The following is a 113,784-nucleotide window of genomic DNA, read 5'->3' on the forward strand; positions in this document are numbered from 1 at the left end:
ACCGCCGCCGGCCCCGCCTGCGGCTGCCAGTTCGGCGCGTTCTGGCGCAGGTTGGCGATGAAGCCCGACCCGTCGGTGTTGTCGGCGTGGATGCGGCCATCCTTGCGGAAGATCAGCGTGTTGGCCGCCCCGATCAGCGCCGCGCGGTCGGTGACGATGTCGGCCAGGCCAAGGATCGTCTCCTTGTGCGGAATCGTCACGTTCAGCCCGACAAAGCCCAGCTTGGGCAGGGTTTGCAGAGCCTCCTTGAGATCGGCCTGCGCGATATCCATGGGGATGTAGTGACCCTTGATACCGTATCGGCGCAGCCAGTAGCCGTGCAGCGCGGGCGAGCGGGAATGGGCGATCGGGTGGCCGATGACGCCGGCCAGCGGGATGCGGGGATGGTCGGTCATGTTGCGATGAAACCTCTTTGCCCAAGGTAGCCGAGAAGTGGCAGCAGCGGCAGCCCCAGAACGGTGAAATAGTCGCCCTCGACCCGCGAGAACAGCTGCACCCCTTCCTCCTCCAGCTTGTAGCCGCCGACGGCGTGGCGCAGGCTGTCCCAGTTCCGGGCAAGGTAGCCGTCGAGCCAGGCATCAGAGAAAGGCCGCATGGTCAGCCGCGCCTCGCCGGTCGTGCGCCAGACCGGGCGGCCGTCTTCGAACAGCACGGCGGCCGACAACAGGCGGTGGGTCTTGCCGCGAAGGGCGAGTAGCTGGGTGCGGGCGGCGGCCGGGCTGTCGGGCTTGGCCCAGACCCGGCCCGCGAAGTCGAGCACCTGATCGAAGCCGAGAACGAGGCTGTCGGGCGTACGGTCGGCGATCTTGCGGGCCTTCAACTCGGCCAGCGTGTCGGAGATTTCGGCGGGAGTGGCGGATTCGGCTTCCAGCGCCGCGCGGACCGTTTCTTCGTCGATGCGGGCCGGGAGAGCCTCGACGGCAAGCCCCGCCGCCCGCAGCAGCGACAGCCGGGTGGGGGAGGCGGAGGCGAGAATCAGGCGCTTTTGCATGACGGATTTCGGGGGGTGAAAGCTGTGGACAAGCTGGTTTTGTTCCTGACGGCCGTTTGGGGGCAAAGCGGGCCTCGGGGCCTTGGTGGGCGCAGAGGGGCCGGCTTGTCAAGCGGCCGGGCCGGTTGTCCAGAGGGGGACAGGCGAACCGGCGGGGGTGGGGAGAAAGGCCTCGTCCACAGGCAGGCGGGGCGGGCGGGCACGGGCGTTTCACGCGTGAAATGAGGTTCAGGCCATTGTTTTATAATTATTTTCTCTGTGAAATTAACCTTTTATTCACGGTTCTCCACGACTTGTCCACCGAAGCGGATCTGGGGATAACCCGGGGGGTGGATGCGACAATCCTGTTATCCCCAGCCCCTACTGCATCATTCCTTTTCTTATAATTCTTATTTAAGAGAAGGGGCGCAGTCTCGGAGGCAATATGATCGGCGAATTTCTGGCAGGGGCCTACCTCTGGGTGAAGGCATTTCATGTGATCTCGGTTCTGGCCTGGATGGCGGGGCTGTTCTACCTGCCGAGGCTGTTCGTCTACCACGTCGAGCAGGTGGAAAAGGGCAGCGCCACGGACGCGATGTTTCAGGTGATGGAACGGCGTCTGCTGAAGGCGATCATGAATCCCGCGATGATCTCGACCTGGGTGTTCGGCCTGATGCTGGTGCTTACGCCGGGCATCGTGGACTGGAGCATGGTCTGGCCCTGGGCCAAGGCGGGCTCGGTGCTGGCGATGACGGCGTTTCACATGTGGCTGGGGGCCCGGCGCAAGGCGTTCGTGGCCGGAGAAAACCGCCTGAACGGCCGGCGCTACCGGATGATGAACGAGGTGCCGACGCTTCTGATGCTGGTGATCGTGCTTTCGGTGATCGTGAAGTTCTGAGAGCGGGCTATCCGGGCGGGGTCTGGCGTGGACGGCGTGTCGCGCTTTGCAAGATTGACTTTTCGCCGCGCGGGCCTTACCACGGCGGGTGCAGGGCCGTTCGGTCCATGCGCCTCCCATTCATGACCGTTGCCGCCGCCCGCCGGGTGCCGTGCCGAGGATGCCTGTTTACATGACCCCCGTTGCCACAACCGTTGAACGTCTGAACCTTGCCGAACTGAAAGCCAAGACGCCTGCCGACCTGCTGGCGATGGCCGAAGAATGGGAAATCGAGAACGCCCCTTCGATGCGCAAGGGCGAGATGATGTTCTCGATCCTCAAGGAACATGCCGAAGAGGGTTGGGAAATCGGCGGCGATGGCGTGCTGGAAGTGTTGCAGGACGGTTTCGGCTTTCTGCGCAGCCCGTCGGCCAACTATCTGCCGGGGCCGGATGACATTTATGTTTCGCCCGACATTCTGCGCCAGTTCAGCCTGCGCACCGGCGACACCATCGAGGGCGTGATGCAGGCGCCGCGCGATACCGAGAAATACTTCTGCATCACCAAGGTGACGCGGATCAACTTCGACGACCCGGAAAAGGCGCGCCACAAGGTGCATTTCGACAACCTGACGCCGCTTTACCCCGACGAGCGGCTGAAGATGGAGGTTGAAGACCCGACGGTGAAAGACCGCTCGGCCCGGATCATCGACCTGGTGTCGCCGATCGGCAAGGGCCAGCGCGGGCTGATCGTGGCGCCGCCGCGCACCGGCAAAACGGTGCTGTTGCAGAACATCGCCCATTCGATCGCGACCAACCACCCGGAATGCTATCTGATCGTGCTGCTGATCGACGAGCGGCCGGAAGAAGTGACCGACATGCAGCGGTCGGTCAAGGGCGAGGTGGTGTCTTCGACGTTCGACGAGCCGGCGACGCGGCATGTCGCGGTGGCGGAAATGGTGATCGAGAAAGCCAAGCGGCTGGTCGAGCACAAGCGCGACGTGGTGATCCTGCTGGACAGCATCACGCGGCTGGGGCGGGCGTTCAACACGGTGGTGCCAAGCTCGGGCAAGGTGCTGACCGGCGGCGTGGACGCCAATGCGCTGCAGCGGCCGAAGCGGTTCTTCGGTGCGGCGCGGAACATCGAGGAAGGCGGCAGCCTGACCATCATTGCCACGGCGCTGATCGACACCGGCAGCCGGATGGACGAGGTGATCTTCGAGGAGTTCAAGGGCACCGGCAACAGTGAGATCGTGCTGGACCGCAAGGTGGCCGACAAGCGCGTGTTCCCGGCGATGGACATCCTGAAATCGGGCACCCGCAAGGAAGAACTTCTGGTCGAGAAAACCGATCTGTCCAAGACCTATGTGCTGCGCCGGATTTTGAACCCGATGGGCACGACGGATGCGATCGAGTTCCTGATTTCCAAGCTGCGGCAGACCAAGAGCAATGCGGAATTCTTCGATTCGATGAACAGCTAAGCGTTCTGAATCAACGGGTTAAGCTTTATGGACACGATTTATGCCCTGGCCAGCGCGCGCGGTCGGGCCGGGGTGGCCGTTGTGCGGCTTTCCGGCCCGCAGGCGCATGTGGCGGTGGCGGCGCTGACCGGGCCGCTGCCCGCGCTGCGGGTCGCCGTCTTGCGCCGTCTTGTCTGGGGTGGGGTGGCGCTGGATCAGGGGTTGGTGCTGCTGTTTGGCGCAGGCGCCAGCTTTACCGGCGAGGCGGTGGCGGAACTGCACCTGCATGGCAGCACGGCGACGGTGAGCGCGGTGCTGCGCGCGCTGTCGGAGCAGCCCGGCTTGCGGCTGGCCGAGGCGGGCGAATTCACCCGGAGGGCGCTGGAGAACGGCTGTCTGGACCTGGCGCAGGTGGAGGGGTTGGCCGACCTGATCGACGCCGAGACCGAGGCGCAGCGGCGGCAAGCCCTGCGGGTGCTGTCGGGCGCCGTGGGGCGGCAGGCCGAACGCTGGCGGGTCGATCTGATCCGGGCGGCGGCGTTGCTGGAAGCGACGATCGACTTTGCCGACGAGGATGTGCCGGTGGATGTGACGCCGGAGGTTCTGGTGCTGATCGACGGGTTGCTGGCGGGGTTGCGGGCCGAGGCGGAAGGTGCGCGGGTGGCCGAACGGATCAGGGATGGGTTCGAGGTGGCAATTCTGGGCGCGCCGAATGCCGGGAAATCGACGCTGCTGAATGCGCTGGCCGGGCGGGAGGCGGCGCTGACCTCGGAAATTGCCGGGACAACCCGGGATGTGATCGAGGTGCGGATGGATCTGGGCGGGCTGGCGGTCACGCTGCTGGACACGGCGGGGTTGCGCGAAACCGGCGATGTGCTGGAAGGCATGGGGATCGAACGGGCACGGGCCCGGGCCGTCGGGGCGGACTTGCGGGTGTTCCTGATGGACGGTTCGGAGCTGCCGGGGGTTGCGCCACAGGCGGGCGATATTGTTGTGCGGGGCAAGGCCGACCTGCATCCGGGCCCGGGGATGCGGGTTTCCGGCGTGACCGGCGAGGGGTTGAGTGATCTGGTGGCGGAAATCGCCGCCGTATTGCAGCAGAAATCCGCCTCGGCCGGGGTTCTGACGCGGGAACGGCATCGCCTGGCCATCATGGCGGCGATCAGGGCTATGGAATCGGCGCGGGCTGAGGTAGGGAACGAGGGACGCGCCGAGCTTGCGGCGGAAGAACTGCGGCGGGCGATCCGTGCGCTGGATTGCCTGGTGGGCCGGGTGGATGTGGAAAACCTGCTGGACGAGATCTTTGCCAGCTTCTGCATCGGAAAATGAGGATGTTTCACGTGAAACATTTCGACGTGGTGGTGATTGGTGGGGGACATGCTGGCGCGGAAGCGGCGGCTGCTTCGGCACGGCTGGGAGCCCGAACGGCGTTGGTGACGCTGAGTGTGGCCGGGATCGGCGTGATGTCGTGCAATCCGGCGATCGGCGGCCTGGGCAAGGGCCATCTGGTGCGCGAGATTGATGCGCTGGATGGCGTGATGGCGCGTGCGGCCGATCAGGCGGGGATCCAGTTTCGGCTGCTGAACCGGCGCAAGGGTCCGGCGGTGCAGGGGCCGCGGGCCCAGACGGATCGCAGGCTGTATCGCGAGGCGGTGCAGCGGGATCTGGCGGCGCAACCGAACCTGATCCTTGTCGAGGGGGAGGTGGTCGATCTGGCGCAGGATGGTGGCCGTATCGCAGGGGTCACGCTGGCCGACGGCACGGTGTTGCATGCCCGGGCAGTTGTTCTCACGTCGGGCACCTTTCTGAACGGGGTGATTCACATCGGTGACAGGCGCCAGCCAGGCGGGCGGATGGGTGACAGACCTTCCGTCCGGCTGGCGGACCGCTTGGCTGGGCTTGGGCTGGCGCGGGGTCGGCTGAAAACTGGCACGCCGCCGCGTCTGGACGGAACCACGATCGATTGGTCAGTGCTGGACATGCAGCCCGGCGACGAAAATCCGGTGGTGTTTTCCTTTCTTGACAGCGGGCCGCTTGTGCGCCAGATCGCCTGCGGCATAACCCATACCAACAGCCGCACGCATGATATCGTGCGCCGAAACCTTTCCCGCTCGGCCATGTATGGCGGCCACATCGACGGAGTTGGGCCGCGGTATTGCCCCTCGATCGAGGACAAGGTGGTGCGGTTTGCCGACAAGCAGGAACATCAGGTCTTCCTGGAGCCCGAGGGCCTGGACGATACCACAGTCTACCCGAACGGCATCTCAAGTTCGCTTCCGGCCGACGTGCAGGAAGACTATGTGCATTCGATGTTGGGCCTTGAAAATGTTCGCATCCTTCAGCCCGGCTATGCAATCGAGTATGATTACTTCGACCCCCGCGGTCTGGCGCCGACCCTGGAGCTGAAGTCCGTGCCGGGTCTCTACCTGGCCGGGCAGATCAACGGCACCACCGGCTACGAAGAAGCCGCGGCGCAGGGTATGGTCGCGGGGCTCAATGCGGCGCTGGCGGTCCGGGACGAAGCACCTGCGCTGTTCAGCCGGTCGGAAAGCTACATCGGCGTGATGATCGACGATCTTCTGACCCGGGGTGTAACAGAGCCCTACCGCATGTTCACCTCGCGCGCCGAGTTCCGGTTGAGTCTGCGCGCCGACAATGCCGACCAGAGGCTGACGCCCGTGGGCTTGCGCCTCGGCTGTGTCGGAGAGGCGCGTCGGAGGGCATTCGGGGCCAAGCAGGAGGCCCTGGTTCGCGGCCGGGCGGCGCTGGAGGCGGTGCAGTTGACGCCGACGCAGGTCGAAGCGGCGGGCATTCGCGTCAGCCAGGACGGCGTTCGACGTTCGGCCTTCGCATTGTTGTCCTTTGCAGACAGCGATCGGGCCGTGATCGCCAGGTTGTGTCCGGATTATGCGGCGCAAACGCCCGACCTTCAGGAGCAGCTCTGGCGCGATGCGCTTTACGCGCCGTATATTGATCGTCAATCCGAAGATGCACAGTCGCTGAAGCGCGACGAACACGTTGTCATTCCACCGGATTTCGACTTCGCAGCCTTGTCTGGGCTTTCCGGCGAACTGACCGCCAAGCTCCTGCGCGCGCGCCCGGCCAATCTGGCGCAGGCGGGCCGAATCGAAGGGATGACGCCGGCCGCCTTGACGCTGATTCTGGCGCGGTTGCGGCGGTCGCAGAAGGATCGGGCGCAAGGATGACCGTTCACGCTGCCGAGTCCCTGGCCGCCTTGAATGTTTCACGTGAAACAATCCTGCGGCTGGAGAAGCTGGTCACCCTGATGCGCAAGTGGAACCCGGCGATCAATCTGGTGTCGAAATCCACGCTGGAGGACGCCTGGACCCGCCATGTTCTCGATTCGGCGCAGATCTATGCCCTTGCAGACCAACCGGTGCAGCATTGGGGCGATCTGGGCAGCGGCGGCGGGTTTCCAGGGCTGGTGGTTGCCTGCATCGCGTCTGAGCTTCACCCGGGAATGCGGATGACGCTGGTCGAGGCCGACCAGCGCAAGGCCACATTCCTGCGGGAAGCCAGCCGGACACTCGGCATCGCCCCGGACATCCGGGCCGAACGGGTCGAATCGCTGGCGCCGCTGCGGGCAGACGTGATTTCAGCGCGCGCCCTCGCACCGCTGGAAAAGCTGTGTGCGCTGACATTGCCACATCTGGCCCCGGGGGGCGCCGCGCTGTTCCTGAAAGGTGCCAGCCATGCCGCCGAGGTTGAGGCCGCCCGCAAGACATGGCACTTTGATCTGGAAAACTGGTCCAGCGCAACGGACCCCAAGGCCGTGATCCTGAAAGTGAAAGGGCTCGCCCATGTCTGACCCGCTTCGCCCCAGGCAACCGCGCATAATCGCGGTTGCCAACCAGAAAGGCGGCGTGGGCAAGACCACGACGGCGATCAATCTCGCGGCCGGCCTGTCGGAACTTGGCGCGCGCGTCTTGCTGGTCGATCTGGACCCGCAGGGAAACGCCTCCACCGGCCTTGGCATCGACCCGGCGCACCGCAAGGTGACGACATACGACCTGCTGATCGACGATGCGCCGCTGACAGACGTCATCCTGCCGACCCGCACCGGTGCCGTGTTCATCTGCCCGGCCAATGCCGACCTTTCTTCGGCGGATATGGAGCTTGTCGCCAACGAAAAGCGCAGTTTCCTGCTGCATGATGCGCTGCGCCAGCCTGCAATGGATGGCTGGGGGTTCGATTACATCCTGATCGATTGCCCGCCGTCGCTCAGCCTATTGACAATCAACGCAATGGTGGCTTGCGATTCGGTGCTGGTGCCGCTGCAAAGCGAGTTCTTCGCGCTGGAGGGGCTGTCGCAGCTGATGCTGACGATCCGCGAGGTGCGTCAGACGGCCAACGCCGCGCTGCGAATCGAGGGCGTGCTGCTGACAATGTATGACGGGCGCAACAACCTGTCGCAGCAGGTGGAAAACGACGCGCGGCAAAACCTGGGGGATCTTGTGTTCAAGACGGTGATTCCGCGGAATGTGCGTGTCAGCGAGGCGCCTTCGTTCGCGATGCCGGTGTTGAGCTACGATCCGGCGTCGAAGGGCAGCGAGGCCTATCGCGCCCTCGCCGCGGAAATCGTTTCCCGGCACGGCATTGCCGCCAAACACGAGGAGATTGCATCGTGATCGAGAAGAAAGCCGAACGGCGGGGCCTGGGGCGGGGATTGTCGGCGCTGATGGCGGATATCAACGTCGATCTCGTGCCGCAGGGCTCGAACCTCGCGCAGCCCGCGGCTCGGCGGCCCGATCTGCTGGTTCCGGTGGAAAAGCTCGTGCCGAACCCGATGCAGCCCCGCCGCGACTTTCCGGCCGATGCGCTGGAGGATCTGGCAGCCTCGATCCGCCAGAAAGGTGTGATTCAGCCGCTGATCGTGCGCCCGATTCCGGGCGGCGACCGGTTCGAAATCGTCGCGGGCGAACGGCGCTGGCGGGCGGCGCAACTGGCGCAGTTGCACGAACTGCCCGTTCTGGTGCGCGATTTCGACGATACCGAGGTGCTGGAAGTCGCGATCATCGAGAACATCCAGCGCGCCGACCTGAACCCGATCGAAGAAGCGATGGGGTTCCGGCAGTTGATGGACCGATTCGGCCACACCCAGGAAAAGCTGGCCGAAGCCCTGTCCCGCAGCCGCCCCCATATCGCCAACCTCTTGCGATTGCTCAATCTTCCTGAGGATGTGCAGGCCTATCTGCGCGATGGCAAACTGACGGCCGGGCACGCGCGGGCGCTGATCACCACGCCGAACGCGTCCGATCTGGCCCGGCAGGTGATTGCCCGCGGCCTGTCGGTGCGCGAGACGGAACGACTGGCCAGGGGCCCCGCGCCGACCAAAGCCGCGCAGCGACCGCGGGGCCGCCCGGAGAAGGACGCCGACACGCGGGCGCTGGAGGCCGATCTGGCGAACAACCTCGGCATGTCGGTCAAGATCGACCATGAACCGGGCGGCGAGGCGGGCCTGTTGACCATCCGATACAACACGCTCGACGATCTGGACCTGCTGTGCCGCGTGCTGTCGGTCATGCCGAGGGACGGCTCCATATGAACAGCGCCACCGCGCAGAGCACCAGCGCCTGAACCAGCAGGATCAGCGGCCGCACCCCCAGTGCCATCGACAGGCCGAACGCAGCCAGCATCGACAGGCTGGCCAGCACCTTCGCCCGCCGCCCGATCGCGCCCGCCCGGTTCCAGTCGGCAATCGGCGGGCCGAGGACCGGATGACCCACCAGCCAGTCGTGCAGACGCGCCGATGACCGGGCAAAGCAGAATGCGGCCAGCAGCAGGAACGGCACCGTCGGCAGCAGCGGCAGTGCGAGCCCCGCCAGCGCCAGCATCAGGGCAAGCAGACCGCAGGTTTTCCAAAGCCAGCGCATCGCCTCAGCCCGCAGCCAGTGCGGCAATCACCGAGTTCAGCACGATCCGCCCCCGCCCGGTCGCCCAAAGCCTCGATCCCGCTGTCTCTACCATGCCGATTCCCTGCAACCCATTGATCTTGCTTGCATCAATTGTCACGCCGCCGATTCGTGCATGGCGGTCGAGGTCGATCCCCTCGCGCAGACGCAGCGCCATCATCAGGTATTCCAGCGCCTGATCCGGCGCCGCCACCTCTGTTCGCGGCCCTTCGCCGGCTGTTCCAGCCTCCACCCGGGTCAACCAGTCGCCCGGCGCACGCGGGGCCTCGGTGGCAAGGCGCCGGCCATCCAGCGTCAGCCGACCATGGGCCCCCGGGCCGATGCCGATATAGTCGCCCGCCCGCCAATAGGTCAGGTTGTGCCGCGACTCCGCCCCCGGCCGCGCGTGATTCGACACCTCATAGGCCGGAAGCCCGGCGGCCTCGGTCATCTCATGCGTCAGGTCGTAGAAATCGGCCGCCAGATCATCGTCGGGCAGACCGCGCAGCCCACCCCGGGCGAAACGGTCACCGAAGGCCGTGCCGTCCTCGATGGTCAACTGGTAAATCGACAGATGGTCGGCGGCCATCGCCAACCCCTCGCGCAGTTCGGCCTCCCACGCGGCCAGCGTCTGGTCCTGCCGGGCATAGATCAGGTCGAAGCTGACCCGGTCGAACAGATTGCGGGCAATGTCGAATGCCGCACGCGCCTCGGCGACGCTGTGCAACCGCCCGAGGCGGGCAAGATCTGCATCATCAAGTGATTGAATACCCATGGAAATCCGGTTTATCCCGGCATCGCGGTAGCCCCGGAAGCGCCCGGCTTCCACCGACCCCGGGTTTGCCTCCAGCGTGATTTCGGGGTCGTTAGCCATCGGCCAGGTGGCGCGCACCCGCTCCAGCACCGCCGCAACCAGCGCCGGCTCCATGAGCGAGGGCGTTCCGCCGCCGAAAAACACCGAACCCAGCATGCGGCCCTGCGTTTCCGCGCCGATCCGGTCGATTTCGGCCAGATAGGCGGCCTGCCAGCGGCGCTGGTCGATGCGGGCCGCGACATGGCTGTTGAAGTCGCAGTAGGGGCATTTCGACTGGCAGAACGGCCAATGCAGGTAAAGCCCGAAGCCGCCGTTGCGCCAGTCGTCCATCAGCATCCTATCCCTTGAAGGCGGTGACCTCGATCTCGATCAGCATCTCGGGCCGGATCAGGCCGGCGATCACCATGGTAGCGGCGGGGCGCACCTCGCCAAGCTCCGCCCCCAGCACCGGCACGACAGCATCGACAAGGCCCGCATCGGTCAGGGTGTATTGCACCCGCACGATGTCCGCCATCTCGAAGTCGGCCCCGGCCAGAACGCCCCGGATGGTGGCAAAGCAGTTTTCCGCCTGCGCCGCCACGCCTTCGGGCATCGCCATGGTGGCGTAGTCGTAGCCGGTGACGCCCGAGACGAAGCACCAGCCGCCCTTCACCACGGCGCGGCTGTAGCCCATCGTCGCCTCGAACGGCGATCCGGTCGAGATCCGTTTCATGTGAAACACCCCTGCACCAGTTTGCGGAACGCATCGGCCCGGTGGCTGATCTGGTTCTTCTGCCAGCGGTCCATCTCGCCGAAAGTTACAGAAAACCCGTCGGGCTGGAAGATCGGGTCATAGCCATGCCCCTGATTGCCGCGCATCGGCCAGACGACCTGGCCGGGCATCACGCCCTCGAACACCTCGTCATGGCCATCGGGCCAGGCCAGCACCAGCGTGCAGCGGAACTGCGCGCGGCGGGGGTAGGGGGCGTTCGCTGCCTCCAGCTTTTCCCATGTCCGGGTCATCGCCAGCACGAAGTCGCGCCCGGCCGGGGTTTCGGCCCAGTCGGCGGTGTAGACGCCCGGCGCGCCGTCGAGCGCGTCGATCGAAATGCCGGAATCATCGGCCAGCGCGGGCAGGCCGGTGGCTTTCGCCGCCGCATGGGCCTTGATGCGGGCGTTGCCGATGAAGGTCGTCTCGGTTTCCTCCGGCTCGGGCAGGCCCAGTTCGCCCGCCGATGTCACGGCGATGCCGAAGGGTTCCAGCAGCTTTGCCATCTCTTCCAGCTTGCCCCGGTTGTGGGTGGCCACCAGCAGCCGGTCGCCCGCAAAGCGCCGCATCAGGCGGTCGCCGCTTTCTGCGCCGCCACCAGCGCCTCTGCCCCGGCTTCCGACAGGTCGAGCAGTTCGCCCATCTCGGCACGCGAGAAGGTGGCGCCCTCGGCAGACATCTGCACCTCGATCAGGCGGCCGCGCCCGGTCAGGATGAAATTGCCGTCGGTGCCGGCGGTGGAATCCTCGGCATAATCAAGGTCCAGCACCGATTGCCCGGCATAGATGCCGCAGGATACCGCGGCGACATGGTCGATGATCGGGTCGGAGACGATCGCCCCGGTTTTCATCAGTTTGTTGACCGCGATGCGCAGGGCGACCCAGCCGCCGGTGATCGAGGCGCAGCGGGTGCCGCCATCGGCCTGCAGCACGTCGCAGTCGATCACGATCTGGCGTTCGCCCAGGGCGGAGCGGTCCACCCCGGCGCGCAGGGCCCGGCCGATCAGGCGCTGAATCTCCTGCGTGCGGCCCGACTGCTTGCCCGAGGCCGCCTCGCGCCGGTTGCGCGAATGGGTGGCGCGCGGCAACATGCCGTATTCGGCGGTGACCCAGCCGAGGCCGGTATTCTTCAGGAACGGCGGCGCCTTGTCCTCGATGGTGGCCGAGCACAGCACGTGGGTTTCGCCCATCTTGATCAGGCAGGAACCCTCGGCGTGTTTCATCACGCCCGTCTCCATTGTAATCGGGCGCATTTCACTTAGTTTTCTACCAGAGGGGCGCATCGCTTGATCCTTGTCATGGGTTGCCGTCAGATACCCATCCCGGCCCGGTTGATGCAACCCACATTGACGACGGCGGGGCGCGGTCTTTAGTATCCGGCGCCCGTTGGAAAGCAGAGTGATGTCGCAACCCTCCAAGCTTCTGTCCGAAATGAACGACCGCTCGCGCGAGGTCTTCCGCCGCGTGGTCGAAGGCTATCTGGCGTCGGGCGATCCGGTGGGGTCGCGCACCCTGACACGGTCGATGTCAGAGCCGATCAGCGCCGCCACCATCCGCAACGTGATGCAGGATCTGGAGTATCTCGGGCTGCTGGACAGCCCGCACACCTCGGCCGGGCGGGTGCCGACCCAGGCCGGGCTGCGGCTGTTCGTCGACGGCCTGCTGGAGGTCGGCACCCTGGCCGACGAGGACCGCGAGAAGATCGACGCCACCATGGGCTCGAACGAGCGCGACGTGGCGACGCTGCTCGACAAGGTGGGGCAGGCGCTTTCGGGCATCACCAAGGGGGCGAGCCTGGTTCTGGCGCCCAAGCACGAGGCGCCGATCAAGCATATCGAGTTCGTCAGCCTCGGCCCCGACCGCGCGCTGGTGGTGCTGGTGTTTGCCGATGGTCATGTGGAAAACCGGGTATTCAGCCCGCCGCCCGGCCAGACGCCGTCCTCGATGCGCGAGGCGGCGAATTTTCTCAACGCACTGGCCGAGGGCAAGACCCTTTCGGAGTTGCGCCTGACGATGGGCGGCGAAATCCTCCGGCGGCGGCGCGAGATCGATTCGCTGGCGCGGGCGCTGGTGGAGAGCGGATTGGCATTGTGGGAGAATGCGGGCGAGCCTTCGGAGCGGCTGATCGTGCGCGGCCGGGCCAATCTGCTCGATGGCGGCACCGAAGCGCAGGACGTGGAACGAATCCGCCGCCTGTTCGACGATCTGGAACGCACGCGCGACATTGCGGAATTTCTGGAACTGACCGAGGAAGGCGACGGGGTGCGCATATTTATCGGGTCGGAGAACAAGTTGTTCTCACTTTCGGGTTCCTCTCTGGTGGTGTCTCCCTATATGAACGCGGATCGGAAGATCATCGGTGCGGTGGGGGTCATTGGCCCGACGCGGTTGAACTATGGCCGCATCGTCCCGATCGTCGACTATACCGCGCAGCTTGTCGGTCGGCTGGTGTCCGGGCGCAGTGCGAAATGACCAAGGTTTGAAGTGAGGAATGACCACATGACCCAGGATCAGGCTGAACCGCGTGATATCGGGATCGACGGGATCGAGGATTACATCGCCGCCGAGGAACTCGACGCCCTGCGGGCCGAGCGCGACGAGCTGCGCGACCGCTTCATGCGGGCGCTGGCCGATGCCGAGAACGCCCGCAAGCGCGGCGAACGCGACCGGCGCGAGGCCGAGCAGTATGGCGGCTCGAAGCTTCTGCGCGACATGCTGCCGGTCTATGACAACCTGACGCGGGCGCTGGCGGTGTCGAGCGATGAGCAGCGCACCGCGGCCGGCGCGCTGATCGAAGGGGTCGAACTGACGCTCCGCGAATTGCGGCAAGTGCTTGCCAAGCACGGCGTAACGACGGTCGCGCCGCAGATCGGCGATGCCTTCGACCCGCAGCAGCATCAGGCGATGTTCGAGGCACCGCTGCCGGGCACCAAGGCCGGGCAGATCATCCAGGTGATGACCGAGGGCTTCGTGCTGCACGACCGCCTGCTGCGCCCGGCGCAGGTGGGTGTTTCGTCCAATACCCAGGGGTAGGATGGCGGACAGGCCGGGGGGCTGTCTGCCCCCCTACCCCCGAGGATACTTGGGCAAGGTGAATGACGCATGGTCACGGTTTGCGGGTCGCGATGGCGCGCAACTCGTAAAGCAGTGACAAAGCCTGCATCGGCGTCAGTTCGTCTGGGTGGATCTCGGTCAGGCGGCGCTCCAGGTCGGGGGTGACGGCGGGCTGCGGGGCCGGGGGCGGGGCGGCGCGGAACAGGGGCAGGTCGTCGATCAGGGTCTGCCTGCGGCTGCCGCCCTGCCGGTCGCCGGCTTCCAGGGCTTCCAGCACCACCTTGGCGCGGTCGATCACCGAGGCGGGCAGGCCCGCGAGGCGGGCGACCTGCACGCCGTAGCTGCGGTCGGCGGCGCCCCTGCGGACCTCGTGCAGGAAGATCACGTCGCCGTGCCATTCCTTGACGGTGACGGTCGCGTTCTCGACGCCGGTCAGCTTGGCGGAAAGCGCGGTCATCTCGTGGTAATGGGTGGCGAACAGGGCGCGGCAGCGGATGGCGTCGTGCAGGTGTTCCAGTGTCGCCCATGCGATGGAGAGGCCGTCGTAGGTGGCGGTGCCGCGACCGATCTCGTCGAGGATCACCAGCGCGCGGTCGTCGGCCTGGTTGAGAATGGCGGCGGTTTCGACCATTTCCACCATGAAGGTCGAGCGGCCGCGCGCGAGGTCGTCCGAGGCGCCGACCCGGCTGAAAAGCTGGCTGACAAGGCCGATGTGGGCTGCCGTGGCGGGGACGAAGCTGCCGGTCTGGGCCAGCAGCGCGATCAGGGCGTTCTGGCGCAGGAAGGTGGATTTGCCTGCCATGTTCGGGCCGGTCAGCAGCCAGATGGCGGGGGCGTCGCGGGGGGTCAGGGCGCAGTCGTTCGCGACGAATTGCGTGCCGGATTTCTGCAGGGCGCGTTCGACCACCGGGTGGCGGCCGCCTTCGACCACGAAGGCGCGGCTGTCGTCGATGCGGGGTTCGACCCAGTTTTCGGCGGCGGCAAGGTCGGCAAAGGCCGCGGCAAGATCGGCCTCGGCCAGCGCGCGGGCGGCAGTGCCGATGGGGCCTGCGCGGTCGAGGATTGCGTCACGAAGCGCTGTGTAGTGACGTTTTTCCAGCGCGAGCGCGTGGTTGGCGGCGTTGAGAATCCGGGTTTCCATTTCGGACAATGGCAGGGTGGTGAAGCGCACCTGACCTGCCGTGGTCTGGCGGTGGATGAAGGTTACCGACAAGGGCGGCGCCAGCATCCGTTCGGCATGGGTGGCGGTGGTTTCGATGAAGTAGCCCAGCACGTTGTTGTGCTTGATCTTCAGGCCGGGGATTCCGGTCTGCGCGGCATAATCGGCCTGCATCGCGGCGATCACCGCGCGGCCCTCGTCGCGCAACTGGCGGGTTTCGTCGAGGCCTGAGTCATAGGCTTCGGCGATGAAGCCGCCGTCGCGGGCCAGCAGCGGCGGTTCGGCGACCAGCGCGCGGTCGAGAAGGTCGATCAGCGCCGCATGGCCCTGCATCGCGCTGGCGGCATTGCGCAGCAGCGGCGGGGCGTCGGCGGGCAGGCGGGCGGCGATGGCCTCGGCTTGTGTCAACCCGGCGCGGATTGCCGCGAGATCGCGCGGGCCGCCCCGGTCGAGTGCCAGCCGCGACAGGGCGCGGTCGATGTCGGGCACGCGGCGCAGGTCGGCGCGCAGGTCTTCGCGCAGGCGGCTGTGGTCGAGCAGGAAGCGCAGGGTTTGCAGGCGGGCCGCGATCACGGTCAGGTCGCGCGACGGGCTGGACAGGCGGCGTTCCAGCAGGCGGGCGCCGGCGGCGGTGGTGGTGCGGTCGATCGCCGCCAGCAGCGAGCCGTCGCGGCCGCCGCTGAGCGCGGCGGTGATTTCAAGATTGCGGCGGGTGGCGGCGTCGATCTGCATCGTGCCGCCGGGCGTTTCGCGTTGGGGCGGGCGCAGCAGGGGCAGCTTGCCGCGCTGCGTCAGGTCGAGATAATCGACCAGCGCGCCCATCGCGGCGGCCTCGGCACGGGTGAAGCTGCCGAAGGCGTCCAGCGAGGCCACGCCGAACAGCGCGCGCAGCCGGGTTTCGGCGTTGGTGGAATCGAAGCTGGTGCGGGCAAGGGCGGTCGGCGCGCCGCCGGCCTCGGCAATCAGCGGGGCCAGGTCGGCCTCGCGCCCGTCGGCCACCAGCACCTCGCGTGGGGAAAGGCGGGCAAGCTCGGGGCCAAGGCGCGGCAGCGGGCAGGGCATCACGCGAAACTCGCCGGTGGAAATGTCGGCCCAGGCCAGCGCCGCCTCGTCGCGCACCTCGGCGAAGGCGGCGAGGAAGTTGTGGCGGCGCGCCTCCAGCAGGCTGTCCTCGGTCAGGGTGCCGGGGGTGACAAGGCGCACCACCTCGCGCCGCACCACCGACTTGGAGCCGCGCTTCTTCGCCTCGGCCGGGTCTTCCATCTGCTCGGCGATGGCGACGCGAAAGCCCTTGCGGATCAGCGTCAGCAGGTAGCCTTCGGCGGCGACGGCCGGGACGCCGCACATCACGATGTCCTTTCCCTGATGGCGGCCGCGCCTGGTCAGCGCGATGTCCAGCGCCTCGGCGGCCAGCGTGGCGTCGTCGAAGAACATTTCGTAGAAATCGCCCATGCGGTAGAACAGGATCGCGGCGGGGTGATGCGCCTTGATCTCCAGATACTGGGCCATCATCGGTGTCGCGCTGTCTTCGGTCGTCACACTGGCCCCCCAATTCCGGCCCGCCGACCCTACAAAACCGTCACAGGGGGGAAAAGCGGCAAATCCGTTGTGAGGCGTGGCGCGGGGGGATAAGAGGCAGGGGCTTGCATGAAGGATGGCCCCCTGATGACGAAGTCGAAGATCACCCCGGAAGAGGCGCTTGCCTACCACCTGGAACCGAAGCCCGGCAAATACGAGATCGTGGCGACGACGCCGATGGCGACGCAGCGCGACCTGAGCCTGGCCTACAGCCCCGGCGTGGCCGTTCCGGTGCAGGCGATCTTCGAGATGCCGGAAACCGCGTATGACTACACGGTCAAGGGCAACATGGTGGCGGTGATCACCAACGGCACCGCCATTCTGGGCATGGGCAACCTCGGCGCGCTGGCCGCCAAGCCGGTGATGGAGGGCAAGGCGGTGCTGTTCAAGCGCTTTGCCGACGTGAATGCCATCGACATCGAGCTGGACACCGAAGACCCCGAGGAAATCATCAAGGCGGTCAGTCTGATGGGGCCGACCTTCGGCGGCATCAACCTCGAGGACATCAAGGCGCCCGAGTGTTTCATCATCGAGCAGCGGCTGAAGGAAATCATGGACATTCCGGTGTTCCACGACGACCAGCACGGCACCGCGGTGATCTGCGTGGCGGGGCTGATCAACGCGCTGGAAATCACCGGCAAGAAGATCGGTGACGTGCGGATCGTGCTGAACGGGGCCGGGGCGGCGGGGATCGCCTGTCTGGAGCTGATGAAGGCGATGGGCGCCAAGCACGACAACTGCATCATGTGCGATACCAAAGGCGTCATTTATCAGGGCCGCACCGAGGGCATGAACCAGTGGAAGTCGGCCCATGCCGCGCGCACCGACCTGCGCACGCTGGAGGAGGCGATGGCGGGGGCCGACGTGTTCCTCGGTGTTTCGGCCAAGGGGGCGGTGACGCAGGCGATGGTGAAAAGCATGGCCGAGAACCCGGTGATCTTCGCCATGGCGAACCCCGACCCCGAAATAACCCCCGAAGAGGCCCATGCCGTGCGCCCCGACGCCATCGTGGCGACCGGGCGCAGCGATTACCCCAACCAGGTGAACAACGTCCTCGGCTTTCCCTACCTGTTCCGTGGCGCGCTGGACATCCACGCCCGCGCGATCAACGACGAGATGAAGATTGCCTGTGCCAAGGCGCTGGCGGCGCTCGCGCGCGAGGATGTGCCCGACGAGGTCGCCATGGCCTACGGGCGCAAGCTGTCGTTCGGGCGCGACTACATCATCCCGACGCCGTTCGACCCGCGGCTGATCTATGTCGTCCCGCCGGCCGTGGCCAAGGCCGGGATGGATACCGGCGTGGCGCGCCGCCCGATCATCGACCTGCAAGGCTATGAGCTTGGCCTGAAGTCGCGGATGGATCCGACGGCCAGCATCCTGCAGGGCATCCACGCCCGCGCCAAGGCCGCGCAGGCGCGGATGATCTTTGCCGAGGGCGACGACCCGCGCATCCTGCGCGCGGCGGTCGCCTATCAGCGGGCCGGGCTTGGCCGGGCGCTGGTGGTGGGGCGCGAGGCCGATGTGCGCGAAAAGCTGGAGGCGGCGGGGCTGCACGATGCCTTCCGCGAGCTGGAGGTGGTGAACGCCGCCAACACCCGGCATCTGGATACCTACAAGGAGTTCCTGTATCACCGCCTGCAGCGCGGCGGGTTCGACGGTCACGACATCCACCGGCTGGCGGCGCGCGACCGGCATGTGTTCTCGGCGCTGATGCTGGCGCATGGCCACGGCGACGGGCTGGTGACCGGGGCCACGCGCAAGTCTTCGCATGTGCTTCAACTGATCAACCACGTCTTCGATGCCAGGGCAGAGGACGGGGCGGTGGGTGTCACGGCGCTGCTGCACAAGGGCCGGATCGTGCTGATTGCCGACACGCTGGTGCAGGAATGGCCGGAACCCGAGGATCTGGCCAACATCGCGGTCAAGTCGGCGGGGGTGGCGCGCAATCTGGGGCTGGAGCCGCGGGTGGCGTTCGTGTCGTTCTCGACCTTCGGCTATCCGGTGTCGGAGCGCGCGACCAAGATGCACAAGGCGGCAAAGGTGCTGGACCGCATGAAGGTCGATTTCGAGTATGAGGGCGAGATGACGGTGGATGTCGCGCTGAACCCGGCGGTGATGTCGCAGTATCCGTTCTGCCGCCTGACGGGGCCCGCCAACATCCTGGTGGTGCCGGCCCGGCATTCTGCCTCGATCTCGGTCAAGCTGTTGCAGGAAATGGCCGGGGCGACGGTGATCGGGCCGATCCTGACCGGGGTCAAGAAACCGATCCAGATCTGTTCCAGCAACTCGACCGTCAACGACATCCTGAACATGGCAGTGATGGCCGCCTGCAAGGTGGGGTGAGGCGCGCCCGGAAAACGGTCCGGTGGACCGTTTTCAGCGCCGAACTCACGGCCTGCAAGGCCGGGCCGGGGCAGCGCGCCCGAGAGCCGCGGCCGCGAGACTCATGCAGCACTACGCCGGCCCGCTGCGGGTCGGCGCTATTTCTCGACCTTGTTCGCGATCGAAACCTTGCCGTCCTCGGCAATGGCGATTTCGTAGGTGACGTGGTGGACCCCTTCTTCCTGCGAGATCGAGGCGGTGAAGGAGGTCGTCGAATCCTGCTTGATCGCCGAGATCCCGCCGCCGCCGGTCAAGGGAAAGGTGGCCTTCAGATCGTCGAGGATAAGCTCGAAAATGCAGGCCGAGCGGTGAAGGGCGTCCATCTGACATTCCTTTGAAAGTGGCGGTGTGGCGGTTTCGGCCAGCGCGGGCAGACCGCAAAGCAGGGCCAGCGTGGCAGCGACCATCATCGCCCCGGAGCGGCGCGGGTTGCCGGAACGGGTCATGCCGGTCGCACCGGGCGGGTGGTGATCAGGGTGCCGGCCTTCGCCTCCTCGGGGGTGCGCGGGTAATGCCGCTTGTCCTTGGCGGGCCAGGTGGCAAACACGGTCACGGGCGCGAGCAGCATCAGGTGGAACGGCAGATAGAGGCTCTTGGCCGGCTTCTTCAGCAGCAGCACCTCTTCCACCGCGAAAGACCGGATCACGGTGCGCCACGGCTCGGCATGTTCAAGCCTGCGTGTCATGCCCGACCCCATCACCGAGTTCTTGTCGTCATCCGCCACGCCATAGCACGCACTGGCATTGGTGTTGCCCGTGGTCGGGCAATGCGCCTTGCCTTCGTCGACATGGCCAAGGCCGAGCAGGTGCCCGAACTCGTGGACATGGGCGCGCTGCATGATCGGATTGCCGGCAGTGTCGGTGCCCTTCGAGACGCTTTTTGTGTCAAGACTGTCATACAGCGTGGAATGGGATCCGAACCACGTCTCGGTGGAGTCAAGTCGAACCACGTCGATCTTGTGGTGATTCCCCGCCGCCGCTCCATCGTGGGCGGTCACCTTCACCTTGCAGAAGATGTTTGGGACATAGGTCTGGGTGCCGACGGTCTGCAGGAACGACCCGGCATCGTTGATCAGCCAGAACCTGCCGTTCCAGAAGGCTTGGGCCGATGCGACGAAATTTGCCTTCCACGTCGCCCACTCTCCGGCGGTCCATTTCACGATTTTTCGTGTAGGTTTCGTGACCTTGCCGTAATCGTGATAGGTTCCTGACGCGGCCCCTGCGGCCGGGTTGATCTGGGTGAACCCCAGTTTCATCGTCAGGGTAAGGTCGGCGTTGTTGTAGGCATCGCAGACATCGGTGTTCAGTTCGGCATCGAATCTCGGGAACTTGATTGTCTTTTTCATCATGGACCCCATGGAAAAAAATCGCGGTATAAAAAACACCTCTATTACACCACGGGGCAGGGGTTCCGGCAAGTCTGTTGCCGGAACCGGGACAATCGTTCAGCGCCCGGCAAAGGGAGCCTCGGCCCCCCAGAGCTTGCGCACCCTGGCGTCGCGGCCGCAGGAGTCGCGGTAGAACTTGTAGGCGCTGGCCTGGGTTTTCGGCCCGGCGCGGGTGAGGACGATGTTCTGGCCCTTGTAATAATCCTGATGGTAGGCCTCGGCCTTCCAGAAGGTGCCGGCGTTCAGCACCGGGGTCACGATCTTTGCGCCAAGCGCCTTGGCGGCCTCGGCCCGGGCCGCGTCGGCCGTGGCCTTCTGGGCGGCGCTGGTGGCGAAGATCGCGGTGCGGTAGCTGTCGCCCCGGTCGCAGAACTGCCCGCCCGCGTCGGTCGGGTCGACCGAGCGGAAGAACAGACGCAGCACCTCGGCATAGCTGATGCGGCCCGGGTCGAAGGTGATCTCGACCGCCTCGTAATGGCCGGTGCCGCCTGCGGTGACCTGCTTGTAGGTCGGGTTTTCGGCGGCGCCGCCGGTGTAGCCCGAGACGACATTCGTCACGCCGGGGACGGTTTCGAAATCGGCCTCGATGCACCAGAAGCAGCCACCGGCCAGAATGGCCTTTTCGGCATGGGCGGCGGCGGCGCTCAGGGTGAAGATCAGGGCTAGGGCAAGGTGTTTCATGGCGGTCCTCCTGTGCGCGATCCTGCGGGGGGCGGGGCGCGGCCGCAACTCACCCGCGCGTGTGTCACGCAAGGGTGATGCCCCTTGGCGCGGCGCGGTGCCCGGTCTAGCCTGCCGCAAAAATCAGGGGGACCACATGACCGACCACATCACCACGCATCAGGCCGAGGAGGATGCGCGCAACGAAGCTATCCTGATCTTCGTCAACGGCAGGATCGTGCCGAAGGCGCAGGCGGTGGTGTCGGTCTATGACGCGGGCTTCATGCTGGGCGATGGCGTGTGGGAGGGCATCCGGCTTTATGACGGGCGCTGGGCGTTCCTTGACGAGCATGTGGAACGGCTGTTCGAGGCGGCGAAGGCGATCGATCTGGATATCGGCCTGACGCCCGAGGGGGTGGTTTCGGCGCTGCTGGAAACCCAGATCGCCAACGGCATGGTGACCGATGCCCATGCAAGGCTGATGGTGACGCGCGGGGTGAAGAGTCGGCCGTTCCAGCACCCGGCGCTGTCGCGGCAGGGGCCGACGGTGGCGATCATCATGGAGCATTCGCGCCCGAAGATCCCGCGCCCGATAAGGCTGGCGACGGTGCCGCATCTGCGCGGCCTGCCGATGACGCAGGACCCCAAGCTGAACAGCCATTCCAAGCTGAACTGCATCCTGGCCTGCATTGCCGCCGAAAAGGCCGGGGCGGACGAGGCGCTGATGCTGGACGTGCATGGCTTCGTCAACACCACCAACGCCTGCAACTTCTTCATCGTGCGCAAGGGCGCGGTGTGGACCTCGACCGGCGACTACTGCATGAACGGCATCACCCGGGGCAAGGTGATCGAGCTCTGCCGCGCCAACGACATCCCGGTGTTCGAGCGCAACTTCAGCCTGGTGGAGACCTATTCCGCCGACGAGGCCTTCCTGACCGGCACTTTCGGCGCGCAGACCCCGGTGGGGGTGATCGACGGGCGGCAGATCGGGTCGGGGCAGATGGGGCCGGTGACCGAACGGCTGCGCGGGCTTTACAAGGCGCTGGTGTCGGCATGACCGCACGCACGCGCATCGCCATGTGGTCGGGCCCGCGCAACCTGTCGACCGCGATGATGTATGCCTTTGCCGCGCGGGGCGATTGTGCGGTGTGGGACGAGCCGTTCTATGCCGCCTATCTGGAGGCGACCGGCATCGCCCACCCGATGCGCGACGAGATCATCGCCGCCCACGAGCCCGACCCCGACGTGATCGCCGCGACCTGCAAGGGGCCGGTGCCGCAGGGGCAGGGCCTGTTCTACCAGAAGCACATGACGCTGCACATGATCCCGGAATTCGACCGGCGCTGGATGCGGTCTTGCGTCAACGTGTTCCTGATCCGCCATCCGGCGCGGGTGGTGGCGAGCTACGCCAAGAAGCGCGAAGGGGCCGCGCTGGCCGACATCGGATTCGTGCAGCAGGCGGAGCTGTTCGACGAGGTGGGGGGCTGGGCCGGGGCCGCGCCGGTGGTGATCGACTCCGACGACATCCGGGCCGACCCGGAGGGGATGCTGCGCAAGCTCTGCGCGGCGCTGGGGATCACCTTCACGCGGAAGATGCTGCGCTGGCCTGCGGGCGGGAATGAGGCCGATGGCGTCTGGGCGCCGCACTGGTATGGCGCGGTGCATCGCAGCACGGGGTTCGAGGGGGCGGAGGGGCCTTTGCCCGCGCTGGGGGGTGCCTATGCCGATCTGGCGGCCGGGGCGCTGCCGTATTACGAGCGGCTGGCGGGGTTTCGGCTGTAGCGCGATTTTTCTACGAAAAATCGTGCCTCCGGCGGGGGTATTTGGGCCAACGAGAATTGGGGGGCATGATCGCGCCCCCCGGAATTCGGTCATTTCACCCGTGAATTGCGGGTTGCGATCAGTTTGAGGCGCAGGGCGTTGAGGCGGATGAAGCCCGCGGCGTCTTTCTGGTCATAGGCGCCGGCATCGTCTTCGAAGGTCACGTGCGCCTCGGAATAGAGGCTGTGGTCGGACCAGCGGGCGACCGTGCGGGCAAAGCCCTTGTAGAGTTTCACGCGGACGGTTCCGGTGACGTGCTCCTGGCTCTTGTCGATCAGGGCCTGGAGCATCTCGCGTTCCGGCGAATACCAGAAGCCGTTGTAGATCAGTTCGGCATAGCGCGGCATGATGCTGTCTTTCAGGTGGCCCGCGCCTGAATCGAGCGTGATCTGTTCGATGCCGCGATGCGCTTCGAGCAGGATGGTGCCGCCGGGGGTTTCATAGATGCCGCGCGATTTCATGCCGACGAAGCGGTTTTCCACCAGATCGAGGCGGCCGACGCCGTGCTTGCCGCCAAGCTCGTTCAGCTTGGTCAGGATGGTCGCGGGCGACATTGCCTGCCCGTTGATCGCCACGGCATCGCCGCGTTCGAAGCTGATCTCGACCATTTCTGCCTGATCGGGCGCGTCTTCCGGGGCGACGGTGCGCTGATAGACGTAGTCGGGGGCCTCGTTGCCGGGGTTTTCCAGCGCCTTGCCCTCGGACGAGGTGTGCAAGAGGTTGGCATCGACCGAGAACGGCGCCTCGCCGCGCTTGTCCTTGGCGATCGGGATCTGGTTGGACTCGGCAAATTCCAGCAGCTTGGTGCGCGAGGTCAGCGCCCATTCGCGCCAGGGGGCGATGACCTTGATATGGGGATTCAGCGCATAGGCAGTCAGCTCGAACCGGACCTGATCGTTGCCCTTGCCGGTGGCGCCGTGGGCCACGGCATCGGCGCCGCATTCGGCGGCAATCTCGACCAGGCGCTTGGCGATCAGCGGGCGGGCGATCGAGGTGCCCAGGAGGTAAAGTCCCTCATAAAGCGCGTTGGCGCGGAACATCGGGAAGACGAAATCGCGCACGAATTCCTCGCGCACATCCTCGATGTGGATGTTTTCCGGCTTGATGCCGAGCAGCACCGCCTTGGCGCGCGCCGGTTCCAGTTCTTCGCCCTGCCCGAGGTCGGCGGTGAAGGTGACAACCTCGCAGCCGTATTCCGTCTGGAGCCATTTCAGGATGATGGAAGTATCAAGCCCGCCGCTGTAGGCGAGGACGACTTTCTTGGGCGCAGACAGGGGGGCGGGCATGGGGTTTGCTCCTTCACTCACAGGTTTCGCCGGGTCTAGTGAAGTTTCCGGGGCGGAACAAGGGGCGCGGCCTTCTGCCCCCGTGGCATATCGAGAAGCGCCCGGATAAGGTGCGCCGCATGACACACTTTGCCGATGCCGCCCGCCAAGCCACACTCGCCCTGCGCGATCTGTTTCCCGAAACGCCGTTGCAGCGCAACGATCACCTGTCGCAGCGCTTTGGCGCCGAGATCTGGCTGAAGCGCGAGGATCTGAGCCCGGTACGCAGCTACAAGTTGCGGGGCGCGTTCAACGCGATGCGCAAGGTGCGGACGGGCAACCCGGGGCAGGGGCATTTCGTCTGCGCCAGTGCCGGTAACCATGCGCAGGGGGTGGCCTTTGCCTGCCGCCATTTCGGGGTGCGCGGCACGATCTTCATGCCGGTGACCACGCCGCAGCAGAAGATCGACAAGACGCGGGTGTTCGGCGGCGATGCGGTCGAGATCGTGCTGACCGGGGACTATTTCGACCAGACGCTGGCGGCGGCGCAGGCGTTCTGCGGCGAGCGGGGCGCGCATTTCCTCTCGCCGTTCGATGATGCCGACGTGATCGAGGGGCAGGCCTCGGTCGCGGTGGAACTGCTCGACCAGCTGGGGCGCGCGCCCGACATGGTGGTGCTGCCGGTGGGCGGGGGCGGGCTGGCGTCGGGGGTGACCGCCTATCTGCGCGAGATGGCGTCTGAAACGCTGTTCAGGTTTGTCGAGCCGCAGGGCGGGGCCAGCCTGACGGCGGCGCTGCACGGCGGCGGGCCGGTGCGGCTGCCGCGGGTGAACAGCTTTGTCGATGGCGCGGCCGTGGCGCAGCTTGGTGCCTTGACCTATGCCATGCTGGATTGGGTGGACCCGTCGCAGGTCTTGCTGGCCCCCGAGGACCGGATCTGCGTGACGATGCTGAACATGCTGAACGTCGAGGGCATCGTGCTGGAGCCGGCGGGGGCGCTTTCGGTCGATGTGCTGCCGGTGCTGGCCGACGAGATCGACGGCAAGACGGTGGTCTGCGTCACCTCTGGCGGGAACTTCGATTTCGAGCGGTTGCCGGAGGTGAAGGAGCGGGCGCAGCGGTATGCGGGCCTGAAGAAGTATTTCATCCTGCGGATGCCGCAGCGGCCGGGGGCGCTGCGCGAGTTCCTGATGATGCTGGGGCCGGACGACGACATCGCCCGCTTCGAATACCTCAAGAAATCGGCGCGCAACTTCGGGTCGGTGCTGATCGGGATCGAGACGCGGGCGGCCGACAACTTTGCCCGTCTGTTCGGGCGGATGGACGAGGCCGGGTTTGTTTACCGCGACATCACCGGCGACGACATGCTGGCCGAGTTCCTGATCTAGGAGCCGAGGCCCGCGTCGAGGCTGCGGCGCGAGTCGTGATAGGCCTGCACGACGCGGGCCACATCGACGCTGCCCGCCTTGCCTGCGGCGGCGCGGCGTTCACCTTCCTGGCACAGGGCGGCAAGGGCGCTGAAGCCGAGGTTGAGCGCGCTGCCCTTGAGGAAATGCAGGTCACCCGCCAGCGAAGGGCGGCCCTGGCCGCTGCCGATCCGGGCAATCACCTCGTCCGCCTCTTCGAGGAACACGACCACCACCTCGGCGAAGTCTGCTTCACCGATTTCGGCCTTCAGGTCCGACACGCGTTTCCAGTCGATCATCATCCCCCCTGCCGGGCTGCGCTTCCGGTTGCTGGCCCGGATGCGGGGATGCTTGGCCCCGGGCGCTTAACAAGCGGTAAGCCGGGGCGGATGCGACGCCGAAGATTTTAGGTTTCACAGGATGTTAAGAGGTCTGGCGCCACCGTCGCGCAGCAGCCGAAAAGAGGTCGTTCGTGCATCCGCAGTCGCAAATCGTGCAAAATCCCGTCCGGTGCCGCGGTCCGGTTGCGCCGGGGCATGTGCTGGTGGTGGATGACAGCAAGGCGCAGCGCCGCATCCTGACGCTGTCGCTGCTGCGCTGGGGCTACCGGGTGACGGAGGCCGAGTCGGGCGATGCCGCGCTGGCGCTGTGCCGGGCGACCGCCTTCGACATCGTGCTGTCGGACTGGATGATGCCCGGGATGAACGGGTTGGAATTCTGCAAGGCGTTCCGCACCTTGCCGCGCGAGGGGTATGGCTATTTCATCCTGCTGACCTCGAAATCCGACAAGGACGAGGTGGTGGACGGGCTGGATGGCGGGGCCGATGACTTCCTGACCAAGCCCGTCAGCCCCGACGAACTGCGCGCGCGGCTGCGGGCGGGCGAGCGGATTCTGGGGATGCAGCGCGAACTGGTGGAAAAGAACCGCCTGATCGGCTCGACGCTGGGGGAATTGCAGAAGATCTATGATTCGCTCGACCGTGACCTGATCGAGGCGCGCAAGTTGCAGCAGACGCTGGTGCGCGAACGGTTTCGCGACTTCGGTCGCGGGTCGGCGTCCATCCTGCTGCGGCCATCGGGGCATGTCGGCGGCGATCTGGTCGGGTGCTTCGAGATCAGCGCGCGGCGGATCGCGCTTTATTCGGTGGATGTCTCGGGCCATGGCGTCGCCTCGGCGATGATGACGGCGCGGCTGGCGGGGCTCTTGTCGGGGGCCTCGCCCGATCAGAACATCGCGCTGACCATCGGAGCCTATGGCCAGCGCGACGCCTGGCCGCCCGAGATGGTGGCCTTCCGCTTCAACCGGATGATGCTGGAGGACATGCAGGTGGACCAGTATTTCACCATGGCCTATGCCGAGGTCGATCTGGTCACCGGCCGGGTCTGGCTGGTGCAGGCCGGGCATCCGCATCCCGCAGTGCTGCGGGCGGACGGGGCGGTGGAATATCTGGGGCAGGGCGGCCTGCCGATCGGGCTGATACCCGGGGCCAGTTTCGAGCGGGTGGAGGCGCAGCTTGCGCCTGGGGACCGGCTGTTCCTGATGTCGGACGGGGTGACCGAATGCCCCGACCCGCAGGGCAACGAACTGGGGGAGGACGGGCTGACCCGCATCCTGCACGCCAATGCCATGATGGCCAGCCCGGCGCTGCTGGAGGCGCTGGTGTGGGAGCTGAACCGGCACTCCGGGGCAGAGGCGTTTCCCGACGACGTGTCGGGGGTGCTGTTCGACTATCGCGGCTGAAGCTCAGCGCAGCGCCGCGGCCAGTGCCGCCCGGTCGCCGGGGTTGCCCAGCATCTGCAGCGCCTGCGTGGCGCGCATCCAGATCGCTGTATGCCCCGCCTCGGACGGCGGGCCGTGGCGCAGCACCGGACGGGCCAGATAGACGGTGCAGACCTTTTCCGCCCAGAGGTCGTATTCCGGCATGTAGGTGAAACGGCGGAAGGCGCCGAGCCGCTGGGTGATCGCGATGCGCCAGCCGGTTTCCTCGAACACCTCGCGGTGCAGGGCGGTGACCGGGTGTTCGCCCTTGTCGATGCCGCCGCCGGGAAGCTGGTATTCCGGGATCGGTTCGGCCTGATGCGTGGTCAGGATGTCGTCGCCGCGCAGCAGGATCGCGTAGACGCCGGGGCGGCGGCGGTAGCTTTGCCCGGTTTTCACCGGCTCTCCGAATCGTCTGATCATGATCTGGCCCTTGGTCGTAAGGTTGCCGTGCCTATATAGTCGCGGTATGCCAAGGCTGGCTTGCCAAGGAAACCCCCACATGACCACCGCTACCCCGTCGCTCGGATCGAAGATTGCCTGGGATGATACCGTCCTGCCGTTTCAGCTTGACCTCTCGGATGTCCGGGGGCGTGTGGCGCGGCTGGACGGGACGTTGCAGCAGGTGCTGTCGCAGCACGACTACCCGCCGCAGATCGAGGCGCTGGTGGCCGAGGCCGCGCTGCTGACGGCGCTGATCGGGCAGACCATCAAGCTGCGCTGGCGGCTTTCGCTTCAGGTGCAGGGGCATGGCGCGGTGCGCCTGATCGCGACCGACTACTATGGGCCGACCGAGGACGGCCAGCCCGCGCGCATCCGCGCCTGGGCCGGCTATGACGAAGACAGAATGGACCCCGAGGCCGATCCGTTCAGCCTGATCGGGCCGGGGTCGTTTGCCATCCGCATTGACCAGGGGGCGGGGATGACACCGTATCAGGGCATCACGCCGATCGCGGGCGGGTCACTTTCGGCCTGTGCAGAGACGTATTTCGCCCAGTCGGAGCAATTGCCGACCCGCTTTGCCCTGGCCTTCGACAAGGTGCCCGGTGACGTGCCGCACTGGCGGGCGGGCGGCATCATGTTGCAGCATATGCCGAAAGCCTCGCCTTCGGTCGCGGCCGACTTCGGGTCGGGCGAGGGCGGTCTGCTGCAGCATTCCGACATTCTGGATGGCGACGAGGGCGAGAACTGGCGGCGGGTGAACCTGCTGCTGGGAACGGTCGAAGAGGCCGAGCTGATCGGCCCGACCGTGCAGCCCACCGACCTGCTGATCCGGCTGTTCCACGAGGAAGGGCCGCGGGTGTTCGATGCCCAGCCGGTGCGGTTCGGCTGTTCCTGTTCGGCCGACAAGGAGCGCCACTCGCTGGAGATCTATTCGCAGAAGGAAATCCGGCACATGACCACGCCCGAGGGCATCCTGACCGCCGATTGCCAGTTCTGCGGCGCGCATTACGAGTTCGACCCGAAGACGCTGGGCTTCGAGGGGGTGAAGGCGGTGGGGGATGCTGACTGAGGCATTGACCCGGGCTTTGGCGCGACCGGCAGAGCAATCGTCGGATTTCGATCTGAACCCCGGGCAGGTGCTGCCCGAGGGCCGGGTTCTGCGCGCCGCCGCCGTGCTGGTGGCGGTGTGGGACCGGCCTGCCGGGCCGCAGATCATCCTGACCAAGCGGTCGTCGCGGCTGGCGCATCACCCGGGCCAGATCGCGCTGCCCGGCGGCAAGATCGACGCGGGTGACACCGGGCCCGAGGCGGCGGCGCTACGCGAGGCCGAGGAGGAGATCGGCCTGCCGCGCGGGCTGGTGCAGGTGATGGGGCGGCTGCCCGCGCATGAAACCGTGACCGGCTTCAGCGTGATGCCCATTCTGGGCCGTGTGGCGGACGATTTCGCGTTTCGCGCCGAAGCGGGCGAGGTGGCCGAGGTGTTCGCGGTGCCGCTGGCGCATCTGGCCGACCCGGCGCGCTACCGGGTGGAACGGCGGCGCTGGCGCGGCGAGTGGCGGCGCTACTACGCGGTGCCGTTCGGGCCCTATTACATCTGGGGCGCGACGGCGCGGATTCTGCGCGGGCTGGCCGAAAGGATGGGGCCGTGAAGGTTGCGGGCGACTGGCTGTCGCGGCCACAGACGCAGGCGGTCTGTGCCGCGCTGACCGGGGCGGGTTATCGCGCGCTGTTTGTCGGCGGCTGCGTGCGCAACGCGCTGCTGGGGCTGGCGGTCGGGGATATCGACATTGCCACCGACGCGCCGCCCGAAACAGTCTCTGAACTGGCGGAAAAGGCGGGTTTGCGGGCCGTGCCGACCGGGTTCGACCATGGCACGGTGACGGTGCTGTCGGGCGGCATTCCGCACGAGGTGACGACCTTCCGCCGCGATGTGGCCACCGATGGGCGGCACGCTACGGTGGCTTTCGGCTCGCTGGAGGATGACGCGGCACGGCGGGATTTCACGATGAACGCGCTTTATGCGACGCCGGAGGGCGCGGTGATCGACCCGCTGGGCGGCCTGCCCGATCTGTCGGCGCGGCGGGTGCGGTTTGTCGGTGACCCGGCGGCGCGGATTGCGGAGGATTACTTGCGCATCCTGCGGTTCTTCCGGTTTCATGCAATCTATGCCGACCCCGGCACGGGGCTGGATGCCGAGGGTCTGGCCGCCTGCGCCGCGTTTTCGGCAGGAATAGAGACGCTTTCGCGCGAAAGGCTGGGGGCCGAGATGCGCAAGCTGCTGGCCGCCCCCGACCCCGCACCTGCCGTGGCGGCCATGCAACAGGCCGGGGTGCTGCATCGCGTGCTGCCCGGTGCGGATGCCAGGGGGCTGGCGGTGCTGGTGCATCTGGAGGCCGGTTTGCCCCCGCGCTGGTTGCGGCGGCTGGCGGTGCTGGGGGGCGCGGATGCCGGGGTCGCGCTGCGGCTGTCGCGGGCCGAGGCGCGCGATCTGGGCGTTGTCAGGGACGAAATCGGCGCGATGCGGGGGGCGGCGGCGCTGGGGTATCGGCTGGGGGAAGCTCTGGCGGCGGATATCGTGCTGGTCCGCGCGGCGCTGCTGGAAAGCCCGCCGGCCGACGGCTGGCAGGCCGCAATCCTGCAGGGTGCGCAGGCGGTGCTGCCGGTGACGGCGGCCGACCTGATGCCCGGCCTGCAAGGCCCGGCGCTGGGGGCAAGACTGCGCGAGATCGAGGATCGCTGGGTCGCGTCGGGCTTCACCCTCGGCCGGGATCAGCTTCTGGGCTGAGGCCCGGTTTCCCTGCGCGCCGTTTCGGGTTATATCCGGCGGGTAACCGAAAAAGAGGCATTTCCCGTGTTCCGTTTTTTCGAAGGCCTCGTCGATCCCTATGCCCCCTATGCCAGAAGTGACACGCCTCCGCGCAAACTGTGGCCGTTCCTGAGGGAATACATCATTCCCTTCAAAGGGGTGTTTGCCGTGACCGGCCTCTTGTCGGTGCTGATGGCTTTCGCCGAGGTCGGGCTGATCTGGTATGTCGGGCGGATGATCGATCTGCTGGCGACCGGCGCGCCGGAGGCGGTGTGGCAAAGCCACGGCACCGAGATCATCCTCGTGGGCCTCGCGATCCTGTTCGTGCGGCCGCTGCTGGCCGGGGCGGATGTGGCGTTGCTGCACAACACCATCCTGCCGAACTTCGGCACGATGATCCGCTGGCGGTCGCACGCGCATGTGCTGCGCCAGCCGGTCGGCTGGTTCGAGGGCGACTTTGCCGGGCGGATCGCCAACCGGATCATGCAGACGCCGCCCGCCGCCGGGGATGCGGTGTTCCAGACCTTCGACGCCGTGGCCTTTGCGGCGGCAACCGTTCTGGGGGCGACGGCGATGCTGGCCGATGCCGACCCGCGGCTGATCCTGCCGCTGCTGGTGTGGTTCGTGCTGTATGCGATGCTGGTGCGCTGGACGCTGCGTCGGGCCGGGCCTGCGTCGAAGGCCAGTTCGGACGCGCGTTCGGCGGTGACCGGGCGGGTGGTGGATGCCTATACCAACATCCATTCGGTTAAGCTTTTCGCCCATCACGACCGCGAGATGGGCTATGCCTTTGAGGCGATCGAGAACGCGCGGGCGACCTTCCAGAAGGAAATGCGCATCATCACCAGAATGGATGTGGCGCTGACCATGCTGAACGGCGGGCTGATCGTGGCGGTGACCGGCTGGGCCGTGGTGCTGTGGTATCAGGGGCAGGCGTCGGTCGGCACGGTGGCGGCGGCGACCACACTTGTGCTGCGGCTGAACAACATGACCTATTGGGTGATGTGGGCCACGACCTCGCTGGTGCAGGCGCTGGGCGTGGTGGCCGAGGGGATGGAAACCATCGCGCAGCCCATTGCGCTGGTTGACAAGCCGGACGCGAAACCGCTGGCGTTCCGCGAAGGGCGGATCGCTCTCTGCGGCGTGTCGCATCACTACGGGCGCGGGTCGGGCGGGTTGCAGGGCATCACGCTCGACATCGCGCCGGGCGAGAAGATCGGCATCATCGGCCGCTCGGGGGCCGGGAAATCGACCCTCGTCAAGCTGATGCTGCGGTTCTACGACTGCGAGGGCGGGCGGATCGAGATCGACGGGCAGGACATCGCGTCGGTGACGCAGGACAGTCTGCGCCGCCAGATCGGGATGGTGCAGCAGGACAGCAGCCTGCTGCACCGCTCGGTCCGCGACAACATCCTTTATGGCCGCCCCGAGGCGACCGAGGCCGAGATGATCGCTGCGGCGAAACATGCCGAGGCGCATGATTTCATCCTGACGCTGGAAGACCCCGAGGGGCGGCGGGGCTATGATGCCCATGTCGGAGAGCGGGGCGTGAAGCTTTCGGGCGGGCAGCGGCAGCGGGTCGGGCTGGCGCGGGTGATCCTGAAGGATGCGCCGATCCTGATCCTCGACGAGGCGACCTCGGCGCTGGATTCCGAGGTCGAGGCGGCGATTCAGGACACGCTTTATGGCGTGATGGAGGGCAAGACCGTGATCGCGATCGCACACCGGCTTTCGACCATTTCCGCGATGGACCGCATCGTGGTGCTGGAGGATGGCGGCGTGGCCGAACAGGGCAGTCATGCCGACCTGCTGGCCTCGGGCGGGCTATATGCGCGGTTCTGGGCGCGGCAGTCGGGCGGATTCATCGGAACGGAGGCGGCGGAATGACGGCATTGATGAGGCTGGGCGGGCTGATCGACGCCTTCCGCCCGGCAGACGGGCCGCCGCCGCAGACGCTGGGCGCGTTCTTTCACTGGTGCCTTTCGGGGTCGTGGCGGATGCTGGGGGTTGCCGGGGCGATCTCGGCCTTTGCGGGCACGATGGAGGTGGTGTCGGCGCTGATCCTCGGCTGGGTGATCGACGCCGCGCTGTCCTCGGGGCCAGAGGCATTCTTCGGCACCCATGCGCTGCTGCTGGTGGCGTTTCTGGCGTTCTATCTGGTGGTGCGGCCTTTGTCCTTTGCCGGGTCTTCGGCGTCGAACTCGATCATCGTCGGGCCGAACCTGATGCCGCTGGTGCTGAGCCGGCTGCACCGCTGGACACTGGGGCAGGCGGTGACGTTCTTTGACAACGACTTTGCCGGCCGCATCGCGCAAAAGCAGATGCAGGCGGCGCGGGCGGTGACCGATGTCGCGACCGAGGTGATCAACACCGCCTTCTTCGCGCTGGCTTCGGTAATCGCCTCTGTGATCTTTCTGCTGGCGGTGGACGTGTGGCTGGCGCTGGCGCTGGCGGTGTGGCTGGTGGCGTATCTGGCGCTGATCAAATACTTCATGCCGCGGGTTCGCACGAACTCGGCGGCGCGGGCGGCGGCGCGGGCGATGGTGTCTGGGCAGGTGGTCGATACCATCACCAACATCAAGACCGTCAAGCTCTTTGCCCATGCCGCCTTCGAGGACCGTGTCGCGCTGAAGTCGATGGAGGTCTTCCGCGCCCGGTCGTTGGAATTCGGCGTGATCTCGACCTGGTTCCGTCTGGCGCTGATGACGCTGGCCGGGGTGCTGCCGGTGATGCTGATCGGCGGCACGCTGCTTTTGTGGCAGCAGGGGCAGGCGACGGCGGGGGCGATTGCGGCGGCCGGCGCGATTGCCATGCGGATCGCGCAGATGTCGGGCTGGGTCAGTGCCACGCTGATGTCGATCTATGCCGCGGTGGGCGAGGTCGAGGACGGGATGCACACGCTGGCGGTGCCGCACACGCTGGCCGATGCGCCGGGGGCGGTGGACCTGCCGCGGGTGGCGGGCGAGGTGCGGTTCGAGGGCGTGTCGTTCGGCTATGGCCGGGCGCGGGCCGGAGTCTCGGGGATCGAGCTGACCGTGCGGGCAGGGGAAAAGCTGGCGATTGTCGGGGCTTCGGGTGCCGGGAAGTCGACGCTGGTGGCGCTGCTCTTGCGGCTTTACGACAGCGAGAAGGGCCGGGTGCTGATCGACGGGCAGGATGTGCGTGCGGTGACGCAGGAAAGCCTGCGCCGCCAGATCGGCATGGTCACGCAGGAAACCGCGATGTTCAACCGATCGGCCCGCGACAACATCCTCTACGGCCGCCCCGACGCGACCGAGGCCGAGGTGATTGCCGCGGCAAAAGCCGCCGAGGCGCACGAATTCATCGAAACCATGGTGGACCACAAGGGCCGCACCGCCTATGACGCCTATCTTGGCGAACGCGGGGTCAAGCTTTCGGGCGGGCAGCGGCAGCGGATCGCGCTGGCACGGGCCTTCCTGAAGGACGCGCCGATCCTGGTGCTGGACGAGGCGACCTCGGCGCTCGATTCCGAGGTCGAGGCGTCGATCCAGGAGGCGCTGGGCCATGTGATGCAGGGCAAGACCGTGCTGGCCATCGCGCATCGGCTGAGCACCATCGCGGCGATGGACCGGATCGTGGTGCTGGATCAGGGCCGGATCGTCGAACAGGGCAGCCATGAGGTGCTGCTGGCCAAGGGCGGTCTTTATGCCCGGTACTGGGACCGCCAATCCGGCGGATTCATCGGAAGCGAAGAGGCGGCAGAGTGATTTTCACGATTGAACGGCTGGGCCATCTGGGCGACGCGATTGCGCGGGGGCCCGCCGGGCCGCTCTATGTGGCGCAGATGCTGCCGGGCGAGGTGGTTGACGGCGAGGTGCAGGGCGACCGCCTGCTGAACGCGCGAATCATCACGCCCTCGGCCGACCGGGTGCGCGCGCCCTGCCCCCATGCCCGGACCTGCGGCGGCTGCCTGTTGCAACACGCCTCGCCCGGGTTCGTGGCCGACTGGAAGCTGGGGGTGGTGCGCTCGGCTCTGGCCGGGCAGGGGATCGAGGCCGACCTGCGGCCCATCGTGACCTCGCCGCCACGGTCGCGCAGGCGGGCGACGCTGTCGGGGCGGCGGACCAAGGGCGGGGCGCTGCTGGGGTTTCACGCGCGGGCGTCGGATGTGCTGGTGGGCGTGCCGCAATGCCAGTTGCTGCACCCCGACCTGATCGCCGCCTTCCCTGCGCTGGAGGCGCTGGTGATCACCGGCGGGTCGCGCAGCGGCGAGTTGTCGCTGACCGTCACGCGCACGATCTCGGGGCCGGATGTGGCGGTGACCGGCGGCAAGCCGCTGGACAACGCGCTGCGGATGGATCTGGCGCGGGTGGCCGAGGCGCAGAACCTTTCGCGCCTGACCTGGGATGGTGAGGTAGTGGTGCTGCGCATGTCGCCGATGCAGCGCTTTGGCCGCGCGCTGGTGGCGCCGCCGCCGGGTGCCTTTCTGCAAGCCACGCCCGAGGGCGAGGCCGCGCTGCTTGCCTGCGTAGTCGAGGCGGTGGGCGATGCCAGGCGCGTCGTCGACCTGTTCGCGGGGGCCGGCACCTTCGCGCTGCCGCTGGCCGAACGGGCAGAGGTTCATGCCGTGGAAGGCGACGCCGCTATGGTGGCGGCGCTTGATCGCGGCTGGCGTCTGGCCGAGGGGCTGAAGCGCATCACCTCCGAGACGCGCGACCTGTTCCGCAGACCGCTGGAACCCGATGAATTCAAGGACTTCGACGCCGTGGTGATCGATCCGCCGCGTGCCGGGGCCGAGGCGCAGATGGCGACGCTGGCGCGGGCGCAGGTGCCGGTGATCGCCGCGCTGTCGTGCAACCCGGTGACCTTCGCGCGCGATGCCAAGGTGCTTCTGGGGGCGGGATATCTGTTGGACTGGGTGCAGGTGATCGACCAGTTCCGCTGGTCGGCGCATGTCGAACTGGCTGCACGGTTCAGCCTGCGAGGCCGCCGATAACACGACCGTGAGCCGTTGTCGGAAACTGGCGCTAGGCACAGGCGCCGATTTTGGCTATGCGCAAGAAAAATACAGGCAGGCAGGCAATATGAAAATTGCGTTGAAAATCTTTCTGGCTTTGGTGCTTTCGTTTGCGCTGACTGCGTGTTCGTCAAAGTTCCGCACCTATCGCGGGCCCGAGGTCACCTCGATCCAGGTCCACAAGGCCGACCGCAAGATGTATCTGCTGCACCATGGCAAGGTTCTGGCAAGCTATGATGTGGCGCTGGGCTTTTCGCCTGTGGGGCACAAGCAGTTCGAAGGCGACGGCAAGACGCCCGAGGGCAGCTATTTCATCGACCGGCGCAACCCGAACTCCGAATTCCACCTGTCGGTCGGCATGTCCTACCCCAATGAATTCGACAAGGAATTCGCCGCCTCTCAGGGCAGGTCGCCGGGAGGTGACATCTTCATTCACGGCCATACCGGGTTCAAGCGCAAGAACAAGGGCGACTGGACGGCGGGGTGCATCGCCGTCACCGACCGCGAGATGGAAGTGATCTATTCGATGATCCGCAAGGGCACGCCGATCCACATCCTGCCCTGAGACGGCGGTGGGGGGCCGCAGCCCCCTCGCCGGTCAGGTGCCGGTGATCAGCGTCCACCAGATCTTGCCGCCCGGTTCCTGGAACCAGGCAAAGCCGAGCTGACGCGCCGCCGGGTCCAGCACGATGGCGCGGGTGTCGGGCAGTTCCATCCACGCGGCGAGGGTTTCAAGCTCTGTCTCGAAGGTTTCCGAGATCAGCTCGCCCGAAAGCTGCCCGGTGTAGCCGACGCGCTGCACCCGTTCGAGCGGCGACGACCCGTCGGACCCGAAGTGCCAGGGACGGTTCTGCACCGACATGTCGCGCGAATGGGTGGCGGCGGCGGCGTTCAGTTGCGCGTTGAGAGTCAGCGGCGCGGACCCTGCGGCCGAGCGCAACGTGTTGACCGAGTCGAGCAGACGGTAGGGCACCTTGCCCTGGTCGATCCGGTAGACTTGCGGCAGCGGCTTGCCGTCGGGGCTGAGAGCGGGCCCCATGGTCGCGCCGCAGGCGGAAAGGGCTAGCGTTGCGCAAAGCATCAGGGCAGTCAGTCTGTTCATGTCACTCTCACCCGGTTGGAGCCTGAGGCCCGTCTTTACAGACTTGGTGCGCGCTGTTCAAACGCAACTCTGCGTGACGTTGCCCATTGACGCGCGTTTGATTTGCGGCGTAGCCCGCAAGACGGTAAACAGCCGAAAAATACCACGATGCAAGGAGTGACGCGCATGAGTGTCGATGGCCCGAACAGGCTTGACCGCCGCAGGGTTCTGGGCGGTGCCGCAGCGGTGCTTGGGGCGGCAGCATTGCCCGCCTGGGCGCAGGCTGAAATGCTTGATCCCGATGCGCCGCCGCAAGGCTCGGTGCGCAACAACGTGTCGAGCTTCCGGATGCTCGATTGGCAGGGGTATTTCACCGACACCCGCAAGGGAGCGATTCTGGTCGATACCACGTCGCGGGCGCTGCACTTCTGGTCGGAAGACCAGACGATCTACAAGCTTTATCCGACCTCTGTGCCGCTGTCGGAAGAACTGACCCGCCGCGGGCGGACCGAGGTGATCCAGAAGGTGGTGAACCCGAGCTGGCGCCCGACGCCGTCGATGAAGGAACGCAACCCGGAATGGCCCGACGTGGTCGAAGGCGGCGCGCCCGACAACCCGCTGGGCGTGCGCGCGCTTTACCTGTCGTGGACCTACTATCGCATCCACGGCACCCACGACACGCGCAAGATCGGGCGGCGGTCATCGAATGGTTGCGTCGGTTTGTACAACGAACACATTCTGGAGCTGTTCGATCTGACGCAGGTGGGCACGCAGGTGTTGCTAATTTGACGATAAGACGCCGGAGCGCACGGTCAGATGAAGACCCAAGTTGCAATCCCCACGCCAAGCTGGTTAGAAAACCGATACGAGGTAGAGTCTTGGGTGCATGCCGTCGCCTCTGCAATATTCGGTGGCATGCAATAACTGGAGGTTAACATGAAGAAACTTGCGCTCGCTGCCGTGATCACGGTTGCTGCATCCACCGCTTTCGCTGGCGGCATCAACGTCGAACCGATCATGGAGCCGACCATCGTCGAGGCACAAACCTCGTCGTCCGCTGGTGGCATCGTCGTCCCGCTGCTGCTGCTGCTGATCATCGCGGCTGCCGTTTCGTCCTGATCGGCGAACCGTTCATGGAAAGGACGGCAGGTCAAACTGCCGTCCTTTTCATTTTTTCCGGGGTCTTTGGACTGCGGTTAAAGTTCTGATTTGCCGGGTTGATCCGCGATCCCCGGTGGCGCTGCTCAGCGCAGCCAGCCCGCCAGATTTTCGTCGATCACCGCGACCAGCGCCTTGATGTGGGCGTCGTCGTCGTTCAGGCAGGGGATGTAGGTAAAGCTTTCGCCGCCTGCATGTTCAAAGGCTTCGCGGATCTCGCCGTTGATCTCTTCAAGCGTTTCGATGCAGTCGGCCGAAAAGGCGGGCGCAATCACCGCGATTCGCTTCTTGCCCTGCTTGGCCAGGTCGGCCACATGCTCGACCGTATAGGGCTTCAGCCATTCCTCGGGCCCGAACACCGACTGGAAGGTCGTGATGATCGCGTCCTTGTCCCAGCCCAGCCGTTCGCGCAGCAGCCGCGAGGTCTTGGCGCATTGGCAATGGTAGGGGTCGCCCGACATCAGATAGCGTTTCGGCATCCCGTGATAGCTGGCCACCAGCACGTCGGGCTTGATGGTCAGCCGCCCGTAGGCATGTTCGACAGATTTTGCCAACGCGTCGATGTAAAGCGGGTGGTCGAAATATTCCGGGACGGTGCGCGCGGCGGGCTGGCGCTTTTCCTTCATCAGCGCGGCAAAGAAGGCATCGTTGGCGGTGGCCGAGGTGGCGCCGGCGTAATGCGGGTAAAGCGCGAAGAACAGGATCTTCTCGCAGCCCGCCTCGACCATCGAGCGCACCTTCGATTCGGTCGAAGGATTGCCGTAGCGCATACAGAAATCGACCATCACGCGGTTGCCATGCTCGGCGGCGATGGCTGCGGCGACGGCGGCGGTCTGGTCCTTGGTGATCGTCATCAGCGGGCTTTCGCCCTTGTCGTGGTTCCAGATCAGCTTGTAGTTGGCGCCCGAACTGAACGGGCGTTTCGACAGGATGATCAGTTGCAGCAACGGCTGCCATTTCCATGACGGGTAGTCGATCACCCGCTTGTCGGACAGGAATTCGCTGAGATACCTGCGCATCGACCAGTAATCGTAATTGTCGGGCGTGCCGAGGTTGGCCAGAAGGACGCCGATCTTCGCGCTCCGCACGGGCGGATGATCGGCCGGGGCATGGGCCAGACGGCCCTCGCCGGCGGCGATCATCTCGGGAACCTGGCCAGAGGTGGCATCAAACATCACGTCTTCCGTCCTTCGAATATGTGACACTCAGATAAACGCATCCGGGGCAACGTCAACCGTCCAGCTTGGTTTCAGTTGGGGCGACGCGGGCCGCACCCAGGGCTTCGGCAAGGCTTTGCACCGCCGAACCGGGGCGAAGCGGCTGTTGCTGGCTGGAATGGGGGGCCCAGCCGGTCAGGAAGATGATCTCGAAAGTGGCGGGGATGCGGCCGTCGGGCGTGCCGTGCAGGTCGGCATAGCGGCGCGCGGTTTCGGTCAGGATCGACCGGCGGGTCGGGTGGCGCGGGCGGGCGGCCAGCGCATTGGCCTCGCCCATCGCACGCAGGTCGGCCATCAGGTGCGCCGCGTCACGGTAGCTGACCTGCCGGGTCAGGCTGTCGGCCACCGGCAGCGCAAAGCCCGCGCGTTGCAGCAAACCGCCAAGGTCGCGAATCTCGCCCATCGGCAGCACGCGCGGCGACAGGCCGCCGGTCACCGCCACTTCGGCCGCCGCAAGGCTGGTGCGCAGCTCGTGCAGCGTCTGCCCGCCGAAGGCTGCGCCAAGAAACAGCCCGTCGGGTGCCAGCGCGCGGCGGCACTGCACCAGTTGCCCCACCGGATCATTCGCCCAGTGCAGCGTCAGCGCGTCGATCACCAGATCGTGTGCGCCGGGCGCAAGGTCCAGCACCTCGTCATCGGCCACGATGCGAGCCTGCGGCCACAGTGCGGCCCAGATTTGCGGGAAAGCGGTGACCACGGCGGGGGCTGTAAACGTCCTGTTAACCTCGATGAGTCTCTCCTGCATCTCGGCGGCCACCTCGTCGTGCAGGAACAGCGCCGGGTCGCGCAGGGCGCGGGCGCGGTTGCGGGCAAGGGCGGGGCGGTCGGTCAGGGTCGGGGGGGTCATGTCGGCTCCGGATCAGGGAACGCACCTTAGGGGGGTCGCATGGGATTGCAAGCCGCGCTGCATCTGATCTATCCGCCGCAATGCCTGATCTGCGACACGCTGGTGACCTCGGATTTCGGTCTTTGCGGCACCTGCTGGCGGGAAACGCCGTTCATCACCGGGCTGGTATGCGACCAGTGCGGCACGCCTCTGCCGGGAGAAAGCCACGGCCACGCGGTGAAATGCGACGACTGCCTGACGCTGGCGCGGCCCTGGTCGCAGGGTCGCGCGGCGCTGTTGTATGCCGACAACGGGCGGAAGATGGTCCTGTCGCTGAAACATGGCGACCGGCTGGACCTCGCGCGCCCGGCCGGGGCGTGGATGGCACGCGCGGCGGAACCGCTGCTGCGGCCGGGCATGGTGGTGGCGCCGGTGCCGCTCTACTGGCTGCGGCTCTTGAAGCGGCGCTACAATCAGGCGGCGCTGCTGTCGGCGGCGGTGGCAAAGGGGGCGGGGCTTGCGCATTGCCCCGACCTGCTGGCCCGCCGCCGCAACACCCGCAGCCAGGAAGGGCGCGACCGCGAGGGGCGCTTTGCCAACATGGAGGATGCGATCCGCATCAACCCGGCCCGCGCTCCGCGCATCGCGGGCAAGCCGGTGCTGCTGGTGGATGACGTGATGACCTCGGGGGCGACGCTGGCGGTGGCGACCGAGGCCTGTCTTGCGGCCGGTGCCAGCGAGGTTTCGGTTCTGGTACTGGCGCGCGTTGCGAAGGAGTCCTAGATCCTTATAGTCAATCCGACTGCAAGGAACCGCGCCCCATGAAATCCGTCGAGATCTACACCACCCCCACCTGCCCCTATTGCGTTGCCGCCAAGCGGCTGCTGGTCAGGAAGGCCGCGCCTTTCACCGAGATCGACGTGAGCCGCGACCCGGCGGCGCGGTCTGCCATGACGGCGCGCGCGAACGGCGGGCGGACGGTGCCGCAGATCTTCATCGGCGGCAAGCATGTCGGCGGCTGCGACGACCTGCACGCGCTGGACGATGCGGGGCGGCTTGATCCGCTTCTGGCGGACTAGATGCGCGCGGGGCTGGTGCAACTGACGGTCGGTGACGACCCCGCCGCCAACCTGCCGGGCACGTTGGCGCTGGTGCGTGCGGCGGTTGCCGGGGGGGCCGGTTTCGTGCTGACGCCCGAATGCACCAACGGTCTGTCGTCGAACCGCGACCACCAGCGCGCGGTGTTCCACACCGAGGAGCACGATCCGACGCTGGCCGCCCTGCGCGCCGAGGCGGCGCGGGCGGGGGTCTGGCTGCTGATCGGGTCGCTGGGGCTGAAGACCCACGACGCCGATGGCCGCTTTGCCAACCGCAGTTTCCTGGTCGCCCCGGATGGCGCGATTGCCGCGCGCTATGACAAGATCCACATGTTCGATGTCAACGTGTCGGAAACCGAAATCTACCGCGAATCGGCGGGCTACCGGCCGGGGGCGCAGGCGGTTCTGGCAGAAACGCCGTTCGGCCGGGTCGGGATGACGGTGTGCTATGACGTGCGGTTTCCGCAGCTTTACCGGCAGCTGGCGCAGGCGGGGGCCGAGATCCTGACGGTGCCCGCCGCCTTCAACCACCTGACCGGGGCGGCGCACTGGGAGGTGCTGCTGCGCGCCCGCGCGATCGAGACCGGCTGTTTCGTGCTGGCCCCGGCGCAGACCGGGTTCCACGCCGAAACCGGCGGCAAGGGGCGGCGCACCCATGGCCACAGCCTTGCCGTGGCGCCCTGGGGCGAGGTGCTGGCCGATGCGGGCAGCGAACCGGGTGTGATGCTGGTGGAGCTTGACCTGGACGCCGTGACCCGCGCACGCTCGCGCGTGCCGTCGCTGACCCATGATCGCCCGTTTGAAGGCCCCTGATGCCGGACAGGAACGAAGACATCGCGGTGGCCCTGTTCGGAGAGCTGTTCATGGCCGACCAACTGGCGCGCAACCGCATTTCCAAGGCATTGCCCAAGGGGATGGAGCTGTCGCATTTCGGCGTGCTGAACCACCTTGCCCGCAGCAACGAAGAACGCACCCCGGCGCAACTCGCACGGTCGTTCCATGTCACGCGGGGCGCCATGACCAACACGCTGGCCAAGCTGGAATGGGCAGGCCACATCCACATTCGCCCCGACTGGGATGACGCGCGGCGCAAGTTCGTCGGCATCAGCCTGTCGGGCCGGGCGGCGCGCGACGTGGCGGTGCAAGCCATCGCGCCGCTTATTGCCGAGGTGGTGCAGTCGCTGGGCGCCGACCGGGTGCGCGCCGTGCTGCCGGTGCTGCGCGAGATGCGCAAAAGGCTGGAAGGCGAGGGCTGAGCCCTTGCCAGATGCCGCGTGCGGGCGCTAGTGTTCTGAGTCTGACACTTCCTACCTGTTTCCGCGAATTTCGTCGAGTTTGTCGAGCGCGCGGCGTTCTCGGGTGAGGATGTCCTCGGCGGTTTTGGTCCACCTGAAGGGCTTCGGCTTCTCGTTGTGCTGCGCCAGATAGTCGTAGATCGCGGTCTTCAGGTCATCGACGCTGGAATAGCTGCCACGTCGGATGCGCCTCGATGTGATTTCGGCGAAGAAGCGTTCGACCAGGTTCAGCCATGAGGCGCTGGTGGGCGTGAAGTGCAGCTTGAAGCGCGGGTGCTTGTCCAGCCATGCTTTCACCTCGGGCGTCTTGTGGGTGGCGTAGTTGTCGAGCACCAGGTGCACGTGACGACGCGCGGGCACGGCCTTGTCGATCTGCCGCAGAAATTTCAGGAACTCCTTGGCGCGATGGCGGGGCATGCAATCGCCGATGACCTTGCCGGATTTCACATCCAGCGCGGCGAACAGCGTGGTCGTGCCGTGCCGCTTATAATCGTGTGTCATGGTAGCTGCGCGCCCCTTCTTGAGCGGCAGACCGGGTTGCGTCCGATCCAACGCCTGGATCTGCGACTTCTCATCAACACACAGAACCACAGCCCGATCCGGTGGATCAAGGTAGAGACCGACGATATCCGTGACCTTTTCCTCGAACAGCGGGTCATTCGAGACCTTGAACCCCTTCGTGAGATGCGGCTTCAAGCCAGCTTCGGCCCATATGCGACCCACACTCGACGGCGAAATCCCCATGGCTTCGGCCATCAGGGCGCGGCTCCAGTGGGTGGCGTTGGGCGGCGTCTCCTGCACCGTCTTGGTGATCACCTTCAGCCTTGTTTCCATGGGCAATGGCGGCACGCGCGAGGGCCTTGTCTTGTCGCGCTTGAGGCCGTCCACACCCTCATCGAGATACCGAGCCTGCCAGCGCCAGACCGTGGGCTTCGAAGTGCGTGCGCGCCGCATGATCTCAAAAGTGCCGTGACCGTCCGCTGTCGCCAGCACGATCTCGGAACGCCAGACGAGCTTGCGCGCAGTGTTGCGGTTGGTGATCAGAGCTTGAAGCTCAGCACGGTCGGCGGGGCCAAGGTAAAGGCAAATGTCATCGCGTCTCATGCCCCGAATATGGCACATCAGGCCCTCAATGGGAATCCTGTGTCAGGTGGGGAACACTAGTGTTCTGAGTCTGACACTTCCTACCTGTTTCCGCGAATTTCGTCGAGTTTGTCGAGCGCGCGGCGTTCTCGGGTGAGGATGTCCTCGGCGGTTTTGGTCCACCTGAAGGGCTTCGGCTTCTCGTTGTGCTGCGCCAGATAGTCGTAGATCGCGGTCTTCAGGTCATCGACGCTGGAATAGCTGCCACGTCGGATGCGCCTCGATGTGATTTCGGCGAAGAAGCGTTCGACCAGGTTCAGCCATGAGGCGCTGGTGGGCGTGAAGTGCAGCTTGAAGCGCGGGTGCTTGTCCAGCCATGCTTTCACCTCGGGCGTCTTGTGGGTGGCGTAGTTGTCGAGCACCAGGTGCACGTGACGACGCGCGGGCACGGCCTTGTCGATCTGCCGCAGAAATTTCAGGAACTCCTTGGCGCGATGGCGGGGCATGCAATCGCCGATGACCTTGCCGGATTTCACATCCAGCGCGGCGAACAGCGTGGTCGTGCCGTGCCGCTTATAATCGTGTGTCATGGTAGCTGCGCGCCCCTTCTTGAGCGGCAGACCGGGTTGCGTCCGATCCAACGCCTGGATCTGCGACTTCTCATCAACACACAGAACCACAGCCCGATCCGGTGGATCAAGGTAGAGACCGACGATATCCGTGACCTTTTCCTCGAACAGCGGGTCATTCGAGACCTTGAACCCCTTCGTGAGATGCGGCTTCAAGCCAGCTTCGGCCCATATGCGACCCACACTCGACGGCGAAATCCCCATGGCTTCGGCCATCAGGGCGCGGCTCCAGTGGGTGGCGTTGGGCGGCGTCTCCTGCACCGTCTTGGTGATCACCTTCAGCCTTGTTTCCATGGGCAATGGCGGCACGCGCGAGGGCCTTGTCTTGTCGCGCTTGAGGCCGTCCACACCCTCATCGAGATACCGAGCCTGCCAGCGCCAGACCGTGGGCTTCGAAGTGCGTGCGCGCCGCATGATCTCAAAAGTGCCGTGACCGTCCGCTGTCGCCAGCACGATCTCGGAACGCCAGACGAGCTTGCGCGCAGTGTTGCGGTTGGTGATCAGAGCTTGAAGCTCAGCACGGTCGGCGGGGCCAAGGTAAAGGCAAATGTCATCGCGTCTCATGCCCCGAATATGGCACATCAGGCCCTCAATGGGAATCCTGTGTCAGGTGGGGAACACTAGCAGGTGGCGCATGGCAGGAGGCGGCGCATGACCCCATCGAAACGGCTGTTCGACCTGAGTCTGGCGCTGATGATCGCGGCGCTTCTCGCGGTGCCCTTCGCGCTGCTGCTGGCGGCCCTGCTGGTGGTGGAAGGGCGGCCGCTGTTCTACGTCTCGGAACGGATGCGCGCGCCCGGACTGCCGTTCATGCTGTGGAAGCTGCGCACCATGCGGGTCGTGGCGACCGACAGCGGCGTGTCGGGCGGCGACAAGACGGCGCGGATCACCCCGGTCGGCCGCGCCCTGCGCCGCACCCGGCTGGACGAGATTCCGCAACTGTGGAACGTGCTGCGCGGCGACATGAGCTTTGTCGGCCCCCGGCCGCCGCTGCGCACCTATGTCGAGCGGTTCCCCGAAATCTATGGCCGCGTGCTGCAGAGCCGTCCGGGGATCACCGGCCTTGCGACGCTGGAATATCATGCCCACGAGGAACGCCTGCTGGCCCGGTGCGCCAGTGCCGAGGAGACGGACCGCGTCTATTCCGGGCGCTGCGTGTTACGCAAGGCACGGCTTGACCTGATCTATCAGCACAACCAAAGCCTGTGCCTGGACCTGTTTCTGATGGCAAAGACCGGCGGGCGCGTAATTTTTCGGCCATTGATGAAAATCGTGGCACCGCGACGGTCTGCCAGAGATTGAACCGGGCAGACGCCCTTGTTACCCCTGTGACAGCTTGGTAAGTTGACATGGTGATTTCTTGGTAGGTTGACATGGTGAATTGACGAACGGGCATCTGCCTTTCCTCCGGCAGTCCGGGTGGTCGTCTGGACAATGGCACGGGTTTGCTGTCTAGCCCGGTTCATTCCTGAAACTGGCGTTGGGAGTTGCTATGCTCTGGTTCCGAGGCGTGCTGTTCGCATTTGTCGATCGGCTGACAAGGCCCCAGAAGCGCGGCCTTCTTATGCTGGTCGACGTGATCATGGCGCCGCTGGCCTTGTTCCTGACATGCAGCCTCGTCTACAACTCGCTGTTTCCCGAATACATGCTGTTGCGGATGTGGCCGTTCTTTCCGGCGGTCAGCGTGGCGGCGGCCATCATGTCGATCGCGCTCGGCATTCCGCGGATCAAGCTGAACGCCTACGAGGCCGTGGCGATCCTGAAGACGGGGGCTTTCGCGCTGCTGGTCATGGTGGCGTTCGCGGTGATGACCCGTGTGTCGAACGTGTATTTCTCGGGCGGCGGCATCATCCTGTTCGGGCTCTTGCTGTTCCTCTTGTCGTTCGCGATCCGGGTGATCCTGCTTTACGGGCTGCTGTGGGTGCTGCGGCTGGGGCAGCCGCGCAAGCGGGTGCTGATCTACGGCGCCGGCACCACCGGCACGCAACTGGTGGCTGCCCTGCGCGAACACCATTCGATCATGCCCGTGGCGTTTCTGGACGACAACGCCGCCCTGCATTCGACGATCGTGGTCGGCCTGCGGGTCTTCCCCCCAGGCAAGATCGAGTCCATCGTGCAGGACCGCGACATCGACCGGGTGATCCTGGCGATGCCGTCGTTGTCGCCACCCAAGCTGGCGCAGATCGCGCGGAGGCTGCAGAATCTGGGGCTGGAGGTCAACGCGCTGCCGTCCTTCGCGCAGCTGATCGGCGTCGAAGAACTGATCGACACGCTGACGCCGATGGTGCCGGGCGACTTTCTGGGGCGTCAGCAGGTGGGCGAAAGCCTGCCGCAGGGCACGGAAGCCTATATCGGCCGGTCGGTGCTGGTCACCGGCGCTGGCGGCTCGGTCGGGTCAGAGCTTTGCCGCCAGATCCTCGCCTGCCGCCCGCGCCGGCTGGTGATGTTCGAGGTTTCGGAGATCGCGCTTTACACCATCGACCGCGAATTGCGCGACAGGGCAGAGGATGCCGGGGTCGAACTGATTCCGGTGCTGGGGTCGGTCACCGATTCCCGCATGGCGCGGATGGTGATGGTGGATCACGACGTGAACGTGGTGTTCCACGCGGCGGCCTACAAGCATGTCCCGCTGGTGGAAAGCAACCCGATTGCCGGGCTGGCCAACAACGTGCTGGGCACCAAGACGCTGGCCGGTGCGGCGGATGAATGCGGGGTGGAACGGTTCATCCTGATTTCCACCGACAAGGCGGTGCGGCCGACCAACATCATGGGCGCGTCGAAGCGGCTGGCGGAACTGGTGGTGCAGGATCTGGCGAAGCGGTCGCGCAACACGGTGTTTTCCATGGTGCGGTTCGGCAACGTGCTGGGGTCTTCGGGGTCGGTGATCCCGCTGTTCAAGGACCAGATCGCCCGCGGCGGCCCCGTGACGCTGACGCATGAGGATGTGACGCGCTACTTCATGACGATTTCCGAGGCTGCCCGTCTGGTGCTGCTGGCCGGATCGTTTGCCCATGCGGGCGGCCCGCGCGGGGGCGATGTCTTCGTGCTCGACATGGGCAAGGCGGTGAAGATCCGCGATCTGGCCGAACAGATGATCCATGCCGCGAACTACACCGTGCGCGATGCCGCCAACCCCGACGGGGACATCGAGATTCAGGTGATCGGCCTGCGCCCCGGCGAAAAGCTGCATGAGGAGCTGCTGATCGGCAAGGGCCTGCTGACCACACCGCATTCCAAGATCCTGCGGGCGCAGGAAAGCAGCCTGTCGGAACTGGAGATGGCCTCTGCGCTGCGGGCGCTGCGCTCGGCCATTGCCGTGGGCGATGCCGCAGCCGCCTGCGCCGTGGTCCACGACTGGGTCGAGGGCTACCAGCGGCCCGAAAAGGTTGCGGCTGCGCAATAGCCGGCGCGCCTGTGCCGATGAAGGTTGAAAAGAATTGTTCCCCCCAGTCGGCGCCCGTATGGTGACCCGAACTCACGAGGTGGCCATGTCCCGGATCTTCAGATTGTCCTCCGGCCGGATTCCGGCAGCAACGGCCGCGGTCGCCCTGCTGGTCGCATCTGCTGCCGCAGCGGAAACCACACCCACGGCGAATCTTCTGGGCACGGCCGGCCTGATCGACATGCCATCGGGCGAATCGATGACGGATGGCGAGGTGACGGCAACGGTGTCCTCCTTTGCCGGCATCAACCGCATGACGCTCAGCTTCCAGATCACGCCGCGGCTGTCGGGCAGCTTCCGCTATTCCGGCGTCAAGGATCTGAACTATGCCGGGTTCGTCGATTACTACGACCGCAGCTTCGATCTGCGCTACCGGCTGCTGGACGAGGGGCAATGGCTGCCCTCCGTCTCGGTCGGCCTGCAGGATTTCGTGGGCACCGGGATCTATGCCGGCGAGTATCTGGCGGCGACCAAGACCTTCGGGCCGAACCTGAAGGTCACGGCCGGTCTTGGCTGGGGCAGGCTTGGCAGCTACGGCGACATCGGGTCGCCCTTCGGAGGCCGGCCAAAGCCGGATTTCGGAGGTGGCGGCAAGCCGAACTTCGACCAGTGGTTCCGCGGGCGGGCGGCCCCCTTTGCCGGGATCGAATGGCAGGCAACCGACAGGCTCGGCTTCAAGGTCGAGTATTCGTCCGACGACTACACCCTTGAATCCGGCACCAGGGCGGTGTTCGACCGCCAGTCGCCTTTCAACTTCGGTGTCGAATATCAGGCGTCGAAACGCCTGCGTCTGGGCGCCTACGCCCTTTACGGGTCTGAGCTGGGGCTTTCGGCGTCTTTCTCGGCCCGACCGAACGAGGCGATGACGCCCTATCGTTACCCCGCGCCAAATCCGGTTGCGCCGCGCCCGTCGCGCGCCGCCGCACCCGAGGCCTGGTCGAACGACTGGGTGACGCAGGCCGACGCGCCGCAGATCCTGACGCGGAACATGGAGCGGCAACTGGCGCTTGACGGGCTGGTGGTCGAGTCGCTGACCGTTAGCGAAACCACCGCCGAATTGCGCTTCCGCGACAAGCAGTTCGATGTGCGCCCGAACGCCATCGGCCGTGCGGCGCGGGCGCTGGCGACCAAGATGCCCGCCACGATTGAGACGTTCCGGCTGGTTCCGGTGGTGGACGGCCAGCCGACCGTTGCGGTGACGGTGCGCCGGTCCGACCTCGAACGGCTGGAAACCGCACCGGATGCAACCGCAGCGATGTGGGCCGCAACCCGTGTCGAGGATGCGGGCGGCCTGCCCGCCGTGCCGCCCGCCGAAGGGCTGTATCCGAAGTTCATCTGGTCGATCGGCCCCTACGCGCGGACCAGCTATTTCGATCCGAAGCAACCCTTGCGCTACGAGGTCGGCCTGCGGGCGAGGGGCAGTCTGGAAATTCAGCCGGGGCTTGTGCTGGCGGGTTCGATCCGCAAGCCCGGGTTCGGCGACATTGACGACAGGGTGCCGGGCAGGGGCGCCTGCAATCCGGCGAGGGATGCCCATCCACCCAATGTGCGGACCGACTACGCCTGTTACGACCGCGAGGGCGATCCGGGGATCGAGCACCTTACGCTGACCAGGTTCTTCCGCCCCGGCGAGAATCTCTACGCCCGCGCCACGGTCGGCTACCTTGAACCGATGTATGCCGGTGTGTCGGGCGAGCTGCTGTGGAAGCCGGTGGACAGTCGGCTCGCGCTGGGGGTCGAGGTCAACTATGTGCGCAGCCGGGACTATGACATGATGTTCGGCCTGCTGGATTACGGCGTCGCGACCGGCCATGCCTCGGCCTATTACGACATGGGGCGCGGCTACACCGCTCAGGTGGATGTGGGCCGCTACCTGGCCGGCGACTGGGGCTCCACCGTGTCTCTTGACCGCAGATTCGACAATGGCTGGCGTGTCGGTGCCTTTGCCACGCTGACCGACATGTCGTTCGACGATTTCGGCGAAGGCTCGTTCGACAAGGGCATCCGTGTCACTGTTCCGCTGACCTGGCTGACAGGCCAGCCCAGCCAGACCACCTACAACACGACCCTTCGCCCGGTGACCCGCGATGGCGGGGCTCGGGTGGATGTGCGTGACCGGTTGTTCGACCGGGTCCGGGGTCAGGACGCGCACACCTATGAAGCGCAGTGGGGGAGGTTCTGGCGATGAAACCGATCTTGGGGCTTGCCCTGGCAGGGTTGCTGGCGCTTACGGCCTGCACCAACGACAAGCAGAGCGTCGGCAGCATGGTCCAGTTCTCGAACATCGTGCGCGATCAGGCGTTGGCGCGCAAGGCAGTCAAGGCCAGGGCGGCCACCTCCACCGCGCTGACTGTCACGCGGGATCAACTGGCCGGGATCAGCGCGCCGCTGACGCGGGTCAGGATCGAAAAGACCAACACCTTTTCGCTGCTCTATGTCGCGCAGGAGAAGGAAGGGCACCGGATCTGGTTCAGCCCCGACAATGTCAGCCTGGCGATGCGCGCCGGCGTGATTGATGCCACCCGCGGCCTGGGTCACGACCTTTTTGCGGTCGAAGCGCCGGGCCTGTTCGCCCGCCTTTCGACGCGGGTCACCACCGGGTCATACACCCGCATCCACAGCGTGCTTGACGGGTCCAACCATATCGTGAAGCAGGCCTACACCTGCCGGATCATCGACAAAGGGCCGGAAACGGTCGTGATTCTCGATCGCGGCCACGCGACGCGGCATCTGGTTGAAACCTGCGAGGGGCCGGCCGGAACGTTCGCCAACGACTACTGGCAGGGCGCTTCGGATCGGGCGATGTGGGTTTCAAGGCAGTGGCTTGGTCCAGAAATCGGGCATCTGTTCCTTGAACGGCTGATAGAGTGACCAGTTTCACGCAGTGAATCGCCGCAACGGGTTCGGGCGCAAAGAATGTTGCCTGAAGGGGGTCCGTGAGTTATACCAAAATCTAGGTTTCAAAATTGGGGTTCCAGCCATGAAAAAAGTCTTTGCCATTGCGTCCGCCGCTGCGCTCGCAACTGCCATGTCGACCAGTGCTTACGCGCAGGTTGCTGAAAGTGGCGCGACCGGCACCAGCCTTCCGCCCCAACTCGCCAGCCTCGTTGGCGGCGCCGGTGGTCTGTCGGTTGGCGTGATCATCGGTATCGTCGTGATCGGCACCCTGCTGATCGTGACGATCCTGAACGACGACGGCACGACGACCACGACCACGACGACCGCCCTGCCGTCCTGATCAACGCGCGGCGTGAGCTTCAATGACGGGTCCTTCGGGGCCCGTCATTGCATTTGTGCCCTGCCTATCAGTAGTTCTTTTCCAGATAGACTCCGATGCCGGTGTTGCCGTCGCTTCCGGCGCTGCCGCGCACGGTGACTGACCGGGTGACATCCAGATTCAGGTTTATCTCGCTCTTGCCCTGCTGATCGACGATGATTTCGGTATAGAGGTTTTTCGACAGGTAGCGTCCGGCCCTGACCGAGGCCCCGCCGTTTTCGTCGGTCATAAGATCCAGATCGTCCAGCCCGAAGCCCTGACGCAACTTGCCCACGATCCCCTCGCCGCCGCGACCTGCCAGGTTGGCGACCGCCCCGGCAAGCTGCGCCGCCTGAAACGGCGACAGCGAGTTCAGCGCACGCCCGAACAGCAGCCGCGCCAGCACCTCTTCTTCGGGCAGCGGCGGGCTGGAGGCAAAGCTGACCACAGGCTCGTTCGCAGGGCCGGTGAGCAGCACCGAACTGGTTATGCCGTCGCTTTCATTGGAAGCGGCAATCTGAACGTAGGGAACGAAATCGCCTTCAAGCTGCAGCCGCGCCTGCGTCAGGTCGAGCCGCTTGCCCAGGATGTCGAGCCGGCCACGGATCAGGTCGAACGCGCCGCTGGGGACCACCGCGGCGGTGGTGCCGCCCAGCCGCAATTCGCCGCCGAGTTCCGCATCCAGCCCGCGACCGCGGATGAACACCCGGTTCGGCGCCAGGATCACCAGATTCAGCGGGTATGGCCGACGGCTGACGCTGCCGGTTTGCTCGCCATTCTCGCCCAGCAGCCCGGCCCGCACGCGGGTCGCGCGCACCGCAGCCGGTTCACCGACGTGGTCCAGCCCCGGCAGGGCGCCGACGCCACCCAGCCCGGTGGACGGGATGCGCAATTCGGTTTCGGTCAGCGTGATCTGTCCGGCGATGACGGCCCCGCCGGCCAGCGCGCCGCGCAGGGTCACCGCGCCATTCGCAAGGGTTTCGAACAGTGCGGGGTCTTTCAGCACCGCGCGGCCCAACGTCACCGTCAGATCGGCGTCATAGGGGGCGGTCAGCCCGATGCTGCCGGCCATATCCAGGCCGCCGCCCGCATCGACCGCGCTGGTGGCGGAAATCTGCGCCCGCCCGCCCGCCAGATCGGCCCGCGCCTCGACCCGTTCCAGCGCGATGTTCCGCCCCGCGTCGGTGACCCGGCCGCCCGACAGTGTCACCGGCCCCGAAAGCGATGCCAGCGCCAGCGGCCCGTCCAGCCGCAGGTCGAAGCGCAGCGGCCCGGAAACGGCGCGCGGCTCGATGAAGGCATTGGCGAGCGCCGCCTGCGCGGTGCCCTGAATCGCAAGGTCCGCCTGCGCCAGATCCTGAGACACGCGCCCGGCCACGGTCGCCGCAATCTGCCCCGGCCCGGTGCCGCGCAGATCGACCTGGTAGCCCTGCGCATCCTCGACCGCCGTGCCGGTCACCGTCAGCACGCCGGGAAAATCTTCCAGAACCAGCCCCAGATCGGCAAGCCGCGCCGAAAGCGTCACCTCGCGCCGGTCGCCGCTGACGATGCCCTGCACCTCTGCGGTCAGGGCCGGGTTGGCAAGGCTGGCGTTGCGTATCCTGATCCGGCCATCGGCAATGTCGACCGCGACCGCCAGCCGGCTTTCGCCCCGCAGTAGCCGGTCGGCCTGCGCCTGCCCGACGGCAAGGCCGGTGCCGGTGGCGTTCAGCGTCAGGCTGCCGTCCTCGGGCGTGCCGACGAAACGGGCCTGCCCGCTCAGCGCGCCGCGATAGCCGCCGCCCAGCGCCGCAAGATCGCTGAACGCCAGATCGGCGGTCACGTCGCTGCCCGAGGGCGCCAGCGCGCCGCGGGCATTGGCCTTCAGTGTTGCCGCCGTGACCACCAGCGAGCGCAGGTCCACCGTGCCGTCGGCAATCGCCGCCTCCAGCACCACCTGCGACGGGCCGCGCAGCAGCGCATCGACCTGCGGCTGACCCATGGCCAGCCCGTCGCCGCGCGCATCCAGCGTCACGGTACCGGCCTCGGGCGTGCCGATGAAGCGGGCCTGCCCTGTCAGGCTGCCCCGGTAGGCCGCGCCCAGCACCGAAAGGTCGGCAAAGGCCAGATCGGCGGTCACGTCGCTGCCGTCGCTGGCGATCCGGCCGCTGCCGGTTGCGGTCAGGCTGGCCGCGGTGATGTTCAGGCTGCGCAACAGGGTGCCCTGCGTGTCGCGCAGGATCGACGCGGCGATGCGCGACGTGCCTTGCAGCAGGCGGTCAAGCTCGGGCTGGCTGAAGGAAAGATCGGTGCCGCTGATCACCGTCTCGATGTCGAAGCTGCCTGCCAGCAGCGCGGCTTTGCCCGAAAGGTCGATCTGGCCCTTGCCCGCCAGCGCCCGCCCGGCCAGACCGGAGGCGCGCGAGAGATCGTCAAACCGTGCCTGCGCAGTGCCGGTGACCGCAAGCCCGCTGGACAAACCGTCGATCCGGGCATCTGCGGTCAGCCCGTAACCGCTGCCCAGAAGCGTCAGGTCCGACAGATCGACCGTGCCCTGCCCCTGTTGCCAGCCGAGGTTCGCCTTGCCGGTGATCGCATCGCCCAGCGCCTGCGCGGTGGCCGGATCGGCCGGAACCAGCCCGCTGGCAGCAAACTCCAGCGCCGCCGTCACCGCCATCATGGGCGAACGGGTGATCCGGCCGGCGGCCTCTATCTGCACCACGTCGGCACTGAAGTCGGCGCGGTTGAGGCCCAGCACCGCCACGCTGCCCTGCCAGGCGTCACCCTTGGATGCATCGAAATCCAGCGCCAGATCGGCAGATTGCACCCGGGTTTCCACGTCCGTGGTCAGGGGCAGCAGCACCTCCCCCCCCTCGGCCAGCCCCAGCGTGCCGGTCAGGGCAAAGCTTTGGGGCAACCCGTCCGAGGCCAGCCGCAGCGCGCCCTGCAGCTGCATGGCGCGGGTGGCAAGGCGCAGCGTCTGCAGGTCCAGCGCGCCATCGGCCGCCCGGCTGCCGGCCACGGCCAGCGTCACGTCCGGCCCGAAGAAGGTCGCGTATTCCGGCAGGAACAGCGGTGCCATGTTGCCGCCAATGTCGGCGCGGAAGCCCAGGGCACCCGCGCCATCGCCGGTCAGGGTGACGGTGCCCGCCAGCCGGTCGGTGCCGTTCGAGGCCAGCGCGATGTTGGCGGCAAACGACTCCAGCGGGCCATCGCCCTTCAACGTCAGCGCCACGGCCGGCGCGCCCGGCAGGCCCAGCAGCGTGGTGGCCAGACCGCCGACACCCTCGGCAGCCTCCAGGTCCAGCACCAGTTGCCGGGTTTCGTTGGCGTAACCCGCGTTCAGGACAAACCTGCCCTCCGGCCCGTCGTCCGTCCGTTCCAGTGTCAGGGTGGCGGTGCCCTCGCCGCCCGAAAGCTGCATCGCCGCCGTCACCCGGCCCTCGACCGGCTGACCCAGCAGGGTTTCGCCCAGCACCACCCGCTCTGCCGCGATCTGCCCGATATCCACAGACACCGGCAGGTCGGGCAGCGCAAAGCCGCGCGCCTCGGGCGAGGGCAGGCCCTCTTCGCCGCCATCGGGCGCGCGTGCCACGATGATCTCCTCAGCCGTCAGTTCGTTGACCAGAACCTGCCCCCGCAGCAGCGCGGCACGGCTCCAGTCAAGCGACACCCCGCGCAGGGTCAGCCAGACGCCGGTGGCATCGGCAATCGTCAGTTCTTCGATCGTGGCGCGGGACGACAGCGCGCCCGCAAAGCCGGTGATGATGACCTGACGCCCCGCGCCGGACAGGTTGTCCTCCAGCAAGGCCGTAAGGTATCCGCGGTCATCCTGCGCCTGCGCCGCAAAGGGCAGCAGCATCAGGGCCAGTAGGGTAAGTAGCCACCGCATCAGAAGGATTGTCCTATGCCGACGTAAAGTTGCACGCCTTTGCCGGTATCGCCCGCCACCGGCCCCGCCAGATCGACCCTGATCGGGCCAAACCCGGTGTCATAGCGCACGCCCAGCCCGGCCCCGGCGTGAAAACCGCCCAGATCGTCAAAGAAATCCAGCGCGCCGACGTGCCCCGCATCGACAAAGCCGACGATGCCGATCTTGTCGGTGACCTTGGCGCGCACCTCGGCCGAGGCGCCCAGGAACGCCGTGCCGCCGATCTTGAAATCGGCGCGCAGCACGTTGACGCCCAGCGACTGGTAGGGCTGGCCCCGCACCGTGCCGCCGCCGCCCGAGTAGAACAGGTAGTCGCGCGGCGTGCCCAGCAGGCTTGACCCCAGCACCGCCCCGGCCTGCACCCGGCCTGCGAACACCACCGGGCGCTCTGACCCGAAGCTGCGGTAGGCGCGGGCATCCAGCTTCATCCGCACCCCGGAATCGGTCGTGCCGAACCCCTGGAAGGGCATGACCTCGGCTTCGACGAAAATGCCCTTGTGCGCGTCGAGCTTGACATCGCGCGTGTCCCAGATCGCGCCAAGCGGCAGCGACAGGTTGCGGTAGGTGTAGTCGCCGGTAAGGTCGTCGACCCCGGAGATGCTGTATTCCAGCCCCGCCGTGCCTGTCAGCGTGTCGGTGAAGAAATGGCTCAGCGTCATGCCGATTCCGGCCACGTCGGCCAGATAGTCGGCCTCGTCCAGATGCGCGACCTCGACATGGAAGCCCAGCGTCGTGTCGGCGGTGAAGGTGGCCGGGCGCGACAGCGTCAGACCCAGTGCGTAGTCCTCGCCGCTTTCCTGTGCGCCGATGTTGGCGACGTTGCCCTTGATCTCCAGACGTTCGGCCCCGCCCAGCAGGTTGCGGTGCAGCCACGATCCGGTCACCGACAGCCCGTCAAGCGTCGCCAGTTCGGCCCCGAAGCTGTAGCGGCGGCGCTTGTCCTCGACCACGGTGGCGGTGATGCCCAGAAGGTCGGGGCGGGTGATGTTCTCGTCCTCGGTCAGCGTGACCGAACGGAACACCCCGGTGCGGCGCAGCCGTTCGGCGCTGCGGGCCAGATCTCTCGGGCTGAACGCCTCGCCTTCGGGCAGGCCCGCGATGGCGCGGACGCGGGCTTCGCGCATCCGTTGCTGGCCGGTGACGGTCAGCGGGCCGAACCGCAGCCGAGGGCCGGGGGTCAGCGCCACCTCGGCGGAAAGCGTGGCGTTGCGGTGATCGGCGGTCAACGACTGCGCGCCGGGCGCGGCCTTGGCGTGACCCGCCTCGCGCCAGCCGTCCACCCCGGCCGCCACCGCATCCTTGATCAGCCCCGACCGCGCCACCCCGCCGACCACAAAGCCGTCGGGCAGCGCGGTGTCGGGGGTCAGCGGTGCGACGCGGGCGCGGGAAAAGGCGAATGCCGGGCCGGGCTGCACCTCGACGATGATCTGCCGGATGGTCTTGGGCGCATCCAGCGGCGGGATGCCTGCCGCCTCGCGCCCGTCGACCAGCACGCGAACCACCGGCGAATAGTGCCCGGCGGCATAAAGTGCCCCCACAAGGCGGCCATACTCGGCCAGTGCCGCGGCGAAAAGATCCTGAGGATCGCTGACCTTCTCGCTTTGCGCGGCCACCAGAAGCGAGGCCGACCGCAGATCGGCCAGCAAAGCCGCATCGGCACCGGGCGCGCGAAACTCGAATGATTCAAAGGCGTAAGCGGAAGGCCCAGCCATCAGGCCGACGCCCAGGCCGACCATCAGGCCGCACGCGGTCCTCAGACGGAAAACGGCCACTCGAACCCCCAGCCCCCAACGTTTTCCAAACTATTGCAGGTTGTCCATACCGGGGCAATGCGCCGCACGGCAGGCGCGCACAAATGCGCGTGTGCTGTGGTGCTATTGTGCCGCAATGTCCCGCCCGGGCGACAGCAGCCCCTCGCTGATCGCGGAAAGCGCCAGCGCCGCCGCCCCGTGCGCCCACAGAAGGTCGCCCCAGGCGTGGATCTCGATCGGCGGGCGCGGGCGGCCGGTGACGATGGCCAGGTTCTCCATCTCGGCCAGGGTTTCGGCGGCATAGAGGTAGTCGTAGCGCATCCGTTCGCCCGACAGGATGATCAGCGCCGGGTCGAACAGGTTGACCACATTGGCCAGCCCCACCGCCAGATAGCGCCCAGCCCGGCGGAAGATCGACCGCGCGGCGGTGTTGCCCGCCTTGGCGTGGTCGTAAAGGCTTTCCAGCAGCACGGCGATCGACTGGCCTTCCTTGTGGTTCCAGTTCAGCGCCGTGGTCGCCTCGCGCGCCAGGGCATAGTCGGCGACATAGGCCTCCAGGCACCCGCGCTGGCCGCAGCGGCAAAGCGCGCCGTCGAGTTGCACCTTTGTGTGGCCCAGCTCCATCCCCAGACCCCGCGCGCCGCGATAGATGCGGTGGTTCAGCACGAAGCCCATCCCCACGCCATGCTCGATGGTCACCACCGCGAAATCCGACAGCGCCCGCCCGGCGCCGAACCACAGCTCGGCCAGCGTTACCAGATTGGCGTCGTTGTCGATCTGCACCGGCAGGCATAGCCGGGCCGAGGCGGCGTCGGCCAGTTTGACGCCGCGTTCATGCAGCACTGGCGACCACAGCACGGTGCCGCTGGCGCAATCGACAAAGCCCGGCACGCCCAGCCCCACCGCCGACAGGTCCGCCCGGGGCATCCCCGCCTTGGCGCAGACCCGGTTCAGCAGGGTTTCCGTCGATTCCAGCAGCGTCGCCAGATCCATCGCCCCGGGGCGGCGCGGAATGGTGTCGTCGGCGATCAGGTTGCCCGCGAAATCGACGATCACCGCGGTATGCTCGCGGTCCGACAGCTTCATCCCGGCCACGCGGTAGGCCGCCGCCCGCACCCCCAGCGCCACGGCAGGCCGTCCGCGCCCGGCGTCGCTGTCGCGCGGCACCGCGACCTCCTCGATCAGCCCGGCCTCGATCAGTTCGGATGTGATGGTGGTGACAGACGCCGGCGAGACGCCCAGATCCTTTGCCACCTGCACCCGGGCGATCAGCCCCGCCGCACGCACCCTCTCGAACACCTGCTGCCGCATCGGGCGCAGGGTATCCGACAGCGGCGGAATCAGCGGCCCGCAGCCCCGTGCCGCCACGGACGAGACTTCCTTTGGCAGCTGCGGCATCATTTCTTTGGTGCGCAAACAAAAAACTCCACAGTTCAGGCGAACGCTGCCCGGAAAATGCTGCAAAGCAGCATGAACCGGCTGCATTTCCGGGCTTTTCCAACTTGCCGCACCATTTTTATTTTGACAACTGAAATTATTAGCGGCAGGTTTCGCGGCGTGCCGACGAATCTGTCGGACCGGCCGTCGCAGGCCGCATCCATAGGGAGGATAGACATGCGTAAATCCATTCTGGCCGCCGTCATTGCCGTGACCGGCTTTTCTTCGGCCGCACTGGCCCAGGGTCTGACGGTCGGCGTAAGCTGGTCCAACTTCCAGGAAGAGCGCTGGAAGACCGACGAAGCCGCGATCAAGACCGCGCTGGAAGCCGCCGGTGCGTCCTACGTTTCGGCCGATGCGCAGTCGTCCTCGGCCAAGCAACTGTCCGACATCGAATCGCTGATCGCCCAGGGCGTCGATGCGCTGATCATCCTCGGGCAGGACACCGCAGCCGTGGTGCCCGCCGTTCAGGCCGCGGCCGACGAGGGCATTCCCGTCGTGGCCTATGACCGCCTTATCGAAGACCCGCGCGCCTTTTACCTGACCTTCGACAACGTCGAGGTCGGCCGGATGCAGGCCCGTGCCGTTCTCGCCGCCGCGCCGAAGGGCAACTATGTGATGATCAAGGGCTCGAACACCGATCCCAACGCAGATTTCCTGCGGGGTGGCCAGCAGGAAGTGCTTCAGGCCGCCATTGACGCGGGCGACATCACCATCGTGGGCGAGGCTTACACCGACGGCTGGCTGCCCGCCAACGCCCAGCGCAACATGGAACAGATCCTGACCGAGAATGCCAACAAGGTCGATGCGGTCGTAGCGTCGAACGACGGCACCGCGGGCGGCGCCGTGGCGGCGCTGACGGCGCAGGGCATGGTGATTCCGGTCTCGGGGCAGGACGGCGACCATGCCGCGCTGAACCGGGTTGCGGCCGGCACCCAGACCGTTTCGGTCTGGAAGGACGCGCGCGAGCTTGGCAAGGCGGCGGCCGAGATTGCCGTGGCGCTGGCAGGCGGCACCGCGATGGACGCGATCCCGAACGCGCAGAAGTTCACCACCCCCGGCGGCAACGAGATGAACGCCGTGTTCCTCGCCCCGATGCCGATCACCAAGGACAATCTGGCCGCCGTGGTCGATGCGGGCTGGATCACCAAGGATGCGCTCTGCCAGGGCGTGACCGCAGGCCCCGCCCCCTGCAACTGATCGCGACCGCGACCCTCTGAACGGCTGCCCCGGCGTTCCCGCCGGGGCCACCCTTCACGCCGCGCCGCCGATGCGGCCCGTTTCCACAAAGGAAATCCCATGACCCAGGCGGCAACCCATTCCCCCCAGACCGAACCCCGGCGCAGCCTGCTGCAGCAGCTTGAAATCGACACGCGGCTCCTGGGGATGATCGCGGCCTTTGCCCTGATCTGCGCCGTTTTCTTCTTCGTGACCGATGGCCGGTTCCTCTCGGCGCGCAACATCTTCAACCTGACGATCCAGACCGTCTCGGTCGCGATCATGGCCACCGGCATGGTGTTCGTGATCGTCACCCGCCACATCGACCTGTCGGTGGGCGCGCTGCTGGCGCTGTGTTCGGCGGTGATGGGGCTGATGCAGGTGTGGATCCTGCCGACCGCGCTGGGGCTTGGCTTCGGCAACCCGCTGGTCGCCCCGGTCGCAATGGTGGCAGGGCTGGCGACCGGCACGCTGGTCGGCGCGTTCAACGGCTGGCTGATCGGCTATCAGCGCATCCCGTCCTTCATCGTCACGCTGGGAGGGTTGCTGGTCTGGCGCAATGTCGGCTGGTATCTGACCTCGGGGCGGACGCTGGGGCCGCTCGATCAGACGTTCCTGCTGTTCGGCGGGTCGGAGGGCACGCTGGGCGCGCCGCTGTCCTGGGCCGTGGCGGGTTTGGCCTGCGTTGCCACCGTCTGGGCGCTGCTTCGCGGCCGCAAGGCCAAGCAGGCCCACGGTTTTCCGGTGAAACCGATGTGGGCCGAGATCACCATGGCGGCGATTGCCTGCGGGGCGATCCTCGGCTTCGTGGCGATCCTGAACGCCTATCAGGTGCCCGCCGCCCGCCTGCGCCGCATGTTCGAGGCGCGGGGCGAGGTGATGCCCGAAGGCTATACCGAAGGCTTCGGCCTGCCGATCTCGGTCCTGATCCTGATCGTGCTCGCCATCGGCATGACCATCCTTGCCCGCCGCACCCGGCTTGGCCGCTACATCTTCGCCACCGGCGGCAACCCGGATGCAGCAGAACTTTCAGGCATCAACACTCGCGCGCTGACCGTCAAGGTCTTCGCGCTGATGGGGTTTCTCTGCGCGCTTTCGGCCATCGTGGCGCAGGCCCGGTTGCAGAACCACACCAACGACATCGGCAGCCTTGACGAGTTGAGGGTGATCGCCGCCGCGGTGATCGGCGGCACGGCCCTTTCGGGCGGGGTCGGCACGATCTACGGCGCCATACTTGGCGCGCTGATCATGCAGAGCCTGCAATCGGGCATGGCGATGGTGGGGGTGGACAGCCCGTTCCAGAACATCGTGGTGGGCCTCGTTCTGGTGCTCGCCGTCTGGATCGACATTCAGTATCGCAAGCGCACGGGGGGATGAGAAGATGACCAAAGGCACTCCGCTGGTTGAACTGCGCGACATCTCCATCGCCTTCGGCGGCATCAAGGCGGTCGATCACGTCACGGTCGATCTTCATGCGGGCGAGGTGGTCGGGCTGCTGGGCCACAATGGCGCCGGCAAATCGACCCTGATCAAATGCCTGTCGGGGGCCTATCAGGCCGACAGCGGCGAGATTCTGATCGCCGGCCAGAAGGTTTCGATTGCCAACCCCCGCGACGCCCGCGCGCTGAACGTCGAGACGATCTACCAGACGCTGGCGTTGGCCGACAACCTCGACGCAGCCTCGAACCTGTTCCTCGGGCGCGAACTGGTGACACCGCTGGGTTTCGTCGATGACAGCCGGATGGAGGCGGAAACGCGCAAGATCATGGCGCGGCTGAACCCGAACTTCCGCAAGTTCAACGTGCCGGTGTCTGCGCTGTCGGGCGGGCAGCGCCAGTCGGTCGCCATCGCCCGCGCCGTCTATTTCAACGCCCGCATCCTGATCATGGACGAGCCGACCGCCGCCCTTGGCCCGCAGGAAACCCAGATGGTGGCCGAACTGATCCAGGAGTTGAAGCGGCAGGGGCTTGGCATCTTTCTGATCGAGCATGACATCCACAACGTCATGAAACTGTGCGACCGGGCCAGCGTGATGAAGAACGGCCAGCTTGTCGGTACGGTGAACGTGGCCGAGGTCACCGACGACGACATTCTGGGCATGATCATCATGGGCAAGAAACCGGCAAAGGCCGCGTGATGTTCATCGGTCTTGATCTTGGCACATCCGGCCTGAAGGGCATCCTGATCGACGAAGATCAGCGCGTGCTGGCCGAGGCCACAGCGCCGCTGACCGTCAGCCGCCCGCACGCCGGCTGGTCGGAACAGTCGCCCGCCGACTGGATCGCGGCGGCCGAGGCGGTGCTGGACGCGCTGTCGGCCCATGGTCTGGGCGAGGTGCGGGGCATCGGGCTGTCGGGGCAGATGCATGGCGCGACGCTGCTCGATGCATCGGACGAGGTGCTGCGCCCCTGCATCCTGTGGAACGACACCCGCAGCCATGCCGAGGCGGCGACACTCGACGCCGATCCCCAGTTCCGCCGTATCACCGGGAACATCGTGTTCCCCGGCTTCACCGCGCCGAAACTGCTTTGGGTTCGGGCGCATGAACCGGCGGTCTGGGGCCGCGTTGCCAAGGTTCTGCTGCCCAAGGACTACCTGCGGCTGTGGCTTTCGGGCGAGCATGTCGCGGAAATGTCGGATGCGGCGGGGACAAGCTGGCTCGATACCGGGGCGCGCGACTGGTCGGATGCACTGCTGGCGGCCTGCGGGATGAACCGGGCGCATATGCCCCGGCTGGTTGAAGGCTCGGCCGTGTCAGGCACATTGCGAGCGGAGTTGGCAGCGCGCTGGGGCCTGCCGCGCGGCGTGGTGATCGCGGGGGGGGGCGGCGACAATGCCGCCTCGGGCGTGGGCGTCGGTGTGGTGCGGGCGGGCGAGGCGTTCGTATCGCTTGGCACCTCTGGCGTGCTGTTCGCCGCCAATGACGGCTATCAGCCCGCGCCGGAAACGGCGGTGCATACGTTTTGCCATGCCCTGCCGGGCACCTGGCACCAGATGGGGGTTATTCTGGCCGCCACGGATGCGCTGAACTGGTATGCCGGGCTGGTGGGCCAGAGTGCCGCCGCGCTGACCGGCGGGCTTGGCACCTTGCAGGCTCCGTCCGGGACGCTGTTCCTGCCCTACCTCGGCGGCGAGCGCACGCCGCTGAACGATGCCGCGATAAGGGGCGCCTTTCTCGGGCTGGAGCATGGCACCGACCGCGCCGCGGGCACCCGCGCCGTGCTGGAGGGCGTGACCTTCGCAATCCGCGACTGCCGCGACGCGCTGGCCGCCACCGGCACCCGAATTGAGCGGCTGATCGCCGTCGGCGGCGGCTCGCGGTCCGACTACTGGTTGGCCGCCATCGCGACCGCGCTGGATTGCCCAGTATCGCTGCCCGCAGCCGGCGACTTTGGCGGCGCCTTCGGGGCCGCGCGTCTCGCCCTGATGGCGGCCACCGGCGCCGGTGCCGAAATCTGCACCCTGCCGCCCATCGCACGGGTCATCGACCCCGACCGCAGCCTTTCTGCCGCCTTCGATGCGGGCCACGCTCGTTATCGCGCCGCGCAAACCCTTCTCAGGAACCTGCCATGACCGATTTCTTCAAGGACATCCCCGCCATCACCTATCAGGGCGAGGCGGCCACCGGCGATTTCGCCTTCCGCCACTACAACCCCGACGAAATGCTGCTGGGCAAGCGGATGGAGGATCACCTGCGCTTTGCCGTCGCCTACTGGCACAGCTTTGCCTGGCCCGGTGGCGACCCGTTCGGCGGCCAGACCTTCCAGCGTCCGTGGTTCGGCGACACCATGGAGCTTGCGAGGCTGAAGGCCGACGTGGCCTTCGAGATGTTCGACATCCTCAACGCGCCGTTCTTCTGCTTTCACGATGCCGACGCCCGGCCAGAGGGTGCCACCTTCGCCGAAAGCAAGCGCAACCTCGAAGAAATCGTCGACTACTTCGGCGAGAAGATGGAGGGTTCGCGCACGAAACTGCTGTGGGGCACCGCCACCCTGTTCTCGCACCGCCGCTTCATGTCGGGGGCGGCCACCAACCCCGACCCCGAGGTGTTCGCCTATGCCGCCGCCACGGTGAAAAGCTGCATGGATGCCACCTTGACGCTCGGCGGCGCCAACTATGTGTTGTGGGGCGGGCGCGAGGGCTACGAGACGCTCTTGAACACCGACCTGACGCGCGAGGCGAACCAGATGGGCCGCTTCCTGCAGATGGTGGTCGAATACAAGCACAAGATCGGCTTCAAGGGCGCAATCCTGATCGAGCCGAAACCGCAGGAACCCAGCAAGCACCAGTATGACTACGACGTGTCCACCGTCTACGGCTTCCTGCGCCGCTTCGGGCTGGAGAACGAGGTCAAGGTGAACATCGAACAGGGCCACGCCATCCTGGCCGGGCATTCCTTCGAGCACGAGATCGCCACCGCCGCCAGCCTCGGCCTGTTCGGCTCGATCGACATGAACCGCAACGACTACCAGTCCGGCTGGGATACCGACCAGTTCCCCAACAACACCCCCGAAATGGCGCTCGCCTTCTATGAAATCCTTCGGGCGGGCGGCTACACCACCGGCGGCACCAACTTCGACGCCAAGATCCGCCGCCAGTCGCTCGACCCCGAAGACCTGATCCTCGCCCATGTCGGCGGCATGGACACCTGCGCCCGCGCCCTGAAGGCCGCAGCCAGGGCGCTGGAGGACGGCCATCTGGAATCCGCCCGCGCGGCCCGCTACGCCGGGTGGAACACGCCCGACGCGCAGGCGATGCTGGGCAGCAGCCTGGATGCCATCGCCGCCAATGTGCTGGCGCGCGGCACCAATCCTCAGCCCCGGTCTGGGCGGCAGGAACGGCTGGAAAACCTGTGGAACCGCTACGTCTGACGGCCGCCCCGGAGTGCCCGCCAACCGGCGGGCGCCTCAGGCCCGCCCTGCAACCGGCTCTGCAGACGGTTCGAGAACGGGCAGTTCGGCATTGACGGCGGCCCCCAGCAGCACCGACCAGACACTCAGATACAGCCACATCAGCAGGGCGATCACCGCCCCGATCGAGCCATAGACCCGGTTGTAGCTGTTGAAGTTCGCAAGATAGGTCGAAAGGGCAATCGACACCAGCGCCCAGACCAGCGCCGCGGTCACCGTGCCGGGGCTGATCCAGGCATTGCGCACCTGCGGCGTGTTGGGGCCGAAACGGTAAAGGATGCCAAGACAGGTCATCACCAGCACGAACATCGCCACCCATGGCAATGCGGTCAGCAGCCAGACCCCCACAGGACCAAGCGACAGGAACGAAAGGATCAGCGGCACGATCACCACGGTCGCCAGCGCCAGCAGCATCGCCGTGATCAGCGCCAGCGTCAGGATGATATCCATCGCCCAGCCCCACAACAGGCCGCGCGGATCGGATCGCTGCACCACGCCCATGCCCTGGATCAGCGCCGAAATCCCGGCCCGCGCCGAATAAAGCGCGATGCCGACCGACAGCGCGGTGGCCCAGCCAAGCTGTGCCGTGGGCGTCGACAGCAGCGCGTCCACCTGCCCATGCACCAGCATGGCCGCATCCGCAGGCAGGAACTCGTCCGCAACCTGGACATAGGTTGAAATCACCGACGGGTCGGACACCAGGCTCCAGATCGCGATGGTCGCCGTCAGGCCGGGGAAGACCGCGAAGATCGCGTAGAAGGCCACCCCGGCCGAGATCAGGCCGAAGTGGCTGGTCTGCATCCTCGTCCAGACGGCCATGAAAAATCGCCATATGCCTTGCGCACGTTTCCGCATGAAATCCCCTTTCCTGCGCACCTTTACGCACAACGCCCAGACCCGCAACTTGTGCCCAACATTTTCCTGTGTTCAGTTAGCGCCAACAGGAGGCACCCATGACCTACACCCCCGCCGAAGACCGCTATGGCCGGATGAGCTATCGCCGCTGCGGACGTTCGGGCCTTAAGCTGCCCGCCGTGTCGCTGGGCCTCTGGCACAACTTCGGCGGCGACACGCCCCATGCCACCAAGCGCGCGCTGTGCCAGACCGCCTTCGATCACGGCATCACCCATTTCGACCTTGCCAACAACTACGGCCCGCCGCCCGGCAGCGCCGAAACCGCGTTCGGCGAGATCCTGCGCACCGATTTCGCGGGGCTGCGCGACGAGCTGATCATCAGCTCCAAGGCGGGCTACGACATGTGGTCGGGCCCCTACGGCGAATGGGGCTCGCGCAAGTCGCTGATCGCCTCGTGCGACCAGTCGCTGAAGCGGATGGGGCTCGACTACGTCGACATCTTCTATTCGCACCGCTTCGACCCCGACACGCCGCTGGAGGAAACCATGGGCGCGCTCGACCACATCGTGCGGTCGGGACGGGCGCTCTACGTCGGTCTGTCCAGCTACAACAGTCGCCGCACCCGCGAGGCGGTGGTGATCCTCAAGGCCCTCGGCACCCCCTGCCTTATCCACCAGCCAAGCTACAACCTGCTGAACCGCTGGGTGGAACAGGACGGGCTGAAGGAAACGCTGGCCGAGCTTGGGGTCGGCTCCATCGCCTTCACCCCGCTGGCGCAGGGCATCCTGACGCGGAAATACCTGAACGGCATCCCGGCAGGCAGCCGCGCGGCGCAGGGCAAATCGCTGGCCCCCGAAACCATCACCCCGCGAGCGATCGAAAGCGTCCGGGCACTGGATGCGCTGGCACAGGCCCGTGGTCAGACGCTGGCCCAGATGGCCATCGCCTGGGTGCTGCGCGGCGGCGGCATCACCTCGGCGCTGATCGGGGCGTCGAAACCCGAGCAGATCACCGATTGCGTCGGCGCGATCGCCAATCTGGAGTTTTCGGCCGAAGAACTGGCCCTGATCGACAGCATCGCCGCCGAGCAGGACATCAACCTCTGGGCGCGCTCGTCCGAGACGAACTGACCACTGGCCGCCCTTGCGGCATCTGCCGGGCCTCCGGCGGGGATATTTGGGCAAAGATGAATGCGCGATCTTTCATCTTTGCCCAAATATCCCCGCCGGAGGCTCTGTCTTCCCCACGGGTGCGGCGCCGGGGCGTCAGGCCCGCTTCACGCTGGCGGTGACGTAGTTCACCGACAGGTCGCGGGCAGACAGGCTCCAGCTCCAGGTCACCGGGTTGAACACCATGCCCTTGGCGTCCACCTGATGCAGGCCCGCGCGGGCGATCAGGTCGGCCAGTTCGGCCGGGGTGATGAACTTGCGCCAGTCATGCGTGCCCTTCGGCAGCCAGCGCATCACCCATTCCGCGCCGACAATCGCCATGGCAAAGCTTTTCGGATTGCGGTTCAGGGTCGAGCAGATCATCAGCCCGCCGGGTTTCAGCAGCGCCCGGCAGGCGGTCAGGTAGGCCAGCGGGTCCGAGACATGCTCGACCACTTCCATGTTCAGCACCACGTCGAACTGTTCGCCCGCCGCAGCCAGCGCCTCGGCCGAGGTGTGGCGGTAGTCGATCGCCAGCCCCGACTGTTTTGCGTGCAGTTCGGCCACCGGAATGTTGCGCGCCGCGGCGTCGGCCCCCACCACATCGGCCCCGAGCCGCGCCATCGGTTCCGACAGCAGGCCACCGCCACAGCCTATGTCCAGCAGCCGCAGCCCGGCGAAGGGGTGGGGGGCCGACAGGTCGCGGTCGAACTCGGCGGCGATCTGGGTGGTGATGTAATCCAGCCGGCACGGGTTCATCTGGTGCAGCGGCTTGAACTTGCCGTGCGGGTTCCACCACTCGGCGGCCATGGCCTCGAACTTGGCAACTTCTGCCGGGTCGATGGTGGTTTGGCTGTTCATGGCGAACTCCTTGCGGTTTGGCCCGTGGAAAGGCAGGGTTGCGGTGTTATATAGGACGAACATGGACCACAGATCAGGCCAAAAGCGCGCAGCAGAGTTTCTTTATCCGCCGGTCGATCCGTTCGACCAGCGCGTGATCGACATGGGCGATGGGCATCGCATCTATGTCGAGCAGGCGGGCAACCCCGAGGGCGTGCCGGTTCTTGTTTTGCATGGCGGCCCGGGCGGCGGGTGCAGCCCGGCGATGCGGCGCTATTTCGACCCGCAGGTGTTTCGCGTCATCCTGTTCGACCAGCGCGGCTGCGGGCGATCGCGGCCCCATGCCAGCGTGGTGGCCAACACGACCTGGCATCTGGTGGAAGATATCGAGGTGATCCGCCGCACGCTTGGGGTGGAGCGTTTCATCGTTTTCGGCGGCAGCTGGGGGGCGACGCTGGCGCTGATCTATGCGATCTCGCACCCCGAACGCGTCGTGCATCTGGTGCTGCGCGGGGTTTTCCTGATGACGCAGGCAGAGCTTGCGTGGTTCTACGGCGGCGGGGCGGGGGCGTTCTTTCCCGAGCTTTGGGCGCGGTTTCTGGAACCCATCCCCGAGGCGGAGCGCGGCGACCTGATCGCGGCCTATCACCGGCGGCTGTTTTCCGGCAACCTGATGGAGGAAACCCGGCTGGGGCGGATCTGGGCGAACTGGGAAAACGCGCTCGCCTCGGTTTCCAGCGACGGCGGGGTGGGCGAGGGGCCGGCCGACTACGCGCGCGCTTTCTCCCGGCTGGAGAATCACTACTTTCGCCACGCGGGGTTTCTGGAAAGCGACGGCTGGATCGTGGCGAACCGGGGCCGGATCGCACATATCGGGGCCGATATCGTGCAGGGCCGGTTCGACATGATCTGCCCGCCGGTCTCGGCGTGGAAACTGGCCGATGGCTGGCAGGCCGCAAGGCTGCATCTGGTTCCGATGGCCGGGCACGCGCTGTCGGAGCCGGGAATCTCGTCACAACTGGTGCGGGTGATGGACGGGTTGCGGGGGGTGTGACCCCGCGAGCGGTTGCCCCGGCCGATTGGCCGGGGCACGGCGTTCAGATGAATGCGATGCACTCGGCAAGACCGTCGGTCGTCGTAACGCCCAGTAACCGGATGGAGCCATAGCTCCCGAAATCGAACACCACCGAAGTGCCATCCACTTCGGCAAACCGGTCCACGACCTCTTCTGCCGACAGGAACTTGCCGTAAAGGTGGTCGAGGACCAGCCTGTCTTCCGCCACCGAGAAATCGGTGATCCTGTCATGGCCGAACACGTTCTCGAACTCCCTGTAGCGGTCGAAGAACATGAAATCATCGGCTCCGGCGCCGCCGGTAAGTGTGTCGTAACCTGTGCCGCCATCCAGTCGATCCGCCCCGGCACCACCAAGCAATTTGTCATTGCCGGTGCCCCCCCGCAGCGAGTCGTCGCCGCCAAGGCCGGACAGAATGTCGTTGCCGCCATTGCCAGACAGCCGGTTCGCCACACTGGACCCGGTAAGCCGGTCATTACCGGCACCGGAAAACGCGTTCTCAATGCTGATCAGAACATCAATGCCCATACCGGTATTTTGCGGGCCGGTCTTGCCAAGATTGACCTTCACATTCGGCGCGGTGCCGTCATAGGAATAAAAGCCCACACCATCAGTGCCCTCGCCACCGTTCAATGTGTCGCGGCCATATCCGCCTTCAAGGTAATCATTTCCGCTTCCGCCCAGCAGCAAATCATTGCCGCCGGAGGCGTACAGGTCGTCATTCCCGGAAAGACCGGCAAGAAGATAATTGCCGGGGCCGTTAAACGGGCTTTCCAGCAGGTCATTCCAGAAATCGTCATAGGCGTCCGATGTCGGGTTGTCGCCAAGAATGATCTCGTCGAATGCCCTGCCGTCAACGGTCAGAATGTCCTGCTCATCCGCAAAGAAGTCGGTCGCGGTCAGCACAACGATTCCTGCCGCATCCTCGACAGTCACCCGCGTCAGATCAAGCCCGCCGACCAGGGCCGGATCGAACGGCTGGCCAGACTCGAGAAGGTTCGACAGATTGTACAGCGACCGAACGGCATCTCCCAGATTGTCCGCGAACGTGCCCTGAAGCCGGATAGTGATGCCATCGACCGCCAGGCTGACCTCGGATATGCCGAACTTCAGATCGAAGATCGTCTTTGCCCCGTCCATGAATGTCACGTCGGTGACGCTCATCTTTTCCAGCTTGTTGAACAGGGCGTTCCGTTCCCTGTTGGTCAGTTCGTCGATGTTTGCTATGCCTGCGAACAGGTCGCCCAGTCCGAAGACGCCCGCCAGGGTCTTGGGCGTGGCCCCCTCAAGGACCAGCGACTGCGCACCGGATGTCAGGGTGTATCCGTTAGTCCGGATGCCGATTTCCAGAATCTCGGCCCCTTCCCGCAGCAGTTCAACCTTGTTCAGGGTGCCGGTCGCTACGCCCCTGTCGAGGGCACTTTGCAATTGTGGCAGACTCGAAATCGGGCCGATGCCGCTGCCGCTGATGCGCACTTCGTAGTTCACGTCTACGAACCTGTTCGACTCGGGATCATACTCCGTCCCGAAAGCGGAGAACCGGATCAGCGACGACGACAGTTGCAGCAGGACCAAGTCTTCCGAGTTGATGTCTATGGCTGCGACCTCGGCCGCGAAATCAAACTCCACGCCACCCGAGCCGGAAGATGCACCCATGCCTTCAAGGGCATCAAAAAGATTGCTGTTGATCACTATACGCGTCATTTCTTTCCTGACATAGACGTTGGCACCAAAAATGCGGCACTCAGTAGGTGATTCTGAATTGGGACGACAAGGGCTAAATATCATGTCGATTCTCATCTGTTTATTCGGACTTGCGTGTTTCGCTTGATGGTGGGCATCGATTTCACGGGATCATGGGCAGTCATTTCGCGTGAAGCTGGGCACTGATTTCGCGGGATCGCGGGCAGGTCTGGTCGGCAAATTGAGGATAGTTGCGCCTTCAGGAATGAAGGGGTGGCTTGATGCCGACAGGACGATTGAACATGCGCCGGATACGAGATGTTTTGCGATTGAAGCTTGGGCAAGGCCTGAGCGAGCGGTCCATTGCCGCTTCCCTCGGTCTGAGCAAGGGGAGCGTCGGAAGCTACACCCAACGGGCGCGTCATGCCGGGCTCACGTGGCCCTTGCCGGAGGGGATCGATGACGACAGCCTTGAACTTCTTTTGTTTCCAGCCCCGCCCACGGTGCCGGACGCGGAGCGGCTTGTGCCCGACTGGGCGGAGATTGACCGCGAGTTGCGCCGCCCTGGGGTGACGCGGATGCTGCTCTGGGAAGAATACCGTGCCGCGCACCCCGGGGGTTTTGCCTATACTTGGTTTTGCACGCATTACGAGGCTTGGAAGGGTCGGGTGCGCCCGACGATGCGCCAGACACATGTGGGCGGCGAGAAGGTGTTCGTCGACTTTGCCGGCGACACCATCGACGTGATCGACCCCACGACCGGCGAAGCGCGGGCCATGAAGCTGTTCGTGGCGGCAATGGGGGCATCGAATCACACCTATGCCGAGGCGGTGGCATCGGAGGGGTTGGAAGATTGGATCCTCGCGCATATCCGGATGTTCGCCTTTCTGGGCGGCGTGCCAAAGGCGGTGGTTCCGGACAATCTGAAGTCCGCCGTGATCAAGGCAGACCGGTTTGATCCGGGGCTGAACCGGACCTATGCCGAGATGGCGGCGCATTATGGCACCGCCGTTCTGCCCGCCCGGCCGCGCAAACCCCGGGACAAGGCGAAGGTGGAAGTGGCTGTCCAAGTGGCACAACGCTGGATTCTGGCGCGGCTGCGGAACCACCGGTTCTTCTCATTGGCCGAGTTGAACGTGGCGATCCGGCGGCTGCTGGACGAGTTGAACATGCGCGTGATGCGCGGCTATGGCGCCAGCCGCGCCGATCTGTTTGCCACTTTGGATCGGCCCAATCTTCAGCCCCTACCGCCCGAACCTTATGTCTTCGCCCGCTGGAAGCGCGCCCGCGTGGCACCCGACTATCACGTTGAGGTCGACAGCTCATGGTATTCCGTGCCCTTCGCGCTGATCAAACAAGAGGTCGATGTTCGCACAAGCGGCCAGACGGTCGAGATATTCCATCGTGGTCAGAGGGTTGCGAGCCACGTGCGCACCCCGGGGCGGCGCAGCCATGTCACCGTGGCCGACCATATGCCATCGGCCCATCGTCGCTTTGCCGAATGGACCCCGGCCAGAATGCTGGCGCAGGCAACCAAGACCGGCCCCGCCGTCGCCGCCTTTTGCGAGATGGTGATGGCTGACCGCCCCCATCCTGAACAGGGGTTCCGCACCTGCCTGGGTGTGCTGGCCTTGGTCAAAACCTATGGGCCGGAGCGCGTTGATGCGGCCTGCCAGCGGGGTGTGACCATCCGGGCCCGCACCGTCACCTCCATTCGTTCGATCCTCAAGACCGGCCTCGATCGCGCCTTCCTGGAAGGCTCCGAAGAGGTCGCCCCCCTCCAGCACGCCAACATTCGTGGCGGCAGCTATTACCATTGAGAAAGGACTAAAATGCTGACCCATCCCACCCACGACCGACTGTTGGCGCTCGGCCTGACCGGCATTGCATCGGCGCTCGAAGAACAACGCAGGTCAACCGCCTTCGACGCCCTCTCGTTCGAAGAGCGTCTCGGCCTGCTGGTCGACCGCGAGGCTGCAGAGCGCGACACCAAGAAACTGGCCTCCCGGCTCAAGTTTGCGGCTCTGCGCCAAGATGCCAGCGTCGAGGATCTGGACCTGCGCAGCCCACGTGGTCTTGACCGCAGTGTCATGGCGCATCTTGCCGATGGCGGCTGGATCGCCCGGCACGAGAACCTGCTGATAACCGGGCCGACCGGTTTGGGCAAAAGCTGGATCGCCTGCGCCCTTGGCCACAAGGCGTGCCGGGATGGGCGGCCCGTCCTCTATCAACGTGCGCCGCGCATGTTCGAGGCCCTTGCTCTGGCCCGTGGCGATGGCCGCCATGAACGCATCCTCAAAACCATCGCCCGCATGGATGTGCTGATCATTGACGATTGGGGCCTCGCCGTCCTCACCGCCCCGGAGCGCCGTGACCTGCTGGAAATCCTCGAAGACCGCCACGGCCGCGCTTCCACCATCGTCACAAGCCAACTCCCCGTTGACCAGTGGCACGAAGCCATCGGCGACCCAACGCTCGCAGATGCCATCCTCGACCGCCTCGTTCACAACGCACACCGCCTCACCCTCTCAGGTGAAAGCCTGCGCAGGCGCTCCGCCGTCACAAAAAAGCTTGACCAAATCGTTCAAGCCTGACTCCATGAAAGCGTCGGCCAGCCTGCCCACGATCCCGTGAAATGACTGCCCAGAATGGCGCGAAACGCGTGCCCACGATCGCGCGAAATCAGCGCCCATTCTCCGCGAAATCCGCACGGACTGGCAGCGTGCGACCAAATGACCCTGAGGCCGGAAGTTGCGATCAGCCGGGGTGTTGCCGACCGCTTCTTCATCGAGGGTGCATTGCAAGGCACGGCCGATGCATTCGTCGGAGAGGCGCGGACAGCGTCGGCAATTTCGCGGAGCGGGTCGGGCGGATTCGAGCTGGCCGATATCGACGGGTCAACCCTGTCGCCGTCGTCGGGAACGCCCTATCGGAAGGAACTCGACCGGGCCACGTCTCTCTCCGTTGCGGTCATGCAGGATTTGACTCCGGCTGTCGGACTGAAGACGACGGTCCGGCTGGGGACGGGGGAGACCCATTACCTGCTGCCGGAGGGGTCGGGGATCCTGACGGACCCGATCGGGATCGACTTCGAGCTGCAGAGCGTTTCGGGCGAGGTGGTCGCGGTCTGGCAGGGGCGCTGCCGGGGGGCGTGCCGGGTCAGCTATGCGGCCGGCTTCGGGGTCGCGGCGGTGCGGGCGCGGACGTGGGTTCAATCGGCGCTGCTGGATGTGCGCCACGAAAGCCGACATTCCGATACCTACGGCGTCGCGTCGGTCCGGCTCGGGCTGGCCCCGCCGGGCGGTCGAGGGCCGACCCCCTTGGTGGAAGGCGAGGTGCGGGTGTTCGACGAGCAGACGCTGGAGGCACGGACCAACCTGGTCGTCGCGTTTTGAACGCGTTTTCACGCGTGAAAATCGGTGCAACATTATGATAATTTTATACTTTTCTAATCCGTTTACCTTGCGTTAGCCTTGAATTGCCCGAGCATCGGCCTGGAAACCTGCCGAAGGGCGCACCGCTGCTGCATCACCCTTGCAATCGGCCCGCGATCTGCGTATATGTCTTTCAACAGCGCGGTCCGGGGTCCACACCCGGATGCACCGATCCGCACGACGGGCCGCTTGGCCCGTTTTTTGTTTTTGGGAAGCCCCATGTCCGACCTTATCGCCAAAACCGCCATCGACCGCCGTCTGGCCGAGATCGTCACGCCCGCCATCGAAGGGCTGGGGTTCGAGCTTGTGCGCATCCGGCTGATGGGCGGCAAGACGCGCACCTTGCAGATCATGGCCGACCGGCCCGACGGCGGCATCATCGTCGAGGATTGCGCCACGATTTCCACCGCCGTTTCGGCGGTGCTGGATGTGGAAGATCCGGTCGAGGACAACTATATTCTGGAAGTATCCTCCCCCGGCATCGACCGGCCGCTGACCCGGCTGAAGGATTTCAGCATGTGGGAAGGCTACGAGGCGCGGATCGAGACCACCGAGCTGATCGACGGCCGCCGCCGCTTCAAGGGCGTTCTGGCGGGGGTCGAGGGCGACGAGGTGCTGATCGAGCTTGAGGAAGGCGCCGAGACCGTGACCATCGGGCTGAAGTTCGACTGGCTGTCGGATGCCAAGCTGATACTGACCGACGACCTGATTGCCGAGATGCTGCGCCAGCGCAAGGCGTCGGGGGTGATTGACGAGACCCAGTTCGACGAGATCGAGACATCCGAAGGGGACGAGCCCGACGAGGCCGAAACCCCCGAAACGAAACACTGAACACCGCTTCCCGAGGAGAGTGACATGGCGATTACCTCTGCCAACCAGCTGGAACTGCTGCAAACCGCCGAAGCGGTGGCGCGTGAGAAGATGATCGACCCCGATCTGGTGATCCAGGCGATGGAGGAATCGCTCGCCCGGGCCGCCAAGTCGCGCTACGGGTCGGAGCTGGACATCCGGGTGCGGATCGACCGCAAGTCGGGGCGTGCGACGTTCGCGCGCATCCGCACGGTGGTCGAGGACGACGCGCTGGAAAACCACCATGCGCAACTGACCGTGGCGCAGGCGAAAAGCCATCTGGCCGACCCCAAGGTGGGCGACGAGGTGATCGACGAGGTGCCGCCGGTCGATCTGGGCCGCATCGCCGCGCAAAGCGCCAAGCAGGTGATCCTGCAGAAGGTGCGCGAGGCCGAGCGCGACCGCCAGTTCGAAGAATTCAAGGACCGCAAGGGCACCATCATCAACGGCATGGTCAAGCGCGAGGAATACGGCAACATCATCGTCGATATCGGGCGCGGCGAGGCGATCTTGCGGCGCAACGAGAAGATCGGCCGCGAAAGCTATCGCCCGAACGACCGCATCCGCGCCTACATCAAGGATGTGCGCCGCGAGGCGCGCGGGCCGCAGGTTTTCCTTTCGCGCACCGATCCGCAGTTCATGGCGGAACTGTTCAAGATGGAAGTGCCGGAAATCTATGACAACATCATCGAGATCAAGGCCGTGGCCCGTGACCCCGGCAGCCGCGCCAAGATCGCGGTGATTTCCTATGACAACTCGATCGACCCGGTCGGCGCCTGCGTCGGGATGCGCGGCAGCCGCGTGCAGGCCGTGGTGAACGAGTTGCAGGGCGAAAAGATCGACATCATTCCGTGGAACGCCGATCAGGCGACCTTCCTCGTGAACGCGTTGCAGCCGGCCGAGGTTTCCAAGGTGGTGATCGACGAGGAAGCGGGCAAGATCGAGGTCGTGGTTCCGGACGAGCAGCTTTCGCTGGCCATCGGGCGGCGCGGGCAGAACGTGCGGCTGGCCAGCCAGTTGACCGGGCTGGACATCGACATCGTGACCGAAAGCGATGAATCCACCCGCCGCCAGGCCGAGTTCACCGAACGCTCCAAGCTGTTCATGGACACGCTGGATATCGACGAGATGATGGCGCAACTGCTGGTGTCGGAAGGCTTCACCAATCTGGAGGAAGTCGCCTACGTCGATCTGGAAGAACTGCTGTCGATCGACGGGTTCGACGAGGGCACCGCGGGCGAGTTGCAGGCCCGCGCCCGCGACAACCTGGAGGCGGCCAACATCAAGGCGATGGAAACCGCCCGCGCGCTGGGCGTCGAGGACAGCCTGGTGAACTTCGAGGGCCTGACGCCGCAGATGCTGGAGGCGCTGGCCAAGGACAACATCAAGACGCTGGAAGACTTTGCCACCTGCGCCGACTGGGAACTGGCCGGCGGCTGGACCACGGTGAAGGGCCAGCGCGTCAAGGACGAGGGCGTGCTTGAAAAGTTTGACGTGTCGCTGGAAGAGGCGCAAACTTTGGTGATGACCGCGCGGGTCATGCTCGGCTGGGTGGACCCGACCGAACTGGAAGCCGAAACCGCCGAAGTCGACGACGAAGACGAGGAGGCCGGCGCCTGAAAGGGCCCTGGAGGAGACGCCCGTGACGCGCGGAGGCAGAGACGACAAGCGGGATGACCCCGAACGCCGGTGCATCGTGACCGGCGAAAGCCAGCCGGTGGCGGGATTGATCCGCTTCGGGCTGGGGCCGGACGGACAGGTGGTGCCGGATGTGCTGGGCCGCCTGCCGGGACGCGGGATGTATGTGGTGGCCGACCGCAAGGCGATTGAAAAGGCGACCGCCCGGGGTCTGTTTGCCCGTGCGGCGAAAAAGCCCGTGACGGTGCCTGCCGGGCTGGCCGATCTGGTCGAGACGCAGCTGGCGCGGCGGGTGGTCGATCTGATCAGCCTGGCGCGCAAGGCGGGCGATGCGGTCGGCGGGTTCGAAAAGGTGAAGGACTGGCTGACCAAGGGTCAGGCCGCGATCCTGATTCAGGCCAGCGACGGGTCGGAACGCGGCAAGACCAAGCTGCACCCGCCCGAGGGGCCCGAGACGTTCATCGGCTGTCTGACCGCCCGGGAATTGGGTTTGGCATTCGGCCGGGAACATGCAATACACGGCGCGCTTGCGGCTGGTGGACTCACAACGCTTGTTGTAGAGGAAGCGGCACGGCTCGCTGGATTACGTGAGCATCCGGGTGGCGCAGCCGCCGGGAGCGGGCAGGTCGACGGCGAGACCGTCGGAAGGGATACGAAAGACGCATGAGCGATACAGACGGTAAGAAACCCCTTGGCCTTGGCGGCGGGTCTCGGTCGGGTCAGGTGAAGCAGAGCTTCAGCCACGGCCGGACCAAGAGTGTCGTGGTCGAGACCAAGCGCAAGCGTGTCGTGGTTCCGAAGGCCGGCACACCTGGTGCCCCGGCAGCGGGCGCGGCATCGCATCTGGGCGACCCGTCGAAACGCCCGGCGGGCATTTCCGACGCCGAGATGGAACGCCGTCTGGCGGCGCTGCGCAATGCCAAGGCCCGCGAGGCCGAGGACGCGATCAAGCGTGCCGCCGATGACAAGGTCCGCGAAGAGGACCGCCAGCGCCGCCGTGACGAGATCGAGGCCAAGGAAAAGGAAGAACGCGCCCGCGAAGAAGCGGCCCGCGTGAAGGCCGCCGAAGAGGCGCGCGCCAAGGCCGAGGCGGAAATCAACGCGCAACGTGCTGAAGATGCGCGCAAAACTCCGGCACCGCGGTCCGCGGCCGCTGCTCCGGCTGCGACCGAGGAGACGCCGCCGCGCGCCGCCGCCGCCGCCGCCGCCCCGGCTGGCGCCAAGCCCGGCCTTGCCCCGCGCAAGACCGAGCGCGAGCGTGAAGGCGACCGTGACCGCAACGCCAAGGCCAAGACCGACGATGCGCGCCGCACCGGCAAGCTGACCCTGAACGACGCGCTGGCCGGCGAAGGCGGGCGCACGCGCAGCCTTGCCGCGATGAAGCGCAAGCAGGAAAAGGCGCGCCAGAAGGCGATGGGCTTCAGCAAGCCCGAAAAGCAGGTGCGCGACGTGCAGCTGCCGGAAACCATCGTGGTGCAGGAACTGGCGAACCGCATGGCGGAACGCGCGGCCGACGTGGTCAAGAGCCTCATGAAAATGGGCATGATGGTCACGATGAACCAGGCGATCGACGCCGACACCGCCGAACTGGTGATCGAGGAATCCGGTCACCGCACGGTGCGCGTGTCGGACAGCGACGTGGAACAGGTGATCGATTCGGTTGTCGATTCGGCCGAGGTGCTGGTGCCGCGCCCGCCGATCGTGACGATCATGGGGCACGTCGACCACGGCAAAACGTCGCTGCTGGATGCGATTCGCAAGACCAGCGTCGTTTCGGGCGAGGCCGGGGGCATCACCCAGCATATCGGGGCCTATCAGGTGACGACCGATTCGGGCGCCAAGCTGACCTTCCTCGACACACCGGGCCACGCCGCCTTCACCTCGATGCGGGCGCGCGGTGCGAATGTGACCGATATCGTGGTTCTGGTGGTGGCGGCCGACGATGCCGTGATGCCGCAGACGATCGAGGCGATCAAGCACGCGAAAGCGGCCAACGTGCCGATGATCGTGGCGATCAACAAGGTCGACAAATACGACGCGAACCCGACCAAGGTCCGCACCGACCTGCTGCAACATGAAGTCGTGGTCGAAGCCATGTCCGGCGACGTGCTGGACGTGGAGGTTTCGGCCAAGACCGGGCAGGGGCTGGACAAGCTGCTGGAGGCGATTGCGCTTCAGGCGGAAATCCTCGATCTGCGCGCCAACCCGGCGCGGTCGGCCTCGGGTGCGGTGATCGAAGCCAAGCTTGACGTGGGTCGTGGCCCGGTGGCGACCGTTCTGGTGCAGAACGGCACGCTGAAAAAGGGCGACATCTTCGTGGTCGGCGAACAGTGGGGCAAGGTGCGCGCCCTGATCAACGACCAGGGCGAGCGGATCGACGAAGCCGGGCCGTCGGTTCCGGTGGAGGTTCTGGGCCTTTCGGGCACGCCGTCGGCCGGCGACACGCTGAACGTGGTGGAAACCGAAGCGCAGGCGCGCGAGATCGCGGACTATCGCGAAAAAGCCGCCAAGGACAAGCGCGCCGCCGTGGGCGCCTCGACCACGCTGGAACAGCTGATGGCGAAGGCCAAGGCGGACCAGAGCGTGACCGAACTGCCGCTGGTGGTGAAGGCCGACGTTCAGGGCTCTGCCGAGGCGATCGTTCAGGCACTGGAAAAGATCGGCAACGACGAGGTGCGCGTGCGCGTGCTGCACTACGGTGTGGGCGCGATCACCGAAACCGACATCGGGCTGGCCGAAGCCTCTGGCGCGCCGGTCATCGGGTTCAACGTGCGGGCCAATGCCTCGGCCCGGACCACCGCGAACCAGAAGGGTGTCGAGGTGCGCTATTACAGCGTGATCTATGACCTGGTGGATGACGTGAAGGCGGCGGCCTCGGGCCTGCTGAAGGCGGAAGTGCGCGAAACCTTCATCGGTTACGCGACCATCAAGGAAGTGTTCAAGGTTACCGGCATCGGCAACGTCGCGGGTTGCCTGGTCACCGAAGGCATCGCCCGCCGGTCGGCCGGCGTGCGCCTGCTGCGCGACAGCGTCGTGATCCACGAGGGCACGCTGAAGACGCTGAAACGCTTCAAGGACGAAGTGAAGGAAGTGCAGTCCGGCCAGGAATGCGGCATGGCGTTCGAGCGTTACGACGATGTGCGCGCGGGCGACGTGATCGAGATCTTCGAACGCGAGGAGGTCCAGCGCAAGCTGGCCTGATCTGTCGACGGAAACAGAAAGGCCGGGCATCGCGCCCGGCCTTTTTTCATTCGTGTCGCGCGATCAGGTTGCGCGGGCCGAGGCCACCGGATAGCCGGCAAAGGTCTTTTCGTCGACGCGGACCAGAAGCTTGCCATCGGCCAGTTGCCCGACGACGACCCCCTGCACCGAAACACAGCTTCCCAGCGTGATTGTCCTCAGCATGTGCTTCCCCCAAAGCAATTCTGTCATAATGTCAGGATAGTCTGCAGAATGTTAAAAAAAACTGGAACTTTCGTCGTATAGCCCGATTTGCGTGCGACAAATGAACGTATCGGCGTTGTGGCGCCTACAACCAGTCGCGAAGGATGGGAATCAGCGGCACATCCGCAGGTGGCATCGGGTAGTCGCGCAAATTCTGGGCTTTGACCCAGGCAAGGCGCTGCCCTTCGCGGGGCTGGGCAATACCCTCCCAGCGGCGGCAGGCGAAAAGCGGCATCAGCAGGTGGAAATCAGGGTAGCCGTGGCTGGCGAAGGTCAGGGGGGCAAGACAGCTTTTCCAGGTGTCGATGCCCAGTTCCTCCTTCAGCTCGCGGATCAGGGCGGCCTCGGGCGATTCGCCGGGTTCGACCTTGCCGCCCGGAAACTCCCAGAGCCCCGCCAGCGATTTGCCCTCCGGGCGCTGGGCCAGCAGAACCCGGCCGTCGCTGTCGATCAGCGCGACGGCCGAGACGAGGAGGATCTTCACGACCGGTAGTCGGCGTTGATGTCGATGTAGCGGTGGGTCAGGTCGCAGGTCCAGACCGAGCGGGCGGCCGTGCCAAGCCCCATGTCGACAGCGATCACCAGATCCTGCTGGCGCATGTAGGCCGCGCCGTCATCCTCGCGGTAGTCGGGGTTGCGCCAGCCCTTTTCGGCCACAAGGATGTCGCCGAAGCGGATCGACAGGCGGTCGCGGTCGGCGGTTGCGCCGGATTTGCCGATCGCGGCGACGATGCGGCCCCAGTTCGGGTCTTCGCCCGCGATGGCGGTTTTCACCAGCGGCGAGTTGGCGATGGCGAAGGCGATCTTCGTTGCGTCCTCGGGGATGGCGGCTCCGGTCACGCGGATCTCGACGAACTTGGTGGCGCCCTCGCCGTCGCGGATCACCTGATGCGCGAGGTCTTTCATCACGCGGCGCAGGGCGGCCTCGAACGCCTTGGCGACGGCGCCCTTGACCTCGGCTGCCGCCGACTTGCCGGTGGCGGCGAGGATCAGCGCGTCGGAGGTCGAGGTGTCGCTGTCGACGGTGATCGCGTTGAACGTGTCGTCCATGTTGCGCGACAGGAACTTCTGCAGGCTGGTCTGGCTGATCTTCGCATCGGTGAAGATGTAGACCAGCATCGTCGCCATGTCGGGCGCGATCATGCCCGAGCCCTTGGCGATGCCCGCAATGTGGATCGGGCCGCCCTCGCCCTGAATCGTGGCGGTGGCGCCCTTGGGGAAGGTGTCGGTTGTCATCATCGCCTGCGCCGCCATGTCGATGGCGTCGCTGCGCAGGCCCGCGACCAGCGCGGGCACGGCGGCGGTGATGCGGTCATGCGGCAGGGGTTCGCCGATCACCCCGGTGGAGGAGGAGAAGACGCGGCTGGCGGGCATGTCGAGCGCGGCGGCCACGGCGGCGGTCACGGCGGTGACGGAAGCCTGGCCCGCCGCGCCGGTGAAGGCGTTGGCGTTGCCGGAGTTCACGATGATCGCGGCGCCGGCGCCCGGCGGCACCTTCGTCGCCAGCTTGGCCTGGCAATCGAGCACGCAGGCGGCGCGGGTGGTGGAGCGGGTGAAGGCCCCGGCGATGACGGTGCCGGGGTCGAGCCGCACCAGCATCACGTCCTTGCGGTGCTTGTAGCGCACCCCGGCCTCGACCGCCGAAAAGGCGACGCCCGCGATGGGCGGCATGTCGGGAAAGCCGTCCGCCGGGGCAAGGGGCGACACCGGCTTGGCGGTGATCTTGACCACGGCGGCATCCATCGCGCCCACCGCCGCCTCGGTCGCGGCGGTCAGGGCGGCACCGGCGGCGGCACCGACCGGGGCGGCAGCTTCGGCCAGGGCCTGCTTGAGCTTTTTCTTCAGCGTCTTCGCTTCGGCTTTCCAGTCGGTCTTGGCCATTCTTGCCCCCCGGGGTCAGGTGGATTACTTGTCGAGCAACGTCTGATCCTTGAGCGTCGCCGGGTCAATCCCTTCACCGGGGCGGGTGATGGTGGCGGCGGCGGTCACGGCGGCGACATGGGCATCGACGGCGGCCTTCTCGATCTCGGCGGCAAGGTCGTCGCGCATGTCGTCCAGTGCCGGGGCCGAGGCGATGCGGGTTTCGCTGAGCTTGACCAGATGCCAGCCGAACTGGGTCTGGATCGGGCCGGAGACCTGACCGACGGTCATGCCGACCACCGCATCCTCGAACGGCTTGACCATCATGCCAAGCCCGAACCAGCCCAGATCGCCGCCATTGGCCGCCGACCCGTCGGAGGAGTTGACCTTTGCAAGCTCGGCAAAGTCGGCGCCGCCGTCGATCTGCGCCTTGAGGTCGCGCGCCTTGTCCTCGGTTTCGACGAGGATGTGGGCGGCGTGGTATTCGGTCTGGGCCACCGCATCCTTGAAGCGGGCGTCGTAGGCGGCCTGCAGCGCCGCGTCGGTCACCGCGCCGGTGACGACGCCGCGCAGGGCCGCGCCCGACAGGTAGCCGCGGCGTTCGTTTTCCAGCGCGATCTCGTCACGCTTGGTCAGCTTGCCCTCGACCGACTGCGACAGGGCGACCTGCTGGATCATCTGTTCCAGAATGCCCTTGAACAGCACGTCGTCGGGCAGGGCCTGGTATTGCTCGGGCAGGGTGTCGCGCAGCACGATCATCTGGCCCAGCGTGATTTCGGTGCCGTTGACGGTGGCCATCACGGTGTCGGCGCCAAGGTCGGCGGCGGCAGCGGGTGCGGCCAGCGCGGCGCAGACGGCCAGAGTCGGCCAGAATCTTGTCAGTTTTGCCATTGCGGCACCTCCTGCACGGGCCGCGACCGTGCGCGGCGTTGACTATGCCGTGCCAGCCCCTTACATCGCGGGAGTCGCGTGAGACAGGGTTGGCCCGGACCTTCAGCGTTCTTCTAGGGAAGGCGGCGCAGGCGGGCAAGCCCATAGGCTCACACGATCATGTCAAGAAAGACTTGGCTTGTCAGGAACGACCAGGCGGAGAAAACATGCTGGGTCTCGGAACGCTTGCACGGAAACTGTTCGGCACCCCCAACGATCGCAAGGTCAAATCGGCTCGCCCGCTGGTCGCCAGGATCAACGCGCTGGAGCCGGAATTCCAGGCGCTGTCGGATGACGGAATCAAGGAAAAGACCCGCGCGCTGATGGCGCGGGCGCAGGGTGGCGAAAGCCTTGACGACCTGCTGCCGGAGGCCTTTGCCAACTGCCGCGAGGCGGCGCGCCGCGCGCTTGGCCTGCGGGCCTTCGATGTGCAGCTGAAGGGCGGGATCTTCCTGCATCAGGGCAACATCGCGGAAATGAAGACGGGCGAGGGCAAGACCCTGGTCGCGACGCTGCCCGCCTATCTGAACGCGCTGGCGGGCAAGGGCGTGCATGTCGTCACGGTGAACGACTACCTTGCCAAGCGCGATGCCGAATGGATGGGCAAGGTCTATGGCGCGCTTGGTCTGACGACCGGCGTGGTTTACCCCTATCAGCCCGAGGCCGAAAAACGTGCCGCTTACCGGGCCGACATCACCTATGCCACCAACAACGAGCTTGGCTTCGATTACCTGCGCGACAACATGAAGGGCAGCATCGAGGAAATGAACCAGCGCGGGCATTTCTATGCCATCGTGGACGAGGTTGACAGCATCCTGATCGACGAGGCGCGCACGCCGCTGATCATCTCGGGGCCGAGCCAGGACCGCAGCGACCTTTACCAGAAGGTTGACGCGATCATCCCCGACCTCGGGCCCGAGCATTTCAAGCTGGACGAAAAGACCCGCAACGTCACCTATACCGAGGACGGCAACGAGTTCATCGAACAGCGCCTGCTGGCCGTGGGGCTGCTGCCCGAAGGCCAGACGCTTTACGACCCCGAAAGCACCACGCTGGTGCATCATGTGACGCAGGCGCTGCGGGCGCACAAGCTGTTCACCCGTGATCAGCAATACATCGTGCGCGACAACGAGGTGATGCTGATCGACGAGTTCACCGGGCGGATGATGCGCGGGCGGCGGCTGTCTGACGGGTTGCATCAGGCGATCGAGGCCAAGGAAAATGTGCAGATCCAGCCCGAGAACGTGACGCTGGCGTCCGTCACCTTCCAGAACTATTTCCGGCTTTACGAAAAGCTGGCGGGCATGACCGGCACGGCCACCACCGAGGCCGAGGAGTTCATGGAAATCTACGGGCTGGGCGTGGTCGAAGTGCCGACCAACCGGCCGATCAAGCGCCATGACGAACATGATCAGGTCTACCGCACGGCGCGCGAGAAATTCGCAGGCGTGGTGGCCTCGATTCAAGAGGCCCATTCCAGGGGGCAGCCGATTCTGGTCGGCACCACATCCATCGACAAGTCGGAATTCCTGTCGGGCCTGCTGACCGCCGAAGGGTTGCCGCACAATGTGCTGAACGCCCGCCAGCATGAACAGGAAGCGCAGATCGTCGCAGATGCCGGGAAGCCCGGCGCGGTGACCATCGCCACCAACATGGCCGGTCGCGGCACCGACATCCAGCTTGGCGGCAACGTCGAGATGAAGGTGATGCAGGCGATTGCCGCCGACCCGAGCGTGCATCCCGACGAGGTGCGCGCCCGGATCGAGGCCGAACATGCCGACGACAAGGCCAAGGTGATCGAGGCGGGCGGGCTGTTCGTGCTGGCGACCGAGCGCCACGAAAGCCGGCGGATCGACAACCAGTTGCGCGGCCGTTCGGGGCGGCAGGGCGACCCGGGGCGGTCTTCGTTCTTCCTGAGCCTGGAAGACGACCTGATGCGGATCTTCGGCTCTGAACGCCTGGACAAGGTGCTGTCGAAGCTGGGGATGAAAGAGGGCGAGGCCATAATTCACCCCTGGGTCAACAAGAGCCTGGAAAAGGCGCAAGCCAAGGTCGAGGGCCGCAACTTCGACATCCGCAAGCAATTGCTGAAGTTCGACGACGTGATGAACGACCAGCGCAAGGCGATCTTTGCCCAGCGGCTGGACATCATGCAGGCCGAGGATCTGTCGGAGATCGCGCGCGACATGCGCTATCAGGTGATCGACGACCTGCTGGACAGCTTCGTTCCCGCCCGGTCCTACGCCGACCAGTGGGATGTCGAGGGGCTTCATGCGGCCTGCGCCGAAAAGCTGGCGCTGGATCTGCCGGCGGCCGACTGGGCGCGCGAGGATGGCGTTGACCAGCAGGTGCTGCGCGAACGGATCGGGGCCGCCAGCGACCGGCTGATGGCCGAAAAGCTGGAGGCTTTCGGGTCGGCCACCATGCGCAACATCGAAAAGCAGGTGCTGCTGCAGATCATCGACGCCAAGTGGCGCGAGCATCTGCTGACACTGGAACACCTGCGCTCGGTCGTGGGGTTCCGCAGCTATGCCCAGCGCGACCCGCTGTCGGAATACAAGACCGAGGCGTTCGGGATGTTCGAGTCGATGCTGAACTCGATGCGGCAGGACGTGACGCAGCGTCTGGCGCAGGTGCGCCCGCTGAGCCAGGCCGAACAGGACGCAATGATCGCGCAGCTGACGGCGCAGCAGGGTGCCGCCCCGGCGGCGTCCGCTGCGGCGGAACCCGAGCCGGAACCGGCGCCCGCCCCCGAACCCCCTCCCGCGCGGCTGCCGGGGTTCGACGAGGCCGACCCCGCGACCTGGGGTGCCCCGGCGCGCAACGACCTGTGCCCCTGCGGGTCGGGCAAGAAGTTCAAGCATTGCCACGGCGTGCTGGCCTGACAGCCACGGCCGCGGGCTGACGGAAAAGGGGGCGGGTCTTCCGCCCCCTTTGCGTTGCGGGCCTGTTTCCCCGTCACGCAGGCGCGGTGCTGGAAACATTCCCCGGTTCCGCCATGCCTCTGCCGCGATTGGCGGGCAGGGTTGCGGCAACGAAGTCCACCTTGGAGGCTGAGATGCAGTTGACACGCAAGATCGCTTTGGCCAGTGCCACCCTTGCCGTGGCCCTTGGGGCCGGGCATCTGATGCAGGGCGGGGCTGACCGGCCGGTGCGGGTCGCCGCGGTGCAAGAGCCGGTGCCGGTGGCGATCACGCCGCTGGCGGGCGAGGCGCAGCCCGAGATCCGCCTGCCGGACCTGCCCGCCAGCCCCAGCCTGCCCGCACCGGCCCTGCTGCCGACCGTGGCGGCCGCGCCGCCCGTGACGCTGACCCTGCCGGAGGACGAAGGCGTGCCCGCGCCGCTGGGCGCGGTGGCCGATGCCTGTCCGGTGCAGCTTGATCTGGTGCCGCAGCCCGGCGCCATGCTGGGCCTGACCCTGCTTGCCCCCTGCCGCGCCGGCGAGCGGGTGGTGCTGCGCCATGCCGGGCTTGCCGTGACCGCGCAGACCTCGGCCACCGGCGCGCTGTTCCTGACGCTGCCCGCGATGGACCGCGAGGCGCGCGTGTCGATCCTGTTCGGCGACGGCGTGACGGCGGATGCGGAAATTGCCGTGCCCGACCTGGCCGGGATGCGCCGCTTTGCCGTGCAATGGCTGGATCGGGACGCCTCCCAGCTTCATGCCTTCGAGGGTGCGGCCGACTATGGCACCCCGGGGCACATTGCCGCCGCCACGCCGGGCAAACCGGGCGCGGGCGGCTTTCTGACGCTGCTGGGCGACGCCGGCGTGACGCTGCCGATGCAGGCCGAGGTCTTCACCCTTCCGCGCCACAGCGATGCCCGCATCGTGATCGAGGCGGCAGTGACCGAGGCCACCTGTGGCCGCGACCTCCTGGGGGAAACCCTGATCAGCAGCGCCGGCCGGACCGAGGTGACCGAGCTGACGGTGGCCATGCCGGATTGCTCTGCCATCGGTGACATTCTGGTGTTGAAGAATCTTGTGCCGGACCTGAAGATCGCCGCGAAGTAAAAGGTCAGGCAGGCGGTTCATGGGGAAGATCTGGTGCGCGGCGGTTTTCGCCGCGTTTCTGTTTGCCGGGGGGGCGCGGGCGCAGGACGTGACGCTGACCGCCCGCGATGGCGGCATCACCCTGACCGGCACCCTGCTGGGATTCGACGGCGAGTTCTACCGGGTCGAGACCGGCTACGGGCTGCTGACGGTCGATGGCGACGGGGTGATCTGCACCGGCCCGGGCTGCCCGGACCTGACGGTGCCGCTGGCGGTGATTCGGATTCTCGGGGCGCGAGATCCGGGGATGGGGCTGCTGCCGGGGGTGCTGACCGCCTTTGCGCAAAGCCGGGGGCTGGTGATCGAGGTCAGCTATCCCGAGACCGGATTCGCGGCGGAAATCACCGACCCTGTGACCGGCAAACCCCTGGCACGCATCAGCTTTGCCCCCACGGGGCCGGAGGCTGCGCGCGCGGCGGTGGCCTCTGGCGCGGCCGAACTGGCGGTGGCGGCGCGCGAGGAACCGGGGATGACCGCACGGGTGCTGGCGCTGGATGCGCTGGTGCCGATCGTCGCGGCGGACAACCGGCTGCCGCGCATCACCACGGCCGATCTGGCGCGCGCCCTGTCGGGTGGCGTGGCCAGCTGGTCGGACCTCGGCGGGCCTGACATGCCGCTGGTGCTGCACGCGCTGGCGCGCGACACCAGCCTGCAAGAGGCGCTGGAGGCGCGGCTGGGCCGCCCGGTGGCGGCAACGGTGGTGCATGACGACCTGGCGTCGCTCGCGGCGGCGGTGGCGCGCGACCCTTGGGCGCTGGCGCTGACCGGGCTTTCGGCGCAGGGCAAGGCGCGGGCGCTGGCGGTTACCGACAGTTGCGGCTTTCCGCTGCTGCCGACCGCGCTGGGGGTCAAGGCCGGGGACTACCCGCTGTCGCTGCCGCTTTTCCTGCTGACGCCGCACCGCCGCCTGCCGCTCTTGGCGCGCGAGTTCATCGAGTTTCTCGCCGCACCGCAGGCGCAGGCGGCAGTGGCGGCGGGCGGGCACATCAACCGCGCGGCGGAACGCCAGCCGCTGACCGCTGACGGGCTTCGGCTGATCAACGCGATAAGGGGCGCGGGCGACGAGGTCACGCTGACCGACCTGAAGCGGCTGGCCGACCTGATGGCGGGGGCGGACCGGCTGTCGCTGACCTTCCGCTTTCAGGACGGGTCGTCGGCGCTGGATGCGCAATCGCGCGAGAACCTGTCCGACCTGGCGCGGCTGCTGGAAGTCGATGCCTTCCGCGGCCAGCAGCTGATTCTCGCCGGGTTTTCCGACGGGTCGGGCAATGCGGCGGCGAACATGGCGCTGTCGCGGAACCGGGCGGACGGGGTCGCGGCATCGCTGCGGGCGGCGGTCGATCTGCCCGAGGGCCTGCCGCAGGTCACGGTCGAGGCCTTCGGCGAGGCGCTGCCGATGGCCTGCGACACCACGGCGGCGGGGCGGCAGCTGAACCGGCGGGTGGAGCTTTGGCTGCGGCCGGCTACAGGTAGCCCTGTGCCCTGAAGCTGAGCTCGCGTTCCTTGCCGATGATGAGGTGATCGTGAAGCGTGATGCCCAGGGTGGCGGCGGCATCCTGGATCTGCATGGTCATCGTGATGTCGGCCTGCGACGGCGTCGGGTCACCCGAGGGGTGGTTGTGCACCAGGATCAGCGCCGAGGCGTTCAGTTCCAGCCCGCGTTTCACCACCTCGCGCGGATAGACCGGCACATGATCGACGGTGCCGCGCGCCTGTTCCTCATCCGCGATCAGGACGTTCTTGCGATCGAGGAACAGGATGCGGAACTGCTCGGTTTCGCGGTGCGCCATGGCGGTATGGCAGTAATCGAGCAGCGCATCCCAGGATGAGAGGACGGGCCGGTGCATGACCCGCGCCCGCATCATACGCTGCGCCGCCGCCTCGACGATCTTGAGTTCCTGCACCACGGCCTCGCCGACGCCGGGCACCGCCGTCAGCCGGGCCGCCGGGGCGGTGACGACACGGTTGAAATCACCGAAGGTGTCGAGCAGGCAGCGCGCCAGCGGCTTCACGTCCTGCCGGGGTATGGCGCGGAACAGCACCAGTTCCAGCAGTTCGTAATCGGGCATCGCCGTGGCCCCGCCTTCCATGAAGCGGGTGCGCAGGCGTTTGCGGTGATCGGTGATGTAGGACGGCAGCTTGCCGGGCAGCGCCTGTGGCACGGCCTCGTCCGCGTCGCCGGGGGCGAACAGCGGCAGGGGGGATTCGTGGAAGGCGCGCGACCTGGTCATGCGGCAAGCGTCGCGCAGCGTGGTGAAGGAAGGGTTAACGGGCTTTCATCTTTGTCCAAATATCCCCGCCGGAGGCTCTGTCGGACGGGCCGGGTGCCTCCGGCGGGGATATTTGAGAACAGAAGAATGGAAAGGGTGTCAGCCCTTCATGCCATCCCAGAAGCCCTTGACCTTGGAGAAGAACGACGTGCCTTCGGGGTTGTTGTCTTCCGACAGTTTCTCGAACTCGCGCAGCAGTTCCTTTTGCCGCGCGGTCAGGTTGACCGGGGTTTCGACCGCCAGTTCGATCAGCATGTCGCCCGCCGCGCCGCCGCGCAGGGCGGGCATGCCCTTGGCGCGCAGGCGCATCTGCTTGCCGGTCTGGCTGCCGGCCGGCACCTTGACCCGGCTTTTGCCGCCGTCGATGGTGGGCACCTCGACCTCGCCGCCCATCGCGGCGGTGGGCATCGAGACCGGGACGCGGCAGAACAGGTGAATGCCGTCGCGCTGGAAGATGGCGTGGTCCTTGACCTCGATGAAGATGTAAAGGTCGCCGGTGGGGCCGCCGCGCAGGCCTGCCTCGCCTTCGCCCGCCAGCCGGATGCGGGTGCCGGTTTCGACGCCTGCCGGGATGTTGACCGACAGCGCGCGTTCCTTTTCGGTGCGACCGGCGCCCGCGCAGACCTTGCAGGGGTTCTTGACGATCTGGCCCATGCCGTTGCAGGTCGGGCAGGTGCGCTCGACGGTGAAGAAACCCTGTTGGGCGCGGACCTTGCCCATGCCGGAACAGGTCGGGCAGGTGACGGGTTCGGCGCCGCCTTCGGCCCCGGTGCCGCGGCACGCCTCGCAGGCGACCGAGGCCGGGACGTTGATGGTTTTCTGCACGCCCTTGAACGCCTCTTCAAGGCTGACGCGCAGGTTGTAGCGCAGGTCGGAGCCGCGCTGGGCGCGCGCCCGCCCGCCGCCGCCGCGGCCGCCCATGAAGTCGCCGAACAGATCCTCGAACACGTCCGAGAAGGCCGAGGCAAAATCGCCCTGGCCGCCATAGCCCGCACCGCCGCCGCGCGGGCCGCCCATGCCGCCCTCGAACGCCGCGTGACCGTAGCGGTCATAGGCAGCCTTCTTGTCGGCATCCTTCAGCACGTCATAGGCTTCGTTCACTTCCTTGAACTGGGCCTCGGCGTTCGGGTTGTCGGAGTTGCGGTCGGGATGCAGTTCCTTGGCCTTGGTGCGGTAGGCCTTTTTCAGGTCTTCGGCCGAGGCGCCGCGCGGGGCGCCGAGAACATCGTAGAAATCGCGTTTTGCCATGGCAAACCCCTATCGGAACGCAGGGAGGGCGGCCCGTTTCCGGACCGCCCCCTGGTGTTTCCTGCGGTCTTACTTCCGCTTGTTGTTGCCCAGATCTTCGAAGTCGGCATCGACGATGTCGTCATCGACCCCGCGCGGGCCGTCTTCGTCACGCGGTTCGGCTTCGGCCTGGCTGGCCTTGTAGATCGCCTCGCCCAGACGCATCGCGGCCTCGGTCAGGTTCTGGATGGCGCCCTTGATCTTGCCGGCGTCGTCTTTCTCCAGCGTTTCCTCCAGCGCGCCCATCGCAAGCTCGATCGCCTCGACGGTCGAGGGATCGACCTTGTCGCCGTGATCGTGGATCGACTTCCTGGTGGAGTGCAGCAGGCTTTCGGCCTGGTTGCGGGTTTCCACAAGCTCGCGGCGGGCCTTGTCGGATTCGGCGTTGGCTTCGGCGTCTTTCACCATCTTTTCGATGTCGTCATCGCTCAGGCCGCCCGAGGCCTGGATGGTGATGTTCTGCGCCCGGCCGGTGCCCTTGTCTTTCGCGCCGACCGACACGATGCCGTTGGCGTCGATGTCGAAGGTGACCTCGATCTGCGGCATCCCGCGCGGGGCGGGAGGGATGTCTTCAAGGTTGAACTGGCCGAGCATCTTGTTGTCGGCGGCCATTTCGCGTTCGCCCTGAAAGACGCGGATCGTCACCGCGTTCTGGTTGTCTTCGGCGGTCGAGAACACCTGGCTTTTCTTGGTCGGGATGGTGGTGTTGCGGTCGATCAGACGGGTGAACACGCCGCCCAGGGTTTCGATGCCCAGCGAAAGCGGGGTCACGTCGAGCAGCACCACGTCCTTGACATCGCCCTGAAGCACGCCGGCCTGGATTGCGGCACCCAGCGCCACGACTTCATCGGGGTTCACGCCCTTGTGCGGTTCCTTGCCGAAGAACTTGGTCACTTCTTCCACGACGCGCGGCATCCGGGTCATGCCGCCGACCAGAACCACTTCGTCGATGTCGTTGATCGTCAGGCCGGCATCCTTGAGCGCGGCCTGGCAGGGCTTGATCGACGCCTTGATCAGGTCGTTGACCAGGCTTTCCAGCTTGGCGCGGGTCAGCTTCATCACGAGGTGCAGCGGTTGCCCGGTGTTGCGGTCCATCGAGATGAAGGGCTGGTTGATTTCGGTCTGACTGGCCGAGGAAAGCTCGATCTTGGCCTTTTCGGCGGCTTCCTTCAGGCGTTGCAGCGCCATCTTGTCGAGCGTCAGGTCGACGCCATGCTCTTTCTTGAACTCGTCGGCGAGGTAGTTGACGATCCGCATGTCGAAGTCTTCGCCACCGAGGAAGGTGTCGCCGTTGGTCGATTTCACTTCGAACAGGCCGTCGTCGATTTCCAGGATGGTGATGTCGAACGTGCCGCCGCCAAGGTCATAGACCGCGATGGTTTTCGCGTCTTTCTTGTCGAGCCCGTAGGCCAGTGCCGCAGCCGTGGGTTCGTTGATGATGCGCAGCACTTCAAGACCGGCGATCTTGCCCGCGTCCTTGGTCGCCTGACGCTGGGCGTCGTTGAAATAGGCGGGCACGGTGATCACGGCCTGCGTGACGGATTCGCCAAGATAGGCTTCGGCGGTTTCCTTCATCTTCTGCAGGATGAAGGCCGAGATCTGGCTGGGCGAGTATTTGTCGCCGCGCACCTCGACCCAGGCGTCGCCGTTGCCGCCGTTGACCAGCGAGTAGGGCAGGTTCTTCTTGTCCTTGGCGATGTGGGCATCATCCATCCGGCGGCCGATCAGGCGCTTGACCGCGAATACGGTGTTGGACGGGTTGGTTACGGCCTGCCGCTTGGCGGCCTGGCCCACAAGACGCTCGTTTTCCGTGAAACCCACGATGGAGGGCGTGGTGCGCGCACCTTCGGCATTTTCGATCACACGCGGCTGCGACCCATCCATGATGGCGACGCAGGAGTTCGTGGTCCCGAGGTCGATCCCGATGACTTTGGCCATGATAAGCTACCTCTTGTTAGGCGATGTTGAGGGGTCAGGCCCGGTTGCGGCCCCTGATCCCCGATCCCAAATGATCCGGCGGGGCGTGCCCGCCCATCCGGCTTCGTGGGGTATATAAGGAGGCGCAAAGGGGCCTGCAAGCGTGACGGATGCGTGAATATCAAGCCAGACTGCGGAAAATCCGCAACGACCGGCGGATGCGGTGCGTGGCGGCGGTCAGCGTCTGGCGCCCCAGCTGGCCGAGGCGTGCTTGCGGGTGTAGAATTCGCCCATCAGCCCGATCATGATGCAGGCGATGGTGACCTTGATCGGGTATTCGATTGAACTGTAATGCGGATTGTAGTTCAGGAAGACGAAGCCGCGCGTCTGGTCGATGGTGTGGAACAGCGGGTTCCAGTCGAAATAGGCAAGGATGTAGGTCGGCATCGCGTTGGCCACGAACATCTTGCCCGAGGCGATCATGTTCGCGCGCTGGTAGATCTGCGAAAGGATGCCGATCAGATCGGGCTGCCACGGCTTGGCGGCAAGAAAGATCATGCCGATGCCCAGACCCGACGCCCACGACAGCAGGAACATGCCCATCGTGCCCACAGGATCGTCGATGGTGATGGGGGTGAAGGCGGCGTGGTAGATGTAGAGCACCACCGCCGCCGACAGCGCCTGGATGTAAAGCGCGCCAAGCGCCGCCGCCGCGATGGTGACGATGGGATTCATCGGCGCGTGCTTCATCATGGCAGAGGTCGGCCCTTCGGCCCCCACAACCGCGCCCATGGTCTTGGTGTGGGTCATGAACATGAAGATGCCCGACATCACGTAAAGCAGGAAGTCGCCGCGGATGGCGCTGCCGCGCATCCCCAGCAGGTCGAACATGATGTAGAACACGACGACCAGCAGCACGGTCTGAACCACGTTTATCAGAAGCCCGATCACCGCGTTGCCGTGGGTCTTGCGCACGTTGCGCACCGCGGCGTGGAAGATCAGTTCAAGCAGTTCCAGCGCCGAGCGGGCCCGGCTTTTCCTGACGTCCTGTCGGAACATGGCTGCCTGTTACCTTCGTGCTGGGGGCCTGTGCGTATTTACGCCGGGAAATCTTGCCGATCCCTTGACAAGCGATGATAAGGAACCTCGGGTTTCTTGGCAACAGCGCGGTCGGACGGATCGCGGACAGGAGTTTTGCATGGATTTCGACCGGCTTGTGACGGTGATGCGCCGTCTGGCGCTTGAGGCAGGCGACCGGATCATGGAGGTCTACAATTCGCCCGAGTTCGAGGTGAAGGCGAAATCCGATGCGAGCCCGGTCACCGAGGCCGACGAGGCGGCCGACGCGCTGATCTCGGCCGGGCTGCGGGCAGAGTTTCCCGACGTGGTGCTGATCACCGAGGAACAGGCGGCGAGCCATGCCTTGAGTGCCAGCACCTTCCTGATCGTCGATCCGCTGGATGGCACCAAGGAGTTCGTGCAGCGGCGTGGCGATTTCACGGTGAACATCGCCTATGTCGAAAACGGCGTGCCGGTGCGCGGTGTCGTCTATGCCCCGGCGCAGGGGCGGCTGTTCTACACCATGGCGGATGGCCGCGCGGTCGAGGAACAGGGCGCGATGGACAAGGACCGGCCCGGCGCGGTGCGGGCGGTGTTCGTGGCCGATGTCGACAATTCGGCGCTGATGGTGGTGGCGTCGAAGTCGCACCGCGATCAGGCGACCGATGACTACATCGCGAAATACGCCGTGAAGGACATGAAAAGCGCGGGGTCGAGCCTGAAGTTCTGTCTGGTGGCGACCGGCGAGGCCGATCTTTACCCGCGTCTGGGGCGCACGATGGAATGGGACACGGCGGCGGGCGACGCGGTGCTGCGCGGGGCGGGGGGCCAGGTGGTGCGGTTCGACGATCACACGCCGCTGGCCTACGGCAAGCCCGGCTGGGACAACCCGTTCTTCATTGCCTACGCCCCCGGCGTCACGCTGAAGGCATAGAGATGCCGGTGCTGATCGCGATACCCGCCCGCCATGCCTCGACCCGTTACCCGGGCAAGCCGCTGGTCGCGCTGCGCGGTGCGGGCGGGGTGTCGAAGACGCTGATCCAGCGCAGCTGGGAGGCGGCGATGGCGGTGCGCGGTGCCGACCGGGTGGTGGTGGCGACCGATGACGACCGCATCCGCGATGCGGCGCTGGGGTTCGGGGCCGAGGTGGTGATGACCTCCACCGCCTGCCAGAACGGCACCGAACGCTGTGCCGAGGCGTTTGCCGCGCTGGGCGGCGGGTTCGACATCGTGGTGAACCTGCAAGGCGACGCGCCGCTGACCCCGCCGTGGTTTGTCGAGGATCTGGTGGCGGGCCTGCGCGCCGATGCGGGGGCAGAAGTGGCAACCCCGGTGTTGCGCTGCGACGGGCGGGCGCTGAATGGCCTGCTGGCCGACCGAAGGGCGGGGCGCGTGGGCGGCACGACGGCGGTGTTCGGGCAGGGCGGCAAGGCGCTGTATTTCTCGAAAGAGGTGATACCCCATACCGGCAAGCCCTATGCCGACGACGCGGACACGCCGGTGTTCCACCATGTCGGCGTCTATGCCTATCGCCCGGCGGCGCTGGTGGCCTATCCGGGCTGGCAGGCGGGGCCGCTGGAAACGCTGGAAGGGCTGGAGCAGCTGCGCTTTCTGGAACGCGAGCGCCCGGTGCTCTGCGTCGAGGTGCAGGCCCGCGGGCGGCAGTTCTGGGAGCTGAACAACCCCGAGGACGTGCCGCGGATCGAGGCGATGATGGCCGAGATGGGAACGCCGTGACAGGGCAGCCGACGCCCCTTGCGGCATCGGTGATCATCGTCAGCCGCCACCGCCCCGCCGCACTGTGCCGCTGCCTGACCGGCCTTTCGCAGTCGGATCATCCGCGGTTCGAGGTGATCGTGGTGGCCGACCCCGTCGGTGTGACGGCGGTGCGTGCCGGGGGGTGGCCGGTCAAGCTGGCGACGTTCGACGAACCCAACATCTCGGCCGCGCGGAATGTCGGCCTGGGGTTGGCCTCGGCGCCGGTGGTGGCCTTCATCGACGACGATGCGGTGCCCGAACCCACATGGTTGTCGCGGCTCGTGGCGCCGTTTTCCGACGGGCGGGTGATGCAGGCGGGCGGCTTCGTGCGGGGGCGCAACGGCATCTCTTTCCAGTGGCGCGCGATGGAGGTCGATGCGGCGGGCCAGGACCATCCGCTGGCGGTGGCGGCGGGGGTCAGCCTGCACGCGGGCAACGCGCGGCGGGCGGTCAAGACCCAGGGCACCAACTGCGCCTTCCGCCGCGACGACCTGCTGGCGATCGGCGGCTTCGACCCCGGCTACCGGTTCTATCTGGACGAGGCCGACGTGAACCTGCGGCTGGCGGCGCGCGGCCTGACGGCGGTGGTGCCGGGGGCCGAGGTGCATCACGGCTTTGCCGCCAGCGCGCGGCGGCGGGCCGACCGGGTGCCGACCGACCTGACCGACATCGGCGCCAGCATCGCGCATTTCCTGCGCAGGCATGGCGATGGTGACCCGGACGCGCTGCGCTGCCACAGGGCGCAGCACCGGGCACGGCTGCTGCGGCTGATGGTCGAGGGCCGGATCGAGCCGCGCGACGTGCGGTGGCTGATGGCAAGCCTTGCGGCGGGAATGGCAGAGCCGCCGCCGGGGCGCGCGCTGCTGCCGCTGACGCCCAGCCCGCTGCCGCTGCTGCCCCTGCCGGGCACCGGGCCGCGCCCCGGACGGGTGATTGCCGGCCGCATCTGGCAGGGTGCAACGCTGCGAGCGCGGGCCGAGGCGGCGGTAGCGGCGGGCGAGGTGGTGACGGTGCTGAACCTTTCACCGACGGCGCGGGCGCATTACCTTGCCTTTCAGCCGGGCGGCTACTGGATGCAGCGGGGCGGGTTGTTCGGACGGTCTGACCGCGCGGCGCCGCGGGTGCAGCCGTGCGGGTTCCACGCCCGGGTCGATCGTGAAACCAGACGGACCGCCCCGCAGCGGCCGGTTTCGCCGGGGCAAGCTGTCGGCTGAAACCGGCCGATTTCCGGGGTTTGCCGGATGCGGGTCGTGACAGTTGCGCAGCATCCGTTGGATAAGCGTGCCGCATCGGGTGCATGTGCGCCCATCATCGGCTAGAATTCGGGCGGTCAGACATGCTGGCCCGAACATTCGATCAGAGTGAGAGTCATGACCACGAAAAAGGTCACCAAGGCTGTCTTTCCCGTTGCGGGACTGGGCACCCGCTTTCTTCCCGCGACCAAGTCGATCCCGAAAGAGATCATGACGCTGGTCGATCGCCCGCTGATCCAATACGCCATCGACGAGGCGCGGGCGGCGGGCATCACCGAATTCATCTTTGTCACCTCGCGCGGCAAGGGTGCGCTGGAGGATTACTTCGACCACGCACCGGAACTGGAGGCGGCGCTGCGGCGCGGCGGCAAGGACGCGCTGCTGGATGTGCTGCAACACACCAACATGGAGTCGGGGGCGATTGCCTATGTGCGCCAGCACCGCGCGCTGGGCCTTGGCCATGCCGTGTGGTGCGCCCGCCGCCTGATCGGCAACGAGCCGTTTGCGGTGATGCTGCCCGATGACGTGATCGCCGCCGACAAGCCCTGCCTGCAGCAGATGGTCGAGGCCTACGAACAGACCGGCGGCTGCATGGTGGCCGCGATGGAGGTGCCGCCGGAAATGACGGCGGCTTACGGCGTGCTGGACGTGGCCGAGGACATGGGCGCCATCGTCCGCGTCAAGGGCATGGTGGAAAAGCCGAAAGCGGGCACGGCGCCCTCGAACCTCGCGGTGATCGGGCGCTACATCCTGACGCCGAAGGTGCTGACCACGCTGAACCGGATGAAGGCCGGCGCGGGGGGCGAGATTCAGCTGACCGACGCCATCGCGGCCGAGGTCGAGGGGCCGGGCAAGGTGTATGGCTTCCGCTTTCGCGGCCAGCGCTACGATTGCGGCTCGAAGGCCGGGTTCCTGCAGGCGACGGTGGCGTTCGGGCTGGCACGCGCGGAACTGCACGACGAGTTTCAGGAATACCTGCAGGGCACGGCGGCGCAACTGAAGGCGGCGCAGTAGGCCGTGACCATGCCCCCGGCCCGGCTGCTGGATCTGACGCGGCTGGTGTCGCGGCTGGGGCGCGGCGCGCTGACCGGGGTGGACAGGGTTGAGCTTGCCTATCTTCAGGCGCTGCTGGCCGGGCCGGTGCCGCTGTTCGGGCTGGTCCGGACGGCGGCGGGCTTTGTGCTGCTGGACCGGCGCGGCGCGCAGGGGGTGGCCGATCTGGCAACCGGGGCTCGGGCGACGGGCCGGGCCGACCTGCTGGGGCGGCTGACGCGGCGCGGCCAGCCCGACCGGGCGCGGGCCGAGGCTGCGGTGCGCCGTCTGGCGCTTGCCCGGGTGCCGCGGCCGCTGCTGGGCTGGATGCTGCGGCGGCATCTGCCGGGGGGCGTCAGCTACCTGAACGTCGGCCATGCCAACCTGACGCGGGCGGTGATGCGTGCAGTGCAAAGCCTGCCCGGCGCGCGGGTGGCGGTGCTGGTGCATGACGCCATTCCGCTGGGCTACCCCCAGTTCACCCGCGCGGGCATCAGCGCGGTGTTCGGGCGCAAGCTGGCGGTGGTGTCGGCAGAGGCCGATCTGGTGATATACTCGACGCAGGACGCGCGGGCGCGGGCCGAGGTGCATCTGGCGCGGCTGGGCCGGGTGCCCCCTGCGGTGGTGGCGGCGCTGGGCGTGCCGCAGCCGGTGCCCGACGCGGCCGCGCTGCCGCCCGGGCTGAACCTGCGCGGGCCCTGGTTCGTGACCGTGGGCACCATCTAGCCGCGCAAGAACCATGCGCTCTTGCTGGATGTCTGGGCACGGCTGCCGCCGGGGCCCGCGATGCCGCGGCTGTTCATCGTGGGCGGGCGCGGCTGGGCGGCGCCGGAACTGCTGGCGCGGCTGGATGCCGCACCGCCGGGGGTCACCGAACTGGCCGGGCTGAGCGACGGCGCGGTGGCGGCGCTGCTGGCGGGTGCGCGGGCGCTGCTGTTTCCCAGCCATGCCGAAGGCTTCGGCCTGCCCGCGGTCGAGGCCGCGGCGCTGGGCGTCCCTGTCATCTGTGCACCACTTCCGGTTTTCCGTGAAATATTGGGCGACTACCCCGTTTACCTGAACCTGGCCGATAGCTATTCTTGGATGGAAACAATAGAACAATTGGCACGATACGCCGGGGGGGCAAACGGGCAGGCAGCGGACGGACGATCGGGGCCTGCCATCCCATCGTGGGCGGCCCATTTCAACCTTGTGTTAAGCCTGATCTGATACCCGCCAAGTCAGGGGGCATCCAGCCCCGGGAAGTGGGAAGATTGAGCATCTTCAAGACCTACAGGCTGCGTCTGGCGCGCAAGCGCTGGCGGCTTCGTGCGATGCGCAAGCGGCGGGAACTGCGGCCCGTGGTCAGCCGGGTCGGTGCGATCCGGCCCGATGACATCCTGCTGTTTTCCACGCTGCGCAACGAGAAGGTGCGTCTGCCGTATTTCCTGCGCTACTACCGCGATCTGGGGATCAACCATTTCCTGATCGTGGACAATGACAGCGACGACGGGTCGCGCGACTACCTCGCCGAACAGCCGGACGTGTCGCTGTGGACCACCCGTCACAGCTACAAGCGGTCGCGGTTCGGGGTGGACTGGCTGAACGGGCTGCAGATGCGATACGCGCACGGCCACTGGGCGCTGGTGGTGGACCCGGACGAATTCTTCGTCTACCCGTTCTGCGACACAAGGCCGATGCGGGCGCTGACCGACTGGCTGGATGCCTCCTCGATCAAGTCGTTCTCGGCCTTCCTGCTCGACATGTATCCCAAGGGGCCGATCGGGGCGCAGCCCTACCACGAAGGGCAGGACCCGTTCGAGATTGCCAACTGGTTCGACAGCGGCAACTACACCATCTCGCGCAACCCGCAATACGGCAACCTGTGGATCCAGGGCGGGCCGCGGGCGCGCAAGTTCTTCACCGATGCGCCGGAACGGGCGCCGGCGCTGAACAAGGTGCCGCTGGTGAAATGGCACCGCGACTATGCCTATGCAAGCTCGACCCACATGCTGCTGCCGCGCGGGCTGAACCTCGTCTATGACGAATGGGGGGGCGAAAAAGCCTCGGGCTGCCTGCTGCACGCGAAATTCCTCGACACCTTCGCGGCCAAGGCCGAGGAGGAAATGCTGCGCGGCCAGCATTATGCCAACAGCCACGAATACCGCGCCTACAAGGAAGCCCTGAACGACCAGCCCGACCTGTGGTGCAAGTGGAGCGAGAAATACATCAACTGGCGGCAACTGGAGATTCTGGGGCTGATGTCGAAGGGCAACTGGGCATGACGGTCGGGTTCGTGATGCTGTGCCACACGGCGCTGGACCGCGCGGCGCAGGTGGCGCGGCACTGGGCCGAGCGCGGCTGTCCGGTGGTTATCCACGTCGACAAGCGGGTGGCGCGCCAGCCCTACCAAAAGCTGCAGCAGGATCTGGCCGACGTGGCCGACATCCGGTTTTCCGAACGCCACCCCTGCGAATGGGGCACCTGGGGCATCGTGGGGGCGACGCAGGCGGCCTCGACGGTGATGCTGCGCGACTTTCCGGGGGTGCGGCATGTGTTCCTCGCCTCGGGTTCCTGCCTGCCGCTGCGGCCGGTGGCCGAACTCGTCGCCTATCTGAACGAACGCCCGCGCACCGACTTCATTGAATCGGTGACCACCGAGGATGTCGGCTGGACGATCGGCGGGCTGGACCTTGAACGCTTCACCCTGCGGTTCCCGTTTTCGTGGCGCAAGCAGCGGCGGCTGTTCGACGGCTATGTGCGGCTGCAACGCCGCTTCGGCATCCGCCGCCATGTGCCGCCCGCACTGGTGCCGCATCTGGGCAGCCAATGGTGGTGCCTGACCCGCCAGACGCTGAGCGCCATTCTGGAAGACCCCGAACGCGCAGCCTATGACCGCTACTTCAAGCGCGTCTGGATTCCCGATGAATCCTATTTCCAGACGCTGGTGCGGCAGTATTCGCAGCATGTCGAAAGCCGGTCGCTGACGCTGTCGAAGTTCGATTTCCAGGGCAAGCCGCACATCTTCTACGACGACCACCTGCAGCTTCTGCGCCGGTCCGACTGTTTCGTGGCGCGCAAGATCTGGCCGCACGCGGGCAAGCTTTACCGCACCTTCCTGTCGGCCGATGCCGGCGGCCCGGCTGCGGCAGAGCCGAACCCCGGCAAGATCGACCGGCTGTTCACCAAGGCGGTCGAACGGCGCACCAAGGGCCGGGCCGGGCTTTACATGCAAAGCCGCTATCCGCACGACAACTGGGAAAACGGCAAGACGGCGGCGCCGTTCTCGGTGTTCGAAGGTTTTGCCGAGGTGTTCGAGAACTTCGATGTCTGGCTGGGCCGGGTGGCGGGCACGCGGGTGCATGGCCATCTGTTCGCGCCCGGCCGGGTCGAATTCGCCGCCGGAGAGACGATCCACAACGGCGCGCTGAGCGATTCCGCAAGGCTGCGCGACTACAACCCGAAAAGCTTCCTGACCAACCTGATCTGGAACACGCGCGGCGAACGGCAATGCTTCCAGTTCGGCCCGCGCGACAACCAGAGCCTGAGCTGGATGATGGCCACCGATGCCAATGCGCAGATTTCGGTGATCTCGGGCGCATGGGCGGTGCCGCTGTTCAAGTCGAATCTGAACTTTTCGGACATCCGGCGCGAGGCGGCCTGGCTGCAGAAGGTCGAGGCGGAACACCTGTCGATCCTGCGGTCAACCTGGACAAAGGCGCGGGTGCGGATCTGGACGCTGGCCGATTTCGTCGATGCCCCGATGGAACCGCTGCAGACCATCATCGACGAGATCAGCCCGCGCGCGCTCCGCCGCCTGACCGAAGCGCCGCGCCTGACCGACCTTACCGGCTTCGGCCAGTTCCTGCAGAACCTGCGCAATCAGGGCATGCAGCCGGTGCTGATGGGCGATTTTCCGGCCGGAGACGACCCCAAGGCCTCCGAGACGCGGCGCCGCCGCCCCTATCTGGTGAAGTGATTTGACGCAAAGCCGGTTCGACAGTTTCGTGCTGTTCGCAGACATGCGCACAGGGTCCAACTTCCTTGAGGCGAACCTGAACGCCCTGCCCGGGGTCGCCTGCCACGGCGAGGTGTTCAACCCGCATTTCATCGGCAAGAAGGACCAGATGTCGATGTTCGGCATCGACATGGCCGCGCGCGAGGCCGACCCGTTCGCGCTTATGCGCCGCCTGCGGCAGGAATCGCCGGGACTGTCGGGCTTCCGGCTGTTTCACGACCACGATCCGCGCGTGGTGGCGCATGTGCTGGAGGATGCGCGCTGCGCCAAGATCATCCTGACGCGCAACCCGATCGAAAGCTATGTCTCGTGGAAGATCGCGCAGGAAACCGGGCAGTGGAAGCTGACCAACGCCAAAAAGCTGAAAACCGCCCGCGCCCGGTTCGTCGGGGCCGAGTTCGAAGGCCATGTGGCGCGGCTGCAGGCGTTTCAGGTGCATCTGCTGCATGGCTTGCAGACCAGCGGGCAGACGGCGTTCTACATCGACTACGAGGATATTCAGGACGTGGCCGTGCTGAACGGCCTCGCCCGGTTTCTCGGGGTGGAGGCACGGCTTGACGCGCCCGACGACAAGCTGAAGAAGCAGAATCCGGAAGATCTTGCAGACAAGATCGAGAACTATGCCGCTGTCGAGGCGGCACTGGCGCGGCTCGACCGCTTCAACCTCGGCCGCACCCCGAACTTCGAACCGCGCCGCAGCCCGTCGATCCCCGGATTTGTCGCCGGCGCCGGGGCGGGGCTTCTGTTCATGCCGGTCCGCAGCGGGCCCGAAGCGGCGGTTACAGACTGGCTGGGCCGGGCGGGCCGCGGCGGTCTGATCACCGATTTCACCCAGAAGACGCTGCGCCAATGGCTGCGCACGCAGGTGCCGCACCGCAGCTTTACCGTGCTGCGCCACCCGGTCGCCCGCGCCGCCTTCTGCGGCCAGATCCTGACCAACGCGCTGCCCGAGATCCGGGGCCAGATGGTGCGCGCCTATGGCGTCGCCCTGCCGCCGCCCGATGCCGCGCCGGACCCTGCGGCGCACCGCGCGGCCTTTCTCGGCTTCCTGCACTTCGTGAAGCTGAACCTTTCGGGCCAGACCGGGCTGCGGGTCGATGCCAACCTTGCCACGCAGACGGCGGTGCTTCAGGGGTTCGCCCAGTTCCAGGGCCCTGACCTTGTGTTGCGCGAGGACCGGCTAGCGGATGGGCTGGCCTTCCTTGCCGCCGAAACCGGCACAACCGCGCCGCCCTTCACCCCGCAGGCGGAAACCGCCCCCTGCCCGCTGGCCACGATCTACGATGCCGAGATCGAGGATGCCGTGCGCGACGCCTATCAGCGCGACTACATTGGCTACGGATTTGGCCGCTGGTCCGGCGTCTGACCCGCCCGCCACATCCTTTGCCCTTCTTCTGTTTCCAAATATCCCCGCCGGAGGCTCCCGGCCTTGCCGCTGGAGCCTCCGGCGGGGATATTTGGAAACAGAAGAAGGGTATAACCGCCTGTCGGCGCGTAGCGGGTCAGGCTACCTGGGGCGCGCGGGTTTCGGTCAGGATGGCGTGCAGCTTGGCCGGGTCGGTGTTGGCGCGCAGCTTGGCGCAGACCGCCGGGTCGCGCATGGTGCGCGAGACCAGCGCCAGCGCCTTCAGGTGGTCGACGCCCGAATCCTTGGGCGCGAACAGCGCGAAGATCAGGTCGACCGGCTGGCGGTCGACGCTGTCATAGGACAGCGGCTTTTCAAGCCGCAGGAAGACGCCGACGATCCGGCTCAGGTCTTCCAGCCGGGCGTGGGGCAGGGCGATGCCGTGGCCCACGCCGGTGGGGCCAAGGCTTTCGCGTTCCTGAAGCCCGTCGATCGCCACGGCGGCATTCAGGGCATAGGCTTGCGCGGCAGCCTCTCCCAGTTCCTGGAAGAGGCGCTTCTTGCTGGTCAGTTGGCCCAACACCCGGACGGCACCGGGGCTCAGCAGCTTTGATAGTTCCATGGGCGGCAGTTTTTCCTGCGCCGCAACTCGGCGCGCTATTTTGTGTTGCGCGGGTCGATCCAGCCGATGTTTCCGTCATCCCGACGGTATACGACATTCACCCCGCCATGTCCTTCGTTACGGAACACAAGCATCTTGTGCCCTGCAAGTTCCAGCTGCATGACCGCTTCGCCGACGGTGATGGAGGGCACTTTCGTCTCCATCTCGGCGATGATCATCGGCTGGAGGCCTTCGGGCTCCACATCCTCGGATTCCTCGGATGCGGCGAGGATATACGAGGAACCGCCGTCGAATTCAACCGGTGCAATGCGGTCGCGGTGATGGTCTTTCAGGCGGCGCTTGTAGCGGCGCAGCTGTTTGTCCATCTTTTCGCGGCAGGATTCGAAAGCGGCATAGATTTCAGTGGCATGGCCCTTGGCTTGCGCGGTCAGCCCGGTGGAGAGGTGGATCACCGCCTCGCAGTGGAACTCATGGGTGACGCGCGAAAAGACCACGATGGCTTCGGTCGGGCGCTGGGCGTATTTTTCCACCACCTCGCCCAGTTCGGCCTTCACATGGGTCTGAAGCGCCTCACCGATGTCGATCTGCCTGCCGCTGATCTGGTATCGCATGATTTCTCCTTCGCGTAGCCGACGGGGCAAGTCCTGCGTCTGCAGGGGAACCCGTCGATGAAAATTCTGTAAGCCCCGTGCCAGCCCGCACAGGCTGCGGGGCAGGCTGGCCTGCCGCTTCGGGGAGCTGGATCGGGGCGACGTTCGCACGCATCACGGGTATTTGGCGACAGGTCGCATGAAGTGTCAACTGCTTCGTCATGTGACTGTCATGCGCAACCCGGGGCCGGATCGGTTCAGTTGATGCGGAAATTCTGGCCGAGATAGACGCGGCGCACGGTCTCGTCGCGCACGACTTCGTCGGTGGTGCCGCTCATCAGCACCTTGCCGTCGTGCAGGATGTAGGCGCGATCAACGATTTCCAGGGTTTCGCGCACGTTATGGTCGGTGATCAGCACGCCGATGCCGCGGCTTTTCAGGTCGTGCACCAGATGGCGGATCTCGCCCACCGCGATCGGGTCGACCCCGGCGAAGGGTTCGTCGAGCAGCAGGTATTTCGGGTCGGCGGCCAGGCACCGCGCGATTTCGACGCGGCGGCGTTCGCCCCCCGACAAGGCCAGCGCCGGGGCGCGGCGCAGGTGGATGATGGAAAACTCCGACAGCAGCTCTTCCAGCCGTTCGCGGCGCTTGTGGCGGTCTGATTCCACGATTTCCAGCACGGCGAGGATATTGTCCTCGACCGACAGGCCGCGGAAGATCGAGACCTCCTGCGGCAGGTAGCCGATGCCCAGCCGGGCGCGGCGATACATCGGCAGCAGCGTCACGTCGCGCCCGTCGATCAGCACCTGCCCGGCCTCGGGGGTGACAAGGCCCGCAATGGCATAGAAGCAGGTGGTCTTGCCCGACCCGTTCGGGCCAAGCAGCGCCACGACCTCGCCCCGGTTCAGGTGAATCGACACGTCGCGGATCACCATGCGGCGCTTGTAGCTCTTGCGCAGGTTCCGGATGCGGAGACCGGCATCGCCCAGCGTCACCGTCAGTTCGGGCGGGGGTGTCATTTCTGGCCGCCCGGCTGAAAGACCGTCTGAACCCGCCCCTCCATGGTGCCGGTGCCGACCTTGAGGTCGATCACCAGCTTCTGCCCCGACAGCGCGCTGCTGCCCTGCGTCAGCAGCACGTCGCCGGTCATCACCACCTCGCCGCTGGCGATGGTGTAGACCGCCTCGCGCGATTCGGCGGCCTCGGTGGCATTGGCCAGCGTGACGCCGCCGCTTGCCAGCAGCCGGTCGATGCCGGTGCCGCCCTGGCTGTATTCCACCCGGACCGACGCGGCCGACAGGCGCATCGTGCCCTGGCCGACCAGCACGTTGCCGGTGAATACCGCCGTGCCGTCGGCCTGGTTGATGGAAAGCTGATCGGCCTCGATCTCCACCGGCAGCGAGGTGTCCTGCTTCAGCCCGCCGAAGGCCACGTCCGCCCCCTGCGCCGCAGCGCCCAGCGGCATCAGGCCAAGCGCGCAGGTCAGCAAAAGGGTGCGAAAGGGATGCGACATGCCTTGCCTCTGAAACCAAATCAATTCGCGGGCTCGTATATCAGCTTCACGCGGCCCGTGAAAACAAGAAGATAAGCTCCGGGGACAGCGGCATCCTCGGAGAGGGTCATGCGACCGGCAGAAAGGTTGCCGATCGGGCCTGTGGCGGCAATCGCGCCAGCCGAGTCCATCCGGGTCCGGTCGAGTGCCGCAATCAGGCCGTCGGTGGTGACATGGTAACCCGTGGAGGTGGTGATTTCAACGCCGCCGCCAAGGGTGAGGCGCCGGTTGGCGGTATCCATCAGCCCGCTGTGCGCCCGGACCTCGGTGCTGGCGCCGTCGGGTGTGGCCAGCGTGGCGCGCAGGGTCGCGGCGGTCACCCGGCCCTGGTCGGCGGTGTCGGGGCGGGCCTCGTCGGCAGAGAAGGTCAACGCGGCGCCGTCGGCGGTGACGCCGGCATAGGTGGGCGCGGTGATGCGCGGCTCGCGGATCCGGTCGGCGACATCGACGGTGGCGTAAGGGATCGCATCCTCGGGGTTGATGCTGCGCGAGACCAGAAACAGTGTCGAAAGCAGGCCGAGCGCCGCCAGCGGCAGCACGATCTTCAGCCAGGCCACCACCCGGGAATGCAGGTTGTCATGGCCTGCCATCGGGGGCCTTTCGCGGCTGGGGCATGGCGGCGGCCCCTGTCGGGCGCGGGGCAGCCCCGGCCATGGCGCAAGGGTATGCCCGGCTGCCCGCCACGCCAGACGGTGTGCCGCGCCGGTCGGCGGCACCCCGCCGACCCGGGTCAGTGGTGAAAGACATCGTTCGGCTCGTCCCAGCCCAGAAGGTCAAGCTCGGCCCGGGTCGGCAGGAAGTCGAAGCAACGTTGCGCGAGGCCAAGCCGCCCCTCGCGGATCAGCCGCTGTTCCAGTTCGGCCTTCAGGCGGTGCAGATACAGCACGTCCGAGGCGGCATACTCCTTCTGCGCGTCGCTCAGCGTCTCGGCGCCCCAGTCGGAGGTCTGCTGCTGCTTGGAGACATCGACGCCGACCAGTTCCTGCAACAGGTATTTCAGCCCGTGACGGTCGGTGAAGGTGCGAACCAGTTTCGCCGCGATCTTGGTGCACCAAACCGGGGCGGTGGTGACCCCCAGCGCCTGCTGCATCATCGCGATGTCGAACCGGCCGAAATGAAAGAGCTTCAGCGTCGCAGGGTCGGTCAGCATCCGGGTCAGGTTGGGGGCCTCGGTCTGGCCGCGCACGATCTGCACCAGATGGGCATTCCCGTCGCCCGACGACAGTTGCACGAGGCACAGCCGGTCGCGGCGCGGGTCAAGACCCATGGTTTCGGTGTCGATGGCGACGACCGGACCAAGGTTCAGCCCGTCGGGCAAGTCATTGCGATAGAAGTGGATTGTCAACGGCTGTTCCCTCGAATTGGCACGAAGGAACGATGGTGCCCAGGAGAGGACTCGAACCTCCACGCCTTGCGGCACACGGACCTGAACCGTGCGCGTCTACCAATTCCGCCACCTGGGCACGGTGTCGTGAAGGGGGATTTAAAGAGGGCGGCGGGGAGTGTCAACCGGGTGTCATGAAAATTCGTGCGGGCTTTTGCGCCTTGTCCGGCAAGGCCCCAGTCGGTATGCAACTGTACAGGTTTTCAGGGTTCCCAAGGGGGCAACGGATGAACAGGCTGGTCACGATCTACGGCGGTTCGGGCTTTGTCGGGCGCTATGTCGCACGGCGGATGGCGCAACTTGGCTGGCGCGTCCGCGTCGCCGTGCGCCGCCCGAACGAGGCGCTGTTCGTGCGGACCTTCGGCGTGGTCGGCCAGGTGGAGCCGGTGCTGTGCAACATCCGCGACGAGGCGTCGGTGCGCGCGGTGATGAAGGGGGCGGATGCGGTGGTGAACTGCGTCGGCGTTCTGGCCGAGGTCGGCAAGAACCGCTTCACCGCAGTGCAGGCCGAAGGGGCCGGTCGGATCGCGCGGCTGGCGGCCGAGGAAGGCGTGGCCAACCTGGTGCATATCTCCGCCATCGGGGCCGATGCGGAGTCGAAAAGCGCCTATGCCCGCAGCAAGGCGGCGGGCGAGGCGGCGGTGCTGGCGGCCTATCCGCGCGCCGTGATCCTGCGGCCTTCGGTGATCTTCGGGGCCGAGGACCAGTTCTTCAACCGCTTCGGCGCGATGGCGCGCAACTCTCCGGTGCTGCCGGTGGTGGGCGGCGCGACGCTGTTCCAGCCGGTGTTCGTCGATGACGTGGCGCAGGCGGCGGTGATGGGCGCGCTTGGACAGGCGCGCCCCGGCATCTACGAGCTTGGCGGGCCGGACCGCGAAACCTTCCACGACCTGATGCGGCTGATGCTGACGGTGATCCGCCGCCGCAAGATGGTGGTGAACATCCCGTTCTTCGTGGCGCGGATCATGGCTTTCGTGCTGGACGGGGTGCAGGCCGTGACCTTCGGTCTGATCACCAACGGGATGCTGACGCGCGATCAGGTGCGCAATCTGGCGCGCGACAATGTGGTGGGTTCCGGTGTCATGACCTTTGCCGACCTCGGCATCACCCCCGCCGCGATGGGCGCGGTGTTGCCCGAGTATCTGTGGCCCTATCGCCCCTCGGGGCAGTATTCGTCGATCAAGGATTCGGCGAAGAACCTGCGCTGACAGGAAGGGGCCGGCCATGACGGAACCGACGACACTGGTCGCGCTGCTGCTTGGCGTGATCGAGGGGCTGACGGAGTTCATTCCGGTCTCCTCTACCGGGCACATTCTGCTCGCGGGGCATTTTCTGGGGTTTGAAAGTGCCGGCAAGACCTTCGAGGTGGTGATCCAGCTTGGGGCTGTGCTGGCGATCCTGCTGGTTTACGCGGCGCGGCTTTGGGCGGTGTTCGCGGCGGCGCCGCATGACCCGGCGGCGCGGCGCTTCATCGTCTCGGTGCTGGTGGCGTTTCTGCCGGCTGTGTTGATCGGCGTTCTGGCGCATGACTTCATCAAGACCGTGCTGTTCGAAAGCCCGATGCTGATTTCGGTCATGCTGATTGCGGGCGGGGTGGTGCTGCTGTTCGTCGACCGTCTGGCCCCTGCGCCGCGGCATGAGGACGCGATGGCGCTGCCCCTGGGGATGGCGCTGAAGATCGGGTTCTTCCAGTGCCTGGCGATGGTGCCCGGCGTGTCGCGCTCGGGTGCGACGATTGTCGGCGCGCTGATGCTGGGGGCCAGCAAGCGGGCGGCGGCGGAGTTTTCGTTCTTCCTCAGTATGCCGACCATGGCCGGGGCCTTTGCCTATGATCTTTACAAGAACCGCGACGTGCTGGACCTCAGCGCGATGTCCGAGATAGCCGTGGGCTTTGCCGCTGCGCTGGTGACAGCCATCCTCGTGGTGCGCTGGGTGTTGGGCTATGTCAGCCGCAAGGGCTATGCGCTGTTCGGCTGGTGGCGAATCATCGTGGGGACGGTGGCTTTGACGGCGCTTTTGCTGGGACATTGAGCGAATAGGTAAGATTTGCTGCCCTATTTTCACGGAAATCGGGCAGGGAAACTGACCCAAGCCCGAAAAAACCGCCAAATGGGTCAGTAGGGCTGACTTTTATTCCCAAATCTCCCGCAGTATCAAGGCGCACCCAGATCTGACCTCCAGGGAGGCGCCCCAATGGCCAAGCAACGCATGCTCCAGTTCGTCACCGTCAAGAAGGAGATGCCGGAGAAGCGTCCGCCCAGCCTGCGCGCGCAGGATTTCCACGAGATCTACCGCGAGTATGCCGACCAGAAGGCGGCGGAACAGGCGGGGCGGTGCAGCCAGTGCGGCGTGCCCTACTGCCAGAGCCATTGCCCGCTGCACAACAACATCCCCGACTGGCTGCGTCTGACCGCCGAGGGGCGGCTGCAGGAAGCCTACGAGATCAGCCAGGCCACCAACACCTTCCCCGAGATCTGTGGCCGCATCTGCCCGCAGGACCGGCTGTGCGAGGGCAACTGCGTGATCGAGCAGTCCGGCCACGGCACGGTGACGATCGGCGCAGTGGAGAAATACATCACCGACACCGCCTGGGAACAGGGCTGGGTGAAGCCGATCCGCCCGGCGCGGGAACGGGTGGAATCGGTCGGCATCATCGGGGCCGGGCCGGGGGGGCTGGCCGCGGCCGACGTGCTGCGCCGCCGGGGCGTGCAGGTCACGGTCTATGACCGGCACGACCGGGCGGGCGGCCTGCTGACCTATGGCATCCCCGGCTTCAAGCTGGAAAAATCGGTCGTGATGCAACGGGTTGAACAGTTGCAGGAGGGCGGCGTGCAGTTCGTGCTGAACTGCAATGTCGGGGTTGACCTGACGTTCGACGCCATTCGCGGGCAACATGATGCGGTGCTGATTGCCACCGGCGTCTACAAGGCGCGCGATCTGGCCGCACCCGGCGTGGGGGCGAAGGGCGTGGTGGCGGCGCTGGATTTCCTGACCGCGTCGAACCGCAAGAGCTTTGGCGACGAGGTTGCGGCCTATGACAGCGGCGAGTTGAACGCCAGCGGCAAGCGCGTGGTGGTGATCGGCGGTGGCGATACCGCGATGGACTGCGTTCGCACCGCGATCCGCGAGGGGGCGGTTTCGGTCAAGTGCCTCTATCGCCGCGACCGGGCCAACATGCCCGGGTCGCAGCGCGAGGTGCAGAATGCCGAAGAGGAAGGCATCGAGTTCGTCTGGCTGACCGCACCGCGCGGCTTTACTGGCGGCGAGGCGGTCGAGGGCGTGATGGTGCAGCGGATGCGTCTGGGCGCGCCCGACGCCTCGGGGCGGCAGATGCCCGAGATCATCGAGGGGGCAGACTACGTCGAGCCTGCCGACCTGGTGATCATGGCGCTGGGCTTCGAGCCGGAACCGCTGCCCGCCCTTTGGGCCGCGCCCGATCTGGCGGTGACGCGCTGGGGCACGGTCAAGGCCGATTTCCGCAGCCATGCCACCAGCCTGCCGGGCGTCTATGCGGCAGGCGACATCGTGCGCGGGGCGAGCCTGGTGGTCTGGGCGATCCGCGACGGGCGCGAGGCGGCCGAGGCGATCCTGGACTATCTTGCGCAACCTGCGGTGGCGGCGGCAGAGTGATCCCGGCGAATTGGCGCGACGCATGACCGGGATGCACCCCGCAGCAAGACGCGGCGGCACAGGGCGAACGCCCGTCAGGGCAGCGGTGCCGACCCGAAATCGGAACCAGAGGCGAGGGTAACGGCGATGGCAGGGCAGAGGACAATGACGGGCGCTGTGCTGGCGGTTGCGCTGGTGTTCGGCCTGCCGGCGGGGGCGCAGACCTTCACGCCGCCGCCCGGCTGCGAAGGCTGGCTGACGGTGCAGGCCAAGGGCTGCCGCGTGTCGAATCACTACAAGTGCAGCGCCGACGCGCCCGGCGACCAGTGGCGGGCAGACTTCGACCAGCAGGGGGTGTTCTTCCTCAGCCGGATCGACCGCGAAGCGCAGTGGGTGGAAAGCTACGAGATGTTTCCCACCGTGCGGCAACTGCTGGACCCGGACCCGGAAGATCCGGCCTCCTTCACCGAGCTGATGACCGGAAGTGACAGTTTTTCCTTCGGGCTGACCAAGGACAATGGCGAAACAAGCCGGGTGTCCGGCTTTGACCGGCTGACCGGCAGGACCGTGGTGATTGACGGTATCAGCCTGCAGCAGACCGAATTCGAGTTCACCGAAACCGACAGCGACGGCAACGTGCAGCGCCGGTCGCGCGGGCGCGAATACATCCACCCCGAATGGCGGCTGTTCTTCGCCGGCCCCTCGGAATGGGATTCGGCGGGTGACGGCAATTACCTACCGCTGGACGGCAGCCCGGTGCAGTTCGTCTTTCCGGGCGAACCCGGGTTCCAGTCGACCCAGCCGATCTTCGATTGCGACGCAGTGCTGTCTGCCCTGCCGCAAAGCCGGACGGGGGGCTAGGGCGATGCGGACCGATCCGCGCGCCCCGGCCCGGCCCGACGCCGGAAATGAAACGACCCGCGCCCGCCGGCGCGTGCCGATGGAACTGCAAAGCGCCACAGGAGGCCGTCATGACCAAGTATGATGAAGCATGGGCAAAGGCCGAAGAAGCCAGGCGCGCCTGGCTGGATGCCAACGGGCTTTACAAGGCCGATGACGAACACGCGTCCTGCGGCGTGGGGCTCGTGGTGGCGATTTCGGGCAAGCCGTCGCGGCGCGTGGTTGAAAACGGCATCAACGCGCTGAAGGCGGTGTGGCACAGGGGTGCGGTGGATGCCGACGGCAAGACCGGCGACGGCGCGGGCATCCATGTGCAGATTCCGGTGCGGTTCTTCTATGACCAGGTGCGCCGCACCGGGCATGAACCCGACATGAACAAGCTGATCGCCGTGGGTCAGGTGTTCCTGCCGCGCACCGATTTCGGCGCGCAGGAACGCTGCCGCACCATCGTGGAAACCGAAGTGCTTCGGATGGGGCATTACATCTACGGCTGGCGGCATGTGCCGGTGGATACGACCGTGCTGGGCGAAAAGGCCAATGCCACGCGGCCCGAGATCGAGCAGATCCTGATCCGCTGCGAAAAGCCGATCGACGACGAACAGTTCGAGCGCGAGCTTTACATCATCCGCCGCCGGATCGAGAAGGCGGCGCTGGCCAGCCAGATCCAGGGAATGTATCTGTGCAGCCTGTCGTGCCGCAGCATCATCTACAAGGGCATGATGCTGGCCGAACAGGTGGCGACCTTCTACCCCGACCTGATGGACGAGCGGTTCGAATCGGCTTTCGCGATCTACCACCAGCGGTATTCGACCAACACCTTCCCGCAGTGGTGGCTGGCGCAGCCGTTCCGGATGCTGGCCCACAACGGCGAGATCAACACGCTGAAGGGCAACGTCAACTGGATGAAAAGCCACGAGATCCGCATGGCGTCGAACAACTTCGGCGAGGCGGCAGAGGACATCAAGCCGATCATCCCGCAGGGCACGTCGGACAGCGGCGCGCTGGATGCGGTGTTCGAGGTGATGGTGCGGTCGGGCCGCACCGCGCCGATGACCAAGACGATGATGATCCCCGAGGCGTGGTCCAAGACCACCACCGACATGCCGAAGGCCTGGGCGGACATGTATGCCTATTGCAACGCGGTGATGGAGCCGTGGGACGGCCCGGCCGCGCTGGCGATGACCGATGGACGCTGGGTCTGCGGCGGGCTTGACCGCAACGGCTTGCGGCCGATGCGCTATGTGGTGACCGGCGACGGGCTGCTGATCGCCGGGTCGGAAGCGGGCATGGTGCCGATCGACGAGACGACGGTGCGCGAAAAGGGCGCGCTGGGGCCGGGGCAGATGATCGCGGTCGACATGGCCGAGGGCAAGCTTTACCACGACGCGCCGCTGAAGGACAAACTCGCCGCCGCGCAGCCGTTCGGTGACTGGATCGAGAAGGTCATCGACCTGAACGCGCTGCTGCGCGACGTGCCGGAACATGCGCTGTTCACCGGGGCCGACCTGCGCCACCGCCAGATCGCGGCCGGCTATTCGGTCGAGGAACTGGAACAGGTGCTGGCGCCGATGGCCGAAGACGGCAAGGAAATGATTGCCAGCATGGGCGACGACACGCCCGCCGCCGTGCTGTCGCAGATCTACCGGCCGCTGAGCCATTTCTTCCGGCAGAACTTCAGCCAGGTGACCAACCCGCCGATCGACTCGCTTCGGGAAAGCCGGGTGATGAGCCTCAAGACCCGGTTCGGCAACCTCAAGAACGTGCTGGACGAAAACTCCAGCCAGACCGAGATCCTGGTGCTGGAAAGCCCGTTCATCGCCAATGCCGAATTCGACATGATGGTGCAGCAGTTCGGCGCCCATGTGGTGATGATCGACTGCACCTTTGCCGCGCATGGCGGGCAGGATGCGCTGCGGCTGGGGCTGGAACGCATTCGCGCCGAGGCCGAGGATGCCGTGCGCTCGGGTGCCGGGCATCTGGTGCTGAGCGATCAGGCGCAGTCGCCCGAACGGGTGGCGATGCCAATGATCCTGGCCACCAGCGCGGTGCATTCCTGGCTGACGCGCAAGGGGCTGCGGACCTTCTGTTCGGTCAACGTGCGCTCGGCCGAATGCATCGACCCGCATTATTTCGCGGTGCTGATCGGCTGTGGCGCGACCACGGTCAATCCTTACCTCGCGCAGGATTCGATTGCCGACCGGATCGGGCGCGGCCTGATCGAGGGCACGCTGGCGGATGCGATGCGCCGTTACCGCGATGCCATCGACGCCGGGCTCTTGAAGATCATGTCGAAGATGGGGATCTCGGTGATCTCCAGCTACCGCGGCGGGCTGAACTTCGAGGCGGTTGGGCTGAGCCGCGCCATGGTGGCGGAGTATTTCCCCGGGATGCACAGCCGGATTTCGGGCATCGGCGTCAGCGGGATCCAGCACAAGCTGGAGGAGGTTCACGCCCGCGGCTGGCTGGGCGGCAGCGACGTGCTGCCGATCGGCGGGTTCTACAAGGCGCGGCGGACCGGCGAAAAGCACGCCTGGGAAGCGCAGACCATGCACATGCTGCAATCGGCTTGCGACCGGGCAAGCTATGACCTGTGGAAGCAGTATTCCGCCGCGATGCGGGCCAACCCGCCGATCCACATCCGTGACCTGCTGGACATCAAGGCGCTGGGCAAGCCGGTGCCGATCGAGGAGGTGGAATCCATCACCTCGATCCGCAAGCGGTTCGTGACGCCGGGCATGAGCCTTGGCGCGCTGGGGCCCGAGGCGCACAAGACGCTGAACATCGCGATGAACCGGATCGGCGCCAAGTCTGACAGCGGCGAGGGCGGCGAAGACCCGGCGCATTTCCTGCCCGAGGCCAATGGCGACAACCCGTCGGCCAAGATCAAGCAGGTGGCATCTGGCCGGTTCGGCGTCACCGCCGAGTATCTGAACGCCTGCGAGGAGCTGGAAATCAAGGTGGCCCAGGGCGCGAAACCCGGCGAGGGCGGGCAGTTGCCGGGCATGAAGGTCACGGCGCTGATCGCGCGGCTGCGGCATTCGACGCCGGGGGTGACGCTGATCTCGCCGCCGCCGCACCACGACATCTATTCGATCGAGGATCTGGCGCAGCTTATCTATGACCTCAAGCAGATCAACCCGCGCGCCAAGGTGACGGTGAAGCTGGTGTCGGCATCGGGCGTCGGCACGATTGCGGCCGGGGTGGCGAAGGCCAAGGCCGACATCATCCTGATTTCCGGCCACAACGGCGGCACCGGGGCATCGCCCGGCACCAGCATCAAGTATGCCGGCCTGCCGTGGGAAATGGGGCTGACCGAGGCGCATCAAGTGCTGGCGATGAACAACCTGCGCGAGCGGGTGACGCTGCGCACCGACGGCGGGCTGCGCACCGGGCGCGACATCGTGATGGCGGCGATGATGGGGGCCGAGGAATACGGCATCGGCACCGCAGCACTGATCGCGATGGGCTGCATCATGGTGCGGCAATGCCAGAGCAACACCTGCCCGGTCGGAGTCTGCACCCAGAACGAGGATCTGCGCAAGAAGTTCACCGGCACCGCCGACAAGGTGGTGAACCTGATCACCTTCTATGCCCAGGAGGTGCGCGAGATCCTGGCATC

101 protein-coding genes, 1 tRNA gene and 1 pseudogene (2 of these 103 only partly in view) are annotated in these 113,784 nt (G+C 66.2%); 63 read left to right on the top strand and 40 right to left on the bottom strand.

Features of this window, described 5'->3' with window-relative positions; all coding sequences use genetic code 11:
* Together RNZ50_21695 and RNZ50_21700 are read right to left on the bottom strand one after the other, a co-directional pair.
* Window positions 1-395 carry the beginning of a shikimate dehydrogenase gene (locus tag RNZ50_21695; protein MDT8857607.1) on the bottom strand. The gene continues 445 nt to the left of window position 1, outside the view, so the window shows 395 of its 840 coding nt (coding positions 1-395); the start codon lies at window positions 393-395; its stop codon lies off the left edge, out of view.
* Window positions 392-991 (bottom strand): Maf family protein, encoded by a 600-nt coding sequence (locus RNZ50_21700; GenBank protein MDT8857608.1) that lies wholly within the window; start codon window positions 989-991, stop codon window positions 392-394. Before RNZ50_21700 ends, RNZ50_21695 begins: the two co-directional genes overlap by 4 nt.
* Before the next feature lie 424 nt (window positions 992-1,415).
* On the opposite strand from RNZ50_21700, the gene hemJ reads away from it, so the two are divergent.
* The 7 genes from hemJ (at window position 1,416) to RNZ50_21735 (ending at window position 8,872) form a co-directional block, all read left to right on the top strand.
* Window positions 1,416-1,868: a protoporphyrinogen oxidase HemJ gene (gene hemJ, locus RNZ50_21705; GenBank protein MDT8857609.1), complete on the top strand. Its 453-nt coding sequence runs from the start codon at window positions 1,416-1,418 to the stop codon at window positions 1,866-1,868.
* Between the two features lie 172 nt (window positions 1,869-2,040).
* Window positions 2,041-3,327, top strand: a complete 1,287-nt coding sequence (gene rho, locus RNZ50_21710) for a transcription termination factor Rho (GenBank protein ID MDT8857610.1) — start codon at window positions 2,041-2,043, stop codon at window positions 3,325-3,327.
* A gap of 27 nt (window positions 3,328-3,354) precedes the next feature.
* Complete coding sequence (gene mnmE / locus RNZ50_21715) at window positions 3,355-4,635, top strand: tRNA uridine-5-carboxymethylaminomethyl(34) synthesis GTPase MnmE (protein MDT8857611.1); 1,281 nt, start codon at window positions 3,355-3,357, stop codon at window positions 4,633-4,635.
* A gap of 11 nt (window positions 4,636-4,646) precedes the next feature.
* Window positions 4,647-6,512, top strand: coding sequence for a tRNA uridine-5-carboxymethylaminomethyl(34) synthesis enzyme MnmG (mnmG, locus tag RNZ50_21720; GenBank protein ID MDT8857612.1), 1,866 nt, complete (start codon window positions 4,647-4,649; stop codon window positions 6,510-6,512).
* On the top strand, window positions 6,509-7,135 hold the full coding sequence (gene rsmG / locus RNZ50_21725) for a 16S rRNA (guanine(527)-N(7))-methyltransferase RsmG (protein ID MDT8857613.1): 627 nt from the start codon (window positions 6,509-6,511) through the stop codon (window positions 7,133-7,135). The genes mnmG and rsmG overlap by 4 nt, the downstream gene beginning before the upstream one ends.
* On the top strand, window positions 7,128-7,955 hold the full coding sequence (locus RNZ50_21730; GenBank protein MDT8857614.1) for a ParA family protein: 828 nt from the start codon (window positions 7,128-7,130) through the stop codon (window positions 7,953-7,955). Before rsmG ends, RNZ50_21730 begins: the two co-directional genes overlap by 8 nt.
* The gene (locus RNZ50_21735; GenBank protein MDT8857615.1) at window positions 7,955-8,872 is read left to right on the top strand and encodes a ParB/RepB/Spo0J family partition protein; all 918 of its coding nucleotides are present in this window, start codon (window positions 7,955-7,957) and stop codon (window positions 8,870-8,872) included. The genes RNZ50_21730 and RNZ50_21735 overlap by 1 nt, the downstream gene beginning before the upstream one ends.
* Here the strand turns inward: RNZ50_21735 and RNZ50_21740 are convergent.
* Genes RNZ50_21740 through rph form a run of 5 tightly spaced genes read right to left on the bottom strand, consistent with a single transcriptional unit; the run spans window position 8,847 to window position 12,062 of the window.
* On the bottom strand, window positions 8,847-9,200 hold the full coding sequence (locus RNZ50_21740; protein MDT8857616.1) for a YbaN family protein: 354 nt from the start codon (window positions 9,198-9,200) through the stop codon (window positions 8,847-8,849). The two genes, RNZ50_21735 and RNZ50_21740, sit on opposite strands and share 26 nt — an antisense overlap.
* A 4-nt stretch (window positions 9,201-9,204) precedes the next feature.
* On the bottom strand, window positions 9,205-10,362 hold the full coding sequence (gene hemW, locus RNZ50_21745) for a radical SAM family heme chaperone HemW (protein ID MDT8857617.1): 1,158 nt from the start codon (window positions 10,360-10,362) through the stop codon (window positions 9,205-9,207).
* Between the two features lie 7 nt (window positions 10,363-10,369).
* Complete coding sequence (locus RNZ50_21750; protein MDT8857618.1) at window positions 10,370-10,744, bottom strand: RidA family protein; 375 nt, start codon at window positions 10,742-10,744, stop codon at window positions 10,370-10,372.
* Window positions 10,741-11,352 (bottom strand): RdgB/HAM1 family non-canonical purine NTP pyrophosphatase, encoded by a 612-nt coding sequence (gene rdgB, locus RNZ50_21755; protein MDT8857619.1) that lies wholly within the window; start codon window positions 11,350-11,352, stop codon window positions 10,741-10,743. Before rdgB ends, RNZ50_21750 begins: the two co-directional genes overlap by 4 nt.
* Window positions 11,349-12,062, bottom strand: coding sequence for a ribonuclease PH (gene rph / locus RNZ50_21760; GenBank protein MDT8857620.1), 714 nt, complete (start codon window positions 12,060-12,062; stop codon window positions 11,349-11,351). The genes rdgB and rph overlap by 4 nt, the downstream gene beginning before the upstream one ends.
* Window positions 12,063-12,180: 118 nt before the next feature.
* Here rph and hrcA point away from each other — a divergent pair, with 118 nt between their 5' ends.
* Together hrcA and RNZ50_21770 are read left to right on the top strand one after the other, a co-directional pair.
* Window positions 12,181-13,251, top strand: a complete 1,071-nt coding sequence (gene hrcA, locus RNZ50_21765; protein MDT8857621.1) for a heat-inducible transcriptional repressor HrcA — start codon at window positions 12,181-12,183, stop codon at window positions 13,249-13,251.
* A gap of 27 nt (window positions 13,252-13,278) precedes the next feature.
* Window positions 13,279-13,812: a nucleotide exchange factor GrpE gene (locus RNZ50_21770; GenBank protein ID MDT8857622.1), complete on the top strand. Its 534-nt coding sequence runs from the start codon at window positions 13,279-13,281 to the stop codon at window positions 13,810-13,812.
* Between the two features lie 73 nt (window positions 13,813-13,885).
* Here the strand turns inward: RNZ50_21770 and mutS are convergent, their stop codons facing one another.
* On the bottom strand, window positions 13,886-16,504 hold the full coding sequence (gene mutS / locus RNZ50_21775) for a DNA mismatch repair protein MutS (protein ID MDT8857623.1): 2,619 nt from the start codon (window positions 16,502-16,504) through the stop codon (window positions 13,886-13,888).
* A gap of 153 nt (window positions 16,505-16,657) precedes the next feature.
* On the opposite strand from mutS, the gene RNZ50_21780 reads away from it, so the two are divergent.
* A complete protein-coding gene (locus RNZ50_21780; protein ID MDT8857624.1) occupies window positions 16,658-18,913 on the top strand; it encodes an NADP-dependent malic enzyme in 2,256 nt (751 codons plus the stop codon).
* A 137-nt stretch (window positions 18,914-19,050) separates the two neighbouring features.
* Here the strand turns inward: RNZ50_21780 and RNZ50_21785 are convergent, their stop codons facing one another.
* From RNZ50_21785 to msrA, 3 genes are all read right to left on the bottom strand, one after another.
* Entirely contained in the window at window positions 19,051-19,398 is a 348-nt protein-coding gene (locus RNZ50_21785; GenBank protein MDT8857625.1) for a hypothetical protein, read from the bottom strand.
* Window positions 19,395-20,297 (bottom strand): hypothetical protein, encoded by a 903-nt coding sequence (locus tag RNZ50_21790; GenBank protein MDT8857626.1) that lies wholly within the window; start codon window positions 20,295-20,297, stop codon window positions 19,395-19,397. The genes RNZ50_21785 and RNZ50_21790 overlap by 4 nt, the downstream gene beginning before the upstream one ends.
* Before the next feature lie 99 nt (window positions 20,298-20,396).
* Entirely contained in the window at window positions 20,397-21,020 is a 624-nt protein-coding gene (gene msrA / locus RNZ50_21795; GenBank protein ID MDT8857627.1) for a peptide-methionine (S)-S-oxide reductase MsrA, read from the bottom strand.
* A gap of 136 nt (window positions 21,021-21,156) precedes the next feature.
* Here msrA and RNZ50_21800 point away from each other — a divergent pair, with 136 nt between their 5' ends.
* Window positions 21,157-22,056, top strand: a complete 900-nt coding sequence (locus RNZ50_21800; GenBank protein ID MDT8857628.1) for a D-amino acid aminotransferase — start codon at window positions 21,157-21,159, stop codon at window positions 22,054-22,056.
* Between the two features lie 20 nt (window positions 22,057-22,076).
* Window positions 22,077-22,781, top strand: coding sequence for an HAD family hydrolase (locus RNZ50_21805; protein ID MDT8857629.1), 705 nt, complete (start codon window positions 22,077-22,079; stop codon window positions 22,779-22,781).
* A gap of 89 nt (window positions 22,782-22,870) precedes the next feature.
* Here the strand turns inward: RNZ50_21805 and RNZ50_21810 are convergent, their stop codons facing one another.
* Window positions 22,871-24,106 carry an argininosuccinate synthase gene (locus RNZ50_21810; GenBank protein ID MDT8857630.1) on the bottom strand — a complete coding sequence of 412 codons (1,236 nt, stop codon included), beginning with the start codon at window positions 24,104-24,106 and terminating at the stop codon, window positions 22,871-22,873.
* Window positions 24,107-24,225: 119 nt separating this feature from the next.
* Here RNZ50_21810 and ilvA point away from each other — a divergent pair, with 119 nt between their 5' ends.
* Window positions 24,226-25,473, top strand: coding sequence for a threonine ammonia-lyase IlvA (gene ilvA / locus RNZ50_21815; protein MDT8857631.1), 1,248 nt, complete (start codon window positions 24,226-24,228; stop codon window positions 25,471-25,473).
* On the opposite strand, the gene RNZ50_21820 is transcribed toward ilvA, so the two are convergent.
* Window positions 25,470-25,790 carry an Hpt domain-containing protein gene (locus RNZ50_21820; protein ID MDT8857632.1) on the bottom strand — a complete coding sequence of 107 codons (321 nt, stop codon included), beginning with the start codon at window positions 25,788-25,790 and terminating at the stop codon, window positions 25,470-25,472. The genes ilvA and RNZ50_21820 overlap by 4 nt on opposite strands.
* A gap of 248 nt (window positions 25,791-26,038) precedes the next feature.
* Here RNZ50_21820 and RNZ50_21825 point away from each other — a divergent pair, with 248 nt between their 5' ends.
* Window positions 26,039-27,232, top strand: a complete 1,194-nt coding sequence (locus RNZ50_21825; GenBank protein ID MDT8857633.1) for a SpoIIE family protein phosphatase — start codon at window positions 26,039-26,041, stop codon at window positions 27,230-27,232.
* A 3-nt stretch (window positions 27,233-27,235) separates the two neighbouring features.
* Here RNZ50_21825 and RNZ50_21830 read toward each other — a convergent pair whose 3' ends face one another.
* Entirely contained in the window at window positions 27,236-27,673 is a 438-nt protein-coding gene (locus tag RNZ50_21830; GenBank protein ID MDT8857634.1) for an NUDIX hydrolase, read from the bottom strand.
* A gap of 79 nt (window positions 27,674-27,752) precedes the next feature.
* Between RNZ50_21830 and RNZ50_21835 the strand changes: the two genes are divergently transcribed.
* The 7 genes from RNZ50_21835 (at window position 27,753) to RNZ50_21865 (ending at window position 36,043) form a co-directional block, all read left to right on the top strand.
* A complete protein-coding gene (locus RNZ50_21835) occupies window positions 27,753-28,763 on the top strand; it encodes an Hsp33 family molecular chaperone HslO (protein MDT8857635.1) in 1,011 nt (336 codons plus the stop codon).
* Window positions 28,753-29,343 (top strand): CoA pyrophosphatase, encoded by a 591-nt coding sequence (locus RNZ50_21840; protein MDT8857636.1) that lies wholly within the window; start codon window positions 28,753-28,755, stop codon window positions 29,341-29,343. Before RNZ50_21835 ends, RNZ50_21840 begins: the two co-directional genes overlap by 11 nt.
* Complete coding sequence (locus RNZ50_21845; GenBank protein ID MDT8857637.1) at window positions 29,340-30,479, top strand: CCA tRNA nucleotidyltransferase; 1,140 nt, start codon at window positions 29,340-29,342, stop codon at window positions 30,477-30,479. Before RNZ50_21840 ends, RNZ50_21845 begins: the two co-directional genes overlap by 4 nt.
* 66 nt (window positions 30,480-30,545) lie before the next feature.
* Window positions 30,546-32,387: an ABC transporter ATP-binding protein gene (locus RNZ50_21850; GenBank protein ID MDT8857638.1), complete on the top strand. Its 1,842-nt coding sequence runs from the start codon at window positions 30,546-30,548 to the stop codon at window positions 32,385-32,387.
* On the top strand, window positions 32,384-34,228 hold the full coding sequence (locus RNZ50_21855) for an ABC transporter ATP-binding protein (protein ID MDT8857639.1): 1,845 nt from the start codon (window positions 32,384-32,386) through the stop codon (window positions 34,226-34,228). Before RNZ50_21850 ends, RNZ50_21855 begins: the two co-directional genes overlap by 4 nt.
* Complete coding sequence (locus tag RNZ50_21860) at window positions 34,225-35,457, top strand: class I SAM-dependent RNA methyltransferase (GenBank protein ID MDT8857640.1); 1,233 nt, start codon at window positions 34,225-34,227, stop codon at window positions 35,455-35,457. Before RNZ50_21855 ends, RNZ50_21860 begins: the two co-directional genes overlap by 4 nt.
* An 88-nt stretch (window positions 35,458-35,545) precedes the next feature.
* Window positions 35,546-36,043: a L,D-transpeptidase family protein gene (locus RNZ50_21865; GenBank protein MDT8857641.1), complete on the top strand. Its 498-nt coding sequence runs from the start codon at window positions 35,546-35,548 to the stop codon at window positions 36,041-36,043.
* A 33-nt stretch (window positions 36,044-36,076) separates the two neighbouring features.
* Here the strand turns inward: RNZ50_21865 and RNZ50_21870 are convergent, their stop codons facing one another.
* Entirely contained in the window at window positions 36,077-36,580 is a 504-nt protein-coding gene (locus RNZ50_21870; protein ID MDT8857642.1) for a CAP domain-containing protein, read from the bottom strand.
* A 165-nt stretch (window positions 36,581-36,745) separates the two neighbouring features.
* On the opposite strand from RNZ50_21870, the gene RNZ50_21875 reads away from it, so the two are divergent.
* The gene (locus RNZ50_21875; protein MDT8857643.1) at window positions 36,746-37,348 is read left to right on the top strand and encodes a L,D-transpeptidase; all 603 of its coding nucleotides are present in this window, start codon (window positions 36,746-36,748) and stop codon (window positions 37,346-37,348) included.
* A gap of 147 nt (window positions 37,349-37,495) precedes the next feature.
* Window positions 37,496-37,678, top strand: coding sequence for a hypothetical protein (locus RNZ50_21880; GenBank protein MDT8857644.1), 183 nt, complete (start codon window positions 37,496-37,498; stop codon window positions 37,676-37,678).
* Window positions 37,679-37,803: 125 nt separating this feature from the next.
* Here the strand turns inward: RNZ50_21880 and hemH are convergent, their stop codons facing one another.
* Together hemH and RNZ50_21890 are read right to left on the bottom strand one after the other, a co-directional pair.
* Window positions 37,804-38,859, bottom strand: a complete 1,056-nt coding sequence (hemH, locus tag RNZ50_21885) for a ferrochelatase (protein MDT8857645.1) — start codon at window positions 38,857-38,859, stop codon at window positions 37,804-37,806.
* Window positions 38,860-38,947: 88 nt separating this feature from the next.
* Complete coding sequence (locus RNZ50_21890; GenBank protein ID MDT8857646.1) at window positions 38,948-39,781, bottom strand: methyltransferase domain-containing protein; 834 nt, start codon at window positions 39,779-39,781, stop codon at window positions 38,948-38,950.
* Between the two features lie 39 nt (window positions 39,782-39,820).
* Here RNZ50_21890 and RNZ50_21895 point away from each other — a divergent pair, with 39 nt between their 5' ends.
* The 4 genes from RNZ50_21895 to RNZ50_21910 are packed head-to-tail and all read left to right on the top strand — an operon-like array spanning window position 39,821 to window position 42,113.
* A complete protein-coding gene (locus tag RNZ50_21895; protein MDT8857647.1) occupies window positions 39,821-40,543 on the top strand; it encodes a ComF family protein in 723 nt (240 codons plus the stop codon).
* A gap of 38 nt (window positions 40,544-40,581) precedes the next feature.
* Complete coding sequence (gene grxC / locus RNZ50_21900; GenBank protein ID MDT8857648.1) at window positions 40,582-40,839, top strand: glutaredoxin 3; 258 nt, start codon at window positions 40,582-40,584, stop codon at window positions 40,837-40,839.
* Window positions 40,840-41,670: a carbon-nitrogen hydrolase family protein gene (locus RNZ50_21905; protein MDT8857649.1), complete on the top strand. Its 831-nt coding sequence runs from the start codon at window positions 40,840-40,842 to the stop codon at window positions 41,668-41,670. It begins immediately after the preceding gene.
* On the top strand, window positions 41,670-42,113 hold the full coding sequence (locus RNZ50_21910) for a MarR family transcriptional regulator (GenBank protein MDT8857650.1): 444 nt from the start codon (window positions 41,670-41,672) through the stop codon (window positions 42,111-42,113). The genes RNZ50_21905 and RNZ50_21910 overlap by 1 nt, the downstream gene beginning before the upstream one ends.
* A gap of 51 nt (window positions 42,114-42,164) precedes the next feature.
* Here the strand turns inward: RNZ50_21910 and RNZ50_21915 are convergent, their stop codons facing one another.
* Both RNZ50_21915 and RNZ50_21920 read right to left on the bottom strand, forming a co-directional pair.
* Window positions 42,165-43,256, bottom strand: coding sequence for an IS630 family transposase (locus tag RNZ50_21915; GenBank protein ID MDT8857651.1), 1,092 nt, complete (start codon window positions 43,254-43,256; stop codon window positions 42,165-42,167).
* An 80-nt stretch (window positions 43,257-43,336) separates the two neighbouring features.
* Entirely contained in the window at window positions 43,337-44,428 is a 1,092-nt protein-coding gene (locus RNZ50_21920; GenBank protein ID MDT8857652.1) for an IS630 family transposase, read from the bottom strand.
* 87 nt (window positions 44,429-44,515) lie between these two features.
* Between RNZ50_21920 and RNZ50_21925 the strand changes: the two genes are divergently transcribed.
* The 5 genes from RNZ50_21925 (at window position 44,516) to RNZ50_21945 (ending at window position 50,544) form a co-directional block, all read left to right on the top strand.
* Window positions 44,516-45,166 carry a sugar transferase gene (locus RNZ50_21925; protein ID MDT8857653.1) on the top strand — a complete coding sequence of 217 codons (651 nt, stop codon included), beginning with the start codon at window positions 44,516-44,518 and terminating at the stop codon, window positions 45,164-45,166.
* Window positions 45,167-45,356: 190 nt separating this feature from the next.
* Window positions 45,357-47,267: a nucleoside-diphosphate sugar epimerase/dehydratase gene (locus RNZ50_21930; GenBank protein MDT8857654.1), complete on the top strand. Its 1,911-nt coding sequence runs from the start codon at window positions 45,357-45,359 to the stop codon at window positions 47,265-47,267.
* Window positions 47,268-47,352: 85 nt separating this feature from the next.
* Window positions 47,353-49,494 carry a YjbH domain-containing protein gene (locus RNZ50_21935; GenBank protein ID MDT8857655.1) on the top strand — a complete coding sequence of 714 codons (2,142 nt, stop codon included), beginning with the start codon at window positions 47,353-47,355 and terminating at the stop codon, window positions 49,492-49,494.
* Window positions 49,491-50,177: a YjbF family lipoprotein gene (locus tag RNZ50_21940; GenBank protein MDT8857656.1), complete on the top strand. Its 687-nt coding sequence runs from the start codon at window positions 49,491-49,493 to the stop codon at window positions 50,175-50,177. The genes RNZ50_21935 and RNZ50_21940 overlap by 4 nt, the downstream gene beginning before the upstream one ends.
* Window positions 50,178-50,286: 109 nt before the next feature.
* Complete coding sequence (locus RNZ50_21945; protein ID MDT8857657.1) at window positions 50,287-50,544, top strand: hypothetical protein; 258 nt, start codon at window positions 50,287-50,289, stop codon at window positions 50,542-50,544.
* Window positions 50,545-50,611: 67 nt separating this feature from the next.
* On the opposite strand, the gene RNZ50_21950 is transcribed toward RNZ50_21945, so the two are convergent.
* The 3 genes from RNZ50_21950 to RNZ50_21960 all read right to left on the bottom strand — a co-directional run bounded on the left by RNZ50_21950 (window position 50,612) and on the right by RNZ50_21960 (window position 57,624).
* The gene (locus tag RNZ50_21950) at window positions 50,612-54,433 is read right to left on the bottom strand and encodes a translocation/assembly module TamB domain-containing protein (GenBank protein ID MDT8857658.1); all 3,822 of its coding nucleotides are present in this window, start codon (window positions 54,431-54,433) and stop codon (window positions 50,612-50,614) included.
* Window positions 54,433-56,184: an autotransporter assembly complex family protein gene (locus RNZ50_21955; GenBank protein MDT8857659.1), complete on the bottom strand. Its 1,752-nt coding sequence runs from the start codon at window positions 56,182-56,184 to the stop codon at window positions 54,433-54,435. The genes RNZ50_21950 and RNZ50_21955 overlap by 1 nt, the downstream gene beginning before the upstream one ends.
* Before the next feature lie 162 nt (window positions 56,185-56,346).
* Entirely contained in the window at window positions 56,347-57,624 is a 1,278-nt protein-coding gene (locus RNZ50_21960) for an ROK family protein (GenBank protein MDT8857660.1), read from the bottom strand.
* Between the two features lie 213 nt (window positions 57,625-57,837).
* Between RNZ50_21960 and xylF the strand changes: the two genes are divergently transcribed.
* The 5 genes from xylF to xylA all read left to right on the top strand — a co-directional run bounded on the left by xylF (window position 57,838) and on the right by xylA (window position 63,749).
* Window positions 57,838-58,860, top strand: coding sequence for a D-xylose ABC transporter substrate-binding protein (xylF, locus tag RNZ50_21965; protein ID MDT8857661.1), 1,023 nt, complete (start codon window positions 57,838-57,840; stop codon window positions 58,858-58,860).
* Window positions 58,861-58,959: 99 nt separating this feature from the next.
* Window positions 58,960-60,255 carry a sugar ABC transporter permease gene (locus RNZ50_21970; protein MDT8857662.1) on the top strand — a complete coding sequence of 432 codons (1,296 nt, stop codon included), beginning with the start codon at window positions 58,960-58,962 and terminating at the stop codon, window positions 60,253-60,255.
* A gap of 4 nt (window positions 60,256-60,259) precedes the next feature.
* Window positions 60,260-61,015, top strand: coding sequence for an ATP-binding cassette domain-containing protein (locus tag RNZ50_21975; protein MDT8857663.1), 756 nt, complete (start codon window positions 60,260-60,262; stop codon window positions 61,013-61,015).
* A complete protein-coding gene (gene xylB / locus RNZ50_21980; protein ID MDT8857664.1) occupies window positions 61,015-62,451 on the top strand; it encodes a xylulokinase in 1,437 nt (478 codons plus the stop codon). The genes RNZ50_21975 and xylB overlap by 1 nt, the downstream gene beginning before the upstream one ends.
* Window positions 62,448-63,749 (top strand): xylose isomerase, encoded by a 1,302-nt coding sequence (xylA, locus tag RNZ50_21985; GenBank protein MDT8857665.1) that lies wholly within the window; start codon window positions 62,448-62,450, stop codon window positions 63,747-63,749. Before xylB ends, xylA begins: the two co-directional genes overlap by 4 nt.
* A gap of 36 nt (window positions 63,750-63,785) precedes the next feature.
* On the opposite strand, the gene RNZ50_21990 is transcribed toward xylA, so the two are convergent.
* Window positions 63,786-64,607: a YihY/virulence factor BrkB family protein gene (locus RNZ50_21990; protein MDT8857666.1), complete on the bottom strand. Its 822-nt coding sequence runs from the start codon at window positions 64,605-64,607 to the stop codon at window positions 63,786-63,788.
* A gap of 134 nt (window positions 64,608-64,741) precedes the next feature.
* Between RNZ50_21990 and mgrA the strand changes: the two genes are divergently transcribed.
* Window positions 64,742-65,773: an L-glyceraldehyde 3-phosphate reductase gene (mgrA, locus tag RNZ50_21995; GenBank protein MDT8857667.1), complete on the top strand. Its 1,032-nt coding sequence runs from the start codon at window positions 64,742-64,744 to the stop codon at window positions 65,771-65,773.
* Window positions 65,774-65,908: 135 nt separating this feature from the next.
* Here mgrA and ubiG read toward each other — a convergent pair whose 3' ends face one another.
* Window positions 65,909-66,652, bottom strand: coding sequence for a bifunctional 2-polyprenyl-6-hydroxyphenol methylase/3-demethylubiquinol 3-O-methyltransferase UbiG (ubiG, locus tag RNZ50_22000; GenBank protein ID MDT8857668.1), 744 nt, complete (start codon window positions 66,650-66,652; stop codon window positions 65,909-65,911).
* A gap of 61 nt (window positions 66,653-66,713) precedes the next feature.
* On the opposite strand from ubiG, the gene pip reads away from it, so the two are divergent.
* Entirely contained in the window at window positions 66,714-67,685 is a 972-nt protein-coding gene (pip, locus tag RNZ50_22005; GenBank protein ID MDT8857669.1) for a prolyl aminopeptidase, read from the top strand.
* A gap of 43 nt (window positions 67,686-67,728) precedes the next feature.
* Here pip and RNZ50_22010 read toward each other — a convergent pair whose 3' ends face one another.
* On the bottom strand, window positions 67,729-69,504 hold the full coding sequence (locus RNZ50_22010) for a calcium-binding protein (protein MDT8857670.1): 1,776 nt from the start codon (window positions 69,502-69,504) through the stop codon (window positions 67,729-67,731).
* A gap of 164 nt (window positions 69,505-69,668) precedes the next feature.
* On the opposite strand from RNZ50_22010, the gene istA reads away from it, so the two are divergent.
* The 7 genes from istA to infB all read left to right on the top strand — a co-directional run bounded on the left by istA (window position 69,669) and on the right by infB (window position 78,509).
* The gene (gene istA, locus RNZ50_22015) at window positions 69,669-71,207 is read left to right on the top strand and encodes an IS21 family transposase (GenBank protein ID MDT8857671.1); all 1,539 of its coding nucleotides are present in this window, start codon (window positions 69,669-69,671) and stop codon (window positions 71,205-71,207) included.
* Between the two features lie 12 nt (window positions 71,208-71,219).
* Window positions 71,220-71,981 carry an IS21-like element helper ATPase IstB gene (istB, locus tag RNZ50_22020; protein MDT8857672.1) on the top strand — a complete coding sequence of 254 codons (762 nt, stop codon included), beginning with the start codon at window positions 71,220-71,222 and terminating at the stop codon, window positions 71,979-71,981.
* A 138-nt stretch (window positions 71,982-72,119) separates the two neighbouring features.
* Window positions 72,120-72,782, top strand: coding sequence for a hypothetical protein (locus RNZ50_22025; GenBank protein MDT8857673.1), 663 nt, complete (start codon window positions 72,120-72,122; stop codon window positions 72,780-72,782).
* 258 nt (window positions 72,783-73,040) lie between these two features.
* Window positions 73,041-73,652 carry a ribosome maturation factor RimP gene (rimP, locus tag RNZ50_22030; GenBank protein ID MDT8857674.1) on the top strand — a complete coding sequence of 204 codons (612 nt, stop codon included), beginning with the start codon at window positions 73,041-73,043 and terminating at the stop codon, window positions 73,650-73,652.
* A 24-nt stretch (window positions 73,653-73,676) separates the two neighbouring features.
* A complete protein-coding gene (gene nusA, locus RNZ50_22035; GenBank protein MDT8857675.1) occupies window positions 73,677-75,290 on the top strand; it encodes a transcription termination factor NusA in 1,614 nt (537 codons plus the stop codon).
* 22 nt (window positions 75,291-75,312) lie between these two features.
* Complete coding sequence (locus tag RNZ50_22040) at window positions 75,313-75,975, top strand: RNA-binding protein (protein ID MDT8857676.1); 663 nt, start codon at window positions 75,313-75,315, stop codon at window positions 75,973-75,975.
* On the top strand, window positions 75,972-78,509 hold the full coding sequence (infB, locus tag RNZ50_22045; GenBank protein MDT8857677.1) for a translation initiation factor IF-2: 2,538 nt from the start codon (window positions 75,972-75,974) through the stop codon (window positions 78,507-78,509). Before RNZ50_22040 ends, infB begins: the two co-directional genes overlap by 4 nt.
* Window positions 78,510-78,572: 63 nt before the next feature.
* On the opposite strand, the gene RNZ50_22050 is transcribed toward infB, so the two are convergent.
* From RNZ50_22050 to RNZ50_22065, 4 genes are all read right to left on the bottom strand, one after another.
* On the bottom strand, window positions 78,573-78,713 hold the full coding sequence (locus tag RNZ50_22050) for a hypothetical protein (GenBank protein ID MDT8857678.1): 141 nt from the start codon (window positions 78,711-78,713) through the stop codon (window positions 78,573-78,575).
* Window positions 78,714-78,837: 124 nt separating this feature from the next.
* Window positions 78,838-79,236 (bottom strand): (deoxy)nucleoside triphosphate pyrophosphohydrolase, encoded by a 399-nt coding sequence (locus RNZ50_22055; GenBank protein MDT8857679.1) that lies wholly within the window; start codon window positions 79,234-79,236, stop codon window positions 78,838-78,840.
* Window positions 79,233-80,633, bottom strand: coding sequence for a bifunctional glutamate N-acetyltransferase/amino-acid acetyltransferase ArgJ (gene argJ, locus RNZ50_22060; protein MDT8857680.1), 1,401 nt, complete (start codon window positions 80,631-80,633; stop codon window positions 79,233-79,235). Before argJ ends, RNZ50_22055 begins: the two co-directional genes overlap by 4 nt.
* 24 nt (window positions 80,634-80,657) lie before the next feature.
* Window positions 80,658-81,503, bottom strand: a complete 846-nt coding sequence (locus RNZ50_22065; protein ID MDT8857681.1) for a peptidylprolyl isomerase — start codon at window positions 81,501-81,503, stop codon at window positions 80,658-80,660.
* A gap of 206 nt (window positions 81,504-81,709) precedes the next feature.
* On the opposite strand from RNZ50_22065, the gene secA reads away from it, so the two are divergent.
* The 3 genes from secA (at window position 81,710) to RNZ50_22080 (ending at window position 87,076) form a co-directional block, all read left to right on the top strand.
* A complete protein-coding gene (gene secA / locus RNZ50_22070; GenBank protein MDT8857682.1) occupies window positions 81,710-84,427 on the top strand; it encodes a preprotein translocase subunit SecA in 2,718 nt (905 codons plus the stop codon).
* Between the two features lie 173 nt (window positions 84,428-84,600).
* Window positions 84,601-85,551, top strand: a complete 951-nt coding sequence (locus RNZ50_22075; GenBank protein MDT8857683.1) for a hypothetical protein — start codon at window positions 84,601-84,603, stop codon at window positions 85,549-85,551.
* 19 nt (window positions 85,552-85,570) lie between these two features.
* Complete coding sequence (locus RNZ50_22080; GenBank protein MDT8857684.1) at window positions 85,571-87,076, top strand: phosphate ABC transporter substrate-binding/OmpA family protein; 1,506 nt, start codon at window positions 85,571-85,573, stop codon at window positions 87,074-87,076.
* Here RNZ50_22080 and radC read toward each other — a convergent pair.
* From radC to RNZ50_22100, 4 genes are all read right to left on the bottom strand, one after another.
* The gene (gene radC, locus RNZ50_22085; GenBank protein ID MDT8857685.1) at window positions 87,054-87,821 is read right to left on the bottom strand and encodes a DNA repair protein RadC; all 768 of its coding nucleotides are present in this window, start codon (window positions 87,819-87,821) and stop codon (window positions 87,054-87,056) included. The two genes, RNZ50_22080 and radC, sit on opposite strands and share 23 nt — an antisense overlap.
* 138 nt (window positions 87,822-87,959) lie before the next feature.
* On the bottom strand, window positions 87,960-89,108 hold the full coding sequence (gene dnaJ / locus RNZ50_22090) for a molecular chaperone DnaJ (protein MDT8857686.1): 1,149 nt from the start codon (window positions 89,106-89,108) through the stop codon (window positions 87,960-87,962).
* A gap of 69 nt (window positions 89,109-89,177) precedes the next feature.
* Window positions 89,178-91,085: a molecular chaperone DnaK gene (gene dnaK, locus RNZ50_22095; protein ID MDT8857687.1), complete on the bottom strand. Its 1,908-nt coding sequence runs from the start codon at window positions 91,083-91,085 to the stop codon at window positions 89,178-89,180.
* 216 nt (window positions 91,086-91,301) lie between these two features.
* Entirely contained in the window at window positions 91,302-92,123 is an 822-nt protein-coding gene (locus tag RNZ50_22100; protein ID MDT8857688.1) for an ABC transporter permease, read from the bottom strand.
* 139 nt (window positions 92,124-92,262) lie between these two features.
* On the opposite strand from RNZ50_22100, the gene cysQ reads away from it, so the two are divergent.
* The 9 genes and pseudogenes from cysQ to RNZ50_22145 all read left to right on the top strand — a co-directional run bounded on the left by cysQ (window position 92,263) and on the right by RNZ50_22145 (window position 101,529).
* Window positions 92,263-93,057, top strand: coding sequence for a 3'(2'),5'-bisphosphate nucleotidase CysQ (cysQ, locus tag RNZ50_22105; protein ID MDT8857689.1), 795 nt, complete (start codon window positions 92,263-92,265; stop codon window positions 93,055-93,057).
* Window positions 93,058-93,059: 2 nt separating this feature from the next.
* Window positions 93,060-93,860, top strand: a complete 801-nt coding sequence (locus RNZ50_22110) for a manno-octulosonate cytidylyltransferase (protein MDT8857690.1) — start codon at window positions 93,060-93,062, stop codon at window positions 93,858-93,860.
* Entirely contained in the window at window positions 93,857-95,095 is a 1,239-nt protein-coding gene (locus RNZ50_22115) for a glycosyltransferase family 2 protein (GenBank protein MDT8857691.1), read from the top strand. The genes RNZ50_22110 and RNZ50_22115 overlap by 4 nt, the downstream gene beginning before the upstream one ends.
* A 156-nt stretch (window positions 95,096-95,251) precedes the next feature.
* Window positions 95,252-96,148, top strand: a complete 897-nt coding sequence (gene galU / locus RNZ50_22120) for a UTP--glucose-1-phosphate uridylyltransferase GalU (protein MDT8857692.1) — start codon at window positions 95,252-95,254, stop codon at window positions 96,146-96,148.
* Between the two features lie 3 nt (window positions 96,149-96,151).
* Window positions 96,152-96,892 carry a hypothetical protein gene (locus RNZ50_22125; GenBank protein MDT8857693.1) on the top strand — a complete coding sequence of 247 codons (741 nt, stop codon included), beginning with the start codon at window positions 96,152-96,154 and terminating at the stop codon, window positions 96,890-96,892.
* A 12-nt stretch (window positions 96,893-96,904) separates the two neighbouring features.
* Window positions 96,905-97,375, top strand: a pseudogene (locus tag RNZ50_22130) (glycosyltransferase).
* A gap of 44 nt (window positions 97,376-97,419) precedes the next feature.
* Window positions 97,420-98,430 carry a glycosyltransferase family 2 protein gene (locus RNZ50_22135; GenBank protein MDT8857694.1) on the top strand — a complete coding sequence of 337 codons (1,011 nt, stop codon included), beginning with the start codon at window positions 97,420-97,422 and terminating at the stop codon, window positions 98,428-98,430.
* Window positions 98,427-100,124 (top strand): beta-1,6-N-acetylglucosaminyltransferase, encoded by a 1,698-nt coding sequence (locus RNZ50_22140; protein MDT8857695.1) that lies wholly within the window; start codon window positions 98,427-98,429, stop codon window positions 100,122-100,124. The genes RNZ50_22135 and RNZ50_22140 overlap by 4 nt, the downstream gene beginning before the upstream one ends.
* Window position 100,125: 1 nt before the next feature.
* Entirely contained in the window at window positions 100,126-101,529 is a 1,404-nt protein-coding gene (locus tag RNZ50_22145; GenBank protein ID MDT8857696.1) for a nodulation protein NodH, read from the top strand.
* A 136-nt stretch (window positions 101,530-101,665) separates the two neighbouring features.
* Here RNZ50_22145 and RNZ50_22150 read toward each other — a convergent pair whose 3' ends face one another.
* From RNZ50_22150 to RNZ50_22180, 7 genes are all read right to left on the bottom strand, one after another.
* Window positions 101,666-102,130, bottom strand: a complete 465-nt coding sequence (locus tag RNZ50_22150) for a PTS sugar transporter subunit IIA (GenBank protein ID MDT8857697.1) — start codon at window positions 102,128-102,130, stop codon at window positions 101,666-101,668.
* 35 nt (window positions 102,131-102,165) lie between these two features.
* Window positions 102,166-102,741, bottom strand: a complete 576-nt coding sequence (gene raiA / locus RNZ50_22155) for a ribosome-associated translation inhibitor RaiA (GenBank protein MDT8857698.1) — start codon at window positions 102,739-102,741, stop codon at window positions 102,166-102,168.
* A gap of 236 nt (window positions 102,742-102,977) precedes the next feature.
* Entirely contained in the window at window positions 102,978-103,739 is a 762-nt protein-coding gene (gene lptB, locus RNZ50_22160; GenBank protein MDT8857699.1) for an LPS export ABC transporter ATP-binding protein, read from the bottom strand.
* Window positions 103,736-104,233, bottom strand: a complete 498-nt coding sequence (gene lptA, locus RNZ50_22165; protein MDT8857700.1) for a lipopolysaccharide transport periplasmic protein LptA — start codon at window positions 104,231-104,233, stop codon at window positions 103,736-103,738. Before lptA ends, lptB begins: the two co-directional genes overlap by 4 nt.
* A 20-nt stretch (window positions 104,234-104,253) precedes the next feature.
* The gene (locus RNZ50_22170; protein MDT8857701.1) at window positions 104,254-104,862 is read right to left on the bottom strand and encodes a hypothetical protein; all 609 of its coding nucleotides are present in this window, start codon (window positions 104,860-104,862) and stop codon (window positions 104,254-104,256) included.
* 140 nt (window positions 104,863-105,002) lie between these two features.
* Window positions 105,003-105,617 carry a ribonuclease D gene (locus RNZ50_22175; GenBank protein MDT8857702.1) on the bottom strand — a complete coding sequence of 205 codons (615 nt, stop codon included), beginning with the start codon at window positions 105,615-105,617 and terminating at the stop codon, window positions 105,003-105,005.
* 33 nt (window positions 105,618-105,650) lie between these two features.
* A tRNA-Leu gene (locus RNZ50_22180) sits at window positions 105,651-105,735 on the bottom strand.
* A 148-nt stretch (window positions 105,736-105,883) separates the two neighbouring features.
* On the opposite strand from RNZ50_22180, the gene RNZ50_22185 reads away from it, so the two are divergent.
* The 5 genes from RNZ50_22185 to gltB all read left to right on the top strand — a co-directional run.
* Window positions 105,884-106,864: a complex I NDUFA9 subunit family protein gene (locus RNZ50_22185; protein MDT8857703.1), complete on the top strand. Its 981-nt coding sequence runs from the start codon at window positions 105,884-105,886 to the stop codon at window positions 106,862-106,864.
* Between the two features lie 16 nt (window positions 106,865-106,880).
* Window positions 106,881-107,687, top strand: a complete 807-nt coding sequence (locus RNZ50_22190; GenBank protein ID MDT8857704.1) for an undecaprenyl-diphosphate phosphatase — start codon at window positions 106,881-106,883, stop codon at window positions 107,685-107,687.
* A gap of 162 nt (window positions 107,688-107,849) precedes the next feature.
* A complete protein-coding gene (locus RNZ50_22195; protein MDT8857705.1) occupies window positions 107,850-109,286 on the top strand; it encodes an NAD(P)-dependent oxidoreductase in 1,437 nt (478 codons plus the stop codon).
* A gap of 144 nt (window positions 109,287-109,430) precedes the next feature.
* Window positions 109,431-110,126 carry a hypothetical protein gene (locus RNZ50_22200; protein MDT8857706.1) on the top strand — a complete coding sequence of 232 codons (696 nt, stop codon included), beginning with the start codon at window positions 109,431-109,433 and terminating at the stop codon, window positions 110,124-110,126.
* 110 nt (window positions 110,127-110,236) lie between these two features.
* Window positions 110,237-113,784, top strand: partial view of a glutamate synthase large subunit gene (gltB, locus tag RNZ50_22205; protein ID MDT8857707.1) — the 5' portion only. 991 nt of this gene lie beyond the right edge of the window; only the first 3,548 of its 4,539 coding nucleotides appear in the window; it begins with the start codon at window positions 110,237-110,239; its stop codon lies beyond the right edge, outside the window.

Source organism: Paracoccaceae bacterium Fryx2, from assembly GCA_032334235.1.
Lineage (GTDB): Bacteria > Pseudomonadota > Alphaproteobacteria > Rhodobacterales > Rhodobacteraceae > JAVSGI01.

Coding starts and splice junctions, on each gene's coding strand:
- RNZ50_22025 (MDT8857673.1), top strand. CDS start 72,120: ATGACCCTGAGGCCGGAAGTTGCGATCAGCCGGGGTGTTGCCGACCGC.
- RNZ50_21810 (MDT8857630.1), bottom strand. CDS start 24,106: ATGCCCGCCCCCCTGTCTGCGCCCAAGAAAGTCGTCCTCGCCTACAGC.
- pip (MDT8857669.1), top strand. CDS start 66,714: ATGGACCACAGATCAGGCCAAAAGCGCGCAGCAGAGTTTCTTTATCCG.
- RNZ50_21840 (MDT8857636.1), top strand. CDS start 28,753: ATGCTGACTGAGGCATTGACCCGGGCTTTGGCGCGACCGGCAGAGCAA.
- RNZ50_22110 (MDT8857690.1), top strand. CDS start 93,060: ATGCCGGTGCTGATCGCGATACCCGCCCGCCATGCCTCGACCCGTTAC.
- istA (MDT8857671.1), top strand. CDS start 69,669: ATGCCGACAGGACGATTGAACATGCGCCGGATACGAGATGTTTTGCGA.
- xylA (MDT8857665.1), top strand. CDS start 62,448: ATGACCGATTTCTTCAAGGACATCCCCGCCATCACCTATCAGGGCGAG.
- RNZ50_21875 (MDT8857643.1), top strand. CDS start 36,746: ATGAGTGTCGATGGCCCGAACAGGCTTGACCGCCGCAGGGTTCTGGGC.
- RNZ50_21770 (MDT8857622.1), top strand. CDS start 13,279: ATGACCCAGGATCAGGCTGAACCGCGTGATATCGGGATCGACGGGATC.
- RNZ50_21820 (MDT8857632.1), bottom strand. CDS start 25,790: ATGATCGACTGGAAACGCGTGTCGGACCTGAAGGCCGAAATCGGTGAA.
- RNZ50_21895 (MDT8857647.1), top strand. CDS start 39,821: ATGGGATTGCAAGCCGCGCTGCATCTGATCTATCCGCCGCAATGCCTG.
- RNZ50_21955 (MDT8857659.1), bottom strand. CDS start 56,184: ATGGCTGGGCCTTCCGCTTACGCCTTTGAATCATTCGAGTTTCGCGCG.
- RNZ50_21780 (MDT8857624.1), top strand. CDS start 16,658: ATGACGAAGTCGAAGATCACCCCGGAAGAGGCGCTTGCCTACCACCTG.
- infB (MDT8857677.1), top strand. CDS start 75,972: ATGAGCGATACAGACGGTAAGAAACCCCTTGGCCTTGGCGGCGGGTCT.
- RNZ50_22170 (MDT8857701.1), bottom strand. CDS start 104,862: ATGGCAGGCCATGACAACCTGCATTCCCGGGTGGTGGCCTGGCTGAAG.
- RNZ50_22065 (MDT8857681.1), bottom strand. CDS start 81,503: ATGGCAAAACTGACAAGATTCTGGCCGACTCTGGCCGTCTGCGCCGCG.
- mnmE (MDT8857611.1), top strand. CDS start 3,355: ATGGACACGATTTATGCCCTGGCCAGCGCGCGCGGTCGGGCCGGGGTG.
- hemH (MDT8857645.1), bottom strand. CDS start 38,859: ATGATCGCCGCCGGCGAGGGCCGTCTGGCCCATGCCCCGGCCGATCAT.
- RNZ50_21835 (MDT8857635.1), top strand. CDS start 27,753: ATGACCACCGCTACCCCGTCGCTCGGATCGAAGATTGCCTGGGATGAT.
- rimP (MDT8857674.1), top strand. CDS start 73,041: ATGTCCGACCTTATCGCCAAAACCGCCATCGACCGCCGTCTGGCCGAG.
- RNZ50_21935 (MDT8857655.1), top strand. CDS start 47,353: ATGTCCCGGATCTTCAGATTGTCCTCCGGCCGGATTCCGGCAGCAACG.
- ubiG (MDT8857668.1), bottom strand. CDS start 66,652: ATGAACAGCCAAACCACCATCGACCCGGCAGAAGTTGCCAAGTTCGAG.
- RNZ50_22190 (MDT8857704.1), top strand. CDS start 106,881: ATGACGGAACCGACGACACTGGTCGCGCTGCTGCTTGGCGTGATCGAG.
- RNZ50_21945 (MDT8857657.1), top strand. CDS start 50,287: ATGAAAAAAGTCTTTGCCATTGCGTCCGCCGCTGCGCTCGCAACTGCC.
- mgrA (MDT8857667.1), top strand. CDS start 64,742: ATGACCTACACCCCCGCCGAAGACCGCTATGGCCGGATGAGCTATCGC.
- xylB (MDT8857664.1), top strand. CDS start 61,015: ATGTTCATCGGTCTTGATCTTGGCACATCCGGCCTGAAGGGCATCCTG.
- dnaK (MDT8857687.1), bottom strand. CDS start 91,085: ATGGCCAAAGTCATCGGGATCGACCTCGGGACCACGAACTCCTGCGTC.
- RNZ50_21950 (MDT8857658.1), bottom strand. CDS start 54,433: ATGCGGTGGCTACTTACCCTACTGGCCCTGATGCTGCTGCCCTTTGCG.
- RNZ50_21940 (MDT8857656.1), top strand. CDS start 49,491: ATGAAACCGATCTTGGGGCTTGCCCTGGCAGGGTTGCTGGCGCTTACG.
- RNZ50_21990 (MDT8857666.1), bottom strand. CDS start 64,607: ATGGCCGTCTGGACGAGGATGCAGACCAGCCACTTCGGCCTGATCTCG.
- rph (MDT8857620.1), bottom strand. CDS start 12,062: ATGCGCCCCTCTGGTAGAAAACTAAGTGAAATGCGCCCGATTACAATG.
- RNZ50_21785 (MDT8857625.1), bottom strand. CDS start 19,398: ATGACCCGTTCCGGCAACCCGCGCCGCTCCGGGGCGATGATGGTCGCT.
- hrcA (MDT8857621.1), top strand. CDS start 12,181: ATGTCGCAACCCTCCAAGCTTCTGTCCGAAATGAACGACCGCTCGCGC.
- RNZ50_22010 (MDT8857670.1), bottom strand. CDS start 69,504: ATGAGAATCGACATGATATTTAGCCCTTGTCGTCCCAATTCAGAATCA.
- RNZ50_21960 (MDT8857660.1), bottom strand. CDS start 57,624: ATGATGCCGCAGCTGCCAAAGGAAGTCTCGTCCGTGGCGGCACGGGGC.
- RNZ50_21805 (MDT8857629.1), top strand. CDS start 22,077: ATGTGGTCGGGCCCGCGCAACCTGTCGACCGCGATGATGTATGCCTTT.
- RNZ50_21930 (MDT8857654.1), top strand. CDS start 45,357: ATGCTCTGGTTCCGAGGCGTGCTGTTCGCATTTGTCGATCGGCTGACA.
- lptA (MDT8857700.1), bottom strand. CDS start 104,233: ATGTCGCATCCCTTTCGCACCCTTTTGCTGACCTGCGCGCTTGGCCTG.
- ilvA (MDT8857631.1), top strand. CDS start 24,226: ATGACACACTTTGCCGATGCCGCCCGCCAAGCCACACTCGCCCTGCGC.
- RNZ50_22050 (MDT8857678.1), bottom strand. CDS start 78,713: ATGCTGAGGACAATCACGCTGGGAAGCTGTGTTTCGGTGCAGGGGGTC.
- RNZ50_21700 (MDT8857608.1), bottom strand. CDS start 991: ATGCAAAAGCGCCTGATTCTCGCCTCCGCCTCCCCCACCCGGCTGTCG.
- mutS (MDT8857623.1), bottom strand. CDS start 16,504: ATGATGGCCCAGTATCTGGAGATCAAGGCGCATCACCCCGCCGCGATC.
- hemJ (MDT8857609.1), top strand. CDS start 1,416: ATGATCGGCGAATTTCTGGCAGGGGCCTACCTCTGGGTGAAGGCATTT.
- cysQ (MDT8857689.1), top strand. CDS start 92,263: ATGGATTTCGACCGGCTTGTGACGGTGATGCGCCGTCTGGCGCTTGAG.
- RNZ50_21730 (MDT8857614.1), top strand. CDS start 7,128: ATGTCTGACCCGCTTCGCCCCAGGCAACCGCGCATAATCGCGGTTGCC.
- RNZ50_21790 (MDT8857626.1), bottom strand. CDS start 20,297: ATGAAAAAGACAATCAAGTTCCCGAGATTCGATGCCGAACTGAACACC.
- grxC (MDT8857648.1), top strand. CDS start 40,582: ATGAAATCCGTCGAGATCTACACCACCCCCACCTGCCCCTATTGCGTT.
- RNZ50_21740 (MDT8857616.1), bottom strand. CDS start 9,200: ATGCGCTGGCTTTGGAAAACCTGCGGTCTGCTTGCCCTGATGCTGGCG.
- RNZ50_21910 (MDT8857650.1), top strand. CDS start 41,670: ATGCCGGACAGGAACGAAGACATCGCGGTGGCCCTGTTCGGAGAGCTG.
- dnaJ (MDT8857686.1), bottom strand. CDS start 89,108: ATGGCAAAACGCGATTTCTACGATGTTCTCGGCGCCCCGCGCGGCGCC.
- rho (MDT8857610.1), top strand. CDS start 2,041: ATGACCCCCGTTGCCACAACCGTTGAACGTCTGAACCTTGCCGAACTG.
- nusA (MDT8857675.1), top strand. CDS start 73,677: ATGGCGATTACCTCTGCCAACCAGCTGGAACTGCTGCAAACCGCCGAA.
- secA (MDT8857682.1), top strand. CDS start 81,710: ATGCTGGGTCTCGGAACGCTTGCACGGAAACTGTTCGGCACCCCCAAC.
- RNZ50_22075 (MDT8857683.1), top strand. CDS start 84,601: ATGCAGTTGACACGCAAGATCGCTTTGGCCAGTGCCACCCTTGCCGTG.
- raiA (MDT8857698.1), bottom strand. CDS start 102,741: ATGCGATACCAGATCAGCGGCAGGCAGATCGACATCGGTGAGGCGCTT.
- RNZ50_21830 (MDT8857634.1), bottom strand. CDS start 27,673: ATGATCAGACGATTCGGAGAGCCGGTGAAAACCGGGCAAAGCTACCGC.
- hemW (MDT8857617.1), bottom strand. CDS start 10,362: ATGGACGACTGGCGCAACGGCGGCTTCGGGCTTTACCTGCATTGGCCG.
- RNZ50_21890 (MDT8857646.1), bottom strand. CDS start 39,781: ATGACCCCCCCGACCCTGACCGACCGCCCCGCCCTTGCCCGCAACCGC.
- RNZ50_21920 (MDT8857652.1), bottom strand. CDS start 44,428: ATGAGACGCGATGACATTTGCCTTTACCTTGGCCCCGCCGACCGTGCT.
- RNZ50_21870 (MDT8857642.1), bottom strand. CDS start 36,580: ATGAACAGACTGACTGCCCTGATGCTTTGCGCAACGCTAGCCCTTTCC.
- RNZ50_21970 (MDT8857662.1), top strand. CDS start 58,960: ATGACCCAGGCGGCAACCCATTCCCCCCAGACCGAACCCCGGCGCAGC.
- RNZ50_21915 (MDT8857651.1), bottom strand. CDS start 43,256: ATGAGACGCGATGACATTTGCCTTTACCTTGGCCCCGCCGACCGTGCT.
- RNZ50_21975 (MDT8857663.1), top strand. CDS start 60,260: ATGACCAAAGGCACTCCGCTGGTTGAACTGCGCGACATCTCCATCGCC.
- RNZ50_22200 (MDT8857706.1), top strand. CDS start 109,431: ATGACGGGCGCTGTGCTGGCGGTTGCGCTGGTGTTCGGCCTGCCGGCG.
- RNZ50_21880 (MDT8857644.1), top strand. CDS start 37,496: ATGAAGAAACTTGCGCTCGCTGCCGTGATCACGGTTGCTGCATCCACC.
- RNZ50_21750 (MDT8857618.1), bottom strand. CDS start 10,744: ATGAAACGGATCTCGACCGGATCGCCGTTCGAGGCGACGATGGGCTAC.
- rsmG (MDT8857613.1), top strand. CDS start 6,509: ATGACCGTTCACGCTGCCGAGTCCCTGGCCGCCTTGAATGTTTCACGT.
- RNZ50_21905 (MDT8857649.1), top strand. CDS start 40,840: ATGCGCGCGGGGCTGGTGCAACTGACGGTCGGTGACGACCCCGCCGCC.
- RNZ50_21800 (MDT8857628.1), top strand. CDS start 21,157: ATGACCGACCACATCACCACGCATCAGGCCGAGGAGGATGCGCGCAAC.
- radC (MDT8857685.1), bottom strand. CDS start 87,821: ATGACCAGGTCGCGCGCCTTCCACGAATCCCCCCTGCCGCTGTTCGCC.
- galU (MDT8857692.1), top strand. CDS start 95,252: ATGACCACGAAAAAGGTCACCAAGGCTGTCTTTCCCGTTGCGGGACTG.
- RNZ50_22185 (MDT8857703.1), top strand. CDS start 105,884: ATGAACAGGCTGGTCACGATCTACGGCGGTTCGGGCTTTGTCGGGCGC.
- RNZ50_22140 (MDT8857695.1), top strand. CDS start 98,427: ATGACGGTCGGGTTCGTGATGCTGTGCCACACGGCGCTGGACCGCGCG.
- RNZ50_21865 (MDT8857641.1), top strand. CDS start 35,546: ATGAAAATTGCGTTGAAAATCTTTCTGGCTTTGGTGCTTTCGTTTGCG.
- argJ (MDT8857680.1), bottom strand. CDS start 80,633: ATGGCCAAGACCGACTGGAAAGCCGAAGCGAAGACGCTGAAGAAAAAG.
- istB (MDT8857672.1), top strand. CDS start 71,220: ATGCTGACCCATCCCACCCACGACCGACTGTTGGCGCTCGGCCTGACC.
- RNZ50_22195 (MDT8857705.1), top strand. CDS start 107,850: ATGGCCAAGCAACGCATGCTCCAGTTCGTCACCGTCAAGAAGGAGATG.
- RNZ50_22080 (MDT8857684.1), top strand. CDS start 85,571: ATGGGGAAGATCTGGTGCGCGGCGGTTTTCGCCGCGTTTCTGTTTGCC.
- lptB (MDT8857699.1), bottom strand. CDS start 103,739: ATGACACCCCCGCCCGAACTGACGGTGACGCTGGGCGATGCCGGTCTC.
- RNZ50_22150 (MDT8857697.1), bottom strand. CDS start 102,130: ATGGAACTATCAAAGCTGCTGAGCCCCGGTGCCGTCCGGGTGTTGGGC.
- RNZ50_21925 (MDT8857653.1), top strand. CDS start 44,516: ATGACCCCATCGAAACGGCTGTTCGACCTGAGTCTGGCGCTGATGATC.
- msrA (MDT8857627.1), bottom strand. CDS start 21,020: ATGAAACACCTTGCCCTAGCCCTGATCTTCACCCTGAGCGCCGCCGCC.
- xylF (MDT8857661.1), top strand. CDS start 57,838: ATGCGTAAATCCATTCTGGCCGCCGTCATTGCCGTGACCGGCTTTTCT.
- RNZ50_22100 (MDT8857688.1), bottom strand. CDS start 92,123: ATGTTCCGACAGGACGTCAGGAAAAGCCGGGCCCGCTCGGCGCTGGAA.
- RNZ50_21855 (MDT8857639.1), top strand. CDS start 32,384: ATGACGGCATTGATGAGGCTGGGCGGGCTGATCGACGCCTTCCGCCCG.